Genomic DNA, 115,343 nt, shown 5'->3' with positions numbered 1-115,343 from the left:
CTCGCTCAGCTTCATTAAGCTGGTGGATTGAGAGTAAACAGCGGGTGATGTCCTGAGTAGAGGTTGGGTCAAATAAGAGACCATTTTGATGCTCATGCACAAGGTCATATCGTGCGCCGACGGTCTGACTACACAGAATCGGAAGACCTGCGGCACAGGCTTCATTCACCACTAAGCCCCACTGTTCTTGTAAGGCCGGGTGGATAAACGCATGGGCGAGTCCATACCAGTCACCGATGGCCGTGTAGGGGATGAATCCCGGAAAGTGAATCCAGGCATCGAGTTCTAACTGGTGAGTCTGCTGCTTGAGGGATGCTGCCTCCACGCCGCTCCCACAGAGTACTAAATCCCAGGCATCGGTGACGTGTTGGCGGTAGAGGGCATAGGCGTCAATTAACCGACTCAGGTTTTTACGCGGAATAAATCGAGTTACAGCCAGAAAATAGGGGCGACTGGGCATTGTGGAATATTTCTGGCGAACCATAGCAGGATTGCGCAGAGCCTGGTCAGCCTGGGTTTCAAAATAATCGTTATCGACGGCATCATAACCGAGAAAAATCTTTTGGGGAAACATTCCTAAGGTCACCAGATAATCTGCATGATGCTGGCTTCCAACGAGTGCCGCATTGTAATGTCGGACATACAGCCAAGATTTGAGAGCTTCTTTCCACTGTTGGCGTAGCTCATCGTCTGCTTTACTTTCACTCATCAAAATGGTGGGAATACGATTGCGGTGACACCAGGACAAAGCCGTTCGAGATGCAACAAAACCCCATCCTGGAATGGCAACGATATCCGGCTGAAGCTGATTCAGAGAAGTAACTAAACGTGATCGCACCAGCCGATGCTGATATTCTTTTTCGTCTAAATCTGCATTTAATAGGGTTTGTAAAGGAAATGTAATGACATTATCTATCATGCCCCAAGGGTGTTCTTGGGTATGACCAATGACTTGTACAGCAGTCAACCGCCATGCTCTGGCCTGACAGGCTGCAAATGTTGCTCTCAAGCGGGCCGCATGGTAGCCACCAATATTGTGAAAGAGAATAACAAGATGCATGGGTTAATGTTAAGTCGTATGTGATTATGATCCTGACTTGAAATGATCAGGAGCAGATGGGGCAAATTTTGGAAGTCGGAAAAAATATTGTCGGTTGAGCCAGAGTATGAAAAAACATGGCCAAAACGCCATACCGATCCAGGCATAGACACCCGGTAAATCGCCCCCTCTGAGAAGGGGAACTAATGCAGCACATAACATCGCCCTGAGTAATACTCCAGCAAAAGGATGAATCTGAACGCTGAAGTGAACAATTTTCGCAATACAAAAGCCATAAAGAAAACTAAATATCACAATACCAATAAGCCATCCCTCCGCGTAGAAAGATCCTAGCAATGTGGGCGAGATCCCAAGGTTAAAGCCTGTATTTTCATCAATGAGGCCTAGTTTATTCATGTAGCCACCAACAGGTTTGTTGGGCCATATAGCGCGGGGAATGGGGCGCAGGAGAATTTCGATATGTTCCATGCCGAGGCTATAAGGTAAACGATCAGGATAAACCTCCTGAAGCAAGACAAAGCCATCAAGCATGTTTGCATCTTCTGCACTAAAGGCTCGTTCCCATGCTACTTGGTTCAGATTTGCAGGGTTGATGGTGGGACTTCTTAGCGCTCCAGCTGTAGCGAAGAGGGTGATTGCCACTACTGCTAATATCGATAACACCCAGAGCCGCCGCACAGGCCGATAATTTGCGGAAATAATCACTCCAGCAGCAATTAGCCAACCTAAAAATTGAAATCGCCCGGATGGACCAAAAGTCAATTGTGCCACGCTTATGAGAGTAAGAATAGCAAAGATCTTGGTAAAGAGAGTGCGAAATCCGCCGAACTTCCACACACATAAAATTAAGGTAGCAGTGCCAATCAATGCTAGCGGAAATAGGTAAAGATAAGCGCTAATCTGAAAACCGAGTGATCGCCCTGCTCGCGTGAGAGTAATAATTTGAGAACTGATAATCAAGGTCATGCTGATGAAAAATCCACCTGCCCACAAAATTCGCTGGCTCCACTTGGGAGAAAGTGGAAATGGCGTTGCACCGATGTTCCAAGCGGGCAGGTATTGTCGCTGAAATAAAATGTAAAATCCGAGCAGGCAAAACTCACCAAAGGTAATAAATGACAAAGCGATGAGGGCTTTTTGCTCATTAATAGGACTAAAACCAAAGTTGCTCAGTCGTACCCAACCCCGACTTAGACCTGTAGTGACAGCCCAATATCGATATGATCCGCAATACAACAAAAAGCTACTTATTAGCAAGGGGATTTCATCATTGCGTTTAAGGAGCCAGAAAACGCCGATCACCACTAGGATAATCTGAGTGATAAACAGCTCTGGAAATTCAAAGAATGTCATAGGAAAAGGGTTTGGAGTCGGTGATGCAGTTGGTTTAGGCTAAAGTCACATAGGTCAACAGCATTGTCTGACCAATATTGAAGACATTTGGGCTGTTGTAAACAAGTTACTAGAGCGTTGGCGATCGCCTCCCCTGAGACTTCAGGCAACAGCAGCCCATTAGTTTGATCTTTCACCACTTCTCCGCAAAATCGGGACGCAATAATCGGTAGTTTCCAGGCTTGGGCTTCGAGCTGGGTGAGGCCAAAGCCATCGGAAAGGGTCGGAAACAGAAATAAATCGGCGTCTTGGTAATACGTTGTGACTTGACTACGGGGAACGGAGCCTATCCAATGCAGATTCTTTGGGGTATCTGGAGGTGGGATGATCCCAAGACCGCCAACAATCCAAAACTCAATGGGGCGATCGCTCAGCTTTTGCGCAGCTTCGATGATAGCAGCAATCCCTTTTCTCAATATCACCTGTCCCAGAAACAGGACTCGTAGGGGACGCTCAGCGGTGAAGCGGTCCGGATAGGTGCGCTCGAAGGCATGACTGGATTCAGGTGGTTCGTAGGCTAGAGGGACAACCTGGAGCTTGGAGTCGGGAATACCAATGGACAGCAATGCCTGTTTTGACCAGGTGGAATTGACCATAATCTGATCAGTTAAGCGGCATTCTTCCTGCCACTGGCTCCAGTATTCCGCAGGTGGGACAGCGTGTTGAGGCGCAAGATGGGGATAACGCTGATGTTCTTGCTGAACAATGTCTGCTTCGACCATGCCAGGGTCAATCTGACCTAAGACAGTGTACCAACCTTTGCTCTTTGCAAACTTCAGTAGGTCAAGGGCGGCGTAACTATAGGCAAATAGGATCGGCTTGGACGTGCCGCATATCTCAAATCCGCTGAGTTGTGTGCAGGTATAGCGCTGGAACCAGACATTTCGCGCCATGATACGCGACCAAGGATCTGTTTTCTGAACCCGTTGAGTCAGTTCAAAGCGAAGAGATTGAAGGGTGTTGTGATGAATTGCTGCTGTTGCGAGGTCTGGGTGAAAGCGTTCTTTCAGAGATTTGAGTGAAGAAGAGGGAATCGACTGAAGTAGGGATTGAGGTGGAACCCAAGTATCCGTAATCAGGCAAGCGAGATTCTGGTGGCGATGGAGCGATCGCGCAATGGCATAGTGTTCGCGGGCTCCGATCTGACAACAAATCCAGAGGGATGAACGCATAAGAGACCTACGATTTTGACCCTGGAGAACGGCTGACCCAGGCATCGGAATCAACATATCCTAGCTTGATCAGCAGATCTCCCGCTTCTTCGTGAAAGAAAGCGCGATCGTTCTCGGTAAAGGCTTCTTTCCACTTCTGAGTTTTTTGCCCCTTGTAGTAGCCAATAATGGCTGTGCTTTCGGGTCGCCATTGAGTGAGCCTTGCCCAACGTCCTTGCCAGATGTTCTTGGGCGATTGGGGCAGCAGTGGCTCTACATATTGGGGTTCTAGGTTGAGCAGATCTCCTAGATGCTCCAATGTATGCTGAGGATTATGAATGAGATCTTCAAACTTGAGCAAATGAACATCCGGCTGAGCCATCCAAGCTTCAACATGATCAGCCCAGGCTTTAACACGACTTCGCCCATTGACTCGTTGCCTCAAAAACTCGCTGATGGGACAACGGGTTGCTGGAGCAAAGCTCTGCATAAACAGATGAAAGGAACACAAAACTGAGCACCCGAGTCTCTTGTAAAACCAACGAGAGCCTATTCAAAAGCCGGGTCACTTGCTGCCATGACCTAGCCCGCAATCCTAGGCGAATAGCCTGGAGTAAAGAAAAAACACAAAGTAGAAAGAACTTATCATGCCAGTACTTTAAAGAAATAAGTCTTCTCATTCTTTATCAAACATCAAACATTAGGGATAGAGAAATTGTTTTCGAGAAAAGATCTTCCATAGGAGAAGATCAACCTGAGGTGGTAGAAGTAATAGAATTTGGATTACTAACTTTATTGGCAGGTTAAAACAAATCGAGTCAAGCGATCGCATCAGATGCTTCTGCCTGATGGCGGGGTAATCATAGACAGAAAGCTCTAAGGTATGGAGTAATAGCTTCTTCATAAGTCGGCGCTCTAAAGCTGAATCCAACTTACTCATCGCCTTAGCCTTATCGTGGATGGATAAGCAGGCTTCAATGACACTCTCAACGTAATCTAAACGAAATTTTTTGGTGCCCACTCGTTCAGCAGAGTGATCTCGCCAATATCCTACAGTGTGGTCTATAAATTTACCAACACCGCCCATTAATTTGACTCTGGCCTGAAACTCCCAATCCTGAGACCCTGTAAGCTTCTCATTCCAAGGTCCTACTTTCTGCAGGTAATCTTTTCGATAGATGGCACCCATCGTATGCCAATGATAACCAGCAATTTCAGCAGCATTAGAAGAAAAAGATGAACCAACAGGCAGAACATGGGCAGTAGGTTTTAGAAATGCATTCGTTCTGACAACGTTGCCGTAGACGTAATCTAAGTCAGGATATCTTTCAAGTTGTTGAAGTAATGGAACAACTCCATCTTTTGCGAGAATATCGTCTGAGTCCATAAACATGACAACATCACCCTGAGCAATTTGATATCCTCGATTCCTTGCTTTCTGGGCACCTAAATTTTTAGAACTACGGCTAATGACAATCTGTGTTGATGGGCTAGTATCTTTAAGTTTTAGACACCACGTATCGGTACCATCGGTAGAGCCATCATCCGCAATAATGATTTCATATATCCAAGGCTGATGATGCAAAATAGACTGGATCGCTTCAGATAGTAAATCTAAACGATTGAAAGTAGGGAGAATTATGCTTAATTTCATACTAGAGAGTTTAAGAAACTAGCATTGCTAAATTGAGTTTGAGAGTCGCTAATGATTGTTTAATTTGCTCATCATTGCCATTCTGGTTAACATTAGTTTGCATAAGACCAACAGACTGGCTATCTAAATACTCTATACATGGAAACATATACGGAGTTTTTTTGACTGGTATTCCGCTATCGATGTGAGCAAACTTCAGCCAGATGTCATCACTTCTGGGGCAAACCTTATTAATTAAATCCCAATCACGAAATCTAGAAGATATTCTATCTGGGTAGATTAAAACCCCTCCACATCCGACTGCAAATAATTGATGAGATAGATTGGTTATCATGATATCTTTTGACCACACCTCATAGGGCAAAAATGAACTATTCGAAGACAGTGAAATCCTATGACATCGATGGGCAACACATGACCTCTGATCATCAGATTTTACTAATGTTCTATACCAGTTATTTGGATAAAAGATATCATCATCACAAATTATGAAAGGCTCATCTGTCATTAGAGAGAATGGAAGCCATTTTTTATGGGGACCAAAATTCCGAGTTTCCTTAAACTCGATAATACTTTTACTAAAAGCCTTGACAATCTGAGGGTCTAGCTTCTCGAAATCTTCATGAGTCAGCCATACGATAATTTTAGGAGGTAATAAATCTTGTTCTAGTAAGTTCAATAAAACAAGCGGTAAACTATTGAATCTAGGCTGCCATGATGTCAAAGAAACTGGCAGAAGTCCTGTAGTTCCAGTGGAAGGAAGATTTAAGTCGCCAGCTATCAGTCTCGTTAACTTTTCTTGCATCAATTCTGTAATACGGTTAGAAAAGAAATGTCGCAATCTACCTCTGTTACGAAGTGATTTAGAAAAGATAAATCCGTCGTTCAATTTGTGAAGAAATTGATAAAACTCTATAGCCATAAGAATACCTTTTGAATACAAGACTATTATTTAGCGATCCAGTTTGATTTTTGATCATGGGGGCAGGCGAAGCCTGATCCCATGATCAATCTTCTGTTCAGAAATTAAGTAGAATTCCTATTCATGGTTCTTTTTTCATACAAGTAGGCTTGTCGTTTTGCAACCATGATGTCAGAAAAGTGATCTCGAATCCACTCAGAAGACTTTACTCCTATTTGAGTATTTTTTCTCTTATCACTTAGTAATTTCTTTACCTTATTTACTAAGTTAGAATCTTGTCCTAACTCAGCTAAATACTGAAATTGTTGTGGTGCCACAGCTTCGGGCGTCCCTCCTACACGAAAGGCTGCTACAGGAGTTTCAGCAGCCTGGGATTCCAGTAAAGTCATACCAAATGTTTCCATTCGCGATGGGGAAATAAATACATCACAGGCAGAATAGAACTGAGCTAACGCCTTAGAGCTAGTCAGCGCGCCCAGAAAATGGCAATCCAAATTTTCAGGAACTTGAACATGCCCATCACCACAAAGAATGATGGTGCAATTATGCGATAGCTCTTCATCTGTGGATAGTTGTTGAATGAATTCTGGAATGCCCTTATAGGGATCAGTCAACGAGCGAGCACCCAGCCCAAGCACTACACGATGGCTCGGAATCTTTAATTCATCTCGCAATGAAGGGAGCGAAGTAGCTTTCAGGAAAATCGAGTCCACAATAGGAGGAACAACTGGGATTTCGGTCTCATGGAGATGAGAGAACACAGATGACTCACTAATCTTTTTTGCAACCCACCGACTGTTTGCAATTGGAATCACTTTATAGTCTTGAATAAATTTAGCTTTGTGTTTCCACTCCTGTTGACTCCATATAGAAACAGGTCCTTTCAAAATAGGACATGCACAACAACTATATTGATATAGATTGCATCCTTGGTAAACAACGCAGCCTCCAGACAACATCCACAGATCATGAGCAGTCCAAAAAACAAGAGTATTTGGAGGGATCAGCTTACGTAAGCCATCAAACCCAATCCAGCCAGTCATCCCATGTAGATGCACGATATCTGGATAATTAGAATCCATATCGTCCTGTATATTCCAGCTATCTAAGCGAAAACCAGAATGATACGGGCCTTTTGAAACTCGTCTTAGAGCCGCAACTAAGCAACGATTGGCAAAATTTTGACGGGACGAACTAACGCAAGATAGGTTTTGAACACCAGATGGTACGCCACCCTCTGCAACATATACTTCACTTTGATGCCCTAATGCTTTTAGTGCATTACTTAAGCGCAAAGTATATTGCCCAGAACCACCATAAATTGTTTTCGTAAAATGCCAAATTTTCACGCTAAGAGTTGAGATACTATCTTTTAGTATTAATTTTAGTGAGACTAGTATATGAGGATTGAAACAGATAACTAATTAGACAAATTAATGGTACTCCTAAGCCCAGAATAAATAACGATTGGACAATTGTTCTATCCGAAAAAAGATAAAAAAGTACGGTCCAAATAGATCGATGTAATAAGAATATACAGTATGATGAAGCCGCAATATATTTTAGAATAAAGATTACATAAGGATGAAAGATAAAATGTTTTCTTAAGATCAAGCTGTATGAAGGAAAAAGAAAAATAAGTGCACCGAATATTTCTATAATTCGAAATATATTTGCAGGAATATCGCCTGAATAGTTATACAGAAAAAGAAGAATAGATAATCCAAAAATAATAGCAAACTTAGCAAAAATCAGATAATATTCTTTAATCTCCAGACTCAGATTTCTATCTGCATTTATCATCCCTGCAAAAAAAATGAGTAGCCATAGCTCTAAGTCATATTGAAACAAATAGATTCCGCGCTGAAGAAAAATTATTCTTATGATTGAGATAGATAGTGTGAATCCAGATACCCATAAAATAAATTTAGATAAATCGGTCAGCCATGCTCTAAAAATAAGAAATGCTGAGTAACAAATGAGGAGTACGCTTACGAACCAGAGTGTGTGAAAATTATTGCCAAAGTGGTCAGGCAAAATCGCCTGAAGAGCAACTAAATGTAGAAGTGTATTTTTAATTGAAGGAAAATTTTCATTGTTCAAATAAGGGTAAGCAGTGGTAGAAAAAATTATTACTGATAAAAAATATAATCCATATATTTTCGAAAACCGATTTATAACAAATTCGCTTATACTAGATTTCAATTTTGACTTTGTCAGCTTGAATCCAGAAAGAAAAATAAACCCTCCTACAGCAAAACGTTGAAGAAGCTTGTGTAGATGAAACGGCCTGGCTGGAGACAAAAAATCTAAGGTGTAGTTAGCGTGATGAAGAAGCAATACTGACAATGTACAAATAACTGTTAAAACAATTACCGAATCAATACATCTATCTTCTTGTTTTCTCATAATAGTGTAAAAATGTAGAGTCCTATTCAATCAATATATTGATCTTGTATAATCATGAATCCAGCATAAAAAATTTCGTTCCGTTAATTCTTCCAATCCAGCGATATCTTCACGGAAAACTTCCTTTAGATAAGTAATTTGATTCTCACTTAACTCTGGCTTCTCATAATATTTACCTAAAATTCGTTTAGCACTAATGTGAACCTGATGAGGCATAATTTCTTTTATAGATTGATAGAGATTTATTAATGGTGTTTTTCTAATAGCATTGAGTATCTTACCCGCCTTAACTTTCTCATTAGAAGCATGATTTATTTCAGTATAATCTCCTATATGTGCATTTTCTTTAACACCCAGGAATTTAAAAATCGAATTCATTACTGAAACAGGATTATCGGTCAGTTCCTCTAGAGTTAGAATCATTAATTGATCATGATTAAAAAAATCAAGAATTTTTTCTATTTGATAGCAATATTTACTGTAAGAAATATACCAAAGTGAGTCATTTTTATCCTCTAATATTTCATCAATTCCTCTATTTTCTAATCCTTTGATATAGTTATGGTGAATGTGAGAGCGAAATCGTTCAATTGGATCTCTTAATACATATATTATCTTTACATTTGGAGAAAACTGATGTAGCCGCGTTGGAACAAGTTGGCATCTTGGGAACATGGCGTAGTTTGGATTTACCTCACCTCTTTTGAGAGTATTTTCTTTAAAATTCTTCGCATACCAATCTATCCCCATACTCCAATGTTCATCATTATTGAAGAAATTCACTTCTTTTTCTGTATATGGAAGAGATAACTCAGGATGTTTAGTTAAGTAATTATATAAACTCGTCGTACCAGCTTTCATAGCTCCAATCACAACAAAGTCTAAATATTCATTATTAGACATGGCTAATAGTAGTAGAATTCGGCAAATAAAACGGTATATTTATCTATGAAATTCGGGAAAGGAAAGATCTGTTAGATAAAGAATAAGGAAATACAGATATTAGATTCTTGATAATTATTTTATGATCAAACTCCTCCAAAAAATCTATTCTTCCTAAATCAATATTTTTATTTGGCAACTCTATTGGACGCCGAGGTTTCCTTTGCGTTCCCAATAAGTAATCATGAAATTTAAACTCACCTCCAATAATTTTTTCAGAAAATTTAATCCATGCTGTAGGTAAGCCCAATGATTCTGAACAGATGATGCCATGTAATGAAGATGACCATACTTGTTCAGAAGAGGCTACTTCCTCCATAAATTTAACAATGGGAAGATCCACATTTATGACATGAAACCCCTTTTCTTTGGCAAAAGTCTCGCCAGCTTTTCGATCTACATAATGTGGAATGATAGAAACTTTATATTTTTTGTTTTCGGGAAGAGAAACTAGACTTGTAGCAATCAATCCAGGATCACCAAAGATAGACGGTGGTTCAATGCCACTTTCTTCTAACTTCTGAGCACTCAGAGGGCCTCTTACAGCTAAAGCCCTAAACATCTTTAGTGGAGCCTGTAACTCGTCAGAGATCAACCCAGTGCCCCAACACATATCATATTCACCTGCTCCAGTTAAAATACTTCCTGCCATTAGAAACCGTCGGCATGATTTATGTGGACAGTAAACAGCCTTCTTTCCTGTGAGTTTTTCAAAAAGCCAAGGATTGAGATCGTCACCCCAATTTCGATGTTTAGGACGTGCCCAAAGAAGAGAATGATGTAAGCCATACTTTAAAAAATGGCTTGTCCGTTTAATTATGTATCTAATATCTTTCATGAGATTAAAACCTTAGTGATTTTTTTGAGGTCAATATTGTCTATGTTTTAATTCTTTTAAGGTGATAATCCAACAACTGCTTCAACTTGTTCAATTTCCATAGTTGACAATTGTTTTTTCCACTTATCCAATGATTTTACATTGATATTTGGCATTGGAATTGGGCGACTTAAGTTCAAAAACCTTTCCAGTTTAAGTATTACTTCTTGAGGATTTACAACAAAATTTTCATAATGAATTACCAAAATATTCTCTCCTAAGATCTCTTTAAGTTTTTGCATCTGTTCATGATGAGCGCTCCACCGTAGCGCACATTTTGCTGCCATTGGGATTTCATCATAAATATTTGCTAGTTCCGGCGTAATTCCAAGAAAGCGATTTGGGAGCGGAAAATTTTTCCAGCGTTGATGCCATGCGGAAACCCCTTTATGATTCATCATGCTGGAAACAGTTGCGTATGGACTGCGTTCAATGCCGATAAAAACCGCATTTGGAAATGCTCGCTTTAACTTCTCAGCTATCCAGATATTAGGATGTGTTTTATCTAAGTAACGTCGAGGATAAGATGCAAGAATCTGCCATTTATAGGATCGGATCAGTCGTCCAATCAACTTTTCCTCTAGATTTGGATCTAAAGCTATTCTTGTAGATAAATTAAACATTGGCTTTGCTTCAATAGTCGCTCGTATATCAGGATGATTTTCAAGAGAATAGCCAAGCCAATGAGTACCTGATCGTCCAGTCCCAATAATGAAAATCGGTCGAGCAGTAGAATAGCTAATAATGTCTCTAAATTTATCTAGCATTTTGAGTTTAGTTGGAGTATCATACTTGTTTGTAAAAACTATTGATTTTGAGCTGATAAAAAACAATTACTACTCTGCAAACGCCAGTAGTATGCATAAAGACCATCTAGTTTCAATAGGGATTTATGATCTCCTTGTTCAATAACCTTTCCTTTATCTAAAACAATAATTCGGTCTGCATTGATGATGGTTGATAATCTATGAGCAACAACTATTGTTGTTCGCTCTTTCTGAAACTGTTCCAGAGCTTGCTGAATTAGTTTTTCAGACTCACTATCAAGTGCACTTGTTGCCTCATCCAACACCAAAATTTCCGGCTGCTTAATTAGTGCCCTCGCCAGAGCCAACCGCTGCCGCTGCCCACCGGACAATCGATAGCCCCGCTCACCCACCGCCGTCTCGTATCCATCTGGCAGCGCCATAATAAACTCATGGGCCTGGGCAGCCTGAGCTGCCTCCATTACTTCATTCAGCGTTGCTGACTGGTGACCGTAGCGCAAATTTTCCAAAATGCTGTCATTGAAAATAAATGTATCTTGACTGACTACCCCAATGTGTTGCCGCCAATCTTCTAAGCGATAGTCATTCAGCGGTCTACCATTCACCACAACCTCACCTGCCGTGGGTTGATAGAGCCCCACCAACAGATCAACGATAGACGACTTTCCTGCTCCCGACTCTCCCACCAGCGCAAGCACTCGATTACGGGGAATGGTAAATGTCAAATTCTTCAGCGCAAACGCCCCATCATTGAGATAGGACAAACTCACCGACTGAAACTCAATATCATTTTTCAGCCCTACAAACGGCTTATCCCCCGACTGTTCAAACTCCTTATCCTGACGATCCAAGATAGTTTCCAGCCGAAACATGCGAGCACTATTATCAACAAAAATCGTGATGGTACTAACCGTTGCTTTAAGCCGGGCTGATAGTCGCTGCAAAACCAACAGAAACGTTAGTAATACAGGTAAAACATTCGTCTCAGTTCCCTGAAATAGCACTGCTAAAATCGCTAGAACGCCAATGGAAATCATGGGGACTGCATCCATAATTGGCTCCGGCAAGTAGAAAATGTAGGCACGCTTTTGGAGCTGTTCCCGCGTTTTATCCAGCAGACGACCCGCCATTTTGACCGTTTTTTGCTGCATTCCAAACGTATGCAACAGCCGCAATGCCTGAATACTCTCCGTAATGTATTTTGCTGACTCCACCTGCGTTTCCGTCACCCGATGTACTACATACCTTAGTCGTGGAATTAGCTTGTATTGCACCAGAGCAACGGCCAATGTCAAGAAAGCTGCAGTCAAAGCCAACACAGGCGAAAGACGCACAATCACAATCAAGTACATAATGACAAAGGATAAACTCACCGCAATGATGTTGAATTGCGTGATTTGTCGATCAACCGCCAGTGCCGCGTCATTCGCAAACAGCACTAAATCGCCCACCTTATAGCGACTGACGCAGCCATAGCTAAAGGTCATTGTTCGCTCAAACACCTTCCCCGTTACATAGGGCTGAGCCCTTGCCGATAGCAACGCCGCAGATACCTTATTGGTATAATTGCTAAGACTCAGCAAAATCTGGAGTCCTACCGCTGCACCAATCAACACCAAAAACATCTGCTCCGGTGGCAGTGGCAACAGCGCCGCAAGAATCTGCATTACCTGCGAATCAGCCTGTGCTTCACCTGGAGTAGAGAGATACGACACCGCCAGATAAATCACCCCTAACGTGCTTCCCTCCAGCAACGCACTCAATATATTTGTCGTCAGATTAACAACAATCAGCCCCCAATTCTTCTGGGCTGTTTCGAGCACCAACCGATAAGCAGGTGATCGCAAGTTACGCAAAATTTTCACAATTAAATATAGATTCTTAAAAATACAAAAGTGAGTCAAGTTCATGACCCATGTCATTTTTAGTTGCATCGACAGGACAAGTCACCTTTGCAATAGGTTATCTTAAACTACTGTCATTATGTAAAAATGGTGATCGCTCACAGGAGACCTCGAGGCATGCAAAGTTGGCTTGGTCATAGCACCTCAAAAAGGCGATCGCCTACCATCACACCAGCAGCAGGGCAGTGGAGGATAAGTTCATTTTCAGGGGAAATTTAGGGGCGATCACAGCGATCGCTGAGTGAAAAACTAAGGCCAATAATTGGTATCTCGAACTTGTTCAGTCTAGGCTGATGTTTAGCCCAGGTAAAACGTCTTCTCCAGATAAGGTCGCCGGTAAATTGACGATTTGTATGGTTTGATTTGGGCGATAGATTTCAACCTGTTGTTGTTGTGGATTAATCAACCAACCTAGCCTTAAACCAGAACTTAGGTATTCCTGCATTTTATTCTGTAAGGGTTTTAAGCGATCACTTTTTGACCTCAGCTCAATGACAAAATCCGGACAAATTGGCGGAAATCCTTCTCGTTCTGCGTGGGTTAGTTTTTTCCAGTTGCATCGGGAGACCCAAGCCACATCGGGGGAGCGATCGCCACCCTGGGGCAAGCTAAATATTGTTGAAGAACTAAAAACAACTCCGAGTTGACTCTGATCATTCCAGAGAGAAACTTTGAAAATAAGGCTCGCTTCTTGGGCACCGCTTTCACCACCAACTGGAGACATAATAATGAGCTTCCCTTGGGGGTCTCTTTCTAAGTTGAGGTCAGGATTGTTTTGGCAGAGCTGATAAAATTGCCCTCGATTTAACGAAACAATTGGCTGAAGGTCTAAAACGGTAGCCATAATGATGCAAATTAGAGGAGTAAGCTAATTTTAACAACTTGTTCTCATTGAGGCGATCGCCTTTCATCACACCATCAGCAGAATTAGTGAAGAATGATTTCACTTTAAGGGGTAGAGCCCTGGGCGATCGCCACTATCAAAAGCTCCCCTTTAAGTCTTGGTCTATTACCGTTTGACGGAATTTTGCAGCACCTCTAAATATTGCGCCGCAATTCGCTGCGGTGTGAAGTTCTCTTCTAAATATCGGCGTCCTGCTTGGCCCATGCCCTCTGCCAAGGGGCGATCGCCTGCCAACTGCCGAATAAAATCCGCTAGCCCTTGGCCATCCCCATTGGCGATCGCCCGGCCACAATTTGTTTTCTGCACTAGATCTTTTAAATAGCTCTTAGGCGGACAGACCACGGCAATGGGCCGACCCGCTGCCAAGGCTGAATAAAGCTTGCTCGGTGCTAACAGGCGTTCCATCCCCGGACTCAAACTCACCAACGACAAATCACAGGCCGTCAAGGAATAGGGCAACACTTCTTTATCTTGGTAGGGCAGCAGCAGCAGGTTTGATAACCCCAACTGTTCACGCTTTTCCATTAACACCTGCCGCTTGGCACCATTACCAATACAGACAAACTTAATCGGTTCATCCTTGAGTAAAATGGCCGCTTCGAGGAAGGTTTCAACATCGTGGCAACGGCCCAGATTACCGGAATAGAGCACCGTAAATGGCTGAATCAGTCCGTACCGCAGGGCAAACCAATTTTCCTGCTTGGGGATCGGCACGATTAAGTCCGGATTTGCCCAACTATGGATCACGCTGACCTTTGATTCGATCCCCGGACAGAGTTGGGTAATGTGTTGCTTTTTCGCCGGGCTTAATACCACAATGCCCTTTGCCCGTCGCCACACCCTGAGGTTCATATTTTGCCAAAATCGCGCTAACCAGTGCTGTTCTGGGATCACGCCAAGCTTAACGGCAATATCAGGATAGAGATCATAAAGCAGACAAACATAGGGCACTCGGAAAATCAGGTTCGCAAAGTAACCCACGACGGGTAAAAAGGGAGGGGCCGTCGTAATCAACAGCAGTTCTGTTTTGCGCCCACATCCGACGAGATGGAGCACTGTCCGCAATAGGAACAAAATGCCATTGATCGCTTTGCCGCGAATCCGCTGGGGCCAGAGCTGGGCTGTCCGCGATCGCCGGACTTTCAGACTATCTACTTGTTCAAGGCGTGGAGCATCTGTCGCTTGAAAGGCGTATCCGGGTTGCCCCGTAAAGATATCAACATCTAAGCCTTGCTGGCTCAGGTGCCGCGTCAATTCCTCGATGAGCTGACCTGTCGGGGCAAAATCAGGGGGGAAAAACTGGGTGAGCACCATTAAGCGGAGTTGTGGTTCATTCTTAGGCCCAGAAGGTTGATCAATAGTTGGCTGGGAACGGCTAGAAACCAAGCGCTTGAGGTAATGAACAAACAACATAGATAAACTTTTTTAAAGGGGAGATAAAGCTAAAGATTTGGATCGGCGAAGCAATGAACCCATGCACTTTTGCTTCATCTTCACCATTAGGCGATCGCTAAACCATTAACCAAAAAGGCGATCGCCCTACACGCAAAGCTTTCTAGGCAACGTTTTTAGTGATCCCCTTGTAACTGGGAGATCGTTGCGCGGTAGTGCAGCAAGCTTGGGTTGTGAAAAAAATAGACAGACGAATCCTGGGACTGTTCTACCCTGGATGCCGAACTGATGGCATTGCTAGTAGTAGAAGCAGGGTAGAGAAACTGAGATCAAATAGACCATCGAAGCTCACTCTACGGTGGGAAGCCTTCATCGCTCCCTCATGCTTTCTTCATCATTCCTTCACACTGTATCCTATCTACGCCAATTGGTCGAGGTCAATTTACGAAGCGGAAGTCTTTGATTGTGGTAGAACCCTGACATTGCGATTGGCGGCGCGTAAACTCGCTGACAGAAGGATTGCCTTGAACAGAAATTACGCCAGTTGCCTGTTGCCATAGTTCAGGAGAGGCCAACGATAACTGATATTCGCGATCGCATTTGCGGACATGATACCATTTCGTTTCTTGACAACACTTACACCAAAAGGCTTCTAGCCACTCCCCATCTAAGGGCACAGTCGTTTTTGTTGCAACGAGTAAAAGTGCCTTGCGCCGACTGAGCCCCCGGCTTTGGAGATGATCCGGTTGGTCGGCGTAAATTCGGTGTTTCTGACTCACACTATCTAAGTAGCACTGGTGAATCGGGCAAAAGATAGCACGGCGCTTGGAACGCTTACGGTGGCGATCGCGGCGCTTGGTCGATGATTGTTTGCCTGAACTTCTATTGTCTAGGGAGACAGGATGAAAATTCCGGTTGATTGGTTTCATGACGCAGAATGAATGTAGACCCAATTGCCGAGACAACTTGATTGGTAAACAAAACGCTAACAGGATAGTGATTGCTTGCCACTTAACACATACTACTCATCGACACTATTCCTAAGTGTTTAATTTAGAGATTGGTATCAGTTTCAACCATTAACATTAGCTTGGCTCATCTAATCGTTATACTGACAATTTTAGAATAAGCACCTATAATGTCTGGCGTCTGGATTGAATTTGCTTTCTTTTTGTCATCGGTTGCTCACTTTTAAACCTGTGCCCTATGGTAGTGACACTTTACAGTAACTTTACAATAGGATTTAGATAAATTTTCTCCCTTTTGAATCGATCAGCATTAGCCTGCACCCCAATTTGGGGTCGTCTGTAGATAGCTGTGTTGTTAGTAGATTCTGAATCCTTGGGTCAGAATATAAATTCCAGGAGCCTTGCTCAATGCAATTTTTTATCCTGTTTTGTACGTCAGTCTTCATCCTAATTCCTGGTAGTTTCAGCGCTGCCGCTGCTGCCGACAGGTCTGATTTTTCAGAAGATGGGGCGATGCAAGCGCAAACTCCACAACGGATCCACCTATCGTCGAGTGCTTTGCCGGCAATGGGCGTTGATCGAAACTACATTCTCGGTGTGGGCGATCAGTTAGAGGTTGAAGTCTTTAATGTGCCTGAATATAGCGGTAGTCAACGAGTACTGGCCGATGGCTCCCTTAACCTCCCGGCCATTGGTAAGGTGCCGGTTGCGGGTTTAACCATCGAAGCAGCAGAAACGGCGATCGCCACCCGCTACCAGTCAGAATTACGCTATCCCAGAATTACCCTTGTCCTGCAGCAACCCCGTTCTTTCCAAGTGACCCTCTCCGGAGAAGTCAATAGTCCCGGTGCCTATACCCTAGACGGAGGTCAGTTTCCCACCCTGGTGCAAGCCATTCAGGCTTCGGGTGGGCTCACCTATGCCGCCAATTTACGACAAGTGCAAATTCGTCGCCTCAGCCCATCTGGTGCAAGGCAGACCGTCGCCGTTGACCTCTGGGAACTGTTACAAAACGGCGATGCAAGCCAAAACATCGCCCTGCGAGATGGGGATGCGGTTTTTGTACCCGCAGTAGAAACGGTGAACTTAACCGAGTCGGCTCAACTAGCAGCCTCAAATCTAATTGGCACCCCTGAAACCTTAGACATTGGTGTTGTTGGCGAAGTATTTCGTCCAGGTATCTATCGATTAACGGGCGGCGAATCCCAAACCAACCCCACCGTCTCCCAAGCCATTCGGGAAGCGGGTGGGATCAAGCCCTCCGCTGATATTCGTCAAATTCAAGTGCGACGTCTGACCCGCAGTGGCACCCCTCAAACCATTGACATTGATTTTTGGGAACTGTTTCAATCAGGAGATTTGACCCAAGACTTAGCCTTACAACAAGGGGATACCATTTCTATCGCCACCGCTGCGGCCCCATCCGATGCCGAAGCGGCCCAAATTGTGGCCACTAACTTGTCCCCCGATCAGATTCTCGTTAATGTGGTCGGTGAAATCGAGAGTCCTGGTGCTGTTCGCGTTCCTGCAAATACGACATTAAACCAAGCCGTGCTGGCCGCTGGAGGACTGACAGATCGCGCCCGCAACGATGTGGAATTAATCCGTCTCAATCCCAATGGCACCATTGTCCAGCAGCAGTTTGAAATTGATTTTTCTCAAAACGTCAATGCCGAATCCAACCCAATTCTTTGGAACAACGATGTCATCATCGTGGATCGTAATGCAACGGCTAGCTTTACAGATGGACTCTCACGCATTTTAAGTCCACTGCGCAATCTTTTGCCTTTCGGTTTCTTATTTTAAAGATGAATTTTTAAGAATTAAATTTATAAATTAAGCGCGAAACTACCATGGATAAACAAGATACCAATAACGCTGTTCTCGAATATCAAAATAACGGCCATAAAAAAAATGGCGCAGTCGCCCCAATACCGTATCCTGTCTCTCCTCTATTGCAACCAGTAGACTACGGCGATGACTTCGATTTCCGCCAGTTTTTATCCGTGATGCGGCGGCGAGCTTGGTTAATTCTGGGGGTGATAACCGTTGGCATGGGGGCGGTTACCTTCAACACATTTTCCCAAGAAAAAATCTATTTATCGAAGTTTCGTTTGTTAGTTGAACCCGTCAATTCCGACAATAGTGTTTCTGACCTAGCCCGGAGCCTGCCCGGAAACTTTGGTAGCGGATCCGGTGAATTAGACTACGCTACTCAAATTCAGGTTTTACGCAGTCCCGAATTACTGCAAAAAGTGATTCAACCACTGCAGCAACAATATCCTAACCTTAACTACAATACTCTACTCAGTAATCTCAGTATTACCCGACCGGGAGAGACAAAAATTCTCGAAGTCAGCTATCAAAATCCAGACCCTGATCAAATTGAAGCGGTGTTAGAACAGCTTAGCTCGGTGTACCTGGAGTATAGCTTGGCCGACCGCCAAACCAACGTTAGACAAGGTCTGCAGTTCATTGATGAACAATTACCCGACCTCCAACAGGAAGTGGATACTCTGCAGGCAGAGCTTCAACAGTTTCGTCAAAACTACAATTTCACCGAGCCAGAAATTCATTTCAATCAGCTTGCCCAGAAAGCAGCAACCTTAGAGCAGCAGCGCTTCCAGTTGCAACAAGAGATGGCCCAGGCCCAAACCCGCCTCCAATCCCTCCAAGGGGGTAGTGGAGCCTTAGCAGCCCTCGAAAATTCAGAAACCTATCAGCAGGTTCTTGGTCAACTGCGGTCGGTCGAGGCGAACATTGCCAAAGAATCGACACGTTTCCAAGAGGGGAGCTTAAATATTCAAGTGTTGAGGGAAGAACGCCAGAATTTATTGCCGATTCTGCAACAGGAGGCGGAACGGGTGGGGGCAACCCAAGTGACAGATGCCGCCAATCAACTCCGCATCTTACAAGCTCGGATTCCATCCCTTAATCAAGCTCAAGCTGAAGTCGAGCAATCCTTTCAGAATCTCGCTGTCCTAAATCGGCTATATACCGATCTCCAGCGGCGACTCGGAATTTCAACGGAAGCATTGACAGAGCTCCTAGCAAGACGCCAAGCTCTACAAGTGCAAGCGGCACAAACGGAGATTCCATGGGAAGTCATTGAAGATGCCACCCGTCCTAACTTACCGATCTCCCCCAATATTCAACGGAGCTTGATGCTCGGCTTCATTGCTAGTTCGGTCTTGGGTGTCGGCGCTGCTTTGCTGCTCGACAAGCTCACTGATGTTTATTACTCTCCAGATGATCTGAAGAATCGGACAAAGCTACCACTCTTAGCCAATATTCCCTACGAAGAACAACATGGAATGGCCGGGACAACGGCATCGTCTTTGCCACCAATGCTGCGTGTCCAACGTTGGCTAGCTTCTTTGATTCCGGCTTCAACGACTCGGACATGGCAAAAAATGACCGGTGGAGATCAGCCCTATGGCTATGGCTATTATGGTGCGTCTGCCTTTTCTGAATCCCTACGGGTGCTACATACCAATCTAAAATTACTGAGTGCCGATCGCCCTTTACGTTCGGTGATTATTGCTTCGGCTCTACCGGGGGATGGCAAATCAACAATTGCCCTGAATTTGGCACCAACGGCAGCGATTCTCGGTCAGAAAGTATTGCTCGTTGATTCTGATATGCGGCGTCCCCAGGTTGCTCAACGTCTCAATTTAAATCAAAAGCAGGGTCTCAGCACTGTAATTACAAACAATAGCAACGAGACTGAAATCGATAACTATTTACAGAAACCAATGCCTTTGGTGGATTTTTCGGTGCTGCCAGCGGGGGATCTGCCTCCTGATCCAGCAAAATTACTCGCCTCTCAAAAGATGCAGCATTTGGTTAAGGACTTTGAGCGTACCTTCGACCTCGTTGTCTACGATACGCCGCCAGTGCTTGGACTTGCGGATGCCAGTCTGTTGGCCTCACATACTGATGGTGTGATTTTAGTGGTCACTTTGAATAAAACTACGCGTTCAGCCGTTTCCCAGGCGATCGCCACCTTTAAGCAAGCCAATATTCCAATTTTAGGACTCGTTGCTAATAGTCAAACAAAAGGTACATCTAGCAGTTCTTATTCCTATTCCTACTACGGTTCCCAGTCCAAGAAACGTCAATAATTATTTGTCTTTCTAGGCGATCGCCCACTGATCTTTTATAACCCTCTCGCACCAGGAGGGGAAATTTGTATTTCCAGCTTTTTTCTGGGGAACAGCTGGGACTGAGGAAAGTTCTACACTTGCACTTGAGCAACACCCAAGCAAAACAATTCACAAAACACGGTACTGGCCAACAGCGCTCAAGATTCGTTGCTGAAAACCCCCAACCGATCCATGGCCCACCTATGATGGACAAAAGAGTCATAAATACTTCTAGGCACCTCCATTCCAGTTGCTTGAGTCGTTGTGGCCCATTGCAACAGGTCATTTTTTCTTCAGGGCAAACTTTTGTCGCGTTTTACCTATGCTTGATCTCACTTCCTACAAATCCGTTGAAAAATGCCTCATTAAAGACCCCATTATGCTCGCGGCGGAGACCACCTTGCTTGAAGCGGCAAACACCATGGCGAGTTTAAAGCGCACCTGTGAGTTACAAGACAAAACAAGCGATGCCCTAGAGGTCAATAGTAGCCGCGCCAGTTGTATTCTCGTGATGGCAGGCCAACAATTACAGGGGATTGTGACCGAACGCGACCTCTTGAAATGGGTCATCCTAGATCAAAATTGGCAGCAGATCACCCTAAAGCAAATTATGACGACCTCTGTCATCTCCCTAACTTGGGATCAGTCTTTAACGCCTCTGCATATTTCTCAACTGTTGCAAAAACATCGGATTCGTCACTTACCAGTTCTAGACACAGAAGGTAAGCTATTTGGTTTAATCACCCACCGCTTACTGCGCGGTGTCATTGAACCGGTGCATTTGCTGCGCCTGCGATTTGTCACAGAAGTGATGGTGAGTCGCGTGGTTTATGGTGCCCCCCAACAATCCATGTGGCACTTGGCTAAGGTGATGATGGAATGTCGTGTGGGTTCAATTGTCATTGTTAAACCCCATCCGACCCTCGAACAGGCTTGGTTTCCCCTGGGAATTGTCACAGAACAGGATATTTTACATTTACGTTCCCTGGATGTGGATTTGAAAAAAATCACAGCGGAACAAACCATGACCCGGCCAATCAAAATTGCGGTGCATCGTTCTTTGATCGAGGCTAAACAACTGATGGAACAACACCAAACCCACCGCTTGATTGTGGTTGGGGAGCACCACGAACTCCTGGGGTTGGTGACCCAATCGAATTTGCTGGAGGCGATGAACCAAAATGAGATGTACGGGCTTGTGAGTTTTTTAGAACAGCAGATCAAAGAGCGCACCCAGGAACTAGACCGCCTCAATCAAAAACTTCGTCAAGAGGTGCAGGAACGGAAAAAAGCCGAAAATCGCATTCGTCAACTGTCTCTCACGGATGAATTGACAGGCGTTTACAATCGTCGGGGTTTCTTTATGCTCGTCGAACAGGAATTATCCTTGTTGGAGCGCCAAAAGTTGCCTTTCTCGCTCTTTTTCTTCGATGTGGATAATCTAAAGATGATTAATGATCACCTGGGCCATGGGGTAGGCGATCGCGTCATTGTCGATGCAGCCCAGATTCTGCGGGACAGCTTCCGGAGGGCAGATATTCTGGCCCGGCTGGGGGGCGATGAATTTACCTGTTTTGCGCCGGTGAACCAGGCAGAAGCGGATCTGATTTGCCAACGACTCCAAACGGCGATCGCCAACTTCAACCAACAACAACAGCGTCCCTACCAACTTTCTATTAGTACTGGTTACGCTAGTTATACGGAATATCCAGGCAATGCGTCCCTACGCACCCTATTGAAACAAGCTGACGAGAAAATGTACCGGAATAAGCGGCAGCGAAAACAAGGGCGACAATCTGCCGGTGACGACACCCCCCGCCCCAATACCACAAAACAGAACACAGATCCGGACTATTTGCCTAAACAATCCCTTAACTTGTAGAATTTAAAGTTCTGGAAGCTAACAGATTTCTATAGAAAAAATTATTCTGTCAATATTATGAGTAAGCGTTTACAGGTAGTCCTAAATCAGGACGTGCGCAAGCTAGGCAACAATGGTGACCTCGTTGAAGTTGCCCCTGGCTATGCCCGTAACTACCTCCTCCCCCAAGGCATTGCCTCCCTCGCCACCCCCGGCATTCTTCGCCAAGTTGAACAGCGCCGCGAAAAAGAACGTCAACGTCTGCTTGCAGAACTCCAGGACGCCGAAGCGCGTAAAGTTGCCCTCAAAACCGTGGGTAAACTCATCATCCGCAAGCAAGTTGGTGAAGAAAATCAAATTTTCGGTACCGTAACCACCCAGGATGTGGCCGACGCCATCAAAGAAAGAGCAGGCCAAGATGTGGATCGTCGTGGCATTACGCTCCCTGAAATTGGCAAAACTGGTAGCTACGAAGCCCAGGTTAAACTGCACCCCGAAGTGACCGCAACGGTTCAATTCGACGTAATCCCCCTCTAGATAGCTTTAAATCAAAGGATTGCGGCATTTATTTTTTGTCATCCAATCAAATTATTAACCCCAGGGGCGAATCATCATTGATTCGCCTTTTTTTAGTCTCTGGGATGAACAATTGCTCTGTTGTCTATGGCTTGCCATGGCAAACTGGCAAACTCGACTACCGCAACTTGATCAGAGGCCGCTGGAGTCTAAACTCTGGGCTTCTTCGGAGGTGCTGGGAAGGTGTAAGCCACATTCTTGTTTTAGGCCCCGGAAACGGGTATCCCGTTCGCTTTCATCGCCTGCCATCAAGGGCCGACTAGAGTGCCAATCCCCAACGGTGACATAGCCTTTATCAAAATAGGGATGATAGGGAAGATCATGGGCCATTAGATACTCATAAACGTCCTTAGAAGTCCAGGTCAAAATTGGGTGAATTTTGTACTGCTTGCCTTGTTTGGCGACGTAACCGAGGGTCTTGCGGTGGTCGGTTTGACCTTTGCGGAGTCCAGCAAGCCAGGCTTTAGCGTTTAACTCCTTGAGGGCTCGTTGCATGGGTTCGACTTTGCGGATGTAATCGTAGCGGTTAAAGGCTTCGATGTTGTCCTGTTCCCACAGTTTGCCGTAGAGGGCTTCCATGCGCGCGGGACTGAGGGGGGACTGATAGACTTTAAGGTTGAGATTGAGGCGATCGCCTAATTCTTCAGCAAAGCGATAGGTGGCTTCTGGGAGATAGCCGGTGTCAATCCAAACGACAGGAATATCCGGGATGACCTGGGTGACGAGGTGGAGCATTACCGCCGACTGAATCCCGAAACTGGTACTCATGATCAGCCCTTCAGGAAAGGTCTGGGACGCCCACTGGACAACTTCAACGGCATTGGCTTCGCTGAGTTTTTCGTTAACGGTCGCTAAATCAAGATCTGGCATCATCCCACCCATTTGAACATCTCCCATTGGCATTGATTGTGCTTGGGGGTTGGCGGTTTGCGCGCGGGGGTTGAGGTGGGAAAGATGCAGTTGTGGCATACTTTTACGGGTAAGTAAGGGTGATTTAGTAAATGGTGCGGTTGACTAGGGGCGATCGCCAAAGATTCGATACCTTTAGGAATTACCAAAAATCAACGCGTCAATGTCGTTACGTCATGAATGCTGGCAAAGAATTAGCCCCATTGTAGTCGAGAAGTTCCCCAATTCTGCTGTGGATTCCCTGACGATCTAACTGGCTTGGCAGGCTTTCATCTGTTGCCGTTGTTGCCATTTTGCCTCAAAGCGCGATCGCCGTTCCGGGGTCAGAGCTTCAATACAGTAAGGACAAGACACGCCGATCTCATAGGCCGCCGACGTTTTATCCTCAGCATCAATGGGATGGCCACAGGCATAGCACAGTTCATAGTGACCCGTTTCTAGGCCATGTTTGACCGTGACCCGCTCATCAAACACAAAGCATTCCCCTTCCCAGAGGCTTTCTGCAACGGGGATTTCTTCGAGATATTTTAAAATACCGCCTTTGAGATGGTAAACCTCCTGAAATCCTTGGTTTAACAGGTAGGAAGTCGCCTTTTCACAGCGAATCCCCCCTGTGCAAAACATCGCCACCTTCGCATTTTTCTGGGGGTCTAGATTTTCGGCGACATAATCGGGAAATTCGCGGAAGGATTTGGTATTGGGGTTAATGGCCCCTTTAAACGTACCGATACCCACTTCATAATCATTGCGGGTATCCACGAGGGTCACATCCGGATTTTGGATCAAGTCATTCCAATCCTTGGGGTCAATGTAGGTGCCGACGGTATTGTTCGGATCAACGTTCGGCTGGCCTAGGGTGACAATTTCCTGTTTGAGTTTGACCTTGAGACGTTTAAAGGGCTGCTTGGGGGCCGTTGAAACTTTGTAGGTGAGATCTGCGAGGCGAGGATCTTGATGCAGAAAGTTCACCATGGCATCGAGGGCTGTTTGGGTCCCTGCAATGGTGGCATTGATGCCTTCGTGGGCCAACAGAATGGTGCCAATGATTTTTTGTTCGTCGGCAAAGTTAAAAATGGGTTGTTGCCGTTCTTTGTAGTCAGGAAAGTCGAAAAATTTATAAAAGGTGATGACAACAAAGTCCTTCATTTGGTCGGTGCCCTCAAACAGCAGACCCTATTTTAGCCTGTGTTTTTGCGCTTTTGAATTTCCCTGCCCATAATCGGAGGGGGAATGATATTCTCATTAATCGTGCTTATTCTAATCGGGTTTCATCATTGATGGTTTTGGACTCTCCCAAGGAGCGTTTAGCTGAATTTTTACGTCTTTTGCCATTTTCTGTGGCGGAATTGCCAGCGGAGGCTTGCTTGGTGGGTGGTGCCGTGCGGGATGCCCTCTTGCAGCGCCAGAGTGATTATATTGATTTTGATTTCGTCGTCCCCAAAAAGGCAGTGGAAACGGCCCGTGCCATTGCAAAAAAATATCAAGCGGGTTTTGTGGTACTCGATGAGATGCGCCAAATTGCCCGGGTGGTCTTCCGGCAGGGGACGTTGGATTTTGCCCAACAGGAAGGAGACAGCCTAGAGCGGGATTTGCGGCGGCGGGATTATTGTGTGAATGCGATCGCCTACCATATCCGTTCTGATTGCTTAGTCGATCCCCTCAATGGCCTCGCTGATTTGGAAAATAAGGTGTTGCGGATGGTGACACCGGAAAATTTGGCCGACGACCCCCTGCGGTTGTTGCGGGCCTATCGCCAGGCGGCGCAGTTGGGCTTTACCTTAGATGCGGCTACCAGGGCACAAATTCGCGAGTTGGCCCCTTTGATTAAAAATATTGCAGCCGAAAGAATTCAGCATGAGTTGAACTATTTGTTGCACCACCCACAAGGCGATCGCTGGCTAGAGTTGGCCTTTCAGGATGGCTTGTTGGCCCATTGGTTGCCCGCAGCGGATCAGACGAGCTTAGACCGCATGCAACGGTTAACGGCCATTGGTCAAGAATTCGCCGCAGTCTACCCCGAATTTGCCACGGAGACAGCTTGGCTCGCCCTAGGGAAATTGGCCTGTTTGGTGGGCAGCGATCCAGAAAAAGCCCAACAGGCGATCGCCCGCTTGAAATATCCCCGGTACGAACTGCGCACCGTCAGCACCGTCATCGAGATGCTCCCCCAACTGTTGGCCAGCCAAGCGCAACCCCTGAGCCTGCGAGAACAATATTTTTTCTTCCAAACGGTTAAGGGCACTTTTCCGATCCTTGCCCTGGTTGCCCGGAGTTTTGGCCTCAGCAGTGCCTCGTTAGCACCATTACTGCAACGGTATTTCACCGCCCATGATCCCGTCGCCCATCCGGTTTCGCTTTTATCAGGGAAGGATCTCATCCATGAGTTGCACCTTTCCCCCAGTCCCCAAATCGGTCATTTACTCACCGAAATTCAAGTGGCCCATGTCGAAGGAAAAATTCACACCAAAGCCGAAGCGATCGAATGGGGGCGATCGCAACTGCACTAGCCACAAAATACAAAAAAATGCAGCCAAGCATCATCCTGGACTGCACTTTATAGATTATGCAATTGAGACTGCAATTAGAAATTAGGGGGTAATGTAACCCAGTTCGGTGAGCTTCTTCATCACTTTTTCGATGCTTTCTTCGAGTTCTTCGAGGTCAGTGCGGCACTCCACTTCAGGATTCGTGGGAGCTTCATAGGGATCATCAATCCCGGTAAAACCTTTAATTTCACCTGCTCTTGCCCGTTGATAAAGACCTTTAACGTCCCGCCGTTCACATTCTTCGAGGGGGGCATTGACGAAAATCTCGACGAAATCACCAATTCGTTGCCGCACTTCTTCGCGAATTTCCCGGTAAGGAGAAATAGCAGAAACAAAGACAATCACGCCGTTGCGGGTGAGCAGATGGGAAACAAAGCCAATCCGACGAATATTTTCATCGCGGTCTTCTTTGCTAAAGCCTAGGCCCTTGGTGAGATTTGTCCGGACAATGTCGCCATCCAGGATTTCTAACTTACAGCCAGCCGCTTTTAAACGTTCCGCTAGGGCATGGCTAATGGTGGTTTTCCCTGCACCACTCAGACCGGTGAACCAAACTGTGACGCCACGATGCTCCATGTGACTTTTTTCCCTCAGAAACAAAACATAAACAGTTTAATGGGAGAAGGGTTTTTTTGAAATTTATCTCCTCACTGTGGCGCGTTCTGAACCAGATCAGCGGCTTCTTTCGGGATTGTCTTTTGTTGCCGCCGACGGCCTACAGCTACTAATTGTGAAAAAAAGCAAGCTTGGGGTTGCGTCCTGGCCAAAGGGCATTAGGATTGTAGAGATATTTCCACATCTTGAGCATGTGGCACTCATCTCGACGCTGCACCATGGGCTGATCGCTAATTTCGGCACGGTTAGGTGGCGAGATCCTGATTACAATTAAAAGCAATTTTTCTGCCCCCCTCTTGGTGATATGAACGAACTGCGCACAACTTCCTTGGATTCCCTAGAATCTGATTCTTGGTCTGCTGAAGCAGAGGCTAACCGTCTCATGGATGATGTGTTTGCGGATATCGATCAGCTCTTAGGCGATCGCCAGCCGCCCCAATCTTTTAGGCGATCGCCAGAACCGGAAGTCAGACCGATGCAATCAGTCTTAGTCACCCAGGGAGATCTCATGGGGCCTCCGCCAGAGGAACCCCCTTTTCCACCAGAGGAGATCGACGCAGAACTGGTGGTCAAACGGGGCTGGGGCTATTACACAGAGCGACTTCTATTTATCTGCTCCTGTGCTTCTTTGGTGGGCGGTATTCTGTGGTTAGCGGCGAATGATCAGTTAAAAATGCCGCAATTCCTCAGTCGTTCTACCCCTCCGGCGACGGAGACAGTCCCCCCAGAAAACCCAGAGCCGGGAACAGAATTTGCGAACTATATTCAGCGAGCGCTCGACAATATTGACCGCCAAGCGGATACAGAAGCACCAGCATCAGAGGCGAATTCCGGGCCACAGGTCATTGAACGCATTTATATTCCGGTCTATCCACCGAATGCGGGCACCAATGGCAGCGCAAACTTATCCCAAGGTCTGGCTCTCTTACCACCACCGCCAAGTGTTGAACCTCCCGTGGCGATCGCCCCCCCACCGCCACCAAAGCAAAATTCAGCTCCCTTGGCGATCGTGCCACCCCCTGCACCCCGTGCGGTGACCCCAACCGTCAACGATGTACCTGCGCCCCCCGCAGCGCCAAAGACGATGTATAGCCTCGTGGGGGTTTTAGAAGCGGGCGATCGCTCCGAAGCTTTATTCAAAATCAATGGCACCACCCAACGGTTCCGTCTCGGTGAAGAGTTGGGCAGTGGCAGTTGGAAGTTGATTGGTGCCCAAAGCAACCAAGTCATCCTAGAGCGAGCAGGCCAAACGCGCACTGTTTATGTTGGTCAAGACTTCCCCAGCAATTAAACTGCTAAAGGACGTTTTTAAGTTTTTGAGGCAGAGATTGTGTTGGCGTTTGGGAATCAACAGCCGATTCGGTTCGGCACAGACGGTTGGCGTGGCATTATTGCGGCGGATTTTACCTTTGAACGGGTGCAACGGGTGGCGATCGCCACAGCCCATGTTTTAAAAGAAAATTTCGCAAACCAAGCCATTGATAACACGATAATCGTCGGCTACGACCGGCGGTTTCTCGCAGATGAATTTGCCCTTGCTGCCGCCGAAGCGATCCAGGGGGAAGGATTTCACGTACTTCTAGCCAATAGTTTTGCGCCAACCCCAGCCCTGAGCTATGCCGCCCACCACCACAAGGCTCTGGGGGCGATCGCCTTAACGGCCAGCCATAATCCAGCGGGTTATTTAGGATTAAAAGTGAAAGGGGCTTTCGGCGGCTCGGTTTCCGAAGAAATTACGGCTCAGATTGAAGCGCGACTGGAAGCCGGGATTGATCCTCAACATTCAACGACGGGCCGTTTAGATTATTTTGATCCCTGGCAGGACTATTGCGCCGGATTACAGCAACTGGTTGATTTAGAAAAAATTCGCCAGGCGATCGCCGCTGGTCGTCTCCAGGTCTTTGCCGATGTAATGTATGGCGCAGCGGCGGGCGGTTTGACCCAACTGCTCAATGCGGCGATCCAAGAAATCCATTGTGAACCAGATCCTTTGTTCGGCGGCCGCCCACCAGAGCCTTTAGAAAAACATTTGTCTCAACTGCAACGCACCATTCGCGCCGCCCATAATCAAGATTTAGAGGCAATTCAGGTGGGATTTGTCTTTGATGGTGATGGCGATCGCATTGCTGCTGTGGCTGGGGATGGTGAGTTTCTCAGTTCCCAAAAGCTAATCCCGATTTTGCTGGCCCATTTGTCCCAAAATCGCCAATATCAAGGGGAAGTGGTAAAAACTGTCAGCGGCTCTGATTTAATCCCCCGTTTGAGCGAATACTACGGTTTGCCAGTCTTTGAAACACCCATCGGCTACAAATACATTGCCGAACGAATGCAACAGACCCAGGTGCTTCTTGGTGGCGAAGAATCCGGCGGCATTGGCTACGGCCACCACATTCCCGAACGGGATGCGCTGCTGGCGGCATTGTATCTCCTAGAGGCGATCGCCATTTTTGATCAAGACCTCGGCGAGATTTACCAGAGTCTTCAAAGCAAAGCTAATTTTTATGGCGCCTACGACCGCATTGATTTACATTTGCGGGATTTCTCCAGCCGCGATCGCCTATTAAAAATCCTCGCGACAAATCCCCCCAAGGCGATCTCCAACCATGACGTAATTCACAGCGACCCCAAAGATGGCTATAAATTCCGCCTTGCTGATCAAAGTTGGTTGCTGATTCGCTTCAGTGGTACCGAGCCTGTACTGCGGTTATATAGTGAAGCGGTCAATCCTAAAGCCGTACAAGAAATCCTCGCCTGGGCGCAAACCTGGGCTGAGGCTGCCGACCAAGCCGAAGGTTAGACTAAACAGACAGGGAAGATGAAATATTTCTCCCTGCTCTGCCTGGGTTCACTGCCGAGTTAATGCCTTTGCACTACTAAAAATATGATGTTCAATCGCTCCCTCGCCATTTATTCCACATTAATTTGCGGCAGTTTCGGGATCTGCTCCACGAAGGCGATCGCCCAACCCCAGTGCAACGCCCCCTTAACAGAAATTGTGCCCCAACTCCTGGAAGATCTACCCAGCTACGGCAATCGGGTCATCCAACGGGCGCGTAATTTAGACCGCACTGAAGATAGTTTTAGTTATATTGTCATCGCCAGTCCAGGAAATTTAACTCCTCTGCCCCTCAAAAATCGTCAATATACGCCGACGGTTCCTGACACCACAGAGCAGATTTTTTTCACCACCTTAGAAACCCAATACAACAACAGTCAAAAAATCAGCTTTGAAAACTACTATTGGTTGTTTCTAACCCCTACGAAAAATGGTTGGGCGATCGCCAATGTCGTTTCTAGCCTTGCCAATCCTGATCCTAGCCAACCAGCTAACCCTCCCCGTGATGCTTCCCGAGGTTCCGTGGGTCAAGCCACCAAGCTTTGGCTCCGCGATTTTAATGCAAAATGCCAATAGGCCGAGATAATCAAAACACTACAAACTTAGAATAGCACTGTAACAGTACACAACAATAAAAGCATACATGAATACAAAATTTATTTCTTGGCTAATAAAATCAGCTAAAGCCACTAACCTATGACTTTTTAGAAAATGAATATGAGTATCGAGTATTTCAATGAAACTTCACATTTTTCTTTATTCGTATTTCTAAAAAGTTTGTTAATATTCTGAAAACTCTAACTTTTAGTCAATTATCTAGCTCTAAGAGCTCAGGATTTCTGTTTGTTCGTCTATAAGTTTGAGTTTGCCTAATTATCATGGATAAAAGATTATTCCAATGAAAAACCTTTCTGTAAAGCTTTTAAGTGGAACAGCCACCATGACTGCTGTTTCTCTGATGGCGATTAATCCTGCTACTGCGGATACTGTTTCCGGTTCTGTCACTTTTACCTCTGCTGGCGAAGCGATTTCTGCCTATGCGGTTGAAGTAGACAGTCCCGGCAGTCGTTTCAACTCTGCCGAAATTGGCATTGGCTATCGTCCCCTCGATGTTGGCCAACTATTCACTGTTGGCAACACCTTATATGGTTCTCTTCTCAACGATGGTCTCGGGACAACTCCCAATGTACCTGGTGTTAATGGCGGTAACGGAGTTAACGGTATCGGGAGCTTAGCTTCCTTTCTTACTCAAAACAACTTAACTCTCGTCGGTGGTGCTGGTGCGATTCAAAACATCATTGCACAGCTCAACAGTGATGCTAATGGTGGTGTGAATTTAGATAACATTGACTGGACACTAGCTAGCGGTAATACCATTTGTGCTGGCGATTTAGTTTCCCTAACCCCCACTGAAAATCCCGTCTGTTTTGAGGTAGAAGCAGTTGCTCCTCTGACTGTTACCGACGAAGGCTTTGTCGCAGCTAATGTTGAGCTAACGGGTTCCTTTGACCCCACTGTTATTCTGTCTGACGCCCTTGGTTATCTTGAATTCATAGCTCAAGATGTACGCAATTCTTCGGTTGTGCTTGCCAATGGTTTAGATAACACCGATCTCGGTCCTCTAGTTGATGCTATCCTTCAGTATTCTATTAGTGAAGTTCTCCTAGGTGGTGGTTCTTTAGAACAGGTTATTGCGACTGTCTACGATAATCCCAATCTTACTACCGACACCAAAAATGCGATTTTTCAAGCCTTGGCTGAAAGCGGATATCTTAATAGTCTATCTACTATTGATACCGATCTCGATGCCCTCCTCGGCCCTGGCGGTGTAGCAACCATTAATCCTTCTACACTAGGTCTTCTACCTGTGCCTTAAAATCACTGTCATTCGAGCTTTTCAAAGAATTTTATTCATTCTTAATTCCTGATTTGCAAAGGAGAGATAACGACTAAATCATCTCTCCTCTTTTCTTCTTTGGTTAAAAACTAAAGCGGCTACGAAATTCAAAATCAAAGCCAGTATCACTCGTCCCAATTCGCCCTTCATAAAAAGATGTGCGGCTTTTTATCGAGTCATAGCGCAAGATTAATCCTATTGAACTGCCTTCTGTCCGCTGACCTAAACCAGAAATCTCATTATCAAAGTTTTGTGTATAAATACCAACTGAAATATTGGGATTAAGCCGCTGGCGTGCCGTTAAACTTGTGAATAACTGTTCCCCAAACTCTAAGCGGTTAATAATACTCAAACCTGACTGTAGGCCAATTTGTCCATCAAGCAGTCCGACCCAGTTACGTAGGTTTTCATCTTCATTAGTACTAGTACCTTGAGAATAAAATAAGGTTGGTCGCAGAGTCCAACCCATTCCAGGACGGCGTTCACCATATTCGTAACCCAAGGTCAAATTAAACCGGCTTTGGGTATCTGTATTGAAACGAAATGTCGGGCCATAGGTTCTAACTCCCATGGCCATTGAATTTTCATTCAAAATAGGAATTTCTTGAATCGCGTTTGCAAAACCCTTTAAATAAGCACCAATTGCTGGCTCGTTATTATCAATAACTTTTTCTGTGACACCAGGAGCCACTTGACTATTAAACGTAGCCCAGATGCCTGCATTAAGATTGTAATACCAAAGATCAGAAGAACCTGCGTACGCTAACTCAATAGCTGGAACATAAGCGATACCTTCATAAATTGAAGTAAGAGATTGAACTTGATCAATTTGGGCAATATTAATCCGATCAAACGCAATGTCAGAGCTTTTAATCGAATTAGGCAAACTACTAAATTGAGTGGAATCCGTTGAAAAGCGCTGTACAAAACGTTGTCCACTAGGTGTTGTCAAAAGAACTTCTGTGCCAAATGTTGTACGTGGCGATCCCGGAGAAAAGTTAGGTGAAAAAACGACATTTTCTGTTTCTTCGGGTGTTTCAAATAGACGATCTTCTGAAGAAGGAATACTGACAAAAGTCAGTTGCCCAAATTGTGAAATATCAACTGTGGAAAAGAAAGGTTGTCCTGCAGTTGAGCTTAGTTGTTGTTCTTCGATTATTTGAACACGACGCGGGAACAATCCGGTACGAAGCTGCCATAACTCTGATGTTTTAGGTGTGATATAACTATCAGAAGTTAATCTTCCCGATGTTTGTGCGATATTAGTATTAAAATCAGCATATAAAAGACTTTTATCCAGACGTAAACCAAGCTCTCTTAATTCTTGAGATGTTGCTTTCGTATTTAAACCAGAAGTGAGCTTACCCTGTTCGAAGAGTTCTTTTGCTGTATTTAATGAATCTTGAACACCATCCTCATCAACTGCTTCAAAAATTCCGCCTAAAAGCAAACCAGTTGTAATATTAAGAAACTGAATCCCATCAAATTTATCTCCCCAACTGCCTACTGTGAAACCAAGGCCAGGGTTAGCAAAAATTTCTGTAAAAGTAGCAGAAGGCTCCTCAGCATGGTACGTAATGGCTGCGCGCTTGTGAGGACGGCTTAGATATCCTTGATACCAACTGGTTGTTTCTGTAGTGACTCTAGCATTATCAATTCTGGGACTACGACGAATCCCGTTCCAGAGTAGTGAATTTAGATAACGTCGTTCATATTCTTTTCCGGTTAGCTCTGGGTTGACTAAAACATTTAAAAGATCAAGGTTTTTGAAGTCATCAAAGGGACGAGCAAACTTAACACCTGGCACTGAAGTAAAATCAAGATCAATTTCAATTCTGTCGCCTTTGGTCAGATCTCCAAAAACAATTCCCGTATTCGTTAAATTTTCCCTAGGAATAAACTCTCCCTCACGGAGATCAACATTGTTATCCAATAACTTACTTAAGTCGCTAGTGGGAAATGCCTGCAAAATAACTGGTGTCCGGTCATCTTCTAATCCTTCGAAAAGATTTTTACCTCCCTGGGTAGAATTGGTTGATGTTTCTCCTAAGCCTGGTGGAGAATTTAAAAGCTCACTAATATCAGTAATGCTTGGATCATTAAGATCAATACCGCTATTAATAATCACTTGACCGGGAAAACCATCATTGGAAGTGACTTGTCCAGCAAATGTTATGATATCTGCCTGACGTAGTTCTTCAATAGATAGAATATCCGTCGTGCTAGATCCATCAGCTCGTATTCTCGGAATATTCCAAACAGCCTGTAATCCCCAAAATGAAACTTCCTGACGAGCGTCACGTATTTCTCGGATATCTGTGGTTTGTCCCTGATACTGAAGACCACCAACCCAACCTTGGGTTTCAAATACAATTCTATTATTGGGGAGAACCCAATAGAACTGATTTTCCTTAGGAAAGAGACCATAAGTGATTTTATCAATTACAAAATCACTGTTGTCAATTTGAAGATCAAATTGACCATAACTTTCTAGCTCAAAAGGATTAAATTGCAGAGGTTCAAAAGTTATATTATCAGTTGGATCGATGAGAAATGGATATCTCTGTGAGCTAATCGCGAGAGAACGTAACATAAACCGTCTGATTAATTCTTTTCTCCTATCAAGATTTTCAGATTCACTTGCTGCTTCTTTAAAATCTTGTTCTAATTCTTCTGTATTTTGATCTTCTAAGTCTTGGCGAATCGGAAACTCTGGTAGAATCCCCTCTTCGAGATCTATTTGTTCTGGACTGATTTGACTATCATTAAATAATTCCGAGTTTAAAGGGGATTGTGCAATAACTTTTATTGCTTCATAACTAGATAGTTTTTTTTGAAGGTTGTCTTGGTCACTCTGTCCATTCTCATAAGATAGCCTGTCTGTCTCTAAGGGGAAATTTGCGGCGATACTTAAGGTTTGATTTGTTCCTAAATATCCCAAGTAAAAAGTGACTAAAAGTGGCACAACTGACTGTTTAATTGTCATTTTTGATCTAGAGCAGACCACCAGCAACCATAAAGAGCTGTGGATACATAATTATGGATTTCCTTACGCTTTTTACCACTTCTTTATCGTTTAGACCACATATATTACCAATTGTTGCAAATTGGAGTAAGTTTTTTGTAGCCAAAATCATTTTTATCTTTTCAACACAGCTTATTGATTATTCAAAAAGAGATAAACAATCTTCAGGAATAAGTTTTGTTGATTACTTTAATCAAGATAAAAGTATAAAATATAATTTTTTACTTCAAATGAGAGGGGATTGTATCGGGTCTAAGCCGCTTATTTCAGACCGATACAATTCACGTCTAGAAATTCCAATTCTCAAAGGTTTGGGGTCGAGAATTGGGGGTAGTCGGTTCTGGTTTTGGATCACCCAAGGAAGAATCTACTTCGTGAACTGTTGCGGGGACTGGTTGTGGGTCACCACCAGGATTGGCAATGCCGCCATGATCCTCACAAAGGGCTGGCCCCACGGTGCCGAGGCCACTGGAGCTGCCTGCATAGCTGTGGAGTGTGCCATCTGCGCATTCAATGGCCCAGATATCTCTCCCATCTTTGTTATAGAGATGATAAGCGTTCCAGGCTAAAACGGACTGTGGCATTAAGGACAAGGCCATTGCCGGAATCATTAAGAAAGTGAGTGTTTTCATCAGAGGCTACCTCTTTTTATTCAGTTGTAAAACAGTCAATACTGGGGATTAGTTGCGGCGTATTAATCCCGATGCAGTATGACCCAGCGACGAGTGGCTTCAAGGGAGCCGTCAAGTGAAAAGAACTGCTTGATGATATCTGGTGTGGGTCTGTTTCGATCATAACCGACAGGAAAAGAACTAATGGGGCGTCTGTTTCTGGGCGCTTTGCAACTCAACTTTAAATTGTTGTTTCAGTTTGCTACTGGGAAAAGTTTTTTCTTCTATCCTTTGGCCATAGTCCTAATGCTTGGGAGAAAAATTCGATGGCGACAATTCGTGGAAAAGTTTGTGCCGGTTTTGCCTTGGCGATCGCCAGTGTGCTCACCCAGCAAGCTCTAGTCAAAGCCCATCCCCCTGAACATTTCTCCCATCCATCTGAGATTGCCCAACAAAGCACTGGTATAGATTTACCACCGGGGCCAAATACAATGTTACGGGCGCCGGTGAGCATGGCAGAAAACCTCGAAGTGATTATCTCAGACGTGATTATTCCGCCGGGGAGAAGCTTGCCCCTCCATTACCATCCCGGTGAAGAATTTATCTATCTGCTCGAAGGCTCTGTGATTCATATCGAAACCGGAAAACCCAACCAAATTCTTGTAGCAGGCGATACCTATGTGATCCCGCCCTATGCCCAGCACGCTCCCCAAGGAGGCCCAGAAGGTGGGCGAGCTATTGTTTTTCGGGTGCATGTAAAAGGAGAGCCAGAGCGTATCCTAGTAGAAAATGAAGAATAAGTTCTCCATCCAGGGGCAAAAATAGCTTGAGATAATGAAATTATTGAATCGATTCATTGGGGGTCTGATGCTAGTCTGGCTTGCCCAGGGGACTAAAGCCGCAGCCTTTATGACCCACTTAATTCCCGGCCACGAATACCTCACCCTTTTTGCCCTTGAACAATTGCAAACAAGCCCCGATCCCCTGACGCGCAACTTCTATGGCACCCCCGTCGGCTCCATTGATCGTCAAGCCCATCCTTTATTTAATGGCAATACCCTGGTGGATTTTCCGGGGCTAGATCGTCCCTTTGCCGAGCAGTTGATGCAGATCTTAGTCGGGCCAGAAGATTGGGAAGTTCTATCTGAAGCGGAACGGGATGAATTATTAGCGGGCATGATTCGCCACGATGACAATCGCTCCCAAATTACAAACTTCACGCGCAATTATCTGGGGAACGCCCAAGAAGAATCCGTCAGTGCCCATGAATCCTGTGGGTTATCCCATAATTTCATCAAAGACATCATTATCCATGGCGTTATTTCCATGGCCGGGCCATTGTCCCCACAGCCAGACTCCGACAGTTTTGACCAGCGACATCGAAAAATGACGGGCCTTAAATTTATTGGGGCTGCCCTCCATACTCTGCAAGACTCTTTTTCTAAGGCCCATACCCAAAGACACCCGGACACATGGCTCATCGAAGATATTTGTAGTTATCGCTTTGCCTACTTCGGCCGCAATGAATCTTCTGGCTATTCGGTAGGCTGTGTCCACACCCATTTTCCCTTTGAGGAAGATTTTGGTGGTGGGTCGTTATTAATCGATGATCAGGTGTGGGACCGGGGTCAAACGGGCTGTGAAATAGGAACAGACGGTCAATTGATCAAAAGTTTTGCTTGCCTAAAGGATGAGACCAAGATGGCCGTGGTGGTCACGCGGGATTTGCTGGCATTATTAGTGCCTTTTTTGAACCACGCCCTCTGGCACCAAGAGGTTTTACAGACTGAGCTAGAAACGACCTTGATGGATTTTTTGCAGACTTATCACCCAGACCCAGTGTTAAGGGCAGCCGACCAGGGGATTATGAGCTGCGATCGCCTGGTGGATTTTTCACCCCACACCCGTTTCGATGCCCACCCCCCAGAAATTCAACCCGTTACAATCGACTTTGAACCAGTGCCGTTCCAGCAAAATTTAATGGAGATATTTTTGAATGACCTTTAAGCTCGATAGCCTGCCTTCACAACAAGGCAAAAAAGCCATCGTTACCGGCGCAAATACAGGGCTTGGCTTTGAAACAGCCCTCGGTTTGGCAAAAACAGGCTGTCATGTGATTTTGGCCTGTCGGGACATGGACAAAGCCGCGGCGGCTGCAACTGAGATCCGTCAGCAGATCCCCGACGCTAACGTGGAGACAATGGCGTTAGATCTGAGTCAATTAGCCTCTGTTAAAGAATTTGCTACGGCCTACCGTCAACGGCATCAAACTTTAAATCTCCTCATCAACAATGCGGGGATTATGTTCCCTCCCTATAGCCAAACGGTAGATGGTTTTGAAAGTCAGTTTTGTGTGAATTATTTAGGCCATTTCCTCTTAACGGCGCTCTTAATTGATCTGATGCCCGACACCGCAGAATCACGGGTTGTTTCGCTCAGTAGCAACGCCCATAAATTCGGCAAAATTAATTTTCAAGATCTACAGTCCGAGCAAAACTATTCGGCGACGGCGGCCTATGGCCAGAGCAAGTTGGCTTGCTTACTGTTTGCGGTGGAGTTGCAACGGCGGCTAGCAGCAAAAAATAAGAACATTCTCTCGGTGGCGGCTCACCCAGGCATCGCCCCCACGGAACTTGGCCGCTACATTCCGGCATTTTTAGCGGGCCTGATCCGTTTGATTTTTGTGCCTTTTTTCGCAAATTCCGTCGCACAAGGCGCATTACCCACCCTGATGGCCGCCCTCGACCCAGCGGCAACCGGAGGCGACTATTTTGGCCCCCAAGGCTTTGGGGAGATGTCCGGCAAACCAGGACGCGTTGAGAAATCAGACCAAGCCAAAGACGAGGCGATCGCCAAGCAATTATGGGAGACTTCTGAGACGCTGATCAACTGTCCATTGACGATCCCAGACTAACGACGATGGTCAATTCCGTGGGTCATGTTCGCATAAAATGCGGTCTAGTCCTTCCAATTGACTGCAATCGATTGTGCCGTTCCCAGCATTCCCAGTAGAACCATTGGCACTACCGAGCGAAATGCCTTTGAGCAGAGACATACCCTTAAATCCCGATTGTTGATTATTCGCCCAACTGCTCGGATGACTGTCGCCAATGGTATAGTTGCCTGCTTTTAAGGTGGCATTCGGGCGCACAATCCAATAGGCATTGGGCACGCCCCCTTGACCCGGTTGGGTCGTCGCTTGCCAGGGGCCATAGGTGGTGCCTTCCTGATGGGTCAGCCACATTGTTCCAGGAGCTTGACCCCGGGCATCGTTCCAATGGTAGTTCATGAAATAAGTCAACCGTGCCGCATTCGGTAAAGAAAACTGTGTGGCACTACTTGGACTATTACGAACACCATAAATATTATTGTTATCAAAAAGAGTTACTTCTTGAAGGGCCACTTCTGGGGGCGCTGTTGGTGCTTGGGCAGCGGAATTATTTTGATTGAGACTGAGAAGATAGTCCCCTGTTTCGCCGGCTTCATAGCTATTAACAACGATGGTATATTCCCCCGTATCAGGTAGTTTAATGACTAATGTTTCCTTCTCGCCTTTCCAGTTGTCATCAATTTGTGCGATTGCTTCTCCTTGGGGATCAACCAAAATTAACAATCCATCAAAAGCTTGGGTTTCAAGGGTAATTTGAATCGTATCTCCGGCTTGCCCCGTAAATAGATGCGCATTGTAAAATGTCCCATCATCAAAAACCCGACTATTCCTCGTTAAGGTGCCTCGCCATTGCCTTGAATTTGCGCCTGTTTGGGTCTGGCTCGGTGTAGATGACTGGGTGGCGCTGTTATATTTATTTGCTGAAACGATGCAATAGGCGTAGCTGTTGCGGAACGTGTCGGTGTTTCGCACCTGTACCCAACTGGCGGTTCCTTCGACATAGTAGGGCAGCGGGCCTTCAATCATCCGCACTTGGCGCGTTTGGGGGCCAAATTCTAGCAGATAACCCTTGCCCGCCCTGAGATCAAAGGGGCCAGTAACTTCCCAGATCCCATTATTTTGAGTCCAGTTAGGCCGCATTTCTGAGGTGATCATTGAAAAAATGACATACACAGGCCCAGGGTTTTGGGGACCATCATTGAGAGCTTCTTGGTAAGGCGTCCATTCTAAAGGCCCCTGAAACGGTAAACCATAGTTCCCACAGGAAAGGGCCACATCACCGCCATCTTCCTGGGACGTATTTTGGGAACTGGACTGACTACAGGGAACTTCCACAAGGCGACAGTTGTACTGGTCACAAACTTCCTCAAAACAGCGATTTTCGAGATTATCGAAGGGGTTGGCTGCGGTGAGGGTCGCCCCTTGGAACATCAGTAGGGCTCCGAGAAAAACAGTCCGACTACTAAAATTAGCAACCTGTTGAATCTTCATTTGCCTTCCCCCTGTGTTGAGAATGGGGACATTGCTTTGAGATTTAGAAAAAGGCTTTTTTTAGGAATAGTCGATCTATTTGACTACTGGCTAAATTCGTTGCGACTTTAACAATTGAATTGTTGCTTTTTTTCTAGATCTTTCCTTATTCTCATTGTATCAAAGTAATTTCAGGGCCATAGGTAATGTTTTAGACTTTACTTTAGGGTTTAATTTTTTGGTCAATAAATATTAATTTGTGTTGATAATTTTAAATTAAAGCCAATAGGGTTTTGCTAGGGAACAGCAATGATTGTCGTCCTCAGGTTTTGCAAAGAGAATCCGGCTCAGAATCAGGCGATCGCCAAATAATTGATCGCAGTATGATTTAGCGAAACATTACCATACCAGGCTGAGGTAAGTGGCAATGGCTACCATGGAAGTAGGCTCCCAGACTTATAACCTGACTCCATCGGTTTCATTGCGTCGTGGCCACAAACGCCGTCGTATCCTCAAAAGTTTTAGACCTTCAGCTCAAACCATGGCTGTATGGTTTGGGGATCATCGCCGTTGCTGGAATTTGTGTTGTCCTCTTCCGCCCAAAACCGATTCCGGTAGAAGTCGTGACCATTAAACCGGGGCCTTTGCAAGTGATGGTCATTGAGGAAGGACAGACCTACCTTGAGGATCGCTACCTGGTGTCTACCTCCGTTGCAGGTTATGTGCCCCGACTGGATCTTGAAGTCGGTGATCCGGTGAGTCAGGATCAAGTAATCGCCCAGATTGATCCCCTCGAATTTGATAATGATGTGTCGGCAATCTTGGCCCAAATCAACGCCCTCCAAGCCGAAAAAACAGGCGTTGCCACCCTCCGACCAAAGACAGAGAGTTTGACCCAAGCAGAAGCCAAGATCAAGGCGGTTGAAGCGGAAATTGCAGGGGATCAGGCGATCGCCACGGAATTGAGAATTCGTTTCATCCAAGCGCAACAGGAACAACAACGGGGAGAATTTCTCTACCGCAATGGGGCCATCTCGAAACAAGCGCTGGAAACATTGGCACTGAATACGAAGGCGATCGCCCAAAATTTAGAAGTGGCGCAACAAAGACTGAACCAAGCCCAGGCGAATCTGCAAGAGGCGATCGCCGCACGGGATGAACTGCGGGCCACCCAACAGGATCCTGATTATTTGCTCGAAGTTTATGATGCCCAAATTCGCAGTTTAGAGGCAGAGCTTGCCAACCGCACCGACCAAGTCCAACGCACCGCGATCAAAGCGCCCATCAGTGGCCAAGTGCTGCGTCTCTATCAAAAAAATTACCAATATCTGGAAGCGGGACAGCCCCTGCTAGAGCTTGGAGATCTACAAAATTTAGCAGTGATGGTGGATGTGCTCTCCAGTGAAGCGACTCAGATTCAACCCGGAAATCCCGTCATCATCAACCAATGGGGTGGCGATCGCCCTTTGACGGGCCAAGTGAAACGCCTTGAACCAGCGGCTTTTACAAAAGTGTCGGCCCTCGGCGTCGAAGAACAACGGGTGAATGTGGTGGTTAGCCTCGATGACATTCCCGCCAACCTGGGCGATCAATATCGGGTCGAAACCCAGATCGTGGTTTGGCAAGCCGAAGATGTATTGCAGGTGCCCCTTAGCGCCCTATTTCGCTGCGATGAGCAATGGTGTGTGTTTCTCATGGAAGCGGGACAGGCCCAAGCGGTGGCGGTGGAGATTGGCCACAAAACGGAACAAAATGCCCAAGTCAAAAGCGGTTTAGCTGCCAATGATCAAGTGATCCTTTATCCCTCTGGAGATATTCAAACTGGGCGTCGAGTACAGCCCCAAGCAGACCGTGCAGCGCCGACAAACTAGGGGGGCAATAATTATGACCGACTCACCCATTGTTCTTTTTTGGATCCAACACCTTTCCAAGACCTATTACATCGGCGATGTGGCCGTACAAGCCCTAAAAAATATCGATTTAGAATTATACGAGGGGGAATTTGTCGTGCTGTTGGGCGCTTCGGGGAGCGGCAAATCAACCTTGCTAAATATTTTGGGGGGTTTAGATATTCCGAGTACGGGCGAAATTTTTTTTCGGGGCAAAAGTCTCACCACCGCTAATGAAGCGCAACTCACCCGTTACCGCCGCAACCATGTGGGCTTTGTGTTCCAATTTTATAATTTGATCCCAAGTCTGACCGCCGCCGAAAACGTGGCCCTCGTAACGGATCTGGTGGCCCATGCCATGGCACCAACGGAGGCTTTGACCTTAGTGGGTTTAGAGAATCGCCTCGATCATTTCCCGGCTCAACTATCGGGGGGCGAGCAACAACGGGTCGCGATCGCCCGGGCGATCGCCAAACAACCGGAGGTTTTGCTCTGCGATGAACCGACGGGAGCCTTAGATTTTCAAACCGGGAAACGGGTGCTGCAGGTGCTTGAACAGATTAATCGAGACCTGGGCACCACCGTCGCCGTAATTACCCATAATGCCGGGATTGCGGCCATGGCCGACCGGGTCTTGCGGATGCGTAGTGGGGAAATTGTCGCCATCGAAACGAACGCGATTAAACAATCACCATTGCTTTTGGAGTGGTAGGGATGGTTGCACCGCTGGATCGAAAGTTATGGCGAGACCTACAGGCCCAGTGGGGTCAACTTTTGGCGATCGCCCTCGTGGTGGCCTGTGGCATTGCTTGTTTTGTGATGATGCTCAGTGCTTACCATTCCCTGGTGCTGACCCAGACGGCCTACTATGAACGCTATCGGTTTGGCGAAGTGTTTGCGGAACTGAAGCGCGCGCCCCAAAGCTTACAATCACAAATTGCCGCCATCAACGCAGTTCAGGAAGTACAAACCCGGATTGTTGCCGATGTCACCCTCAATGTACCAGGACTCTTAGAACCGGCTACAGCCCGGTTAATTTCCCTGCCTCCTAGACGCGAGGGGATGCTCAATGGTTTGTTTTTGCGCAGTCCAGGCACCTTTCCCGATCCCCAGCAGCCTGAGGAAGTGCTCATCAGTGAAGCCTTTGCGATCGCCAATCAGATCCAAGTGGGCGATCGCCTGGGGGCAATTCTCAATGGTCGCTGGCAAAACCTCCGGGTCACGGGCATTGCCCTCAGCCCTGAATATATCTATGCGGTTTCCGGGGGGAATATTTACCCAGACGACAAACGTTTTGGCATTCTCTGGGCCAACGAAACCGCCTTAAGTCACGCCTTTGGCCTTGATGGTGCTTTTAATAGTGTGGTGCTCACGTTGACCCCTGGAGCCAATGAACGGGCCGTGATTACCCAGTTAGATCACCTCCTCGAAGGCTATGGCGGCTTGGGGGCCTACGGTCGCCGTGATCAATTTTCTCACCGGATTGTGAGCGACGAGATTCAGAGTTTAGAAGTCTCTGCCACGATCCTACCGACAATCTTTTTGGCGATCGCCGCTTTTTTGCTGCATATTTTAATCTCCCGTCTGATTGCCATCCAAAGGGGACAAATTGCCGTGCTCAAGGCCTTTGGCTATACCAATGTCCAAGTGGGCTGGCATTACCTCAAATTCATGTTGCTGGTTTTTAGTGGTGGTGCTGTCTTGGGGTTGTCCTGCGGGCTTTGGCTCGGACAAGGTTTAACCCAACTGTATGCAGACTTTTTCCATTTTCCCTTCCTGCGCTACGAAGCCAGTGCCCTGCTTATCATCACCGCCTTGCTTATTAGTGGCGGTGCGGCCTGTATTGGCGGATTGATGGCGGTACGGGAAGCGATTCTCTTGCCCCCAGCCGAGGGCATGCGACCCAAACAACCCGTGACATTTCGCGCCACCATAGTCGAAAGATTGGGCTTACAACAGTTTTTTTCGCCGGCCGGACGGATTATTCTCCGCAATCTCGAACGTCGTCCCCTCCGTGCTAGCTTATCGATCCTCGGCATTGCCGTGGCTGTGGCTATTTTACTAACGGGGTTTGGCCTGCAAGGATCCATGACGGCTTTAATGGATATCCAATTCCAAACCGTGCAGCGCGAAGACATGACCTTAACGTTTAATCAACTGTTGCCCTATCGCAGCCGCTATCACCTGCGCCACCTCCCAGGCATTCTCAAGACAGAGGTTTTTCGGTCGGTGCCAGTGCGGTTACGCCACGGCCACTATCAATATCGCCTGGCGATTACCGGCCTCGAACCCCAAGGGGAATTACGACAACTCGTTAACCGTCAACTGCAACCTGTATCTTTACCACCAGCAGGTCTGGTCTTGGGCACAAAGTTGGGGGAAATCCTTCATATTCAACCCGGCGATCGCCTCGGAGTCGAAGTCCTTGAGGGGAAACGCCAACAAACAGAAACCTGGGTGATGGGCTTAGTGGATGAACCGATTGGTCTATCGGCCTACATGAATTTAGCAGCGCTGAATCAAATGCTGGGTGAAGGCCAGGTCATTTCCGGAGCCTATGTTCTCATTGACTCCCAAGTAAAAGAACAACTTTACCAAGCCCTAAAACAATTACCAGCCATTGAAGGAATTGCGTTTCGGGAAGCTCTGTTAGAAAGTTTCCAAGCCATTAGCGGCGAAAGCCTCCAGATTATGACCGGCATTATTGTCCTCTTTGCCTGCATTATCACTTTCAGTGTGGTTTACAATTCAGCGCGCCTTGCCCTGTCCGAAAGAAGCCACGAGTTAGCCACTCTGAGGGTGATGGGATTTACCCAAACCGAAATTGCTTTTATCCTCCTAGGGGAACAAACTCTGCTCACATTCATCGCCATTCCCTTGGGTTTGGGGCTGGGGGTACTGCTGCTCTGGCTGTTGGTGCAAGCTTACAATACGGAGCTTTATCGTCTACCGTTAACCCTAAATTCCGGTATCTATGGGCTGACGGCTTTGATCGTCATTGTCACGTCTCTCATCTCCAATCTGCTCATTTATTCCCAGCTTCAGGCCCTGAATTTAGTGACCGTCTTAAAAATTCAAGAGTAGTCCCTCAATCAATATTGGGTCAGCCAAATGGAGCCGATGGCGGCATGGTCTTCGTATTGGGTGGTCGTTTGATAGCTGTCTTGGCGATCAGGATAAATACCTGCGTAATCGCTTAGGGTCCATTGATTCGAGCGGAAAAAGAGCCAGGATGTTTGGTCAGTGTTGAAAGGGGAGTCGGCAAATTGAATCAATTCTCGACTTTCATTTTCTGTGCTGTAGCTGAGGGTTGCAGGGCCATAGGCGGCGATCGCCTCGGATAGGAGAGTGCCAGGGCCAACTCCTGCCGCGGTACGGTAGCTGGGATTGTCCACCATAATCCGAATAATTTTGTCCTGGTCACCGGGGAGATTGTCACCACTGTCCCCATCAAAGGCCACCACAAACTGGGCTGCGCCATAGAGATTTACTTGCCAGCCGGTGGGCAGATCAACCCCCAAAGGCACGGCTTCCAAGGTGGCCGCTTCGGGAAGTTGGGCTTTGAACTCTCTAAAAGTCATTCCTAGACGGGCAGGCCCGACCCCCTCGGCGGTAATTAGATAATCTGCACTGGGCGATCGCACGCCGAGATCCGCACAGCCATTGGGGACGCCATCGATCAAACTAGCAGAGACAAGCCGCAGGCTATAGCCATCCCAATAATATTCAGAGTCCTCTAGGCAAGTTCCTGCGCCGTTAAATTTATAGCCATTGCTGAGAACGCTAGTTTCTGGGTCAAAGGTGGGAAAGCCAGCGAGGGCCAAGCGGGAATGGGTGATGGTTTCACCGTCAACATAAACAAACTCATAGGCTCCTTGGTAGGCCGCCATAAAGCACAGCACACTCACCAAATATTGATCTTCGCCCTGTTGATACACCGCCGCATCATCGAGATTCGCAGCCAAATTATCGTTGTCCAGGCAGAGGCCAAGGCTGGCTTGCTGATCCACCACCCGCTGAAAAATACTGGCTTTTTCCGATCCAGTCACCGTGCGGGCGATCGCCACGGGGATTGGTGGAGTGATCCCTGGCTCTGGGGTAGGAAGACTCGGCTCAGGTTCAGTTGGGGTTTGTTTTAAAACAGCACCAAAGCCCGGTTGGGGCGGCGAGGGCTGAATACTGGCGGTGGTGCGGTTCCCAAAAAACTGATAGGCGGCGATCGCACTGAAAACAAAGGCCGTGGCGGGGAGGGTGTAATAGTAAAATTTTTGCATGGTGGGCAGGGCTCCTGGGTAATCACTTTAAATTTCAGTCAAACATTCCAGCCAAAAAAAACGCTAGAGACAGAGTTGCGCAGAATAGGTCTGGGAACCCCGACCCGGTTGACAGCGCCAGGTCACTTGGCGATCGCTGACCGTCCAGGTGCCATTGGCATTTTTATTGAGGGAAATCGTAAACCGTTGCCCCCGCACCGAATCATCCAACAGACCTTCTTGGGTGATCGTCACCGTAGAGCGTTGGGGGTTTTCCACCGTATCGTTTTGTCGTTCGATGCTGACCCGAAAACTCTCTGGAGTGTAACCAAGGCCTTTTGCCGTTGCCAAAGCCACCATGAGCGGATCTTGGGCCGCCCCCTGGTTGTTAGCAAATAGGAGTGGCTCGCTCGTCTGGGCCAATAACGTCGCCTGATCAAATAAATTCACCAAAGACGCCTTGTTCACGCTTTGCACCTCAACGATCCCCGGCACATCCGGCGCTTCGTACCAACCATAGGCCACATCAAACTGGCTTTGAATTTCCGCAAAAACCACATCAATGCCATTAATTGATGCCCGACTGACCTTCGGATTTGGCCCCACGGTGCGCCCCTGGGCAAACTCTTGGAGGGTTAAATTTTGGGGGTTGGGTTGCCGCCGGAGGGTCTGGGGATAAATGGCATCTGTCCCTAGCACGGGGGTTCCTTGGGCAAGGCAACGAATCAAATTAAAATCTCCCGGCCTGAGGATTGAAATGCTGCCATCATTGCGGAGCATCGTCCGGAAATTTCGGGGAATTTCCAGTTGGATACCAAATTGCTCGAACTTAACAATACGGGTTGCATCAACGGCGCTTAAATCATTCGTATTCCGACAAACCCCTTGGCTGGTGGCCGGTGGTAACTGTCGTGAAATGCCAATTCCCCCAAGGGCGATCGCCCCAGCGATCATTAAACAATTGCCAACTAATTTTTTGTTCATCATCACACCTTTGCCGATAACCTTCTGACTTCAACAGATTTAAAATTCGGAGATTTATTTACACCGACGATCCCAAGCCAAAAAAGTTTTTCTCGTTTACTAATGCCCCCAGCTTAAACAGGATTTTTCTGGCCTCAACGATGGTTACATTTTTTGTGACATAAATTCGAAAGCCGCAAGGCAATTGCCGACAAAAACCCGAAAGACAAGATTAAGATTTCTTAAGGCTATTTCCTGGCTCATTGAAGACTTCGATGACAAGTTGTTAACCTGAATTTATCGATTTTTTATGAATTTCTCCCCTACAACGAAACAATCAACCCCTAGGAAAAATACAGGCCCGGCGCACTTTCTGGAGTCATATTTAAAACGAATCAGCCTGACATGAAAATTTGGCTCAGAACAACCAAAAACTTCAATATTTTTTCTATACTTGATTTAGTGTGGAGCGATCTGCACAGCGCTATCTGACCACGACGGAACAAATTTCAGCAAATAAGCGGACTTTGTTTACCCAGCCTTGATCAACAATTGAAGCGAAGTCGAACAAGAGGAGAAAACGATGAATTTACCCAGCAACAAAGACGAGCTAGTCACCCAGCTACATCAGCAAATTGACGAAGCCTCTCGGAATATCGATGAATTAAAGCTCCAAGCTAATCTTGCCAAGGCGGAAGCGAGATCTGCTTTTGAGGCGAACATTGCCACCCTCGAATCCCAAAAAGTTAAGTTGCAAGAACAGGTCAATCACCTAAAACACAGCACAGATAATGCCTGGCAAGAACTGGCTGAAGGCTGTCAGAAGTCCTGGCATGAGTTTCAAAGTGCGGTGCAAAAGGCGATCGCCCAGTTCAAGGCATAACTCTCCATATTCATTGAGAACGCCTTTTAATCTCTCCCATAAAAAACTCTAAAACCCCATCCCACCGGAGTTTTAGAGTTGATGATCACGATTGCTCGTGTAGAGGAGAATAAAACTTGGACAAACTTGTAGAAAATTACAGATAACCCTAGAAGGCATTCACGGCGATCGCCCCGATGGTACCCGTCCCGAGCAACCCTAAGATCTTCATCCCTAAGGCCCCAAGACTTGCCCCCTGCTGGGAACGTCGTTTGAGAAAACTGTAGATGTGGGGCGCACCAGCTAGGAAAAAGAGAATCGCAACAATACCCGCATTTTGAGAAGCTGGGGTTTGTTTTTTGGTGATTGGTTGACGGGACATAGTGAGTACCTAAGAATGCAACGGAGTTTAGGCCATGAAACCTAGGCGGTGGCCATTGGATTTCGCGAGGCGAATTAGATTTTGTCGCGTTTTTGCGTCGAGGCCGACGGTGTTGCAAAAGTTGGTGATTGTCTTGCAATGAAGACCAATGACCTTACCACGAGTTTTGTTAAAACGGGCTGTACCCATGACTTTGCGAATCAAGATAACCAGGGAACCAAACATTGCAACTAGCCTCGTAAAACGACAAATAACTGGGAAAAAACTAAAAAATTAGAGTTGGAACAAGAGATTGATCAGGGTATCGCCACCAATCAATTCCGTTGCGATGAGCGCCACAAAACCAATCATTGCCAGGCGGCCATTTAACTTTTCGGCGTAGGCTGTCCAGCCGGCGGTATGTTCTGTATCAACGTAGACTTCAGGCTCGATTGCAAAGCTGTTGAGTTGACCGAATTCGTTGGAAGTATAACCAGTAGCCATTGAGGGAACCTCGTGCTTGCTTACATGAATAAATATAACAAAATGTAAACAAATATTGCAAGTTATTGACGAAAAAATATTTTTCTGGGGTGTGAGCCATCAAAGTCCTATTTGCCCCAAACAGTAGTAACCCCAATCCTTTCAGGGGATCGGGGTAGAGCAATAACGGTTGAAAAAATGGTGTTAAGCCCTGGGGTTTTGTAACAAAAATCTGTTACAAACCGACAATAATCTGAGCCATCGCCCAGGCGAGACCGAGACTTGTTAGGTACTGGGGCAACAGCGATCGCCAGGATTGTTTACTCATTTTTTTCGTGAGCACAAAAGTACAGAGCGTCCCGAAGACGAGGGTTGAACCCTGGAGAAAGGCAATCACGGCGGGATGGGCGACAACAATCGGCAAGGTGCTGCCCTGGAGACCGAAGGTGGCCATGGTTACGGGTAAAATTTGACCGGCTTCCCCTAAACCGAGACGGAGATAATGGGCGAGGCTCCCCCCCAAAACCAAGGGTAGATAACCATAGGCCAGTTGTAAAAAGGGTTTTGCCTTGGGGGGAGAGTTTAAAAATTGCACCACAGCCCCTGTTAATAGGACTACTCCAGCGGGTACTCCCAAGGCGGCGATCGCCAATCCCAGGTGGGGCCAAAATTGACTGAGGTCTAAATTTAAACCCAGGATTTGGTTAATTTCTGGCAGCCGATGGAGAAAGATTCCCCCCAGGAGTAATAGTAAAAGAGCGACTTCATAGGTGCGGGGGCGGTGGGTTGTCCACAGTTCAATGGCTGGGGGGCGTAGATTTACCGCTACTGATCGATGGGGACAAGCCTTAAGACAGGTCATGCACAGTACACAATCGCGGTTGTCCTCCAGTTGGGCCGGGTGGGAATAGAGGGGACAGCCTGCTGTTTCTAAGCCTTCACCCTTTTGGGGGCCGCCTTTATAGCATTGATAGGTGCTACATTCCGCCGAACAAGTGCCCTGTTGCGCCCGCAACTCCGTCATCGAGAGTTTCGCAAAGAGGCCATTCATGCCGCCGATGGGACAAAGATAGCGACACCAAAACCGCCGCTCAAAGATCGCCGAGCAGATCATCGCCCCGGCAGTAATAATAATCAGCAACCAAGCCGAAAGATAAGCCGTATTTTGTAAATCCCACAGTTCTTCCCAGAGGAAAATCAGGGCAAATAAGCCAAAGAGAAACCAACCGCCCCATTTTTCTGCCTGCTGACGCGGCCAGGGTTTGAGGTCGCGCTTTAGGAGTTCGGTGGTGATTTTCTGGGTAATTTCCCCGTAGATCATAAACGGACAAACGGCACACCAAAGACGACCGACAAAGGGAAAAGCGAGAAGCACCAGGGGCCACCACCAAGCCCAAAAGAAATTCAACGCAAAGTTTTGGTCGCGGGTTTGGGGGGCGAGAAATAGAACAGCAATAATTAATGGAAAGGCGATCGCCGTAAAACCATAGTTAATGCGGTCGGGCCACCAAGGGCTCCGGAGAAAACGCCGGAAGGCAGGGTAGGCATTGAGTAAATTGAGGCGAAATCGTTTTTGTTTCCCCTGGGCTGACCAAAAAATTTCTTCGGTGAGCATCGACCCCTGATCCGATTGGACAATGGCCCGTTCTACCAAGTTTTGCAACTCGCGGATATTGTTCGGAAAGTCGTAGGACTGGAGACGACGGAGGGCTTCGGGGGTGAGGGTCGGTTTATCGAGGCCCTTCGCCCGGCAAAATAAGCTGGTGTAATATTCCACCTGGGCCGCTAGATCTGCTTTGCGAACCCGCAGCGGTGGCACCTTGATCGTTTCGGAAAAATGGCGGGCCACAGCAGGAAGTTGTCGTTCGGCGATCGCCACCAATTTTGCCGCCGTTTGTTGGGGGACAGGTTCTGGATCACCGGGGCGACTGATGGGGGTATAGGTCTGGGTTTCGATTAACGTGGCGACTTTATCGATCAGTTCCGGGGGCAATTCTTCAATTTTGTTGAGAATTAGGGTGCCTTTTCCCAGCCATGCCAAGAGACCTTTTTTGCCATCGGTGCGGCCAAAGAGTTCAGCACCACTTTTTTGGAGAATACTGCAATCGATTTTAATAATCGGCTGTCGGCGTCGGGGCGAACCGTAGTGGATCAGGGCGGCTAAATTATCTTTTTCTAAACCCGGTTCCCCAAAAATGTAAATGGATCGATCATGAGTACCCGCCTCACGAATTTGTTGCCGCAGGCGTTTAGCGTAGCGACTTTTCCCCACAACCCCCCGTTTCGCTTTGGTGACGAGGTAGGGGCGCAAAATTTCCTGTTGTTGCTGTTCCTGTTGGAGGGCTTGGGCGACTTCTGCCAGCTCCTGGGCGAGATCCTGGGAAAAGGCCTGGGTAATTTCAGGATAGTTTTGGATCAGGTCTTGCCACTGTTGGCGCGGCATAAACCACATTTCTGTGGCGGTGACGGTGGCGATCGCCTCTTGGGAAGCTTCATTAAGGAGTAAAGGCCGCAGATTGATCGTACTGCCTCTGGTTAGGGGGTTGGTCTCTGGTGCAGCCGCGCTGTTGTGGCTGATCACCTCCCCGGAAATCAAAATGTATAAACCTTGGGGATGTTGGTCGATCTCGCTGAGGGTCTGTTGGGGAGGGAGGGTTTGCCTTTGGAGTGCCGTGGCGATCGCCCCTAGGGTTTCCAGCGACAGACAACCGAGGCTGGTGCGCTCCTGCAACCAAATCAAACGTTCCTGGATGGTCATGTTTATTTTCCTCCAACCCTTGCTCCCCCAGCTTATCGAATCTGACGGAGTAGATTAATTCCCCAGCGGAACAAGCTACAGTGGAACCAATGACCCGCCAGAAAAACGAGCTTATGAAAACAAGACAACTAGGCCAAAGTGCCGTCCAAATCACCCCGATTATTCTCGGTACTTGGCAAGCGGGCAAGCGCAATTGGGCGGATATTGACGACCAAGAAATTGTGGCCGGGATCCGTGCCGCCGTAGATGCAGGCATTACGACCATCGATACCGCTGAAATTTATGGCGATGGGGATTCTGAACGTCGGGTCGCCGAGGCGATCGCCCCCCAACGGGATCAAGTGACCCTATTAACGAAAGTCTTTGCCAATCACCTCCACCACGACCAGGTGATCACCGCCTGCGAAAATTCCCTCAACAGACTCCAGACAGACTACATCGATCTGTACCAAATCCACTGGCCAGCGGGAACGTGGAATTCTGACCTGGTGCCCATCGCTGAAACCATGGCCGCTCTGAATCAATTGAAAGAACAGGGCAAAATTCGCGCTATTGGTGTGTCTAATTTTTCCTTGGCGCAACTCCAGGAAGCGATGGAACACGGCCAAATCGATAGCATTCAACCGCCCTATTCTTTATTTTGGCGGGCCATTGAACGGGAAATTCAACCTTTCTGTGCGGCCCAGCAGATTTCGATCCTCGCCTATTCTTCCTTGGCCCAGGGTCTACTGACGGGGAAATTTGGCCCCGATCACCAGTTTGCGGCGGGGGATCACCGCTCCCACAACCGTCTTTATGCTGACCCGGAAAATTACCAACGGGTACAAACGGCCCTCGGACTCCTGAAACCGATCGCCACGACAAAGAATTGCACCTTGGCTCAACTGGCGATCGCCTGGCTGATTCGGCAGCCCCAAACCAATGCCATCGTCGGCGCGCGCAATGCTCAACAGGCGATCGCCAATGCCCAGGCCATCGATGTCGAGTTAACGGCTAAAGATCTCGAAGCCATTGACCATATCGGGCGGACAGTAACCGATCCTCTAGACGAAAATCCGCTCCTATGGAACTGGTAAGCACCAGGAAATTCAAATTCCTTTGGCTATACTGAAGGCAAGTTTCAGCGCTCTGCATCAACCCAATGAAAGCTTTAATTTTGGCCCTGGGGATTTCCTGTCTGGCGATCCCCGTCGCGGCCCAGGGAACCTGTCTCCGGATTAGCGATTTTTATACCACCTGCCAAGATGGTCGGGGCAATCAATACAGTATCCAGACCTTTGGCCCCAATACCTTTATCAACGGCAATTCCTACTACTCCCGCTCGCCCTATTACCATAGCTACCCTGGGTCTAGCGCCCATCGACGACCAGGCGATCGCCCCTGGAAACCAGCCCACTACCGACGGCCGACTAGCCACCATACTTATTCTTTTAGCAATACTTTCAAAAGCAAGAAAAGTCGCCCTTGGCAATATGAACCCTATTGGCAACAGCCTTGGAAAAAAGAGCCTAGTTCATCACCCCAATTCAGCACCTATTGGCAGCGCAACCCCTGGCAACGGCCCACCTACCGCAACGACCAAAATCTCTACCTCGACACCCGCTGGTAAATACATTTTTAACGACCCCAAAAGTTCGCCAACAATTAAGAGTTAAGAATCAGGACAAGAAAAAGGCGATCGCCACCGGTGATTTATTTTCTGTGTCTCCTAAACATCGAAGCACCAAAAATCCAGTACGATAAAGCGGTACTTTTGCGTCCGTTGCTATGGCACAGTTTCCTTTATCTACTGTTTCCCTGCGCCGTTGGTTGCCCTGGGGTTTAGGTGGCCTAACAATTATCACTTCCCTTGGCATCCTCGGATTTAGGCATTATCAACGCCAACAAGTCTCTTTTATCAGCACTTCCGTCGCCATTAGCAACAGCACCCTCGCCACAATTGCCACCGATGCGGCCAAGGCGATCGCCCCCGTCCCCCAAACAAAAACGACCGTCATCACCCTCAAGGCCGTTGGGGATATGGCCCCAGGGACTCGCTACTCGAAAACGCCCCAAGTCGAACAGAAAATGCAAATGTTTGCCGGGGTCGAAGGCCAGCTCGGTTGGAGTGACCTCCTTATCGGCAATCTAGAAACAACCCTTACCAATCATCCCTACGCCGCAAAAGATATCAGTCGCCCCAATGTCTTTGCTTTTCGGACGGCCCCTAGCTACGCCAATCTCCTCAAGGATGCAGGGTTCCAAGCCCTCAGTATTGCAAATAACCACACCTTCGACTACGGACAAACAGGCTTTCAAGATACCCAAACGACTCTTACAGACACTGGCATTGCCCCCATTGGCGTTAAAAACCAAATCCATTACCACCAACACAAAGACCTCACCGTCGCCCTCATCGGTTTTAGCACTTACCAATATCACAATACGGTTCAAGACCTAGATGCTGCTGTCGCTCTGGTCAAGGAAGCCGATGTCAAAGCCGACATTATCGTGATCTCTGTCCATGCTGGTGCCGAAGGTACGGGGGCAAATCGCGTCCGGCCTGGTACGGAATGGTTTTTTGGGGAAAACCGTGGCGACCTCCACAAATTTTCTCGGACTCTGATTGATGCCGGAGCCGATCTGATTGTTGGCCATGGCCCCCATGTGCTCCGGGCCGTGGAACTTTACCAAGGCCGTTTGATCGCCTATTCCCTCGGTAATTTCGTCGCCGATGGTGCCCTGTCAGTGGCCAGTACCCTCGCCGAAAGCGTCATTTTAGAGGTTGCGATGAGTAGTGAGGGGCGTTTTCTGAAGGGGAAACTTCATCCTGTGCGTCTCAACGGCCAAGGGTTCCCGTTTTACGATGCCACGGGTACGGCCATTAAACGCATGCAACAACTAACCCAGCGGGATTTTCCTGAGACTCCTTTAACGATTCAAGCAGATGGCCAGCTTTTACCAAGAACGTTGTAACCTTTGATGGTGAAGGATTTTCAAAAAAGTTGCGCTCAAAAACTGCATAAGCAAAATTTTCGGTCACTATCACCTGGCAACACACAACAATCAATCAACAGGTAACTGACCCATGACTACTTTCGCTTTCTCCCGTCCCCAATCCCTCAAACTTGCTACCGCTGGTGCTTTTCTTGCTCTCGGTGTTCTGAGTATCGCTCAACCTGCTAAAGCCGATAATGTCTCTAGTAGCACGATGATTTCTGAACAGACCAGTGCCGCTGTTGGCGTCGGCAACTCTACTTCTAACACCATGGGCCAATCAAATTTCCAAAATCAAAGCGGCTTCTTTAGTGGTGGTAACAACGGCGCCCAGTCTACAATTGTTGGTTCCCAAACTGCCGTGGCTGATGGTTTTTTCAACAACGTCAACAACAACCTCGGTCAATCCAGCACCCAACTCCAATCCGACGCCTTTGGGTTTGGCAATAATGCCAGCGTTGCCCAGGTGGGTGCCAGCCAAACAGGTGCGGGAATTGGTTTCGGCAACAGCGTCAACAACAGTAGTTTCCAAAATAGCTTCCAAAACCAAAGCTCCATCTTCTCTTTCTAAAAAAGGCGATCGCCAAGGTGGTGGTGTGATGAGACAAAGCACATCATTGCCTTGACTGAGACCTACCAGCGCAATCTTCTCCCTAACACAGCCAACCTGTTAGGGGGCTTTTGCTGTGGGTAGCCAAATACTGCATCTGTTCTGGGGCGTAGCAACTATCAAGCAGTACCACAACAGAGCAGGCCAGTCCGATGATTATCACTACTTTTCTCCGTCACCACTCCCTCAAACTCGCCCTTACCTTCGCAATCTTTGGTTTCTTATGCTGGCTTTATTGCCTTTCGCCCCTGACCCTCAACCTTAGTCAACTCCAGCAAGTCGCCATCTACATTGGCCTCGAAGTTTTGTATGATATGCTGCGCCACTGGTGTTTAAAGTTGGTACAAAGTGGTTGCGATCGCCTCCGCCATGTCTCTCCCTTTGTGAACGATTTGTTTGCAGTTGTGACCAAACTGGCAACCGATGGCCGTAATTTTAAAATTCATCTCCCCACGGTTACGGGACAAATGTGGACGATTTATCCCCTGCGTGTTCTTTCTTAAAAAGTCAAGTCTGCTCTAAGCTTTGTGGCCTGTGGTATCGCCAACAAATTTCAAAAATAGCTGTTCTTAGACTGTCGTTTTCCCCAGAAAGTTCCGCCATTTCCCGATAAATAGACCTTTCCAGACAATTCCTGCCAAAACGAAAAATACTTGCTACAGTGAGGAGGATTGTAAAGTTTGCTTTACAAAACACTACGAAAAGAAACAACTTTATTGTTCGCTCACAGACAGGAAGTATCTATGCGTTTTACAAAAACCCTCGCCCTCAGTCTAGCCCTTGGTAGCACCCTTGGCTTTAGTACCGTTGCCCAAGCAGGGGACTATGGTAGCTACGGAGATAAAACAAAGCCCATGACCGAGGCTGAAGCGCCTGCACCCGCAGCGGCAATGACAGCACCGACCATTGTGGACATTGCTGCTAGCAACGATGCTTTTTCGACCCTCGTAGCGGCAGTTTCTGCGGCTGACCTCGCCGAGACCCTTGCTGGCGAAGGCCCTTTTACTGTTTTTGCTCCCACCAATGATGCTTTTGCAGCCCTGCCCGATGGCGTGCTCGAAAGCCTTTTACTCCCTGAAAATAAGGAAATCCTCACTCAAATTTTGACCTACCACGTGGTCAGCGGTAATGTCATGTCCACTGATCTCAGTGCTGGGGCTGTCACCACCGTTGAAGGTAGTGATGTGGTGATCTCCCTCGATGATGGCGTGAAAGTCAACAATGCAAATGTTGTCATGGCAGATATCGAAGCTAGCAATGGCGTTGTCCATGTGATCGATACCGTGATTGTGCCCCCTGCATTAATGGCAGAATTGGAAACATCTAGTGAAACTAGCGAGAATCTCTAGGTTGATCTCAGCATAGTGATTTAACACCACAACCATTTAGGTTATCTGTGAAACCACGGCATCGGGCTGTGGTTTTCTTTTTGACTCATTTAAAACCCAACTGTGGTTTTGCTGCTGAGGATCTGGCCTGGAAAGGGTTCTGAAATTCTCGACAGGTCTATTTATAATGTTTAGGCACTTTTCTCGAAATTGGCGATCGCCCCCCATGAGCAAATCTGACCAAATCCGCATCCGTGGCGCAAGACAGCACAACCTTAAAAATGTGGATCTCGATTTGCCGCGTAACCAGTTGATTGTGTTTACGGGGGTGTCGGGTTCGGGGAAGTCGTCCCTAGCGTTTGACACGATTTTTGCGGAGGGACAGCGCCGTTATGTAGAATCCCTCAGTGCTTACGCCCGCCAGTTTTTGGGGCAGTTGGATAAACCTGATGTGGACGCGATTGAAGGTTTGAGTCCAGCGATCTCCATTGACCAAAAATCCACCTCCCATAACCCCCGCTCCACCGTCGGCACGGTCACGGAAATTGCCGATTATCTGCGGTTACTCTTCGGGCGGGCGGGAGAGCCCCACTGTCCCCACTGCGATCGCCCGATTGCGCCCCAGACCATCGATGAGATGTGTGATCGGGTGTTGACATTGCCGGATCGAACGAAATTTCAGTTGCTTGCACCGATTGTGCGTCACCAAAAGGGAACCCATAAAAAGACCCTTTCTAGTATTGCCGCCGAAGGGTTTGCCCGGGTGAGAATTAATGGCGAAACCCGTGAACTCAGTGACAATATCACCCTCAATAAAAATCACTATCACACCATTGAAATTGTGGTGGATCGTCTGGTGAAAAAAGAGGGAATTCAAGAGCGTTTAGTGGATTCTTTGAGTACCTGTTTAAAACATTCCGAAGGAACAGCAATTGTTGATTTAATTGAGACGGGTGAACAGATTATTTTTTCCGAAAATTTTGCTTGCCCCGAACATGGCGCAGTCATGGAAGAGTTATCCCCCCGTTTGTTTTCTTTTAACTCCCCCTATGGCGCTTGTCCCGCTTGCCACGGGCTAGGCAGTCATCGCCGTTTTTCCCCTGATCTCGTCATTCCCGACCCAAAACAACCCCTCTATGCGGCGATCGCCCCTTGGTCAGAAAAGGAAAATACCTATTATTTATCATTGCTGTATAACCTCGGACAAAACTTTGGTTTTGAGATCCAAACGCCGTGGGAAAAACTCAAAAAAGAACACCAAGAAATTTTACTCCATGGCACCGAAGAACCGATTTGGTTTGAGGAGGAATCTCGCTATGGGGGTGGCAAAGGTTACTATCGCCATTATTCGGGAATTTTAAAACTATTAGAACGCAATTATGAAGATACAAATTCCGATGCGATCAAAGATAAACTGGAAAAATATTTAATTAATCAACCCTGCGAAGTTTGTCAAGGAAAACGCCTTAAACCGGAAGCTTTGTCGGTGCATTTAGGGCAATATAATATCGATGAACTGACCAGCGTTGCCATTCGGGACTGTCTCGAACGGGTCGAAAATCTAGAGTTGAGCGATCGCCAAAAATTGATCGGGGAATTAGCCCTAAAGGAAATTCGGGCGCGGTTACAATTCCTGCTGGATGTCGGCTTGGATTACCTCACCCTTGATCGGGCGGCGATGACCCTCTCCGGCGGCGAAGCCCAGCGCATCCGCCTTGCCACCCAGATCGGCGCAGGGCTAACGGGGGTGTTGTATGTACTCGACGAACCCAGTATCGGCCTCCACCAGCGGGACAATGAGCGACTGTTGCAAACCCTCAAAAAATTGCGGGATCTCGGCAATACTTTAATTGTGGTCGAACATGACGAGGACACGATCCGCACCGCCGATCACATTATTGATATTGGGCCAAAAGCGGGGGTACATGGCGGCGAAATCGTCTTTCAGGGCAGCTTTGACAAGTTTCTGAAGAACAAAAAATCCCTCACCAGCGCTTATCTGTCCGGCAGACGGGCGATCGCCACGCCCCCAGAGCGACGGGAAGGCAACGGCGGCAGATTACGCCTCGAAAATTGCACGAAAAATAATCTCAAAAATATCACCGTAGAAATTCCCCTCGGCAAATTGGTGTCAGTGACGGGGGTTTCCGGTTCGGGGAAATCGACCCTGATGAATGAATTGCTTTATCCGGCGTTGCAACATAGCCTCAATCGGAATGTGCCTTTTCCCAAGGAGTTGGGCGGTGTCAAAGGCTTAAAATCCATTGATAAGGTGATCGTCATTGATCAATCTCCCATCGGCAGAACCCCCCGATCCAATCCAGCGACCTATACGGGCATTTTTGATCCGATTCGGAATTTATTTGCCGAGACTGTAGAGGCGAAAACGAGGGGTTATAAAAAAGGACGGTTTTCGTTCAACGTGAAAGGCGGACGGTGTGAAGCTTGTGGTGGTCAAGGAGTAAATGTGATCGAGATGAATTTCTTGCCGGATGTCTATGTGCAGTGTGAGGTATGCAAGGGGGCACGCTATAACCGTGAAACGCTTCAGGTGAAATTTAAGGGCTATTCCATTTCGGATGTGTTGAATATGACGGTGGAGGAAGCCCTCGAAGTTTTTGAAAATATTACGACGGCGGCAAATCGCTTGCAAACGTTGGTGGATGTGGGCTTGGGTTATATTCGCTTGGGACAACCAGCACCGACCCTCTCCGGCGGAGAAGCACAACGGGTGAAACTGGCTTCGGAATTGTCGCGGCGGGCAACGGGTAAAACCCTCTATTTGATTGACGAACCAACGACGGGTTTATCGTTTTACGATGTGCATCATCTGTTAAATGTGTTGCAACGGCTGGTGGATAAAGGAAATTCTGTCCTCGTCATTGAGCATAATTTGGATGTGATTCGCTGTAGTGATTGGCTGATTGATCTAGGGCCAGAGGGTGGCGATCGCGGTGGAGAGATTATTGCGACGGGTACACCGGAGGATTTAATTAAAGTCAAAGAATCCTATACAGGTAAATTCCTCAAACCGCTATTAACGAAGAAATAATAAACGGTGATCGCTCTCCTGACTTCTTCTTTATATTTAAAGTTTTTTGTGTTTTTGATAAGATGAAATATGTTTTTTGAATCAGTCGGTCATTGTAAACTTTTTTAAAAAGGAAATTTTAAGTATGTCCAGTTGGCAGTCAGCTTATCAGTCTATAAACGAATTGGACGCATATAAAGATAATGCTTTAGGTTTATTTGCGCTAGCACTGAAATTTGGTCTTGAGGATCTTCCTAGTGTTGCTGCCGATTGTGTTACTGATGGTAGTGATGACAAAAAGCTTGATATTGTTTATCTTAATCAAGAAGAGAAATATGCTGTTATTGCACAGTGTTATTTTTCGTCGAAAGATAAAGATAAAGCTCCTGCAAATAAGGCATCAGATTTAAATACTGGCATAGGCTGGCTACTACAGCGAGAAATCAATGATGTCCCTGAGCGAATTAAATCATCCGCCATTAATTTAAGGGAAGCGATAAAACAAGATGAAGTTGAAAAAATATATGTTTGGTATGTTCATAATCTACCTGAATCAACAAATGTAGAGGAAGAACTAAAGACTGTGCAACAGACAGTTTCCAATACTCTAAACAGCAGTTTTTCCGAGAAAAAAATACAAGTTATTTATTGTGAAGTTGGAACAAATTGTTTACAAACTTGGTACGAAGAATGTCAAACTCCAATACTTGTAACAGAAGAAATTTCATTCGATTGTAAGTCTGGCTATGAAATTGAAGGAGAAGATTGGAAAGCTTATTGCACCGCAGTTTCTGCAGAAAAACTATACCAACTATATAGAAAATATCAAACAAAGATTTTCTCTGCTAACATTAGAGACTATCTAGGATCTAGAGCATCCGACTCCAACATTAACAACGGAATCAAGAATACAGTAGAGAATGATGCTGGAAATTTTTGGGTTTATAATAATGGACTAACTATTATTACTCATTCTTATGATGTAAAGGAAGGTGAAAGTCGAAAAATCATTGTAAGTGGACTTTCAATAGTCAACGGGGCTCAAACCACTGGTGCGATCGGCTCTTTGAAAGTACCTCCAGGTAACAGTGCAATGGTTCAAGCTCGATTTATTGCTATTAATCAGGGAAATCCTGATTTAATTCAGCAAATCATTCAATTCAATAATAGTCAAAATAAAGTGGAAGCTGCGGACTTTAGGAGTACTGATAAAATTCAAAAGCGACTGAAGACAGAAATGCAAGAAATTCCTGATGCTGAATATGAAGGTGGACGCAGAGGAGGAGCTGGTGATGCTATTAGACGTAGACCAAATCTTCTTGCTTCTTATTCCGTAGGCCAGGCATTAGCAGCTTTTCATGGCGATCCAATCACTGCATATAATAAAAAGTCAGGTATTTGGATTAACGATAGACTTTATTCAAAATATTTTAATGAAAGAACGAAAGCATCTCATCTAGTTTGTACCTATTCATTAGTTAAAGCTATTGAGACTAAGAAGGAAGAATTAATTAAAAAGCAAGAACTGACAACAATTCAGTCGAATGTATTATCTTTCTTTAGAAAGCGCGGTTCAATATATTTGTTTACATATGCCATTTCCTCTTGTTTGGAAGTCTTTTTAGATCGAAAAATCCCTGACTTATTCAGTGTTTCTTTTGGAAAAAAGTGCTCTCCCATCCAAGCAAGAGAAAACTGGAATCTTGTTATTGATAAGTTACTACCCTTCTGTACTCAGTTAAATACTGCATTAGACAATAGCTTAAAGAATATTGGAGAAATTGAGGCTGCCATTAATAATCTTCGATCTTTAGTAGCTGCAACCCGTGATTCTAATCAAGAAATATACAGTGAATTTGCTGATTGTATAGAAATCAAATAATACTTGATAAGCTAGTGGTTTTGTTTTGCTCTATAAATTGGCCATTATTATTGAGTAAATTCATGACGTTTTGGAGCTATTACTGCTGCGATGGCTTTTCAATAATGGTGAAAATAATATTTTGTTACGTAAATAGGAGAAATTGCAATGACAATCACCACAGTACAATCTCAACAATATTCTTTGCCTGAGTTTTTGGCATTACCCGAAACCAAACCAGCAAGTGAATATATCAACGGGAAAATTCATCAAAAACCCATGCCCCAAGGAAAGCACAGCACATTACAAGGTCGTTTAGTGGCGGAAATTAATCGCGTTGGACAGTCTGAAAAATTAGCCTATGCTTTTCCTGAATTGCGCTGTACCTTCGGCGATCGCTCCCTTGTACCTGATATTGCGGTGTTCGAGTGGGCCAATATTCCTGTAGACGAAAATGGCGAAATCCAAAATCGGTTTTCTGTTGCCCCAGATTGGGTAATTGAAATTCTCTCTCCAGAACAAAATCCACCCAGAGTCATCGAAAAAATTCTTTTTTCTCTGCAACAAGGGACAAAACTTGGTTGGCTCATTGCCCCAGAGGACTACTCAGTCACCATTTTTTACCCTGATAAACTCGCTGAATTCAAAGAACAAGACGATCCGCTTCCCGTTTTGCCAGCGATCGCCCCTTGGCAACTCACCGCCACAGAATTATTTGCCTGGTTACGCCTCGTCTGAAGCCTAGTGCGACAAATTATTTTTTCAAATTGGGGAGATCGCCTGTTAACAGAAAATCATGGCCGATGGATTGAAGTTGAACATTTTCGAGGGTGATCGCCTCGTCCATGAGCGTCAGACCCAAATTTCCCACGGGTGTCGGTGCCCCTTGCCCACCAATAATTTTCGGGGCGATGAAAGCCATCACTTTCTGAATACTGCCAGAGGCGATCGCCGCCGCCGCGAGGGTACCGCCACATTCCCACAACACCTGCAAACACCCCCGGTCGTAGAGATATTGCATCACGCCCTCAGGGGAAACCGGATCAAGGTGTACCACTTCTACTCCCTGTTGCCGGAGGAAAGCCTGCATTTCTGGATTCGCTGTGGCCTGGGTTAAAACCACCGTCGGCGCAGCGGTCACATCCCACAAATGGCGATCGCGGGGCAGGGTTAAAGTTTGGCTCACAACAATGCGCAAAGGATTATGGTCAGCGGTACCATGGGTCGTTAAATAGGGATCATCCAGGCGTACCGTATTTCCCCCGACAACCACTGCATCACACTGGGAACGAAGATCATAGACCTGGTTGCGGGTTTCCTGGTGAGTAATCCAAGCACTGTGGCCCGTGGTTGTGGCAATTTTTCCATCGAGGGTCATGGCATACTTCAAAATGCCGAGGGGACGCTGATGCACCATCCGCCAAACAAAACCCGCATTTAAGGCCCGACAAGCGGCCTCTTCAACACCCGTTACGACTTCGATGCCCGCATCCGTGAGGGTTTTTAAACCGCCCCCTGCCACTAAAGGATTCGGATCGACCATGCCGACTACGACCTTAGAGATGCCCGCTTTGACCACAGCTTGACTACAGGGGGGTGTTCTGCCGTGGTGGTTACAGGGTTCTAGGCTGACATAGAGCGTTGCCCCTTGAGCCGCTGCCCCTGCCTCCCGGAGCGCAAACACCTCTGCATGGGGTTGACCTGCCCCTGGGTGAAATCCTTCGCCAATAATTTTTTGATCCTGAACGACCACAGCACCCACCATTGGGTTGGGGGCGGTTTTTCCGGCTGCCTGCTTTGCTAACGTAATACAGCGTTGCATCATGGCACGATCAAAGTCAGTTCCAACGGGGGCAGCGTTTGAGGTCATGGGGGAAGGCAACATTTAAACTTAAAAATTCTTTCCCATTGTAGGCAAGAACCGAGGGGCAAACATAGGGTCAAAGGTTAACCGATGGTGGAGAAATTCAGGTGATTTAGCTGTATTTGCGCCATTGACTCAGGTGATTTTCATAAATCATCGATATGATGATCAACACATACGCGCTGATCTGGGGTCAAAACTCACCAATGCCCGAACAAAGTATTACACCGACTTACGATGTGGAGAATGCGGTTCTCAGTCGCTACCAAGCGGGAGCCCAGACCCACGAACCCAGTCTGTGTTGCCCGACGGAATACCAGGATATCCATTATCTGGATGTGATTCCCGATGAAATTTTGACGAAGGATTACGGCTGTGGTGATCCGACTCGCTATGCAATCCCAGGAGATACCGTCCTTGATCTGGGGTGTGGAGCTGGCAAAAATTGCTACATGGTCGCCCAAAAAGTGGGGCCGACGGGGAAGGTGATTGGCGTTGATTTTAATGATGTGATGTTAAATCTCGCCCGCAAATATCAAGGGGCGATCGCCACGAAAATTGGCTTCCAGAATACCGAATTTGTCAAAGGGAAAATCCAAGACCTCAAACTCCCCCTCGAGCCGCTCCAGGCGTGGCTCCAGGCAAATCCCATTATCACCTTAGAAGATATTGCCCGCTATGAAATAGAAGGCGATCGCCTCCGGGCAACATCCCCCCTAATTGCCGACGAGAGCATTGACCTTGTGATCTCCAACTGTGTTTTAAACCTCGTCAAACCCCGTGATAAACAACAACTGTTCCAGGAAATCCACCGGGTTCTGAAAAAAGGGGGCCGCGCCGTTATCTCGGATATTGTCTGTGATGAGCCACCCACCGAAAAAATCCTCAATGATCCAGAGCTATGGAGTGGTTGCATTGCTGGCGCTTTTCTAGAAGCTGAGTTTTTGCAAATGTTTGAGGCGGCGGGTTTTTCTAGCGTTGAAATCCTTAATTACGGGGCTGAACCCTGGCAGACTATTGATGGCATCGAATTTCGCTCTATGACCGTCCGGGCCTATAAAGGCGAAAAAGCAATTGGTCGCGAACGGCACCAAGCCGTCATTTACAAAGGCCCATGGAAGCAGATCCAAGATGATGCGGGTCGCACCTATTTTCGAGGTGAAAGAATGGCCGTGTGCGATCAAACCTTTCAGCGCCTGACGAATCCCGATGGCCCCTATGCCGGGCAATTTATCCCCGTTGCCCCCTACCAAGCAATTCCTCTGGAAACAGCCGCCCCATTTAACTGTCACCCAGAGGCCCGCCGTGATCCCCAGGAGACCAAGGGCGCAGATTACCAGCTCACCCAACTGACTGAAGACGCCGCCTGTTGTCGCACCGATAGTTGCTGTTAACTAAAAATTCATCCCTGTTCTGTTATCCCAATCACCATGGTTCAAACCCCAACCCAAACCACCATCCCCGCTTTTCAGAAAACCTTGGGTCAACCCCTAAGCAAAACCCCTATCAACACTCTCCAAATTAACCTCGGCAAAAAATGTAACCTCGCCTGCACCCATTGCCATGTTGAGGCCAGCCCGAAGCGCACCGAGGCACTCAGCCCAGAAATTTGTGCCCAATTGATCCAACTGATTCGCACCTTCCCCCAAATTCAAACGGTGGATCTCACGGGGGGAGCGCCGGAAATGCACGATGGGTTTAGGCAACTGGTGGCTGCAGCACGGGAAACAGGGAAAGATGTGATTGTGCGCTCAAACCTAACCATTTTTTTCGTGCCTGGGTACGAAGATTTACCCACCTATTTTGCAGAAAATCAGGTGCGAGTGGTGGCTTCCCTGCCCTGTTATTTAGAAGATAACGTCGATCGCCAACGGGGTGCGGGAGTGTACCAAGATTCCATTGCGGCCCTACAAAAATTAAATGCCTTGGGTTATGGTCGAGATCCCGCCCTAGTCTTGGATTTAGTTTACAATCCGCCCGTGCCCCGAAACCAAGACTTTTCCCTCACGCCCAATCAAGCGGCCCTAGAACAGGATTACAAAGCTTATTTAGCACGCCATTTTCAAATTCAGTTTAATCACCTGTTTACGATCACAAATTTACCCATTGGCCGCGTAAAAAATTATCTCCAGGCCCACGCGCTCTATAAACCCTATCTCAGCTTTTTGGCGGCACATCACAACGGGACGACAGTGCCTAATCTCATGTGTCGTAGCCAGCTTTCTGTGGATTATGAAGGCAATATTTTCGATTGTGATTTTAACCAGATGGAATCTCTCCCAGCCCGCACTCCCGACGGCCAACCGGTAACGGTGCGGCACCTCCTAGAGGCAGAATCCTTAGATGTCATTGAAACGGTGGCGACGAAACCCTATTGTTATGGTTGCACAGCGGGAAGTGGCTCGAGTTGTGGTGGTGCTTTGAGCTAAGAGACTATCCACTGAATCATTAGGGGTGACTAGCGCGCAATTTTTCTGCTAGTTAATCTGGTCAGATTGCGGCTTGCTGGGGTAAACGCGAAAACTTGCTTATCGCGGCTTATTTTTCTGGTTGGTTGCGGGGGCGATACTCCAACCACAGGGGAACAATAATCCAGGCTGCGACGAAGGCAAAAACAAGGAGACCGAATTTCGCCATGAACCGCAACACATCCGCCAGGGGCATGATGCGTCCGAGGAAATAGGGGAGTGTCACCGTCACTGTTCCCCAGGCGATCGCCCCCGCTAAATTGCACAACAGAAAGATCGGCCAGGCCATCCCCACAATGCCGGCGAAGGGAGCGGCAAAAATCCGAAAAAAGGTGATAAACCGACCAATAAAAACAGCTTTAGGAGCATTTTCTAAAAACTTTTGTTTAGTTTCGGCGAGCTTTTCGTCACTAATTTTAAAAAAATGGGCTACTTTCTGGAGCAGCGGCAACCCACCCCACTTTCCCACCAGGTAGCCGATATTATTGCCGATGAATGATCCGGCGATCGCCCCACACAAAACCCAGCGGTATTGCAGCTCGCCACTCCCGGCAAAAAAGCCCCCCAGCAGGGTTAACGCTTCTCCGGGGAGGGGGATACCCATATTTTCCAGGCCGATGCCGATAAAAACAGACCAATAGCCATATTCTGTGACGAGGGTTTGCAGGGTTTCTAGGGAAATCAACTCAAGGGTCATGGAGAAAATTTAAGACAATGTTTATATTTTGACACTCCTTTTCGGCGGACGGGGGCCGCTACTGTAACTTTCGGGGTAGGTTGTCACCCAAGTTGCCAGGGACTTCTGGCGAAAGCCACCAAATCAGCCCAAAATTTTTTAAGATAATTATTAAGCAATATTACAAATATCCCATCGTGACCCAACTCGCCCCGAAACCAGATCCGACTGATAATCCAGCGATCACCTCTCAATCGAAGCGGCTACCCTGGCTTGGTTTGGTGGTCGGAATTTTGATCGGGGCGATCGCCACCTATGTGGGGGGGCAATTTTCCAGCTCCCAACCGGAAGAAACCTCATCCGCCCCAACGACAAATCCCAATCAAGCCCCTGGGCGAGCTGTCACGACCTTGACCCTCGAACCCCAGGCGATCGCCAAAACCATGGCCATTGTGGGTACCGTCACCCCCGCCGAGATCGTAGCGGTTACGGCGGCCCGTTCGGGTCTCCAGATCACCAATCTCCTGGTGGATGAAGGGGACAATGTCCAAGCCGGTCAACTGCTGGCCCAACTGGATAATGCCACCCTCCAGGCAGAACTCCGCCAAGCCCAAGCCCAGGTCGCCCAAGCCCAAGCCCGCCTCGCCGAACTCAGAGCCGGAGCCCGCTCCGAAGAACTTGCCCGCGCCCAGGAACAAGTGAACCAAGCCAGGGCGGCCCTCGGTCGGAGCCAAGCGGATCTCAAGCTGAGCGAACAACGCCTACAACGGAACCAAGAATTATTTGAAGCTGGGGCGATCGCCGCCGATACCCTCGATGAAACCCGCACCCGTCGCGATGGTGCCGCCGCCAGTGTCAGTCAAAATCAGGCCACATTACGGGAAGCCGAACAACGCCTGCAAGAATTGCGCCGTGGCCCCCGTCTTGAAACCCTGGCCCAGGCAGAAGCCCAACTACAACAGGCCCAGGCCCAGGTTAGCCTAGTGACCACCCGGTTACGGGAGACCCAAGTCCGGGCACCGCGCCCCGGTAAAATCCTCGAAAAATTCGCTCAACTCGGTGATCTCAGTACCGCCAATGAACCACTATTTAATCTTTTAGAAGCAGGGCAATTGGAACTCGAAGCAAACATTCCCGAAACCCAACTGAATCAGGTCGAAATCGGTCAAACCGTCGCGATTACCAGTGATCGCGATCCCAATCTTCAACTCACGGGGCAGATCCAAGAGATTGTCCCCACCGTTGACCGACAATCCCGCCAGGCAACCCTAAAAATTAGTTTGCCCCCAGGGACAGACCTCAAGCCAGGGATGTTTTTGCGGGGCAATATCATTCTGGCCCAGGCCCAGGGGATCGGTGTACCGACAGAAGCCGTAATTCCCCAGGATGGCGATCAGGCAACGGTTTTCCGGGTGAATGATGACAATACTGTCACCGCCGTCACCGTCGAACTTGGGGAACTTTTAGACGACAATCAGATTGAAGTTTTAGGGGGGTTGCAAGCGGGCGATCGCCTGGTGGTGAAGGGAGCACCTTATTTGAAAGATGGGGACGCCATCGAAATCCAACCCTTCTAATAGGCATTGTTTACCTAGCGAAAATCGAGGCGGTGAAATCTTAAGTTTTAATGCTTTTTCCTAAAGAAAAATTTTTACTTAAGACGTAATTTTATATTTGTTTAAGAAATGCCAAGGGTTAGGGGAGATCGTCATCCAAAAAGAGCTTTTCTCTGGTCACAACACTGGGCAAAGCAAGGCTTTAGGGAAAAGTTAACCTGTTTTAAAACAGCCTTTAAAATAATTCTTTCGCCCCAGTAATCCAGACTCCGGCCCTTGAGGTGAGGTAATCCTCACAAATCAGGTCAAGATTTTTTCAAAAAGTGAAAACTTCCTCAACAATCCCCGGCCACTTTTAAAAAGATCTTGTAAGTTGAGAGTAGTGCCCCCACGCACTGTATCAAAACATTAATACCCGCAGCTTGGGGGCGATCGCCGCACACAAAAGGAGTAATGACCTATGGCTACCGCAAACCCGATTATTGATATTGAAGACTATGGTCAAAGTATCTGGATGGATAACCTCAGTCGGGATTTAATCACCTCTGGGGAATTGGCACAATTGATCGACAGTCGGGGAATCCATGGGATTACCTCTAATCCAGCGATTTTTGAAAAGGCGATCGCCGGCAACGAAATTTACGACGAAGCGATCAAGCAGGGCATTGCGGCCGGAAAATCCACCCTCGAAATTTATGAATCCATTGTGTTTGAGGACATCAGCAACGCCTGTGATATTTTTGCTGGGGTCTACGAAAAGACCGACGCCCTCGATGGCTATGTGAGCATTGAAGTTCCCCCCAATATTGCCAAGGATACCGAAAGCACGATCAAAGAAGCCCGCCGCTATTTCAAGGAAATTGGTCGTCCCAACGTAATGATCAAAATCCCCGGCACCCCCGAAGGTTTGCCCGCCGTCACCCAGGCGATCGCCGAAGGGATCAACGTGAATGTCACCCTGCTTTTCTCCGTACAAGCCTACATTGACACTGCTTGGGCTTACATCGAAGGACTCGAAAAGCGGGCCGCCGCTGGCGAGGATATCAGTAAAATTGCCTCCGTCGCGAGCTTCTTCCTCAGCCGCATTGATGTGAATATCGACAATCAATTGGATGCCAAAATCAAATCCGGGGTCAGCGAAGATGTCGCCAGCAAGCTGATCGGCCTCAAAGGAAAAGTGGCGATCGCCAACGCAAAAATTGCCTACCAACATTACCTTGAGATTTTCAGTAGCGACCGTTGGCAAGCCCTCGCCGCCAAAGGCGCGAAACCCCAACGACTCCTCTGGGCCAGCACCGGCACCAAAAATCCCGACTATAGCGATGTAATGTATGTGGATGAACTCGTTGGGGCTGACACCGTCAATACCCTCCCCCCCGACACCATCGAAGCCTGTGCCGACCACTGCGATCCCGCCAGCCGCATCACCGCCAATGTTGAACAAGCTAGACAAATCATTGCTGCCCTCGGTGACGAAGACGTGGCGATCGATCTTGACGCTGTAATGGCCGAACTTCTCGAAGAAGGGATCGAAAAATTCATCAAACCCTTTGAATCTCTCATGGACTCCCTCGAAACCAAAGTCAAACAATTGGCCACTATTTAACCCATCTCACCAAAAAAAGCCCCCCTTCTGAAAGGGGGGTTACGGGGATATCAAAATCCCCTTCCAATTACCCCATTGCTCCTTCAAATCCAGCCCTATGGTTGCCTTACAAGAAAATCCCCTCAGAGTCGGACTCCGCCAAGAACGCACCCCAGACCCCCTCATCATCGTTATTTTTGGCGCATCCGGCGATCTCACCCAGCGTAAACTCGTTCCCTCCCTCTACGCCCTCAAAAAAGATAATTTATTGCCACCGGAGATCACCATTGTCGGTGTCGCTCGGCGGGACTGGAGCCACGATTACTTCCGCGAACAAATGCGCCAGGGCATTGAGGAATTTTCTGACGGCATCGGCAGCGAAGACCTCTGGAACAACTTTGCCGAAGGGCTTTTTTATTGTTCCGGCAATATGGACGACCCCGACAGTTACCAGAAACTTAAAACCTTTTTAGACGAACTCGATCAAAAACGAGGTACCAGAGGTAATCGCGTCTTTTACCTTGCGGTCTCTCCGAAGTTTTTCCCGCCTGGCATCAAAAATCTGGGGGCGGCTGGGATGCTCAATGATCCTCTCAAACACCGCCTCGTCATTGAGAAACCTTTTGGCAAAGATCTCAGTTCTGCCCAAGTTTTAAACAATGTCGTTAAAAACGTCTGCCGTGAGGAACAGGTTTATCGCATCGACCACTACCTTGGTAAAGAAACCGTCCAAAACCTATTGGTCTTTCGCTTTGCCAACGCCATCTTTGAACCCCTCTGGAATCGCCATTACGTCGATCACGTGCAAATTACCGTCGCCGAAACCGTCGGTGTCGAAGATCGTGCTGGTTACTATGAAACCTCCGGCGCCCTGCGGGATATGTTGCAAAATCACCTGATGCAACTGTTTTGTTTAACGGCGATGGAAGCGCCCAATGCTTTAAATGCCGACAGTATTCGCAGCGAAAAAACCAAGGTATTACAGGCCACCCACCTCGCCGATATCCATAATCTTGATAAATCAGCGATTCGAGGACAATACAAAGCCGGTTGGATGAAAGGCAAACCCGTCCCCGGTTACCGGGAAGAATCCGGCGTCAATCCCGAATCAACGACGCCTACCTATGTGGCGATGAAATTTATGGTAGATAATTGGCGCTGGCAAGGGGTGCCTTTCTATCTGCGCACCGGCAAGCGTTTGCCCAAGAAAGTTTCAGAAATTGCGATTCAATTTAAGCAGGTGCCCCTGGCGATCTTCCCATCGGCAGCAAAACAGGCGAATCCCAATACCCTGGCCCTGCGAATTCAACCCAATGAGGGCATTTCCCTACGCTTTGAGGCCAAGATGCCAGGCGCAGATATTAGAACCCGCAGCGTGGATATGGACTTTAGCTATGGAACATCCTTTGCTATGGCTACCCAGGATGCTTACACCCGACTGCTTTTGGATTGTATGGTCGGTGATCAAACTCTCTTTACCCGGGCCGATGAGGTGGAGGAGGCTTGGCGTGTGGTGACACCAGCTCTAGCGGCGTGGGATGGGCCAGCGGATCCTAGCAATGTGCCCCAATATGAGGCGGGGACTTGGGAACCGACAGAAGCGGAATTTTTGATTAATCGGGATGGTCGCCGTTGGCGTCGGTTGTAGAGGCGAATTTCCAATTTTAGGGAACAAATATCGGCTCTCAGTGTTTGTTTATTTTTGATTTCTTAATTCTTTTCGCACGCAAATTTCGCAAAAAACTCTCTAAGCAATCTCTGGAAAAATTATGACTATTTCAGCACCCCTTGTTTCTTTGCAAGCTCCGAAGGATGTCTCGATTGAGGAGATTGAAGCGGAACTGGCGCAACTCTGGCAAAATTACCGCTCCGATGAGGGCATGAGTGCCACCCGGGCCACCACCTTTAGTTTTTTGGTCTATGAGCCGGACGACTCCCAAGCATTGTTGGCAAGTTTAGGATTTTATTCGGGGCCAATCGATGGGATCGCTGGTTCGCGGACGGTGGCGGCGATTCGCGCTGCTCAAAAAGCCTATGGTTTTGAAGAAACCGGTAAGATTTCACCGGAATTACTCACGAAGCTCCGGGAAATGTGGGAGTGCCAAAGTCAGGATCAAGGCTGTCAACCGTTGACCTATTCGGCAGATCTGAGTAGTTCTGGGGTGGCCGATGCGATCGCCGCTGCGAATCCCTGTCGAATCATTACCCTTTGTCCCACCACTGGCGAAGATGAAGGCGTTTCCGCCCAGGTCTCGGCTTATTGTCCGATTAATAAACGGGGCGGTAGCACCCTCGTTTGTTGCGAGTACATTACCCTGAGTGGTACAGCGGCAGCCCTAGAGCGCATTGGGGGCTTAATTACGGCTTTAATGGTGAGAGACTTGCCAAAATTTGTTTGGTGGAAAGCAGTGCCAGATAGCAACTATGGCCTTTTTCAGCGGCTGATGGCCGAAGCAGATACGCTCATTCTCGATTCTAGTGGCTTCCGGGATTCTGAAGCGGATCTTAAGGTTGTATGCGAACTGTTGCAGCAGGGCACCAACACCGCTGATCTCAATTGGAGTCGTTTAGCAGCTTGGCAAGAGTTAACCGCCGCTGCCTTTGATCCCCCAGAACGACGGGAAGCCATCTGGGATGTAGACCATGTGACCCTCAACTACGAAAAAGGGAATGCCACCCAAGCGATTTTGTTTTTAGGCTGGCTCGCCAGTCGCCTCGGCTGGAATCCGACGGACATCGAACGGGAATCAGGGGATTATGAGATTCACCGCATTCGTTTTGGCGATCGCCACAAAAAAGCAATTACGGCTGAACTAGTAGGTCTACCCATGGCCGATGTGGGGGATATCGTCGGCGATCTCGTGAGCCTCAAACTCACCTCCAATAACCTTGATGCCGATTGTTGCACCGTGATTTGTTCAGAAACCTCTGGCTGTATGCACATGGAATCGGGTGGTGGTGCGCAATCCTGCCGCATTGAACAGGTCACCCCCTTGGCCGATCAAGCAACCGAGCATCTCCTGGGGCAACAGCTCCAACGCTGGGGCAAAGATGTTCTCTACACCGAAACCATGGAACAGGTGCGTCAAATCCTCGCCCTTTAACCCTTTCAATTTTATTTATGGTCAGTGGCTGAGGCGAACCTGAAACCGATCCGCCTGGGTAAGTTGAATTTTATCCGCTTGCATGAGCTGCTTGAGGAGGCGATTGACCGTTACCTGGGTGGCCCCCAGAACCTCAGACAATTGCTTGCTGGTGAGGGGAAACGGAATCATCATTCCTTCCGGGGAAGGGTTGCCGTGGGTCCGCCCCAACATTTCTAGGTATAGCCACAGCCGATCAATGGTTTTGCGTTGGCACAAGAGGGTCTGCTCTAGGCGCTGGTGTTGCTGCTGGTGCCGGAGCGCTTGTAATACGTTGTTTTTTAGGGTGGGCCACTGGTCGAGATCTTCCCAGTAGAGCCAAAAGACTTCTGTTTGATCCACTTGAGCGATCGCCTGGAACGAGATCATCGGACTGCGGTAGATATCAATGGGTTGATCGGCCCCAATAAACGCCAAAATTACCGGCTGCCCATCCAGGGAAAGGGAAGGTTGGAAATGCCGGAGACGACTTTCAAGGCGCACAAATCCTTTCGTGACAAAGTAAAGCAAACCGGGCCGGGTAGGAATGGTTTCTTCCTGGAAAAACGTCCGACTCCGACAGTGGGCGATCGCCCATTCTTGCAAAAACTCTGTGATTAAAGGCGAGTGGGGCTTAATTTCGTCAAGGGCAAAGAACTGAGACATTACTTAATAGATACACAAAAATACGCAAAAAAAGAGTGAATATGAGTGAGCTGATCTTGGGTCGGTTTTAGGGGCCATTAATACGGGCAAAAGCTGCGGAAAGCTCTATCATCCTAAAAGATCCCCCTAGTCCAGGCAAGCTGCAATGGCGTCCATTTCAGTCATAACCCAGGATGGCAATTTAACCAACGATCTTCGCGTACACCTCGCCCAGGCGGGAGATCTTGCCAAAGCCAGTGAAATTCCGCTCCAGCTCTGTTTTCAGCGGCAAGGTATCGGTTTTCGTTCGGCGATCGCCTTAAAATTGGCCGCCCACAGCCACCAGCCTCCCCAGACCATTGCCCAGGCATATCTCGCTCAGCTCACTACTCCAACGCCGCAATCAAATTTAAAACACCGAACTGCAACGGCGGTATTCACCTATGAGGCGATCGCCACCCCCCAGGGTTGGTTAGAATTTTTTTTGATGCCGACGGAGATCGGCCGCTGGCTAGATCAAATATTACAGCGAGAAAATCTGATTTTCCCTCAGTTGCCCCCAGATCTTTTATTCTCTTGCCATTACCTACAGCAACGATTTTATGACCTCAGTCACCTCGCCACTGACTACACTGCTGATACGCCCCAATGGAATTTTGAAAAAACTCTTTTGCCCGCCTGGGAGCAAGCTCTCCTAGAGGCGATCGCCCGTTGTGTCCTAGGGAGTTTCCATCGCTCACCCAAACCTCACTTTTTTGCCACCCTCGAACAAACTCTCTGGGAATTACAGCGCCGTTGCCCTCTATTTTATTTTCTCCGTGAAAATCCCACCCAAGGCCATCATTATTGGCAGTGGTTTACCTATCTCGCCCAATTTTTAGCCCATTATCTCCCACAATTAGAAAATTAATTCACAAGACTCAAAGGCAGTGTGACGTTAGCTTTCACGCTTTTTTTGATTGGTCTATTTAAAATTTTCGACACAAAACTTGAAAAAAACATGGCAGTTTGAGAAAAGATGGTCTACACTTACAGGTGTGTGAGGAGCGAACCAGAAAGAAGACCGAGACGAAACACGGAAAGTCGCCGGTCTTTTTTCTGTGCCCAACACAAAAACATCCCAGGGTTACATCGCCACGAACAATCACCCCAGGATTCACAATAGTCTTTCGTTTTCTTAAATCAATACACCCTAGCGGCTAGTCGCAACAGGGTCTAATCTTGGCGGTTTTGGAGGCTCTTTGGATCGAGGGCATCCCGTAGCCCGTCACCGAGCAGGTTAAAGGCTAGCACCGTAACGATAATCAAAATGGCCGGCGACCACACCAGCCAAGGTTGTAAGACCAGAATAGAAGCATTGGTACTTAGGGAGAGCAGATTGCCCCAACTGGGGTCGGGCTGTTGAATGCCGAGGCCAATCAAGCTCAATACCGATTCGGCAATGATAAATCCTGGTACGGCGAGGGTTGCGGAGATAATCGCATAGCTCGCCGTTTGGGGCAGGATATGTTTGGTGATGATGTAGAGCGATCGCCCCCCCGTTGCTTGGGCCGCCTGAACAAATTCTTGGTTTTTAATCGAGAGCACTTGACCCCGGATCACCCGCGCCAGGCCAGACCAGCTAATGAACGAGGTAATCAGCACAATCAAGAGGAATCGCTGGGCGCTGGTTAAACTCGCGGGCAGAATCGCCGCCAGGGAAACGAGGAGATAAATCCCCGGAATAGTCATCAACACTTCCACAAAGCGCATCAAGACCGCATCGATCCAGCCGCCAAAATAGCCAGAAATGCCACCGATGAGCATCCCCAAGGGAAAGGAAATAACAATCCCCACCAGGCCAATGAACAGGCTAATGCGGCCCCCATGGAGTAAGCGGCTAAATTGATCGCGCCCCTGTTCGTCGGTGCCGAGGAGATTAAAGCGGGCCTCGCCGACCACCCCAAATAAATGGCGATCGCCCCGGATGCCCGGAAAGACAATTTTTTCCTCGAAGGTCGGGGGCACGGGCAATTTGATCTGGAATAGTTGGTAAGGATCGCCTTTCACAAAGAGGCGCAGCGGTTGGGGGTTATCGGTATCAACAATCAGTTGGCGATCGCCCGTGTCGAGATCCGTCGGCCCCTGGCTGGTGGGATAAACATGGGGGGTACCATTGCGCCAGTGGATCGCTGTGGGCGGCATTAAAGAACCATCTGCCTGGGACACATAGGGGTCATAGGGGGCAAAAAAATCAGCACCAATGACGAGGACATAAAAGGTGATCAGGATAATTGCGCCCAAACGCGCCAGGGTATTATTTCGAAGTTTGCGCCACCAATCCATAGTTACTGCCAGGGTTGCCAAAAATAATTGTGTCCCCTCATTCTAATGCCTGCAGATACTCGATCGCGGCGGCAAGCTGGGAGTCATAGCCCTCGGCAAAGTCCATAAACCAGAGCCCTTCATTGGAGAGGGGATCTAGTTGCTTAAGCCAAGTTTCGGCTTTGGTACGCCAATATTTAGCCTGGGCCTGTTTTTGCTTTTCAGCGGCGGCGATCGCCTTGAGGTCTGTTTCCGGGAGGGGCTGTTGGGCTTGCTTTTGCTGTTCGGCAATCAGTCGGTTAATGTCTTGGTACAGACGGTGATTTTTTTCACAATCTTTAAGTTTGTTGGCGGTCGTTTCCTGTTCGAGGGCCTGCAACATGGACGAAAGGCGATCGCCCTGGGATGACTTTTCCCCAGTCGGCTGCGGGCGAGCTTGGTATTCCTGCTGGAGGGCCGCTAGGGTTTGATCCAGGCCATTGTCCGGTGGCTGTGGTGCTGCCGCGCGATGTTGATTTTCTAAATCCCGTAGCAAATCATCAAGGGAAGCCATCATTCAATCCATTGCCGAAGAAATCTCACCTTAATTATAAAAAGATCTTTCCCCTTCTTTAATCCGGCGCAAACTGACACCGCAAACGCACTGCCTGGGCCAGCAACCGTCGATAATCCTGGTTATCAATAACGTAGGAACCAAATCGCTCTAGGTGCGGATTTTGCAACTGGGCATCAAACAGGATAAAGCCTTGTCGCCGCAGATGTTCGACTAAAAGAACCATTGCCACCTTGGAACCATTGGGAATTTGAAAAAACATCGACTCCCCGATAAAGGCTCCACCAATGGCGATGCCTAAAATCCCCCCAGCTAATTGATCCCCCCGCCAGGTTTCAAAACTGTGGGCCCACCCCGCCCGGTGCAACGCCCGATAAATGTCTAGTAATTCCGGCGAAATCCAGGTCACGTCCCGGTTGGCACAGCCGGCACACACCGCCTCAAAGGCTTGGTTAATTTTGGGGGTAAAAATCTGTTGATTGAGCGATCGCCTCAAGGATTTGGGATAACGAAACCGACCATCTAGGGGAATCAAAGTCCGTTGCCGACTCGAATACCAACCCAAATGCTGTTGCTCATCCGCCATCAGAAAATAGCCCTGGGAATATCCTTCTAAAATTGCTGGCAGATTAAAACGGCTGATCATACATTGCCCACGACGGAATTTTTCAACTGTACCAGGCGATCGCCCTGGCGTTTAGGTCTTGAGGCGATAACCAATGCCCCGCACCGTCTCGATGAGATCACTGCCCAACTTTTTACGGAGATAGCCAATGTACACATCGACGATATTCGAGCCTGGATCGTAATCATAGCCCCACACCTGATCCAAGAGCTGCTGACGGCTGAGGACTTGGTCGGGATGGCGGAGCAACGTTTCCAACAGGATAAATTCACGGGTGGGCAACTCTAACCAAACATCCCCTTGCCTGACCCGCCGCGCCTTGAGATCTAGCTCCAACGTCTGGGTTTTCAGACACATCGGTTCCGGGGTCGCCCTTGGGGTAAAGGTGCGTAACCGCGCTTGGACACGGGCCAGGAGTTCTTTAAAACTAAACGGTTTACCCAAGTAATCGTCGGCACCAAGGTTTAAGCCAGTTACTTTGTCGTCGAGGTCGTCGCGGGCCGTGAGGATAATAATTGGGGCCGTAACCCCCTGACCGCGCAGATCATGGAGCACCTCTAAACCATCAGCATCGGGCAAGCCTAAATCTAAGATCAACAGGGCAAAGGGATATTGCAAGGCCCAGTCTAGGGCTTCTTTGGCGGTGCTGGCGATGGTCACCGTAAAGCCTTCGCTCTTAAACCCCTTTTCGAGGAAGGAAGCGATTCTAGGTTCGTCTTCGATAATCAGAATCTGGGTCATAGGGAATCGTCAGGGTAAATGTACTACCTTTGTTTAACTCGCTTGCGACGGTAATGCTGCCGCCATGGGCGATCGCCACCTGCTTAACGATGGCTAACCCCAGGCCTGAGCCTTCTGTGCCCCGTACTTGGCGGCCCCGGGCAAACCGTTCAAAAATCCGTGTTTGGTCAGCGGCGGCAATTCCCTGCCCACTATCTTGTAACCAAAATTGTAAATTTTTCCCGGTGCGAGTGACCCCTAGGCAAATTTCGTCATGGGGTTGGGTGTGTTGAACGGCGTTTTGGGCGAGATTAATTAGCGCTTGGGTTAACCGTTGGCGATCGCCCCAGAGAATTCCCGTCACCATTCCCTGCCGTTGCCATTGGCGAGGACTAGACGTTAAAGCCGTAATTTTCGTGTAGAGCTCTTCTAAAAACGACTCTATATCAATCGGTTCGTAGTGCAAAAAATTGGGCCGCTCCAACTTCGCCAACAGGATCAACTCCTGCACCAGTCGGCCCATGCGATCTAGTTCATCTACAACCAATTCCACCGTTTTTTGTTCTTCGAAGGGAAGATTGGCGATCGCCATCAATTCCAGATGCCCCCGAATAATCGTGATCGGCGTGCGCAGTTCATGACCCACATCATTGAGAAACTGCCGCTGATTTTCAAAGGCCGTTTCCAGTCGGTCTAGCATCGAGTTAAAAGCCTGGGCTAAATTGGCCAATTCCCCCTGGGTGGTGATGGGAATCCGTCGCGTCAGGTTGGATTCATTAATGCTTGTTGCCGTTTTCAAAATTAAAGTTAGGGGTGCTAAAACCCGCCCTGCAATCACGGCACTCACCGCAATGGACAAACAAAAAACCCCGATCAACGTCGCAAAAACAATTTTTAAAGACGTGAGAGTTTCATTGTGTTCCCCCGCTACAGCATGGACGGCAATAAAGCGCCCCAGAATATCCCCTGTCTCATTTTCGATGGGGAGCGCCACATACAAAATATCCCCCGTTTCCGAATTGGGACGCGGATCAACTCCCTCTTCCCAGCGGTTTACCTGGGCCAAGCGTTGCAAAAGAGAAGAATCTGCCTGGAGGGTCGGTGGTAGAGCTTCGGGGCTAGAGCGATAAAATTCCTCGGCAATCACGCCAACGATAAAAGTGTCGTCCTCCGGTACCCGACGGGCCAGATACAGATTAAACAGAGAAATCAAATCCGCCGGGGTAGAGAGGGGCAAAATCTCGGTTTCTCGGAGGGCAAGCCGTTGTTTCACTTGGGGGTCATTGTTCAGTAAACCCTCAAACAAATACACATCTTCCTTGAGATCATTTCTGACCCGCTGGTTAATGTTGCTAAATACCAAGTGCAACATCAGGGGAAAGGAAATGGCGAGGAACCCTGATAACAGCAGTAAATACCAGAAAAAAACGCGACCCCGAACCGAGAGAAAATGGATTCGCAGCAGTTTAAGCCATTGTTTGGGGGAAAAGACGACCATTAACGCTGGAATAGGGAGCGTTGGGGTAGGGGGCGTTCAATAATACCGGCCACTTGGGTCGCGGCATTGAGATTAAGACTCAGGGCTTGTTTTGCCCAAATATTACCTTGAATCACTGCGCCGTTGGCAATGAGAGTGCCTCTGGGTTGGACGACGACATCACCCCGTACGGTAGTTTGCCGGAGAATGCAGGTGGCTCCGGAAGGGACTTCGAGATCCCCAATGGCGATCGCCCCTAAACTTCCCTTGCATTGGGTCGCTTGGGCGAGCACGGGGAAGAGTCCGAAAACCCCCATGGCAAAGGCCACGCCCAGTCCCAGTCGGCAAAATGGGGATTGTAAATAATGCTGATACTGACCCATGGGAAAATAGCCAATTTTTAAAGGATAGGGGTTGTCGGGCAGATTGCTTCAATTCTAAGGATGACCGAGAGCAATGAAACAACATTAAAAATTCCATGAGAAGTTTCTCATCTAACCTGTTGCAGTTGTTCGGCAAGGCGATCGCCACAGAGTTCGATCAAGGCCGGAATATTTGGACGACGCTCTGGGATACGCCAACTAATGGCAATATGCCGCAGAAGAGTGAAGATGGCGTAGATATCAATAGCCTGACCCAGATAAAACTTTCCTAAGGCCTGTTTTGCTAAAAAAACGCCCTTTAATGTCTGTTCTTGACTAACCATAGCATCGGGATCACCCAAAGTGCGGAGGCTCTGTTCGGTCATGTGGGCGATAAAATTCCCCAGATCAACGGCGGGATCTCCTTGACAGTAGAGGTCGAGATCCACCAACCAAAGGCGATCGCCTTCTACCAAAATTTGATCAGGGTAAAAATCCCGGTGAATTGTTGTTGAGGGACGGGGATGCTGTTCTAAGATTTGTCCTAGCCGTTCACTCTGGGCCATAAAATCTTGGATTTTTCCCTGCCATTGGGGTTGCTGTTGGGCAAAATCCCGGAGGCGATCGCCAAGAATTTGTAATTCGTCAGCAATGGTATGGGTCTTTGGGGTGGGTACGGAATGGGTGTGGAGTTTGTGGGCAAGGGCAGCAATTTTTTCGGGTAAATCTGGCTGGATAATCAATAAATTAGTTGCGGGTTGACCAGGAACCCAGCGTTGTAGCCACATCCGCCAGGGTTCAACAATACCAAGGGGTTCTGGCACCGATAAACCATCTTCACTCTGGCGATGAAACCCATTTTTCCATAACGCCCGTTGACAGTCATAGCTTTTGTGGTCTGTGCCCTTGGCGCGAATTTTGCCGAGAATAATCTGTTCCCCTGCGTCGGTTTCCAGATGATAAGCAATCAAGGCCCGGCGTCCGATTTTATGGCGTAGCAGTTCGGCCTTTATCACCCTCCGCACAGTGGGAAAAATGGTAGTGAAATGCGGCTGGGCTAACTGGGGATCGAGGACAAACGGTAGCCAGGGCATTTTAGGATCAGGGTAAAGTTCGGTCATCGTTAATGTTGCAAGGATTCGCTGAACGTTGCGAGGGTTTGCCGTTGGAAAAGGTCGGCATAGGCTCCCTGGCGCGCTAATAATTCGGCGTGGGTGCCCTGTTCCTGGATTTGTCCCTGGTCGAGGTAAAGGATTTGGTCGGCGGCGATCGCCAACTGGAGATTGTGGGTGACGAGAAAGGTGGTGCGATTTTCCGCTAACCGTTCTAGGGCTTCAAAAACCAACTGTTCGTTGACTTTATCCAAGCCACTGGTGGGTTCATCCAGGATCAAAATCGGGGTTTGTCGCATCGCAGCCCTGGCGATCGCCAACCGTTGCCGCTGCCCACCAGAAAGGGTTGTCCCCCGTTCCCCCACCACTGTGTCGTAGCCCTGGGGCAGTTGCAAAATAAAGTCATGGGCATTGGCTAAACGGGCCGCCGCTTCGATATTTACCATCGTTGCGTCCTCGATGCCATAGGCGATATTTTCCCGGATCGTTGCCGCAAATAGTAAGCTCTCCTGCAACACCACCGCCATTTGGTTCCGGAGGCCCGTCAGTTGATAATCCCGCAGATCCTGACCATCAATCAGAATTTTCCCCGCTGTTGGGTCATAGAGGCGCAATAACAAACTGAGAAGCGTCGATTTTCCACTGCCGGAAGCACCAACGAGGGCAATTTTTTCGCCGGGTTGCACCGTTAAATTTAGCCCCTTAAGAATTCCTTGGTCGGGATGATAACCAAAGGAGACATCTTTAAATTCAATCAACCCCCGGAGAGACGGCGTGGCGATCGCCCCTGGTTTGTCTTGAATATCGGGGGTTTCCGCCAAAATATTTAAAATCCGTTCCCCTGATGCCGCCGCCTTTGCCAGACGCCCAGTATATTTCGCAAAATTTTGCACGGGTTTGTAGGCATTGCGCAGATAGGTTAAAAACACCAAAACTGTTCCTGGCGTGAGGGCATCTTCGATCACCAGATGTGACCCATAGCCCATCACCAAGGCTGTTCCCAGGGCAATCAACACATCTACCACCCGCTCTAGGTTTGCGGCCAATCGTTTGGTTTCAATGCTTTCCTGGAGGCTTTGTTGGTTTTGGCGACTAAAAAGATCCGCAAAGGCCTGCTCTAGGGAAAGGGCTTGCACCAGTTTAATCGCGGCGAGGGATTCGGCGGCGGTGGCGGCGACGGCCCCTTCCCGGTGGCGTTGGGTGAGGGAAGCACGGCGAATTTTGGCACTTAAACGGCTGGCAGCAAACCAAAATAGCGGAAAAGTCACGAGGGATAAGAAGGTGAGTTTCAGGTCGAGCCAGGCCATTACCCCAAGCATTCCCCCCAGGGTTAACAGGCTAACCACCAGGGGCAACGCCGCCGTGAGCAAAATTTCCTGGAGACGATTTGCATCGCTACTAACGCGGATAATTAGGTCACCGCTGCGGGCTTGGTAGTGGTAGCGCAGGGAAAGCCGTTGCAAATGACTGTACAGTTGATCCCGCACCTGGGCCATGACGCGACTACCGACGATCGCCAAACTGACGGTATTCCAATAGGTGGCGATCGCCCGACTCACAGCAATGATGATCACCCCAGCCGCAATGAAAACCAAGAGCCAGGCGGGATCGAGGTTCCTAAAGCCGAGAAAAGAAAGGGCTGGCTGGGTTTGAGCGGGAATCAGTACCCCGTCAATGAGCAGTTTGAGGGGCCAAGGTTCCAATAGTCGCAACCCCACATCTGCCAGCAAAGTGACCATCGCCACCAACAGGAGTCGCCACTGGGTACGAATTTGGGGCCAAAAGGTGGTGATTACAGCCCAGAGGCCAGGGACAGCTTGGGTCATGGGGGAGGCACGGTGCATATTTTTCTAACTTTTAACCTCAACGTTAAAAAACGAGGCTTTGGCGATCGCCAAAATTTGGGCGGCAATGTGATCCCAAGTATGGTGTTTAAGCACGAAACCACGGGCAGCCAGACCTAACTGCTTCCGGTACTGGGGCGATCGCCAAAGATGTTCGAGGGCCTGGACAAGAGCTGTTACTTCCCCCGGTGGATACAAAATCCCCGTCACGCCATCGTCAATAATGTCCGGCAGTTGACCGATGCGACTCGCCACCACAGGCAACTCCGCCGCCATGTATTCCACCACCTTGAGGGGGGAAAAATAAAAATTTTCACTGGCGGGATAGGGGGCCACAGCCACGCTCATCTGGCTTAACCAGTGGGGAACTGCCTCTGGGGACACGGCACCTGTCCATTGCACCTGGGCCGTTAACTTGCGCTGGGCGATCGCCTGTTCAAGGGCTGGCCGTTGGGGGCCATCGCCGACGATCAACAAGCGCGCTTCCGGGACAGTTTGTCGCAGTTGAGCAAAGGCTTCAATCAGCAGATCCAGGCCATGCCAAGGCTTGAGGGAACCGACAAAACCCACGGTAAAGGGCATTCCGGCGGATGGTTTAGAGACATTGGAAAATCGGGTGGGATTGATCCCATTGGGCACCACAAAAAGGCGATCGCCCGGCACCCATTGCTGTAAATAGGCCTTTACCCCCTCGGACACGGCGATTAAAGCTGTTGCTTTCCCAAAGGCTGTCGCTGCGACCTGCAATGCTAAATCCCGGTTTATTAAACCCCGGTGTGTGGCTTGCTCTTCAATTAGGGGCGCATTCACTTCTAAAATGCCAGGAATCTGCCAGTTTCGCGCAAAGGTCATCCCCGCCTGGCTCCAGAGGGAATAACGTTCATAGACGAGATCGTAGGGAGATGCCTGGGTTAATAAATTTTGCAATGTCTGATTTTGTTCAAAGAGTCCCTGCTCACGGCTTGCTAGATCTCCTTTGGGAACTTTGGGTAAGCAATGGACGGGTACATCGGCCAAGTCTGCGGGCGGTTCGCCTCCAAGCCTCGCGGCAAAAAGCGTCACCGTTGCCCCCTGGTTCTGAAAGGCGCGGATCATCTCCTGCACATGGATCGAGGCCCCTTTGCAGCCAAAGACCGGAATGCCCGGATCGGCGCAGACATAGGCAATTTTCATCGTTGGGCCTCCCCTTGGTGGAACAGTTGGCGGAGTTGGGCCGCATTGCGCTGGAGATCAAAGGCTTGTTCTAAACGCTGGCGGGCTGCTCGGGCAAAACGGTGACGTAAATCTGCTTGATTTAAAAGAATTTGAAGGGCTTTGGCAAGTTGTTCTGGATCATTTTGGGCCACCAGCAACCCTGTCTCCTGGTGTTGAATAATTTCCGGAATGCCCGTGACATCCGTTGCCACGCAGGGAGTCCCCAAGGCGATCGCCTCTAACAAAACTGTAGGTAAACCATCCCGATTGCCATCTTTCCCAATGACATAGGGGGCCGCAAAAACTGTCGCCTGTTTTAGGAGCTGAAACACTTCTCCCTGGGGTTTGGGGCCAGTGATTTCCACCCAAGGCTCTAGCTGGTGTTGGGCAATTTGCGATCGCAATGTCGTTTCTAGGGGGCCACTCCCCACGATTTGACAGCGGAACGAACAATTCCAACGGCGCAGCAGATCGCAGGCAGCAATCAGATAGGTCAAGCCTTTCTTTTCCACGAGGCGCGACACTGACACAATTAACGGTGGCTGTGGATTTTCTAAATGGGGTTGGTAGGGAAGTTCCGTTAAATCCATGCCGTTGTAAATGCGTTTGACCTTAGTTGCAACTTCCCCATACTGCTGTTGTAAATAGGTACGGTTATAGTCACTGACAGTCACCACAGCGCAGGCATCTTGGAGTTTGCTGGCGAAATCGGCTGGATCCACGCTTTCATGGAAAATATCTTTTGCGTGGGCCGTAAAGCTGTAGGGTACTTCCGCAAAGTGGGCGGCTAACCGGGTAACGCTGGTGGCGACGCTGGCAAAGTGGGCATGGAGATGGGTGATCCCCTGGTGGCGGACGGCTTGGGCGAGCCAGAGGGCTTGATACAGAACACTGGAACGTTCTCCGGCGGCGTAGGCTAATTTTTCCCAGAGGTCGGGGATCAGGGTGGCGGTAGCTTGGATTTCTGCCCAGAGGTAACTGGCGGCGGTGGGATTTTGCCCCAATAAATCGGGGTGCGATCGCCCTTGGCTGGGTTTTTGGATGTAGGTGACGGGGGCTTTGACCCGGGCAATTTTGTCTTGGAAATGACTATCCACCGGGGGCCGTAGGGCAAAAATTTTGATATCTAAACCCGCTGCTTCGTGGGCGAGAATTTCATTGACGATAAAGGTTTCTGAATAGCGGGGATAGCGTTTAACAACGTAGGCAATGGCCATGGCACATTGAACAAATAGTGGAAATAAGGTGATGGACTAGGAAGCTTGGGCAGTAAAACCGCTAGAAGTCTTGAGCATTTGACCTAAAAGGAGGGGCAATTGTTCGGTGGCCTGGAGATTGAGACCAGCACTGCGCTTGGGGGGTTTTGGATCACAACGGAGCCAAGCCGCTAGATTCTGAGGATTAACCTGGTGGGGATGGAGCACGTCCACCAGACCCAATTTTTTTAAACGGGTCGCCCGCAGCCATTGTTCCTGGCGGGGTTTTATCCGGGGAATAATCAGAGCGGGTTTCTGGAAGGAAAGAATTTCACAGGTGGTATTGTAGCCACCCATGGCAATCACCCGTTCGGCGGCGGCCATGAGAATCGTCGGTTCGGGACAGGAAGGAAGGATCGTCAGGTGGGGATTATGTTGGGCGATCGCCCCTAGGGTTTGGCGCACGGACTCCGGCATAAAAGGCCCCGTGAGTAGCACCCCCGGATTTTCGGCGGTGAAGGGAATTTGGGCAAAGGCGATCGCCAGGGTTTCCCCATCTTGGCCGCCACCCACCGCACCGAGGACGAACCGGGCGGGTAAATCCCACGCTTTTAAGGTTTCTTGCCAGGATTGCCCTAAATACTGGAGGCGATCGCATTGATTGAAATAACCGAGGGGCAGCATTTTTGCGACCACCTCTGGGGAAAAATCATATTCTCGCCGCAGATCGTAAACCTGGGGATCGCCGTAAATCCACACCGCATCATAGTAGCGACGAATGGCCGTTTCGTTGTCCGCCCGTTGCCAATCCCGCCGCACCGCTGCCGGGTCGTCCAACACATCCCTTAGCCCCAAAACACAGCGCATCTTAGGCTGTTTCCGGATGTATTCCAGGCTGGGGTCTAGTTCCCGTTCTGCCCCCCTGGGGACATTATCGACGATGAAAACATCCGGTTGAAATTGTTGGATAGTTTTTAAAATTAGCTGCGATCGCAACCCAATGATGTCCCGTAACGGCAAGGCTAAATGACGCGCTCTGTAGGAACCATCCCGGCTTTTTTTCAAGGCTGGCAAACTTAAACAATCAATCCCCGCACGGGCCAGCCCTTCATTGCCATCGCCCATGCCACTAATGAGCAAAATATCTAGGGGCAAAGCTGATCGTTGTAGGGTCTGCGCAATCAACACATTACGCCGTTTGTGACCCAAGCCCATGGTGTCGTGGGAATATAGCACGATGCGGTGGCGAGGAGCTGGCGGCCTAGATCGGGGGGCTCGTTTCCCAGAAACAGGGGTTGGGCTAGAGATCCCCTGGGGCGATCGCCATTGAACATTCCGTTGTCGTTGGGCGGGTTCCATGGGCAAAGACCTCTCCTTTGGGATCTGACCTCGACACTGATCGCCAGATTCTTGACGATGATGGATATCTTGACCCGCTTGCCTAAATCCCTGGTGAAGATTCCATGAGAAAACCTTCATGGAAAAAGCCTAGATAATAAAGTTTCTCTATGGCTTATTTGCACTGAGGATTACGGCAGCTTGAGGGAAATGTAGGGTTAAAGACCGCTGAAAAATTCAAACATCAGTAGATAATAAATCCAGGGTGAGCGTCAAAAATTTAGACAAACTGCATCAGTAAAATTTTGTGGCCACTACTTATCCCCAGCAACCTGACCTAATCGTTCCAGAATGCTTCAGTCTCTAACTTTTCTAGTTTTCCCTCACGGGAGGTTTGGTCCATGTTTCTGAAAAAAGTTTCTCTGACGGTCTTGTCTTCTCTCCTCCTGCTCGCGGGTGCCTCGATACCCGTAAAAGCCCAAGTCTATGTCAATGGCGAATATATCCAGGGCGAAGATTTGATGATCCTTGAGTATCTGGCTGGCGGCTCGATTCCTGCGGGGAGTTACTGGCTGGATTACTACACTGGTGCGTGGGGCTATGCAGGCGATTACACGGTGCAAGGTTACCTTGGCGCTGGCAGTAATAATTACGACGGCAGCTATGGGAATGATTCTAGCGGCTATGATTCCTACTACAGCACTGGTGGGGCTGGGGGCTACGGTTCCTATGTCTCCGATGGTGACTGCGCCTATTTCTCATCGGGAGATATCTCCGTTTCTACCTGCTAAAGATCAAGAGGGCGATCGCCAATATTTTTTTGACTAGGCGTAGGCGAAAGGTTGGGGTTTGCGTGCAAAAACCTCAGCCCAAAGCCAATTTTTCCAGGTAATTCTTTAATTCTTTGAATTCTCGTGGGCGATCGCTAAACCGACGAGATTTTTATGCTGACAATAGGCCCAGCTTCTTGGCCAACCAACGACAGTTTTTCCTCTATTGCCGAAGGTGTCATAATCAATCTCTACTAAAAAAGTTGACACCAAAACCATGCCCAAGATCGTTACAAAAAAAAGCAAAAAATAACTTTTCTTATTTAGCTTCCCCTAGGATTTCAACGAAATTTAAACCTTCACTGATTTTTATCATTTTCTACAGCAGAACAATCCAAGACAGCAAAAAATATCTCTAAAATTAGAAGTGTAAATATTTCCTTGATTTTCCGGATCAAGCCAATCAAATTCTATTTTTTCTTATAACTTTTAGCAAGCATTTTGTTGTTAAAGTCAACCAAGTATCAGGCTCAAAAAATAGCTAACATCAATCACTTTTTTTCACTGCCTCGACTCACAAAACAGATCATCACCCACGATTTCCACCCAGTCACCAGCAAAACATTAGAATTTTGAGATTATGGCTACTAACACAATTGCCACCCTCGATGCGAATGAAGCCGTCGCCAAAGTTGCCTACAAACTAAACGAAGTCATTGCCATTTATCCCATCACCCCCGCTTCACTGATGGGCGAATGGGCCGATGCCTGGGCCTCCCAAGGACAGCCAAATCTCTGGGGAACCGTGCCCAGCATCATCGAAATGCAGAGTGAAGGTGGCGCTGCCGGAGCCGTCCACGGCGCACTGCAAACGGGTTCTTTAACGACAACCTTCACCGCCTCCCAAGGGCTACTGTTAATGATCCCCAACCTCTACAAAATTGCGGGGGAATTAACCTCAGCGGTGATCCATGTCGCCGCCCGTTCCGTTGCAGCCCAAGCCCTCTCCATTTTTGGCGATCACTCCGATGTGATGGCTGTGCGGGGGACGGGATTTGCCCTGTTGTCGTCTGCCTCGGTGCAGGAAGCCCACGATATGGCGTTGATTGCCCAAGCGGCGACGATGAAAGCCCGTGTACCCTTCATCCACTTTTTTGATGGGTTTCGCACCTCCCACGAAATTCAAAAAATTGAATTACTCGATGAATCTGTTTTACGGGAACTGATCGACGATGAAGATGTGTTTGCCCACCGCGCCAGAGCCTTAACCCCCGATCATCCAGTGGTGCGCGGCACAGCCCAAAACCCCGATGTCTTTTTCCAAGCGCGGGAATCGGTGAATCCGTTCTATGACAAATGCAGCGCCATTGTGAAGGAAATGATGGATCGCTTTGGGGCACTGACGGGACGTGCCTACAAATTATTTGAATATGTGGGCGCGCCGGATGCGACACGGGTAATTATGCTGATGGGTTCCGGTTGTGAAACCGTCCATGAAACGGTGGATTACCTCAACGCCCAAGGGGAAAAAGTGGGTGTGTTAAAAGTGCGGTTATATCGCCCCTTTGATGGCTCGGCATTAATTTCGGCGTTACCAAAAACCGTCGAAAAAATTGCTGTGTTAGACCGCACGAAGGAACCCGGTGCAAACGGTGAACCGCTCTATTTAGATGTAGTATCGGCGTTGATGGAAGCTTGGGAAGGCACAATGCCGAAAGTTGTTGGGGGACGTTATGGTTTGTCTTCTAAAGAGTTTAACCCGGCGATGGTAAAGGGGATTTTTGATGAATTAGATCAAGCCAAACCAAAGAATCATTTCACCGTTGGCATTAATGATGATGTTAGCCACACTTCCCTTGCCTATGATCCGAGTTTCTCTAGTGAGCCGGATAGCGTGGTACGGGCGATGTTTTATGGCTTAGGTTCCGATGGGACGGTGGGCGCGAATAAAAATTCGATCAAAATTATTGGCGAAGAAACGGATAATTACGCCCAAGGTTATTTCGTCTATGACTCGAAAAAATCAGGGGCAGTGACGGTTTCCCATCTGCGCTTTGGCCCCAATTTAATTCGCTCCACCTATTTAATTAATCAGGCGAATTTTGTGGGCTGTCACCAATGGTTATTCCTCGAAAAATTAGATGTGCTCAGTGGCGCAAAGGATGGTTCAATTTTTCTTTTAAATAGTCCCTATGCTGTGGATCAAGTGTGGGATCAATTGCCCCTTGAGGTGCAGGAACAAATTTTTCACAAAAATTTGAAATTCTATGTGATTAATGCGAATAAGGTAGCCCGGGAAAGTGGCATGGGCGGACGAATTAATACGGTGATGCAAACCTGTTTCTTTGCCCTCTCTGGTGTCCTGCCAAAAGAGGAAGCCATTTCTAAAATTAAGGAATATATCCAGAAGACTTACGGCAAGAAAGGCGCGGATGTGGTCACCATGAATATTCAGGCGGTGGATAACACCTTGGCGAATTTGTTTGAGGTGAACGTGGGCGAGGCAAATAGTCCCATTCGTAAACCGCCAGCGGTGTCTCCCAATGCGCCCGATTTTATGCGTAATGTCCAAGCGCCGATGCTGATCAAAGAGGGCGATCGCCTACCGGTGAGTTGTCTGCCCTGCGATGGCACTTACCCGACGGGCACTTCTAAATGGGAAAAACGCAACGTTGCCCAATTCATTCCAGAGTGGGATCCAGAGGTTTGTATTCAATGCGGTAAGTGCGTGATGGTCTGTCCCCACGCGACGATCCGCGCCAAAGTTTATGAACCCAATCTGTTAGGAAATGCGCCGGAAAGTTTTAAATCCATTGATGCGAAAGACAAGAATTTTTCAGGGCAGAAATTCACGATTCAGGTGGCTCCGGAAGACTGTACCGGCTGTGGCGTTTGTGTGGATGTTTGTCCGGCGAAAAATAAGGCGCAACCCTCGAAAAAAGCAATCAATATGGTGGAACAGTTGCCCCTACGGGAACAGGAAAGAACGAATTGGGATTACTTCTTGAATTTGCCCTTACCGGAACGGCGCGAATTAAAACTCAATCAAATTCGCGAACAGCAATTGCAGGAGCCGCTCTTTGAATTCTCTGGTGCGTGTGCCGGCTGTGGTGAAACCCCGTACATTAAATTGGTGTCCCAACTATTTGGCGATCGCACGGTGATTGCCAATGCGACGGGTTGTTCCTCCATCTATGGCGGCAACTTACCGACCACCCCCTACACCACCAATGCCGAAGGAAAGGGCATCGCTTGGTCAAATTCCCTCTTTGAAGATAACGCCGAATTTGGCTTAGGATTCCGCCTCTCGATTGATAAACAAGCCCAATTTGCGGCGGAATTATTACAACGCTTAAGCGGTGAACTTGGTGATAGTTTTGTCGGTGAATTGTTAAATGCCCGCCAAGCTGATGAAGCCGATATTTGGGAACAACGGCAACGGGTGCGGGAACTGAAAAATAAACTCGCAACCCTCAATTCCCCCGATGCGAAACAGCTAGCGTCCCTCGCCGATTACCTCGTGAAAAAATCCGTCTGGATCGTCGGTGGGGACGGTTGGGCCTATGACATCGGGTTTGGTGGTCTGGATCATGCGATCGCCAGCGGGAAAAATATCAATATTCTCGTAATGGACACCGAGGTTTATTCCAATACTGGCGGACAATCCTCCAAAGCAACCCCCCGCGCCGCCGTTGCCAAATTCGCCGCTGGTGGGAAACCCGCCCCGAAAAAAGACCTCGGTTTAATCGCCATGACCTACGGCAATGTGTACGTCGCCTCCGTGGCAATGGGAGCCAGAGACGAACACACCCTGAAAGCCTTCCTCGAAGCCGAAGCCTACGAAGGCCCCTCCCTGATCATCGCCTACAGCCACTGCATCGCCCATGGCATTAATATGCAAACCGCCATGAGTCACCAAAAAGAACTCGTCGAAAGCGGACGCTGGCTATTGTACCGCTATAACCCTGACCTCAAAACAGAGGGTAAAAACCCCCTCCAACTCGATAGCCGTACCCCCAAAGGCAGCGTCGAAAGCTCCATGTACAAAGAAAACCGCTTCAAAATGCTCACCATGACCAAGCCCAAAGCTGCCAAGGAACTGCTCAAACAAGCCCAGAACGATGTCGATACCCGTTGGCGGATGTACGAATACCTTGCCAACCGTCCCGAAGCCTAACGCCTCAAGTCCCCCTTACTTCAGGGGGATTTAGGGGATGTAAAACCATTAACCTACCGGAAAACCACCATGGATTTAACCACACAATATTTAGGTCTGACCCTGCGATCGCCATTAATTGTTGGTGCAGCCGCTCCCTTAACTGAGGACATCGATAACATCAAACGGATGGAGGATGCCGGAGCCGGAGCCGTCGTTTTACATTCCCTCTTTGAAGAACAAATTCGTAAAGAAAAACTCGAATTGCACCATCACTTCACCTATGGAACGGACTCCTTTGCCGAAGCCTTAAATTATTTCCCAGAGAATGCTTCCAATGTTTTTCATGTAGGTGTTGAAACCTATTTAGAACATATTCGGACTGCTAAATCCGCCGTCGATATGCCGATTATTGCCAGCCTCAACGGTTCTCACCAAGGGGAATGGGAACACACCGCCAAACTGATGGAACAAGCCGGAGCCGATGCCATTGAATTGAACATTTATTATGTCCCGACGGATATTAATAAAAACGGTTCAGAGGTGGAGTATGAATATATTCAAATCGTGCGGACAGTGCGGGAAAATTTAAATATTCCCGTTGCCGTAAAGCTGAGTCCGTTCTTTAGCAACATGGCAAATATAGCGAAACGGTTAGTTGATAATGGGGCGAGTGGCTTAGTTTTATTTAACCGTTTTTATCAGCCGGATATTGATATCGAAAACCTGGAAGTCACCCCGAATTTAATCCTGAGTAGCCCGTTGGATATGCGTCTGCCGATGCGCTGGATTGCGATGCTTTATGGGCGTTTAGATGTGGACTTTGCGGCGACCAGCGGCATTCAACGGGGAACCGATGCGATCAAAATGTTAATGGCGGGGGCAAAAGTGACGGCTTTAGTGGCGACTTTATTACGCCATGGTATTCATCACATTGAAACCATTGAAACAGAAATGATGCAATGGCTCGAAGAACATGAATATCTATCCCTTGAACAATTGCGGGGCAGCATGAGCCAGATTAATTGTCCCGATGAAAGTGCCTTTGAACGGGCGCAATATATGCGGGCGATTCAATCCTACCAACCAGAGCGACATACACTTTGAAGTTTGCTATTGTTGCAGGGCCTTGGCGATCGCCTTAAGGGCACGGGGGTCAGACAACATCCAAGGATGTAAAGGTACGGGCAACTGCACGCCGGTGCCAATGGGGAGCTTCGTGCTCTTGGCGGGGAGAATCATGAGATCAAAGGGAGTCCATAGCCAAGTGACTTTTACAGGTTCTAGGGCAGTGGCCACATCACGGTTTAAATCCTGAAGCAAGTCACTATCCGGGCGCATCTGACGAATCCCTGGAAAGGGCAAACCATAGGCTGATAACGTGCCATTATTGGGGGCCGAAATACTCACATAACGTTCCACCCGTTGATTGCCGCCGAGCCGTTGCAAATAGTAGCGGGTCACAATGCCCCCCATACTAAATCCCACGAGATCGAACCGCTGGATCGCCCCAAAATGTTGGTGGACATAGGTTTCGATTTGGCTGGCTAAAATGGGCAGTGCTTGACGGCCATCATTGGGTTGTAGATCAAGGGCATGAATCTCCCAACCTTGCTGACTGAGGTATCGAGTTAGGGGTTTAAACACAGTGTGGCGGTCTAAAAAGCCATGGATTAACAACACCGGATTTAGGGAGTGGGTCATGGTTTATTGAAAAATCCTGAGAATCTTGATTACAATTTTATTAAGAACTTTTACAAAATTTGGTTATGTCTCACCCCAGCTTAGCGACACTTTCCCAACAACTCGAAAGTGAAAACTCCAAGGATCGCATGATTGCCCTGGCCCAATTGCGGGATGTAGCCCCCCTAGAAGCGATGCCCCTCATTAAAAAAGTATTAGATGATGAGGTGCTGCAAATTCGCTCGATGGCGGTTTTTGCCCTGGGGATTAAGCAGACAGAAGAGTCCTATCCAATTTTGATCAAGCTGCTAGAAACTGACGGCGATTATGGTATTCGGGCTGATGCGGCGGGTGCTTTAGGGTATCTCCAGGATGAGCGGGCTTTAAAACCACTGCTGCGGGCTTTTTATGAAGATACCTCTTGGTTAGTGCGTTTTAGTGCGGCGGTTTCTTTGGGGAATCTCGGTCGTCCGGAAGCGAAGGATGCCCTGGTTCAAGCCCTTGATAGTGGGGAAGCCATTTTAGAACAAGCAGCGATCGCTGCCCTGGGAGAAATTGGTGCCGTAGAAACCGTGGATCGCCTTGTAACCTTTGTTTCCTCAGACAATTGGCTAGTACGACAACGGCTCGCAGAAGCCCTAGGCGCGTTACCTTGTGAAAAGAGTCTTGCGGCGGTCAAGTTCCTCGTCAAAGACGACCATCCCCAGGTACAGGAAGCAGCCCAATATAGCCTCGATAGACTTAGTAATTCGTAGCGCGTGCGCGGCAAAATTTTACTGACCTCCTTTCAACCCTGGCTGGAACATCACACTTCCAATGCCTCGGATGATCTGCTCTGTCAGCTTAAGGCGAGGCGACTGGCCTTTGCGGATTTTTTATTTCTGCACCATCTGCCGGTGGAAACGGCGATCGCCTCTGCAAAAACCATTCAAGCCATTGCCGCTTATCAGCCGGATCTGGTGCTCTGCTGTGGCATGGCCGAAAAACGCGATCGCCTCACGGTGGAATCCCAAGCTTTTTATCAGGGGCAGCAGTTACAAACGCGCTTGGATCTGCAGGCTCTCACGGCTCCCCTAGAATTTACGGAGATTAGCGACGATGCCGGCAAATTTGTCTGTGAAGGGCTATATTTTCAAGTGTTAAAGCATCTCCAGCGGCAGCAATCTCAAGCACGGACCTTATTTCTCCATGTGCCTCTGCTCACGGCGGCCAATCGACCCTTAATCCTGCGGGATGTTGAAACCATGCTCCACTGGCTGCTGCACAATGTTCTGGCTTTCCCCATTGACCCATGACTGCCCCCAAAACCCCGAACCCGAAGACGTTAAAACGCATCCGCACCCTGAGTAAGCTGCTCGACAGTGCGATCGCCATTCCGGGGACAAAGTACAAAATCGGCCTCGACCCGATTATCGGTTTGGTGCCAGCGGTGGGGGATTACCTGAGTTTAATTCTCTCTGGCTATGTGATTTTCGAGGCGGCCAAACTGGGAGCAAAACAGGATACCCTCGTCAAAATGGCTCTCAATCTTCTTGTGGATAGCATTGTTGGTACGGTGCCCGTGGCCGGCGATCTCTTTGATGTGGCCTGGAAAGCCAACGAGGCGAATTTAAAGCTTTTAGAACAGGATTTGCCCGACCAGACTGACCTCGACAATGCCTCCATTGATTGGCGTCCCCTGATTTTAATTTTCGGGGCGATCGCCTTGGTGATTCTTTTGGGCGGTTTGTTGACCCTGTGGTTGCTAAAGCTCGTGTTCAATGCCCTTGCCTAGATCGAAATTTGGGTCACGGCAATATTTCCCGAAAAACACACATCCACATCGGTACCAGCGGCCCGGGGGCGCTCAGGGTAGGAGCCGACATAATGGAACTGTTGATCCCGTGCTTCATAGCACACTTGCATCGGGTCGGTGCTGCGCTCACAGAAAATAATTTCCGGGTCAGAGGTCGCCGTTAAATGGGGAAAATTCACATTCCAAAAATGCTTTTCCGGTAGTTCCTGGGTCAATAATTGCGCCAAAAGTTTCCCCGTCCAGTGGGTGACAAGATCCCAATCGATTTCTAAAGGCCGCTGGATGAAATGGGAAAAGGCGATCGCCCGCTTGCCGAGGATCGTCGCTTCCCGCACTGCCGCCACCGTCCCTGAAGTGTAAATATCCACGCCCAAATTACCACCAGCATTTACCCCCGACAGCACCCAATCAACATCTGCCGCAAACTGCGTTAAACCTAAGCGTGTACAATCTGCTGGCGTACCTGCCACCGCATAGGCATTTTTCGTCCGTTGCTCCACTGGGATCGGCGCATAAACCGTAAACCGATGGCCACATTCCGACATCTGTGTTTGGGGGGCCACCGTCACTACTTCTCTGGCGTGGGGAGCGATCGCCTTTTGTAAGGTTGCAATTCCAGGCGCATCAATCCCGTCGTCATTTGTTAATAAAACGCGCATTACGATCCCAAATAAGCCTCTAAAACCTGTTCATTACACTGGATATCTTCGGGGGTTCCGTCCGCCAAATTACTCCCCTCTGCCAATACCCAGATGTGGTTACACAAGGACATGATCACATCCATATTGTGCTCAATGATCAAAAAGGAAATTCCCTGTTGGTTCCAGCGGACAATGTGTTCACAAATTTGGTTGATCAAAGTGGGGTTCACGCCCGCCGCAGGCTCATCCAACAAAATTAACTGGGGATCGCTCATCAATGCCCTGGCCATTTCCAGGAGTTTGCGTTGTCCCCCCGACAGAGCACCAGCGTAATCCTGGGCTTTTTCCCCTAGACCGACGGATTCTAAGATGGCGATCGCCTTTTCCCGATTTGCCTTTTCTTGGCGACGAATTTTCCCCTGTTGCCACACCCGTAGGAAGTTTTCCCCCGTTTGCTGTTGGGCCGCCAGCAACATATTGTCTAGTACCGATAACCGTGATAACACCCGCGCCACTTGGAAGGTACGCACAAAACCCCGTGCCGCAATCTGGTGAGACGGTAAGTGCTGCACTTCCTGGCCGTTAAAAATAACTGTCCCCCGATCCGGCGTAATAAAATTTGAGAGCAAATTAAACAACGTCGTTTTGCCCGCCCCATTGGGGCCAATCAACCCCGTAATCTGTCCACGGGGCACCGTAATCGAAGCATTTTGCACCGCACGGATGCCACCGAAACTTTTATGGAGACCTGATGCTTGCAGCAAAGGGGATGGTTCACTCATGGTTGCCGGGATAGGGAGTCGCCCTATATCCTAGCGGTCTCTGGGATGGGACGCTAGGGTGTAATCGGTTCTTCGTCGGCAAATTGCGGCTCTTCGTTGAGGATGCCCACACGATTAAAGGGCCAAAAACGAATAAAGGCTTTCCCCACAAGCTTTTCACGGGGGACAAAACCCCAATAGTGGGAGTCATAGCTATTGTTGCGGTTATCGCCAAGGACGAGGTAGTGATCTTCTGGAATCGTCACGGGGCCGTAGTCATATTCTGGGGCTTCGTTGATATAGTCTTCTTCGAGGGCTTCCCCATTGATAAAAACGGTGCCGCCGCTGACTTGTACGGTATCACCAGGAATCCCGATCACCCGTTTAATAAAAGCATCCCGATAGTTTTGCTGCTGGAGAATTTCTGTCGGGTTAAAGACCACCACATCGCCCCGTTGGGGATTTTTGAAGTGATAGCTAATTTTTTCAATGATTAGGCGATCGTTCACTTCTAGGGTCGGCAGCATCGACTCGGAAGGAATGTAGCGGGCCTCGGCGACGAAGGTGCGGATCCCAATGGCCAAAATACCAGCGGTCACAAGGGTCTTGATGGTCTCTACCCAGGGATTTTCTTCATGCTGTTGCTCCGTGCCACTGGGTTTCTGGGTCGGTTCAACGGGAAATTGAGAGTTTTCGGGCATTATCGGTTCGCGCAGAAGTGACTAAAAGAAAATTGTGCGGCAGAATGCACGACGTGATGGTGACGACAATTGTGCCTGCCTGAGAAAAAGTGCTGATGCTTGTTTATTGTATGCTCTCCGATGGGGGATTGGGACTGGCTTAGGGGAGTTTCAGAATTCTCCTGAAAAGTCTTTGTGGGGGGAGAGCATGCTCTTTAAGCCACGGAACCCCGCTTGCGAGTTTCTTTGTAAGAGACACCGACGTTGGTTAACCCTGCTTTGAGGAGTTGTTGTTCGAGGAGCGCAAAAAATCGGGCGCGATCGCCACCCCGGATCACAGCTTGATTGTGGGCTTCGGCGATCGCCACAGGATACCCAAACCCCTTTTGCACTTGGCCGAGGACAATGCCTAGGGTTTGATCGAGGAGTTGAGGATCTGCCGCGACCCAGCGGGGCATCTCGATCCGCGCCACCTCCGTCCCCACATGGAGATAACAAAAACAAACCTGATCCGCTTCTGGATAATGATTTAAAATGCGCGCCTGACTGAGCCAAAGACCACTGCGATCGCCCGGTTGCAACAGTTGCTCAAAGAGGGTGCTATCCCGCAACGGTTCAATGGTTTGACAGGGGAGAGTTTCGCGAAATTCCGGTTTGCGTTCCTTGGTTTCGCCGTCGAGGCAATGGGTTTGACAGTCGGGTTTGTCGTGGGGGCAAGCCTGGAGCCGCAGGAAATGCACGGCTTCCACACTGCGGGTGGAACTAATGTAACCAATCAGCGGAATGCGGGTTTCCCGGAGTTGTTGCCAGGCTCCCAGGAGGGGTTCGAGAATTTGTTGGCGGGCTTCGGCGGGCAAATTTTCTAAAAACCAATAGACCAGAGAGCCATCTACCATCGCCACGTTGGGAATATGGCCGTGGGCACCAGGGGGCAATACCCACTTACAGGCCATCTCAGCGAGCACTTCGGCTTCGGAGGCAGTGCGGCGATAACCGAGCCATTCATCGGTGCGGATGCCCCATTTGCGGGAGGTGTACAGATCTTCGCTGCGATAAAAAATCTCCGGCAGATGATCGAGCAATGGGTGCAAGCTTTGGCCGTAGTGGAGCATCACTCGACCAATATTAATCAAATAACAGTAGGCAATTTCGTGGTGGGACGGGGCAATCTGGGAGCCATCCGTGGCAAAAACCGTGTGGGCTTGGGAAGGGGGCGAAATGGGAACGCGAGTCTCCAGAGATTCGAGGGGAATGCCATGGTTAAAAATGAGGCGATCGCCCCAGGTATTTTGGTGGGCCTGGAGGGTCTGAAAATCCGCCTGGGCTTCCTGAAGCAGGCTTAAGCCTCGCTCAATGCGTTCACGTCCTGTAGCGGCCTGTTCCTGGAGGTGCGCCCCCATGTCTGGCAGTTGTCCCGCAAGTTTGATTAGATCTAACATTCCCTCAAGTTTCGCCCCTATCCCACAAGGCGATCGCCCCTAGATTTAAGCGTAATTTAGCCCAAAAAGCAGGGTGTTAGTAACGGATCGTCAGGGTTACGGAAGCATTCACCGTCTGTTCACCCCCTTCTACCGGAGAAGGCGCTGCACTTTCGAAGGCGATTCGTGCCGTATCCATGGTTTTAAAAATGGGGGTTGGCGGCGTCGCCCCATTGACCTGGATTTGGACAATTTCCTGGGGACTCAAACCCAAGGCACCGAGGACAGTTTGGGCCTGGGTGCGCGCATCCTGGGCGGCTTCAGCGAGGGCGGTTTTTTCTGCTTCAGCGAGGGCGGCTTCGGTGGCCCGGAAGGAAATCCCATCAATGCGGGTTGCTCCGACTTTGACAGCTTCATCCATCAGGCTCCCGGCTTGGGCGGTGGGCACTTCAAAGCTCACTGTATTGGTGGCCAAGTAACCGATGAGGCGGCGATCGCCATTGTTGTAATCATATTCCGGCTGGAGATTAATGCCCGTGGTGGTGAGCTTGGCGACATTTTTGGACTTGAGAAAATCCACCACTTGGTTACTGCGCTTGGCGATATCTGCCTGGACTTGGGTTGCCGTCGCCCCCCGCACCTCGACCCCAAGGCGTACTTCAGAAAGACTCGTGGCAATGGCTTCTTCGCCGCGCCCCGTGACAGTGATCGTGCGCAATAGTTCTTCGGCGATCGCCCCAGAGGTTCCCCCCAGGAACAACATTCCCGCCAATAATGGGACAAACAATTTTTTCAGTTGCATTTTTTTTCATACTCCTACACACAGGTGCAAGATCACAGAGACAATTGTGTTTGACGCTCTAGAAATTTATTAGTCAATCAAATTCACATTTTTTAATATTAAACAGCCCCTGGAATCCTGCCTTGACTCTAGTTTACGACTGCCACAAGTCTCAAGGTTTTCTGTTACAAAAAAAGAAACCTTTTCGTCATCCCTGGACTTGTCTTTCATACTTTAGGCAACTTATTTCTTGCTTAGTCAGGGAGGATTTTCAATGCCCTTCAGTGATGCCCGTGATTATCAAATTGCAATTCTGACGACGTTTCTCCTGCTGGGAGTTTACACGCGAGACTGGACGTTAAATTTAACCTGGGTTTTGCTGGCGATCGCCACCTGTATTTTGACCCAATGGAGCTTCAGTGCTTGGCAAGCCTATCGTTGCCGACAAGAAACCCCTCTACAATGGCAACCGCTACTTATTTCCGGGGCGCGGAGTGCGGCGATTACTGGCTTGGGCCTTTCCCTGCTCCTGCGGGTAAATCATCCCCTCGTTTTAGTGGGGGCAGCGGTCGGGGCGATCGCCAGTAAATTTTTATTCCGTTATCAAGAAAAACATTTTTTCAACCCCGCCAATTTCGGCATCATTATGGCTCTCCTGTGGACAGATGGGGCTTGGGTTTCTCCCGGTCAATGGGGCACTGATTGGTGGTATCTATTGCTATTTTTTAGTGCGGCTGGCCTTGTGCTCAACCGAGTTGGTCGCTGGGATACGTCGATTGCTTTTCTAGCAAGTTACGGCGGTTTAGAAATTCTTCGTAATTTCTGGCTGGGTTGGAGTTGGGATGTGGTTGCCCACCAGCTTACTAGCGGCTCGCTACTGCTATTTGCATTTTTTATGCTTACGGATCCGCGCTCGATCCCCAATGGGAAACAGGGACGAATTTTTTGGGCCATTAGTATCGCCCTGCTCACCTTTGTTTTGCAACATGGCCTCTATACTTCGACGGCAATTTTCTGGGCATTATTCTGTCTGGCTCCTAGCACCATTGTGATCGATAAAATTTGGCGATCGCCCCGGTTCCAGTGGCAAGAAAAAGCTCAGGTGAAAGCCCCTATTGGCGATTCTTCTTTGACCCTACAAACTCGCCCCGTTATCTAAGGAAAATCATGTTTAAAACGATCCTGCAATATTTGCGCGGCTTGGCCATAACCTGTATTGGTTTACTACTACTGACCCAACCCGCCTGGGCCTTCTGTGGTTTCTATGTCGCCAAGGCCGATACCGATCTCTATAACCAGGCATCCCAGGTGATTATTGCCCGGGATGGCGATCGCACCGTACTAACCATGGCCAACGACTATGAAGGAGAAGTCTCAGATTTTGCCCTGGTGGTGCCTGTCCCAGTTATTCTCAAAGAAGAACAGGTTCACATTGGGGAAGCGAGTATCATCAAACGCCTGAATGACTTTAGCGCCCCCCGCCTCGTGGAATATTTTGACGAAAATCCCTGTGCTGTAAGGAGATTTGATGATGGTTTTGGGCTCCTGCAAAATGCGGCGCCACCAATGCCCATGGCCGCAGAATCCATGCGCGAAACAGCAGCCGATCTCGGCGTCACCATCGAGGAACAATTTAGCGTCGGCGAATACGACATCCTCATTCTCAGTGCCAAAGAATCCGATGGCCTCGAAACTTGGTTACGCCAAAACGATTATCAACTACCCCAGGGGGCCAGTGAGTTACTGCGGCCCTATATCCGCAACAAACTGAAATTCTTTGTGGCCAAGGTCAACCTCGAAGAATTTGACCGGAGCGGCGTAAACCAATTGCGTCCCCTGATGATGGCCTTCGAGTCACCGAAATATATGCTGCCGATTCGCTTGGGAATGATGAACGCCCAACAAGCCCAGGATCTGATTGTCTATATCCTTTCCCCCAAGGGCCAGGCGGAAGTAACTAACTATCGCACCGTAAAAATTCCCTCGAATGTGGAAATTCCCGAATTTGTGGAAGCGGAGTTTGGCGATTTTTATACCACCATGTTTGAGCAAGACTACCAACGCCAAGGCCGGGATGATATTTTCCTAGAATACGCCTGGGACATGAGCAGTTGTGATCCCTGTTCTGCCCCCAATCTAACGAAAGCAGAGCTAAAACAGGCGGGGGTCTTTTGGGATGAAGATCAATATCTCCCCAGGGTGTTTATCACGAGGCTCCATGTGCGTTATGGCCGCGACAAGTTTCCGGAAGATCTCCGTTTCCAAGAAACGACCAATCGTCAGTTTTTCCAAGGGCGCTATGTGATTCGTCATCCCTATCGGGGGGAAATGACCTGTAGTGCAGCCCAAGCCTATCGAGAACGTACCTACCAACGCCAGGAAGCGGCGGTACAAACCCTGGCGAAGTTAACGGGTTGGGAGCCAGCAGACATTCGCCGCAAGGTTGACTTTATCGAAACCAATGGCCCAACGCCAACAGATGAGGCTTGGTGGGATTCTATTTGGTAATTGGAGAGTGAAAGACTGGGGCGATCGCCAAAAGAACACAGCCTTAAAAACGCCCTTTTGGTGATTCCCCAGGTACTCGCAAAAAATCTTTACAATGGAGTTAAGTATCTCACTCCGAAATTGCGCCATGTCCTCCGCCCCATCCTGGAAAGTCAAATTGCTCTATGACGGTCAATGTCCCCTTTGTCTGCGGGAGGTTAACTTTCTGCGGCGCAAGGATAATGGCCGTGGGTTAATTTGCTTTGTGGATGTGGCAGCCGATGATTACGACCCCAGTCGCCATGGTGGTGTGACTTTCCGGGCAGCGATGGAGCGGATCCATGGCGTACTACCCGACGGGACAGTGCTCCAAAATGTGGCGGTTTTTCGGTATGTTTACGAAGTCCTGGGGATGGGCTGGGTCTATGGCATCACCAAACTTCCTGGCATTGGGCAACTGGCCGATTGGGTTTATGGCATCTGGGCGAAATATCGTCTGCAACTAACGGGCCGTCCCGATTTAATCACTCTGATCCAAAACCGGGAAGAACGACAAGCCTGTGGTGCTGGCGATCGCTGTCGTCTCGAAACGTCCGGAACGGACACCTAAAATTTTTTTTTCTGAGAACGATCCGCCGAGGAAATGCTCAGTTTTTAACGTCAGACATCGTAGCTCATCAGCTGTTCGACAGGTACGAAAACTTCCCTGGGCAAGAGAATAGACCGTTCACGAAAGCTGACAAATCCCTGGAGCGTTTTTGGATTAACCGAAACCCCAGTGACATATTGGGAGCGCACGGGATGAACAGCAACATATTGGTTATAGATCTGCTGGGCAGCTCGCAACACGCTGGGTTCAATTAACATGGGAGGCTGACTCCTTGGGGAACAGAATCTCCCCTTAAGATTACGTCTAGTTTACTCGACAAATCAAGCCGACAATAAGAACGGTGACAGGCCATTGTTTTGGGAATTTCTAAGAGTAGAATAAAGAATGAACAGAACCTAAAAGAACGTGCAGCGTCAGGGAGGTCTTATTTATGACAGTCTTAACAAAAACCCCCCAGGAAATCGCCCACATGGACGAAACGGATGTGGCTCAACTCGCCGCACGATTAGAACAGGACGATTATGGAACTCCCTTTGAAGCCCTCCAGGATTGGCACTTGTTGCGGGCGATCGCCTTTCAACGGCAAGAGTTAGTCGAACCCTACTGGCACCTCTTGGACATCGAAGCCTACGACGAATCGTAAATGCTCAACGAAAAAAAGATTGTCGTCGGCATTAGTGGGGGCATTGCCGCCTACAAAGTTTGTGAAGTCATTTCCCAACTGTTCCAGGCTGGGGCAGAGCTCAGGGTCGTCCTGACGGATTCGGCCCAACGTTTTATCACGCCCCTCACGGTGGCCACCCTCAGCCGTCACCCAGCCTATACAGACGAAGATTTTTGGGATAGCCACCGCCCCCGACCGGTGCATATCGACCTGGGAGAATGGGCAGATTTAATTTTGCTAGCCCCCCTAACGGCGAATACCCTCGCAAAAGTAAGCCTGGGCCTTGCGGATACGTTGCTGACAAACATTATTTTGGCCTCCACTTGCCCAGTTTTAGTCGCCCCGGCGATGAATACGGACATGTGGCAACAGCTCTCGGTGCAGTCCAATTGGCGGCGACTCCAACAGGATCAGCGCTATCACATCCTCGACCCAAATAGTGGTTTGTTGGCCTGCGATCGCCAAGGCAAAGGACGCATGGCAGAACCCGTGCAGATTATTAAAGCGGTTCAAGCACTGATCCACAGTCGGGGCCGAGCGGATCTCGCAGGCAAAAAAATTCTCGTCAGCGCCGGAGGAACCAGGGAGCATTTTGACCCCGTGCGCTTTATTAGTAATCCTTCGACGGGAAAAATGGGTTTAGCGATCGCCGAAGCCGCTGCCTATCGAGGCGCCACTGTGACCCTAGTCCATGGGCCGATGGAAAGTCGCTTGTTAGAAAATTTAGCGAATCTCCACCGCTTTCCCGTCACTAGCGCCGCCGAAATGGAGCAAATGATGCTATCCCAGGCGGATCAGTTTGATTGGCTCATTCTGTGTGCAGCGGTCGGTGATGTGCGGCCCACGGTGAACTATGACCATAAGCTCGCGAAGGCAGAGTTGCCCGAAAGCCTTGCCTTAGAGGAAATTCCTGACATCGCCGCCCAACTGGGTCAACGGAAACGCCCCGACCAAAAATTAATCGGTTTTGCGGCCCAGACGGGGGAAATTACGGCCCCCGCCCTGGCTAAATTGCAACGGAAAAAACTCGATGCGATCGCCGCCAATGCCGTGGATCAAGCTAATTCCGGTTTTGCTAGTGAGACGAACCAACTGATTTTCCTCGACAAAGAAGGCCGCAAGGCGACAATTCCCCAGGCCAGCAAGGGGGCGATCGCCCATCATCTACTAGACTTTATCAAGCAACTTTAAACAAAATTTCTGCCCCTGCGATGAACGCCCTTTCCTTTCCCACTTGGATTGTCCACATCTCTAGCGTTTTGGAGTGGATTTTGGCTATTTGGCTGATCCAAACCTACGGCAATCTGACCCAAGACAAAAGCTGGTCGGCCCTCGCCTGGGGAATGTTGCCGTCCCTCGTTAGCGCGATGTGTGCCTGCACTTGGCACTTTTTCGACAATGCACCCAGCCTCGAATGGCTCGTCACGATCCAAGCCGCCCTCACTCTCCTGGGTAACTGCACCCTGTGTTTAGGGGCCTGGTGGATTTGGCGATCGCCTGACCCCAAAGAATCGGTCGACTAGAAATTCACAAACACTTCCGGCGTCCAACTACCATGCAGGCCATAGGGAATATGCTGCTTTAAATGTAGGGTTGCCAAAGGTTGAGCAAAATTTTGCGCATCAAAAATCACCACATCCGAGCGATGCTGGGCCGAATCATAGACCATCAAGAGAACCCAGCCTTCATCCTCTGCCGTAGCTCCTGGACGGGGTACAAAAATCGGCTCCCCCGTAAATCCGTCTGGCGCAAAGGAATAAACTTGAGAATCCTCCCCTTGGTGATCCACCTTCCACACCGCCTGCAACGGTGCATTGCCTGTTTTGGCGTGGGTCGCCCCGATGTAGGCATAACGATAGTCCCGTCCCACACGCTCTGGATGCACCACCGGGAATTCACAACAGCGGGTAGCCAATAGTTCTCGCGTCACCTTTTTTGTCTCTAAATCTAGAGTAAAGCGCCATAACTGCCCCGGATCTAAAGTCTCAAAATCAACATTTTTATAATCCACATCTGCCTGCACCTGGGGGATTGACTGATAGCAGACCGAATCCACGATAATTCGTTTATCCTGCTCAAAGGCATTGGCATGGTGAAACACAAAACCCGCCTCCGCCTCTAACGTTTGTACATCATCCCGTGCCGGATCCCTCGGAATGACGATCATCTGCGTCGGTTTATCCGCCTCAAACTTCACACATTCACCGGCCCCCTTAAACCCCAAAACATAGGGCAAAGGATTAAATTTCACCGACGCTTGGAAAAAAATGACGTAATTGGGCGTAATCACGAAATCATGGATAAATGCAAAGCCTTTAGCTTCATGTTCTCGATAGCGCAGTAATTTGCCTGCCGGACTAATTTCATAGATCACCAAGCGCGTCGGAAGACCTGGTTTTACCGCAAAATTCACCAAACAAGGTTCGCCCCCATCCCAAATACTCGCCGGATCAATACGTGGATGGGCCGAAAAACTATCCCCAGGCTTGAGCGTTTCCCCTAAATAATCCAGGCCGCGCGTTTCCAAATTTTCAGGATTTAAACTGTGGGGTTCTGCCGCTTCCCAGAGGGCTAACAGTTTTTTCCCCCAATAGATCACGTTTGTGTTTGCGATATTTTTCAACCGCAAGTCAAACATATTATTGAAAATACCGCCCGGTTTTTGCGTTCCAAATACGCCTCGATAAATAGGTTGACCAGCTTTTTGTTCCGCCACAAACCCTGCTGTCTGCACAAAGCGATTCTGGAAATAGGCCCGCCCTTCCTGAAAGCTGACTGAGCAGACCATTCCATCACCATCGAAAGGATGCTTAATCGGCATGCCACCAATGTCTAAGAGCCCAGGCCCGTTACGAAACAAGGTTCCCATCAATTCGACAGGGATCTCGCCGTCAATATCTGTGACTTCATAGGCAAGTTCCTGTCGCTGGGATTCATAGCCTTTTTGCCACGCGGCTTGATTGTAAGATTTCGTTTTGTTTGGAAAGATGGAAGTCATACCCTAGAACAGGTTTTATTAACTTTTATTAAGTTCATTCTAAGTCTAACACTAATCAAATAATGCAGGTAAGGCTAGTTTAGCTCTTTAGAAATCCAGTCTAGGATGCAGTCCGAGCTCACTACATTTATATCTTGATCAGTAAAGATGGTGCATTGTTTTTGGACTTGCCACAGAGCGATCGCCTCTTTATTTAACTTAACTTGATGAATAGCATTGCTGGCTTGAGGTTGGAAATGGTTAAACCATCGATTCGCTTCTAAGAATTTGACGCTAAAAACATCAGAATTAACCAACCATAAATCAATTTTTGAATCATAAATAAATCTCTGCAGTACTGTGGGATCAATATTGTAATGGGCTGTAATTAAATCCTGAGTACGTTGGCGAAACTGGTCATAATATCCCACATGGTAAGGGATGCCATATTCTGCCGCTACGAATACACTCCGTTGCGAGAAAGATGGTATGTTGCTGGCCTCATCGGCAAAAGAAGCAACCAGGGTATCTTTTGGAGTTTGTTGTAAAAATTGATATAAATTATGATATTTCCCAGTGATATATCCAGTACTAGGAAAGTCTTTATCAGTTAATGGATCAACAAGTAAAGAAAAAGCAATAGAAAACAAAGCAAATACCAGAAAGACTAGCCGCACAGTCCTTAAAGATCTTTCTCGACATAAACGAACTAGCTTATCCAATAAAATCACCAAAGTCAGACCACAAAGAATGGTTAAACTAAAACGCAAACTATGCAAACTATAACGACTAGGCAAATAAAGTTTAAATAGGAATAAATGAGCCAATGTGTATAGGACAAATCCGCTAATTAGTAGTTGGTTCAACACAAACAATCGGCGAATGTCTTGAGTTAAAGGAAAATGTTTTTTATATAAAAAAATAATCGGCAATAATAAAGAAATATAGACTAAATCAGGTCGTAATGCCGCAGTAAGACGAATCCCTGTACGACCACCATTGAAAAGGTAATCCCACCAGTTAGTTTGAAAAAAACTTGCTCTTCCTCCTGGTTCAAATTCTGGCAGTTGTTTTGCTTGAGTAAGGGAGATTACAGGTTCGAAGTCAGAATTACTAAGGATGTGGGGCAATAACACGACAAAGGCAACTAGCAATCCAGAAATTGCTAAATTTTTATCATGACGATTGTAGTTAAGCTGAAGTTTTCCTTGATTTAGAGTAAAGTATTGACAGACTAAGACTCCTGCTGCAACTAACACAAAAGATCCATAAAACAATCCTAGAAAAACTATTGATCCTATTGTCCAGAAAAAAGACTTACGTATTACTGCCCAAAGAAATAATAAAAAAATAGGAATCAAAAAAGCTTTCGCAGTTCCGGAAGTTAGTCCGTCTTGAAGCCAGAGATTTTGTATCAGAACTGTACTAGACAGAAAAGCAGCAAAGGGAATTGGTAATATTTCTAAGCAAAGGATAAAACTTAAAAATACTGTCAGAGGACTGAGTAACAAAGGTACTATTTTAGATAAGAAATCAGGGTCAACACCCAATTTAGCAAGACAATAATAAAAAAAAGATACGCCGGCTGGAGAAATTGAGTTGTAATAATCCGCAATTAAATCATCGGAAAATAATTCTGGATCTAAAAATCTCGCCATCCAAAAAATATGTTGTCGAGCATCATCTTGTATCCAGTGAAGCTCTCCGGAAATTTTAGTCAGGGCTAAAATTGGATATAGAAGGCCAAGAAATAGTGCGAATAGAAGCCAGAATAGAGTAGTGCGATCACATACTTTTTTTGAGCGAGTCAATAAAAATTGACTGACTCGATCTAACAGGTTTAAACTCATTTATAATTAGCAAAATAAACAATTAACTTTAGACTTATTCTGTGATGGCAGTAGTACCTGAGCCCATGCCACAATCTCCGTCTCCAGGGGTTTCGATTATTATCCCTGTCTATAATGAAGAAGGGGCGATCGCCGAAACATTGGAGCAATTAAAGACAATTTTTTCCCAAGTAGAACAAGTCTACGAAATTATTGTGGTTGATGATGGTTCCATTGACAATACTGCAAAAATTTTAGAAGAGCAACCGGGAATTCGTCTTTTAAAACATCCGATAAATCGAGGCTATGGTGCAGCCCTTAAAACAGGCATTATCCATGCTCAATATGATTTGATTGCAATCACTGATGCTGATGGGACTTATCCGAATGAGCGATTGCTAGATCTGATCAGTTTAGGAATGAGCGGTAGGTTTGATATGGTGGTTGGCTCTCGCACAGGGAAAAATGTTACTTACTCTAACATCCGCAAGATTCCAAAATTCTTTTTAGTTGGTTTTGCTGAGTGGATCGCCAAACAAAAGATTCCAGATCTTAATAGTGGCATGCGAGTCTTTCGTAAAGAAATTGCTCAGGAATTCATTCATATTTTACCTGATACTTTTAGTTTTACAACAACTATTACATTAGCAATGCTGACCAATAATTATATTGTTCACTATGAACCAATAAACTACTTTCATCGAGTTGGAAAAAGCAAAATAAAGCCCGTTCAAGACACGCTGCGTTTTTTTAAATTAATTCTAAGAACAGGAATTTATTTTGCGCCAATTAGAATATTTGTGCCGATTGCTAGTCTTTTTTTTCTGGGTTTTTTAATCTCCCTTGCTCAGGATATACTTAGAAAAGACTTGACAGAATCTACTTTGATTCTCTTTGTTGCAGCAACTCAACTTGCGGTTTTTTCTTTACTGGCAGACATGTTAGATAAGCGCTTATAAAATAAGTTTATGACTTTAACGCTGTTCGGAGACTGCCTTGATGGACTTTTAATAAATGCTCTGCTTCTGAGGCGTCTACATTTTTCCAATGCATTAATAATGCTATTTTGACGCGACGCTGGGATTTTTCTAGAAGGATGGCCGCTTCCTCACGGCTTAAATCTGTTAGGTCTTGGAGGATGCGCAGTGCCCGGTCATGGAGTTTATGGTTTGTGACGGCAACATCAATCATGCGATTACCGTAAACTTTACCGAGCTTAACCATGACGCTAGTCGAAAGAATATTTAAGGCCATTTTGGTGACAGTTCCGGCCTTAAGACGGGTCGAGCCTGCCAGAATTTCGGGGCCAGTCAGTAGACGAATATCAACAGCGGCAGCAAAGGGCACTTGTTCGGCCGGAACGCAACTAATGAAAATAGTTTTCGCTCCGCGCTGTTGGGCGGCAATCAGGGCACCTTGGACATAGGGAGTGGTTCCCCCCGCAGTAATACCGACAACGACATCTAATTCGGTGATCTGTCGTTGGGCGATCGCCTTTTTTCCGTCTTCGGCCCGGTCTTCAAGATCTTCTGAACTGCGCACGAGAGCTCCGGCCCCTCCGGCAATAATCCCTTGAACCAGTTCCGGGGGGGTGCAAAAGGTGGGCGGACATTCCGCAGCGTCTAAAACGCCGAGGCGGCCACTGGTTCCAGCCCCCACATAAAATAACCGCCCACCATGCATCAGAGCTTCACTGGTGATTTCGATGGCCTGGGCTAGTGCTTCGCGGGCATTGGCGATCGCCTCCAGGGTTTTTTGATCCTCTTGGTTAAAGAGATCGACCAATTCCAAAGCCGACATTTGATCTAAATTTTGACTCTGGGGGTTGACCTGTTCTGTAAGTAAATGGCCGCGACTTTCGTAGGAATTCAAGGAATTGCCCTCGCACTAACGCATGATAAATAAACAAAGTTAACCATCTACTGTCCGAAGAAATCAACCACCTGAACTTTCGTCCATTTGCTCTTATGTCGCTTGAGAAATTCTTGGTGGTTGGGGTGAGGCCCATAGGTATCAAGGGCTGCATTACTTTCTAACTGCACATACAAAGCCAATTGATAATCCTTAATGTGGACATCCCGATCTGACCGGGCCTTTAACCCCAGATCAACTTTCAAAACCCCAGGGATTGCCCCCAAGAGAGTCAGGCCATCTTCAATAATCGTTTGGGTTTCAGCAGTCCCAGTTGCTGCTGCCAATTCAAACAGAACAATATGATGTACGGAATTTGCCATGGTTTTTATCGTTGTGATCAAGTTAATTCATTACAGGTTCTTCGCCCTAGGACAGAGAAATAGACATCTCCGTACTCTGGTTATCTAGCTCATCAGAAATCGGTTGGGACTTGTGGTTTCCCGCCGCTTGAATAAACCCGAAAAAGAGGGGGTGGGGATGGTTCGGACGAGATTGAAATTCGGGGTGGAACTGGGTCGCAATAAAGAACGGATGGTCAGCATATTCAATAATTTCTACCAAGCGACCATCGGGGGAAGTTCCACTCACTTGATAGCCCGTTTCTAAGAACAAACTCCGGTAGGCATTGTTAAATTCGTAGCGGTGACGGTGACGTTCGTAGATCACCTCTTGGCCATAGAGTTGATAGGTCAGGGTGTCAGGGGTGAGCCGACAGGGATATAAACCCAGGCGCATGGTGCCACCAAGATCCACCACATCCCGCTGTTCTGGCAAAAGATTAATCACGGGGTTTTTCGCTTCGGGGTTGAATTCGGCGCTGTGGGCATCCTCTAATTTGGCAACGTTACGGGCCCATTCAATCACTGAAGATTGCATCCCAAGACAAAGGCCCAGGAACGGGATTTGATTGAGCCGGGCATATTCAATGGCCGCTACTTTTCCATCAACGCCCCGTAAACCAAATCCTCCGGGAACGACGATCCCCGCCATATCCGCAAGATACATGGACGCGCCGTGTTTTTCGATATCCTCAGCGTTGACCCAATGGAGTTTGATGTCCATGTCATTGGCGATCGCCGCATGGCCGAGGGATTCCACCACGGATAAATAGGCATCATTGAGCTGGACATATTTGCCGACAATGGCGATATCCATATGGCGGTTCGGGCGCTTCATCCGTTCGACGAGGTTTTGCCACTGCTCTAAATTTGGTTGCCGGGGTTCCATTCGCAGCAGCTTGAGGGTTTGTTCTGCCAAGCCTTCCCGTTCCAGCATCAGGGGTACTTCGTAAATGCTGCTGGCATCCTGGGAGGTGATCACCTGTTCTTCTGGGACATTACAGAACTCCGAAATTTTTTCCCGTTGGCCTTGGGGTAGGGGGCGATCGCAACGACACACCAGCACATCCGGCTGAATCCCAATAGAGCGCAATTCTTTTACAGAATGTTGGGTGGGCTTCGTTTTCATTTCCCCCGCCGACGAAATCCAGGGGATCAAGGTTACGTGCATATACAAAACATTGTCCCGGCCAGCCTCTTTGCGGAACTGACGAATCGCTTCTAGGAACGGTAAAGATTCAATATCGCCGACGGTACCGCCAATTTCTGTGATCACAAAATCAGGATTCGTATTCTCCGCCACGCGAAAAATTCGTTCTTTAATCTCGTTGGTAATGTGGGGAATGACTTGAACCGTCCCCCCTTGATAATCGCCCCGTCGCTCCTTATTAATCACCGCTTGATAAATGGAACCGGTGGTCACACTATTAAGGCGAGACATGGAGGTATCGGTAAATCGTTCGTAGTGGCCGAGGTCGAGGTCTGTTTCTGCACCATCCTCGGTGACAAAAACTTCCCCATGTTGGAACGGGCTCATGGTGCCAGGATCGACGTTAATGTAGGGATCGAGCTTCAGGATCGACACCGAATAGTCACGGGACTTGAGTAAACGCCCCAAACTTGCTGCCACAATGCCTTTCCCGATGCTGGAGACCACACCACCGGTGACAAAGATAAATTTAGCCATTAACCGATACCCGTTCCGTTCACAATGTTTTTAACCTGTTCATTTTGCCATACTCCTTTCGATAGACAGAGAAAATTTACTGGCAAAGGCTGAACCCATGTTGAGTTGTATTGTATTTTCTTTCGTGAAAATCGGTGTAACTTACCCAGAAAATATCTGGGCGATCGCCTAAATCGAACAATCTTAGTTGGTTTTTAACTCAACAAAACAAGTTTATTCTGGCAGTTTTTAGGTGGACTTGGGACGGCTCGAAAATACGGGTTGAGCATCAGGCCCCGCTTGACCGCGAATTGTTTCTAGTACCTTTGCGGCAGTGGCAGCATCGGTCGGGGTGAGTCGCTCAAATTGATAAACACGGTAGACGCGATTCTCCGGATTTGCAGCTCGATTATCGTAATGATAAAACCGCACCGTATGGAAATTTTGGTCGCGATAAATCACGATTTCTTCGTTTTCTGGTACCGGAATCCGACTAATTTGGGTTTGCCATAGATGCTGCACAATGACGGCGTGGGTTGGGGTCACGATGTAATTCGTCGCCTTGAGGGAAGAACGAACAACCTTCGGCATGACAATGAGAAAAGCAAAGGCGATCGCCAAGCTTAATCCCAAAAAAGTAAGCCAAATGCCGAGTGCTTCCCCTAGTTCATCCCAATTTGCCAGCCCAATTAATAAAAAGAAGCCAAACGCAAATAAACCAAAATAGCCAAAAGCTTGAATGATTTTCAGACTCCAGGGCGATGACCCGGCCGCCTGGGGCATGCCTTGCCAGAGAATTTTTTCTTGGGGTTCTAAAAAAACTGAAAGATCATAAATATTACTCATTATTATTAGGTTTTTTCATGCATACCTCCATAGTTATAGCGAAATTTCGATTTTATAAAACTTAAAATAGAGGCATTTATATTACCGAGTGGAAAAATTTTCATGAAACTATCGGTTAAAACTCCCCTGGTTTTAATGGGCTTGATTGGTTGTACGGGCGCTACCCAGATGGACAATGGTGTTCTAACAGGAACTGTGGAACGAGTCTGGGAAGATGGGTTTAGTATCAACACAGGCGATCGCAGCATCCGAGTCGATTCTTGGAGCGTATGTGGCGACAATACCAGACAGAACATCTCAGTCGGCGATGAGCTAACGCTAGAAGGAGAATTCAGTGGTGGCGAGTTTGACGCCTCAGCCATTACAAACGTGAATGATGAAAATATTTGCTCAGCAGCATCTAGCTAAAATCCCAATTTTCCTTAGCTGAAAATGCCAACAATCCGAAATTGTCCCAAAAAAAAGCAAGCAAAAACCCCCACCATCTCTGGTAGGGGCCTTCGCCAATCATTACTTATTCAGTTTTACTGTCAAAGCAATCATCTTTTCTCAACTAAGCCCGAAGACTCAAACAGTTATTAACCGTTGATTGCAGGTGCTTGCAGAGCCACAGGTGCTTGCTCGCCAGCTGCTAAGTCTAAGGGGAAGTTGTGAGCGTTACGCTCGTGCATTACTTCAAAACCGAGGTTCGCACGGTTCAGAATGTCCGCCCAGGTGTTGATTACACGACCTTGAGAGTCAAGGATGGACTGGTTGAAGTTGAAACCGTTCAGGTTGAATGCCATGGTAGATACACCAAGAGCAGTGAACCAGATACCGACTACAGGCCATGCACCCAAGAAGAAGTGCAAGGAACGGCTGTTGTTGAAAGATGCATATTGGAAGATCAAACGACCGAAGTAGCCGTGGGCTGCAACGATGTTGTAAGTTTCTTCCTCTTGACCGAACTTGTAACCGTAGTTCTGAGATTCGGTTTCAGTGGTCTCACGTACCAAAGAAGAGGTTACGAGAGAACCGTGCATTGCGGAGAACAAAGAACCACCGAATACACCAGCCACACCAAGCATGTGGAAGGGGTGCATCAGGATGTTGTGCTCTGCCTGGAATACGATCATGAAGTTGAACGTACCAGAAATACCCAAAGGCATACCATCAGAGAAGGAACCTTGACCGATGGGGTAGATGAGGAATACTGCAGTTGCTGCTGCTACGGGAGCAGAGAACGCAACACAGATCCAGGGACGCATACCGAGGCGGTAAGAAAGTTCCCACTCACGACCCATGTAGCAGAAAACACCAATGAGGAAGTGGAAAATTACCAACTGGTAAGGGCCACCGTTGTACAACCACTCATCTAAGGAAGCAGCTTCCCAGATGGGGTAGAAGTGGAGACCAATTGCGTTAGAAGAAGGTACAACTGCGCCAGAGACGATGTTGTTACCGTAGAGAAGAGAACCTGCGACGGGCTCACGGATACCGTCGATGTCAACGGGAGGAGCTGCGATGAACGCAATGATGAAGCAGGTAGTAGCAGTGAGAAGGGTAGGAATCATCAGGACGCCGAACCAACCGACATAGATGCGGTTCTCGGTGCTTGTGATCCACTGACAGAACTTCTCCCACAAGGAAGCGCTTCCGCGCTGTTGTAGTGTAGTAGTCATATCGTTATGATTGCTATGAAATTATCAAGGTGCTTAACCTTAGTAGCTATATTAATGAAACTATTGCTTTTTGTAAAGTGTTTTAAGGAAATGTTTTGATTTGCGGAGGGGCCATGCTGGATCTGTCAAGGGTTGATCGCCCGGTAGGCGGCGGCAGTAACCAGGCAAACGCTGTTGTGACCTACAGTCCAGCTTTCACCTTGGTGCCAACTTACGAATGTTTCAATCGCTGTTCATATTGCAATTTTCGTGTTGATCCAGGTCAGGATCGTTGGTTGACCCTAGCGACTGCCCAAGCTCGTCTAGAAAATCTCTGGGGGCAAGGCGTCCGAGAAATTTTGATTTTGAGTGGAGAGGTGCATCCGGCTTCAGGGCGGCGATCGCCTTTGATCCAGCTCATCTATGATTTGTGTCAGTTGGCCTTAGATTACGGTTTTATTCCCCACACCAATGCTGGCCCCCTGAGTCGTACTGAAATGGAATTGTTAAGGGATGTAAATGGTTCCATGGGGCTGATGTTAGAACAAATGCGTCCGGATCTCCCCGTCCATCGTCGCGCCCCCAGCAAAGATCCCCAGGTGCGCCTACAACAATTGGTTCTAGCCGGAGAATTGAAAATCCCATTTACAACAGGGCTGCTGTTGGGAATCGGTGAAACGCCCCAGGATTGGCAGGATACATTAGAGGCGATCGCCAAAATTCAGCATCAGTATGGTCACATCCAAGAGGTGATTTTGCAGCCCCACCGTCCTGGGCAAACCCAGGACTATTTAGGTGAAGCCTTTTTGCCTGAGCAACTCCCAGCGGTTATTCAATTGGCCCGTGACATTTTGCCACCGGAGATCACGATCCAAATTCCTCCTAATCTTGTGGCCGATCCCCAATGGCTTTTAGGTTGTCTCCAGGCTGGGGCGAGGGATCTCGGCGGTATTGTCCCCAAGGATGAAGTCAATCCCGACTATTCCCATCTCCACCTCGATCAATTGCAACTCCTCCTCGCTGATCAAGGCTGGCAATTACAACCCCGGCTCGCCGTTTATCCGGCCTATGATGGATGGCTAGCTTCCCAGGTGAAACAGGTCGTTGAGCGCCATCGTCGAGCATTAACAGAGACCGAAGCCTTGTCCTGAAAAAAATCAGAAGAAAATTAGTCTGAAGTACGTTGTGGCCAGGGAATCGTCGAAACTTTAGCTAGTTCTTGGGCCACTTGCGCCGCACCAAACTGATTGAGATGGCTCGGATCCGAAAACCATTCATAACGGCCTTGCCAGGCTTGTTGGTGGACAAAATCAACGAAATCAAGCTTGTCTCGATTAGCCAATTGACGAAAATACTGGCGAAACTGCCGTTCATAATCCAGACGTACCGGATCGAGGTAGTAATCCGTCAGGGGCTGATTCAAGAAGACCAAGTGAATTTGGTGAGACTCGAAATGATCTAAAAGCTCTAAGAAGGTTTCGTGTTGCGTTCCCCGGAGATTAAACGCCGCATAATCCCCGTCATAATTTCCCGTGACTTGGGTGTGATTTTGGTAGTAAGTTTCTGGAATGAAGCGACGGTCGAGGGGCAAAAAACCATCTAAATTAAACTGCTGCCCTGACTCAGTAGAAATCATCGGGGATGCTGCCTCTGCTGTAGACACCCAGGTGTGGAATGGCGCTAGGGTTTCGTCAAAAAAGCGTTCTTTGAAAAATTGTCGCTGATCATAGACCTGGGAGATTTTTCCCAGCCATTGGGTGGTGATTTGTTCTAGATCAGGAACAACAGAAGTTATTGCCTGATGTTTGGGGATATCTTGAGACAACAGTTGAGAAAATGTACCTGCTTCAAGGGCTTGGAAACCTGGGGAACGGGTCATCAGTTCGTAGGTCAAATCCTGCCGACCGCTATTAAAAGCACGGGCTCCGTCGGCAAGGATAATTAACTG

General features: G+C 48.1%; 104 protein-coding genes (2 of these 104 cut by a window edge). 48 read left to right on the top strand and 56 right to left on the bottom strand.

Annotated features, from left to right (window positions below; translation table 11 throughout):
* From AACQ84_RS07730 to AACQ84_RS07660, 15 genes are all read right to left on the bottom strand, one after another.
* On the bottom strand, positions 1 to 1,060 hold the 5' portion of the coding sequence (locus AACQ84_RS07730) for a glycosyltransferase family 4 protein (protein WP_012307130.1). 149 nt of this gene lie to the left of the window's left edge; 1,060 of the gene's 1,209 nt are visible here — the first part of the coding sequence; it begins with the start codon at positions 1,058 to 1,060; the stop codon falls past the left edge of the window.
* A gap of 24 nt (positions 1,061 to 1,084) precedes the next feature.
* Positions 1,085 to 2,413: a hypothetical protein gene (locus AACQ84_RS07725; protein WP_143589347.1), complete on the bottom strand. Its 1,329-nt coding sequence runs from the start codon at positions 2,411 to 2,413 to the stop codon at positions 1,085 to 1,087.
* Complete coding sequence (locus tag AACQ84_RS07720; RefSeq protein ID WP_012307128.1) at positions 2,410 to 3,624, bottom strand: glycosyltransferase family 4 protein; 1,215 nt, start codon at positions 3,622 to 3,624, stop codon at positions 2,410 to 2,412. Before AACQ84_RS07720 ends, AACQ84_RS07725 begins: the two co-directional genes overlap by 4 nt.
* Before the next feature lie 7 nt (positions 3,625 to 3,631).
* The gene (locus tag AACQ84_RS07715; RefSeq protein WP_041443498.1) at positions 3,632 to 4,093 is read right to left on the bottom strand and encodes a sulfotransferase domain-containing protein; all 462 of its coding nucleotides are present in this window, start codon (positions 4,091 to 4,093) and stop codon (positions 3,632 to 3,634) included.
* A 210-nt stretch (positions 4,094 to 4,303) separates the two neighbouring features.
* Positions 4,304 to 5,257, bottom strand: coding sequence for a glycosyltransferase family 2 protein (locus AACQ84_RS07710; protein ID WP_012307126.1), 954 nt, complete (start codon positions 5,255 to 5,257; stop codon positions 4,304 to 4,306).
* A gap of 10 nt (positions 5,258 to 5,267) precedes the next feature.
* The gene (locus AACQ84_RS07705; protein ID WP_012307125.1) at positions 5,268 to 6,179 is read right to left on the bottom strand and encodes a hypothetical protein; all 912 of its coding nucleotides are present in this window, start codon (positions 6,177 to 6,179) and stop codon (positions 5,268 to 5,270) included.
* A gap of 104 nt (positions 6,180 to 6,283) precedes the next feature.
* Entirely contained in the window at positions 6,284 to 7,528 is a 1,245-nt protein-coding gene (locus AACQ84_RS07700) for a glycosyltransferase (RefSeq protein WP_012307124.1), read from the bottom strand.
* 16 nt (positions 7,529 to 7,544) lie between these two features.
* A complete protein-coding gene (locus tag AACQ84_RS07695; protein ID WP_041443495.1) occupies positions 7,545 to 8,588 on the bottom strand; it encodes an acyltransferase family protein in 1,044 nt (347 codons plus the stop codon).
* 30 nt (positions 8,589 to 8,618) lie between these two features.
* Positions 8,619 to 9,491, bottom strand: a complete 873-nt coding sequence (locus AACQ84_RS07690) for a sulfotransferase domain-containing protein (protein WP_012307122.1) — start codon at positions 9,489 to 9,491, stop codon at positions 8,619 to 8,621.
* Positions 9,492 to 9,534: 43 nt separating this feature from the next.
* Positions 9,535 to 10,368: a polysaccharide pyruvyl transferase family protein gene (locus AACQ84_RS07685; RefSeq protein WP_012307121.1), complete on the bottom strand. Its 834-nt coding sequence runs from the start codon at positions 10,366 to 10,368 to the stop codon at positions 9,535 to 9,537.
* A gap of 56 nt (positions 10,369 to 10,424) precedes the next feature.
* The gene (locus tag AACQ84_RS07680) at positions 10,425 to 11,174 is read right to left on the bottom strand and encodes a sulfotransferase family protein (RefSeq protein WP_156785470.1); all 750 of its coding nucleotides are present in this window, start codon (positions 11,172 to 11,174) and stop codon (positions 10,425 to 10,427) included.
* A gap of 38 nt (positions 11,175 to 11,212) precedes the next feature.
* The gene (locus tag AACQ84_RS07675) at positions 11,213 to 13,108 is read right to left on the bottom strand and encodes an ABC transporter ATP-binding protein (protein ID WP_234991408.1); all 1,896 of its coding nucleotides are present in this window, start codon (positions 13,106 to 13,108) and stop codon (positions 11,213 to 11,215) included.
* A gap of 250 nt (positions 13,109 to 13,358) precedes the next feature.
* Entirely contained in the window at positions 13,359 to 13,922 is a 564-nt protein-coding gene (locus AACQ84_RS07670; protein ID WP_012307118.1) for a Uma2 family endonuclease, read from the bottom strand.
* A 165-nt stretch (positions 13,923 to 14,087) separates the two neighbouring features.
* Positions 14,088 to 15,395 carry a glycosyltransferase family 4 protein gene (locus AACQ84_RS07665; RefSeq protein ID WP_012307117.1) on the bottom strand — a complete coding sequence of 436 codons (1,308 nt, stop codon included), beginning with the start codon at positions 15,393 to 15,395 and terminating at the stop codon, positions 14,088 to 14,090.
* A gap of 416 nt (positions 15,396 to 15,811) precedes the next feature.
* Positions 15,812 to 16,303 (bottom strand): hypothetical protein, encoded by a 492-nt coding sequence (locus AACQ84_RS07660; protein ID WP_234991409.1) that lies wholly within the window; start codon positions 16,301 to 16,303, stop codon positions 15,812 to 15,814.
* Positions 16,304 to 16,750: 447 nt separating this feature from the next.
* Between AACQ84_RS07660 and AACQ84_RS07655 the strand changes: the two genes are divergently transcribed.
* From AACQ84_RS07655 to rplI, 4 genes are all read left to right on the top strand, one after another.
* Positions 16,751 to 18,148 carry an SLBB domain-containing protein gene (locus AACQ84_RS07655; protein WP_143589348.1) on the top strand — a complete coding sequence of 466 codons (1,398 nt, stop codon included), beginning with the start codon at positions 16,751 to 16,753 and terminating at the stop codon, positions 18,146 to 18,148.
* Positions 18,149 to 18,195: 47 nt separating this feature from the next.
* Complete coding sequence (locus tag AACQ84_RS07650) at positions 18,196 to 20,466, top strand: GumC family protein (protein WP_012307114.1); 2,271 nt, start codon at positions 18,196 to 18,198, stop codon at positions 20,464 to 20,466.
* Between the two features lie 343 nt (positions 20,467 to 20,809).
* Positions 20,810 to 22,369, top strand: a complete 1,560-nt coding sequence (locus AACQ84_RS07645; protein ID WP_012307113.1) for a diguanylate cyclase — start codon at positions 20,810 to 20,812, stop codon at positions 22,367 to 22,369.
* Between the two features lie 57 nt (positions 22,370 to 22,426).
* Positions 22,427 to 22,885 (top strand): 50S ribosomal protein L9, encoded by a 459-nt coding sequence (gene rplI / locus AACQ84_RS07640; protein ID WP_012307112.1) that lies wholly within the window; start codon positions 22,427 to 22,429, stop codon positions 22,883 to 22,885.
* 171 nt (positions 22,886 to 23,056) lie between these two features.
* Here rplI and cysH read toward each other — a convergent pair whose 3' ends face one another.
* Positions 23,057 to 23,806 carry a phosphoadenosine phosphosulfate reductase gene (gene cysH / locus AACQ84_RS07635; protein WP_012307111.1) on the bottom strand — a complete coding sequence of 250 codons (750 nt, stop codon included), beginning with the start codon at positions 23,804 to 23,806 and terminating at the stop codon, positions 23,057 to 23,059.
* A gap of 276 nt (positions 23,807 to 24,082) precedes the next feature.
* The gene (trhO, locus tag AACQ84_RS07630; protein ID WP_012307110.1) at positions 24,083 to 24,979 is read right to left on the bottom strand and encodes an oxygen-dependent tRNA uridine(34) hydroxylase TrhO; all 897 of its coding nucleotides are present in this window, start codon (positions 24,977 to 24,979) and stop codon (positions 24,083 to 24,085) included.
* Between the two features lie 131 nt (positions 24,980 to 25,110).
* Here trhO and AACQ84_RS07625 point away from each other — a divergent pair, with 131 nt between their 5' ends.
* Positions 25,111 to 26,340: a CCA tRNA nucleotidyltransferase gene (locus AACQ84_RS07625; RefSeq protein ID WP_041443494.1), complete on the top strand. Its 1,230-nt coding sequence runs from the start codon at positions 25,111 to 25,113 to the stop codon at positions 26,338 to 26,340.
* An 81-nt stretch (positions 26,341 to 26,421) separates the two neighbouring features.
* On the opposite strand, the gene cysC is transcribed toward AACQ84_RS07625, so the two are convergent.
* On the bottom strand, positions 26,422 to 26,955 hold the full coding sequence (cysC, locus tag AACQ84_RS07620) for an adenylyl-sulfate kinase (RefSeq protein ID WP_012307108.1): 534 nt from the start codon (positions 26,953 to 26,955) through the stop codon (positions 26,422 to 26,424).
* A gap of 76 nt (positions 26,956 to 27,031) precedes the next feature.
* Between cysC and AACQ84_RS07615 the strand changes: the two genes are divergently transcribed.
* The 5 genes from AACQ84_RS07615 (at position 27,032) to AACQ84_RS07595 (ending at position 31,706) form a co-directional block, all read left to right on the top strand.
* Complete coding sequence (locus AACQ84_RS07615) at positions 27,032 to 27,268, top strand: hypothetical protein (RefSeq protein ID WP_041443493.1); 237 nt, start codon at positions 27,032 to 27,034, stop codon at positions 27,266 to 27,268.
* 30 nt (positions 27,269 to 27,298) lie between these two features.
* The gene (locus tag AACQ84_RS07610; protein ID WP_012307107.1) at positions 27,299 to 28,285 is read left to right on the top strand and encodes a hypothetical protein; all 987 of its coding nucleotides are present in this window, start codon (positions 27,299 to 27,301) and stop codon (positions 28,283 to 28,285) included.
* Between the two features lie 42 nt (positions 28,286 to 28,327).
* A complete protein-coding gene (locus AACQ84_RS07605; RefSeq protein ID WP_041443851.1) occupies positions 28,328 to 29,791 on the top strand; it encodes a phosphoglucomutase/phosphomannomutase family protein in 1,464 nt (487 codons plus the stop codon).
* 84 nt (positions 29,792 to 29,875) lie between these two features.
* Positions 29,876 to 30,406 (top strand): hypothetical protein, encoded by a 531-nt coding sequence (locus AACQ84_RS07600; protein ID WP_012307105.1) that lies wholly within the window; start codon positions 29,876 to 29,878, stop codon positions 30,404 to 30,406.
* Between the two features lie 364 nt (positions 30,407 to 30,770).
* On the top strand, positions 30,771 to 31,706 hold the full coding sequence (locus AACQ84_RS07595) for a hypothetical protein (protein ID WP_041443491.1): 936 nt from the start codon (positions 30,771 to 30,773) through the stop codon (positions 31,704 to 31,706).
* Positions 31,707 to 31,809: 103 nt separating this feature from the next.
* On the opposite strand, the gene AACQ84_RS07590 is transcribed toward AACQ84_RS07595, so the two are convergent.
* Positions 31,810 to 34,713: a hypothetical protein gene (locus AACQ84_RS07590; RefSeq protein WP_041443490.1), complete on the bottom strand. Its 2,904-nt coding sequence runs from the start codon at positions 34,711 to 34,713 to the stop codon at positions 31,810 to 31,812.
* 326 nt (positions 34,714 to 35,039) lie between these two features.
* A complete protein-coding gene (locus AACQ84_RS07585) occupies positions 35,040 to 35,384 on the bottom strand; it encodes a hypothetical protein (protein ID WP_012307102.1) in 345 nt (114 codons plus the stop codon).
* A 305-nt stretch (positions 35,385 to 35,689) separates the two neighbouring features.
* Between AACQ84_RS07585 and AACQ84_RS07580 the strand changes: the two genes are divergently transcribed.
* The 3 genes from AACQ84_RS07580 (at position 35,690) to AACQ84_RS07570 (ending at position 38,277) form a co-directional block, all read left to right on the top strand.
* The gene (locus AACQ84_RS07580) at positions 35,690 to 36,163 is read left to right on the top strand and encodes a cupin domain-containing protein (RefSeq protein ID WP_012307101.1); all 474 of its coding nucleotides are present in this window, start codon (positions 35,690 to 35,692) and stop codon (positions 36,161 to 36,163) included.
* A 67-nt stretch (positions 36,164 to 36,230) separates the two neighbouring features.
* Positions 36,231 to 37,370: a hypothetical protein gene (locus AACQ84_RS07575; RefSeq protein ID WP_200807219.1), complete on the top strand. Its 1,140-nt coding sequence runs from the start codon at positions 36,231 to 36,233 to the stop codon at positions 37,368 to 37,370.
* Positions 37,360 to 38,277, top strand: coding sequence for an oxidoreductase (locus AACQ84_RS07570; protein WP_012307099.1), 918 nt, complete (start codon positions 37,360 to 37,362; stop codon positions 38,275 to 38,277). The genes AACQ84_RS07575 and AACQ84_RS07570 overlap by 11 nt, the downstream gene beginning before the upstream one ends.
* A 9-nt stretch (positions 38,278 to 38,286) precedes the next feature.
* Here the strand turns inward: AACQ84_RS07570 and AACQ84_RS07565 are convergent, their stop codons facing one another.
* Complete coding sequence (locus tag AACQ84_RS07565) at positions 38,287 to 39,744, bottom strand: PPC domain-containing protein (protein WP_012307098.1); 1,458 nt, start codon at positions 39,742 to 39,744, stop codon at positions 38,287 to 38,289.
* Positions 39,745 to 40,211: 467 nt separating this feature from the next.
* Here AACQ84_RS07565 and AACQ84_RS07560 point away from each other — a divergent pair, with 467 nt between their 5' ends.
* Genes AACQ84_RS07560 through AACQ84_RS07550 form a run of 3 tightly spaced genes read left to right on the top strand, consistent with a single transcriptional unit; the run spans position 40,212 to position 44,696 of the window.
* On the top strand, positions 40,212 to 41,594 hold the full coding sequence (locus AACQ84_RS07560; RefSeq protein ID WP_012307097.1) for an efflux RND transporter periplasmic adaptor subunit: 1,383 nt from the start codon (positions 40,212 to 40,214) through the stop codon (positions 41,592 to 41,594).
* Positions 41,595 to 41,607: 13 nt separating this feature from the next.
* A complete protein-coding gene (locus tag AACQ84_RS07555; protein ID WP_012307096.1) occupies positions 41,608 to 42,324 on the top strand; it encodes an ABC transporter ATP-binding protein in 717 nt (238 codons plus the stop codon).
* 2 nt (positions 42,325 to 42,326) lie between these two features.
* On the top strand, positions 42,327 to 44,696 hold the full coding sequence (locus AACQ84_RS07550) for an ABC transporter permease (protein WP_012307095.1): 2,370 nt from the start codon (positions 42,327 to 42,329) through the stop codon (positions 44,694 to 44,696).
* A gap of 8 nt (positions 44,697 to 44,704) precedes the next feature.
* Here AACQ84_RS07550 and AACQ84_RS07545 read toward each other — a convergent pair whose 3' ends face one another.
* Complete coding sequence (locus tag AACQ84_RS07545; protein WP_012307094.1) at positions 44,705 to 45,886, bottom strand: DUF1176 domain-containing protein; 1,182 nt, start codon at positions 45,884 to 45,886, stop codon at positions 44,705 to 44,707.
* A 63-nt stretch (positions 45,887 to 45,949) separates the two neighbouring features.
* Positions 45,950 to 46,852 (bottom strand): hypothetical protein, encoded by a 903-nt coding sequence (locus tag AACQ84_RS07540; RefSeq protein ID WP_012307093.1) that lies wholly within the window; start codon positions 46,850 to 46,852, stop codon positions 45,950 to 45,952.
* 559 nt (positions 46,853 to 47,411) lie between these two features.
* On the opposite strand from AACQ84_RS07540, the gene AACQ84_RS07535 reads away from it, so the two are divergent.
* On the top strand, positions 47,412 to 47,711 hold the full coding sequence (locus AACQ84_RS07535) for a hypothetical protein (RefSeq protein ID WP_012307092.1): 300 nt from the start codon (positions 47,412 to 47,414) through the stop codon (positions 47,709 to 47,711).
* A gap of 148 nt (positions 47,712 to 47,859) precedes the next feature.
* Here AACQ84_RS07535 and AACQ84_RS07530 read toward each other — a convergent pair whose 3' ends face one another.
* From AACQ84_RS07530 to AACQ84_RS07515, 4 genes are all read right to left on the bottom strand, one after another.
* Positions 47,860 to 48,072 carry a hypothetical protein gene (locus AACQ84_RS07530; RefSeq protein WP_041443487.1) on the bottom strand — a complete coding sequence of 71 codons (213 nt, stop codon included), beginning with the start codon at positions 48,070 to 48,072 and terminating at the stop codon, positions 47,860 to 47,862.
* Between the two features lie 27 nt (positions 48,073 to 48,099).
* The gene (gene pgr5 / locus AACQ84_RS07525) at positions 48,100 to 48,297 is read right to left on the bottom strand and encodes a cyclic electron transport protein PGR5 (RefSeq protein WP_012307091.1); all 198 of its coding nucleotides are present in this window, start codon (positions 48,295 to 48,297) and stop codon (positions 48,100 to 48,102) included.
* A gap of 48 nt (positions 48,298 to 48,345) precedes the next feature.
* Positions 48,346 to 48,555 (bottom strand): chlorophyll a/b-binding protein, encoded by a 210-nt coding sequence (locus tag AACQ84_RS07520; RefSeq protein ID WP_012307090.1) that lies wholly within the window; start codon positions 48,553 to 48,555, stop codon positions 48,346 to 48,348.
* Between the two features lie 214 nt (positions 48,556 to 48,769).
* Positions 48,770 to 51,292 carry a sigma 54-interacting transcriptional regulator gene (locus AACQ84_RS07515; RefSeq protein ID WP_012307089.1) on the bottom strand — a complete coding sequence of 841 codons (2,523 nt, stop codon included), beginning with the start codon at positions 51,290 to 51,292 and terminating at the stop codon, positions 48,770 to 48,772.
* A gap of 113 nt (positions 51,293 to 51,405) precedes the next feature.
* Between AACQ84_RS07515 and AACQ84_RS07510 the strand changes: the two genes are divergently transcribed.
* From AACQ84_RS07510 to AACQ84_RS07470, 9 genes are all read left to right on the top strand, one after another.
* Positions 51,406 to 52,368, top strand: a complete 963-nt coding sequence (locus AACQ84_RS07510) for an aldo/keto reductase (protein WP_012307088.1) — start codon at positions 51,406 to 51,408, stop codon at positions 52,366 to 52,368.
* A gap of 65 nt (positions 52,369 to 52,433) precedes the next feature.
* On the top strand, positions 52,434 to 52,901 hold the full coding sequence (locus tag AACQ84_RS07505; protein ID WP_012307087.1) for a hypothetical protein: 468 nt from the start codon (positions 52,434 to 52,436) through the stop codon (positions 52,899 to 52,901).
* A gap of 158 nt (positions 52,902 to 53,059) precedes the next feature.
* Positions 53,060 to 54,247 (top strand): CapA family protein, encoded by a 1,188-nt coding sequence (locus tag AACQ84_RS07500; RefSeq protein WP_143589349.1) that lies wholly within the window; start codon positions 53,060 to 53,062, stop codon positions 54,245 to 54,247.
* Positions 54,248 to 54,359: 112 nt separating this feature from the next.
* Positions 54,360 to 54,839 (top strand): hypothetical protein, encoded by a 480-nt coding sequence (locus AACQ84_RS07495; protein WP_012307085.1) that lies wholly within the window; start codon positions 54,360 to 54,362, stop codon positions 54,837 to 54,839.
* Between the two features lie 191 nt (positions 54,840 to 55,030).
* Positions 55,031 to 55,381 carry a hypothetical protein gene (locus AACQ84_RS07490; protein WP_012307084.1) on the top strand — a complete coding sequence of 117 codons (351 nt, stop codon included), beginning with the start codon at positions 55,031 to 55,033 and terminating at the stop codon, positions 55,379 to 55,381.
* Between the two features lie 240 nt (positions 55,382 to 55,621).
* Positions 55,622 to 56,227, top strand: a complete 606-nt coding sequence (locus AACQ84_RS07485) for a fasciclin domain-containing protein (RefSeq protein ID WP_012307083.1) — start codon at positions 55,622 to 55,624, stop codon at positions 56,225 to 56,227.
* A 205-nt stretch (positions 56,228 to 56,432) separates the two neighbouring features.
* Entirely contained in the window at positions 56,433 to 59,258 is a 2,826-nt protein-coding gene (gene uvrA / locus AACQ84_RS07480) for an excinuclease ABC subunit UvrA (RefSeq protein ID WP_012307082.1), read from the top strand.
* 124 nt (positions 59,259 to 59,382) lie between these two features.
* The gene (locus AACQ84_RS07475) at positions 59,383 to 61,119 is read left to right on the top strand and encodes an AIPR family protein (protein ID WP_012307081.1); all 1,737 of its coding nucleotides are present in this window, start codon (positions 59,383 to 59,385) and stop codon (positions 61,117 to 61,119) included.
* Between the two features lie 147 nt (positions 61,120 to 61,266).
* Positions 61,267 to 61,836: a Uma2 family endonuclease gene (locus AACQ84_RS07470; RefSeq protein ID WP_012307080.1), complete on the top strand. Its 570-nt coding sequence runs from the start codon at positions 61,267 to 61,269 to the stop codon at positions 61,834 to 61,836.
* A gap of 16 nt (positions 61,837 to 61,852) precedes the next feature.
* On the opposite strand, the gene ribD is transcribed toward AACQ84_RS07470, so the two are convergent.
* A complete protein-coding gene (ribD, locus tag AACQ84_RS07465; RefSeq protein ID WP_012307079.1) occupies positions 61,853 to 62,968 on the bottom strand; it encodes a bifunctional diaminohydroxyphosphoribosylaminopyrimidine deaminase/5-amino-6-(5-phosphoribosylamino)uracil reductase RibD in 1,116 nt (371 codons plus the stop codon).
* Positions 62,969 to 63,168: 200 nt separating this feature from the next.
* Between ribD and AACQ84_RS07460 the strand changes: the two genes are divergently transcribed.
* On the top strand, positions 63,169 to 64,356 hold the full coding sequence (locus AACQ84_RS07460; protein ID WP_012307078.1) for a methyltransferase domain-containing protein: 1,188 nt from the start codon (positions 63,169 to 63,171) through the stop codon (positions 64,354 to 64,356).
* A gap of 36 nt (positions 64,357 to 64,392) precedes the next feature.
* A complete protein-coding gene (gene arsS / locus AACQ84_RS07455) occupies positions 64,393 to 65,391 on the top strand; it encodes an arsenosugar biosynthesis radical SAM (seleno)protein ArsS (RefSeq protein ID WP_012307077.1) in 999 nt (332 codons plus the stop codon).
* Positions 65,392 to 65,500: 109 nt separating this feature from the next.
* Here arsS and AACQ84_RS07450 read toward each other — a convergent pair whose 3' ends face one another.
* Complete coding sequence (locus AACQ84_RS07450; protein ID WP_012307076.1) at positions 65,501 to 66,127, bottom strand: DedA family protein; 627 nt, start codon at positions 66,125 to 66,127, stop codon at positions 65,501 to 65,503.
* Positions 66,128 to 66,303: 176 nt separating this feature from the next.
* Here AACQ84_RS07450 and AACQ84_RS07445 point away from each other — a divergent pair, with 176 nt between their 5' ends.
* The 4 genes from AACQ84_RS07445 (at position 66,304) to opcA (ending at position 72,351) form a co-directional block, all read left to right on the top strand.
* Positions 66,304 to 67,683: an efflux RND transporter periplasmic adaptor subunit gene (locus tag AACQ84_RS07445; RefSeq protein ID WP_012307075.1), complete on the top strand. Its 1,380-nt coding sequence runs from the start codon at positions 66,304 to 66,306 to the stop codon at positions 67,681 to 67,683.
* 439 nt (positions 67,684 to 68,122) lie between these two features.
* Entirely contained in the window at positions 68,123 to 69,268 is a 1,146-nt protein-coding gene (tal, locus tag AACQ84_RS07440; RefSeq protein ID WP_012307074.1) for a transaldolase, read from the top strand.
* Between the two features lie 97 nt (positions 69,269 to 69,365).
* The gene (gene zwf, locus AACQ84_RS07435; protein WP_012307073.1) at positions 69,366 to 70,895 is read left to right on the top strand and encodes a glucose-6-phosphate dehydrogenase; all 1,530 of its coding nucleotides are present in this window, start codon (positions 69,366 to 69,368) and stop codon (positions 70,893 to 70,895) included.
* Positions 70,896 to 71,013: 118 nt separating this feature from the next.
* Entirely contained in the window at positions 71,014 to 72,351 is a 1,338-nt protein-coding gene (gene opcA, locus AACQ84_RS07430) for a glucose-6-phosphate dehydrogenase assembly protein OpcA (RefSeq protein WP_315862060.1), read from the top strand.
* Between the two features lie 21 nt (positions 72,352 to 72,372).
* Here opcA and AACQ84_RS07425 read toward each other — a convergent pair whose 3' ends face one another.
* Entirely contained in the window at positions 72,373 to 73,035 is a 663-nt protein-coding gene (locus AACQ84_RS07425) for a Crp/Fnr family transcriptional regulator (RefSeq protein ID WP_012307071.1), read from the bottom strand.
* Positions 73,036 to 73,180: 145 nt separating this feature from the next.
* Here AACQ84_RS07425 and AACQ84_RS07420 point away from each other — a divergent pair, with 145 nt between their 5' ends.
* Positions 73,181 to 73,924, top strand: a complete 744-nt coding sequence (locus tag AACQ84_RS07420) for a hypothetical protein (protein WP_012307070.1) — start codon at positions 73,181 to 73,183, stop codon at positions 73,922 to 73,924.
* 305 nt (positions 73,925 to 74,229) lie between these two features.
* Here AACQ84_RS07420 and AACQ84_RS07415 read toward each other — a convergent pair whose 3' ends face one another.
* From AACQ84_RS07415 to AACQ84_RS07365, 11 genes are all read right to left on the bottom strand, one after another.
* On the bottom strand, positions 74,230 to 75,339 hold the full coding sequence (locus tag AACQ84_RS07415; RefSeq protein WP_012307069.1) for an ABC transporter permease: 1,110 nt from the start codon (positions 75,337 to 75,339) through the stop codon (positions 74,230 to 74,232).
* Positions 75,340 to 75,376: 37 nt separating this feature from the next.
* On the bottom strand, positions 75,377 to 75,874 hold the full coding sequence (locus AACQ84_RS07410) for a salt stress protein, Slr1339 family (protein ID WP_041443485.1): 498 nt from the start codon (positions 75,872 to 75,874) through the stop codon (positions 75,377 to 75,379).
* Positions 75,875 to 75,929: 55 nt separating this feature from the next.
* On the bottom strand, positions 75,930 to 76,517 hold the full coding sequence (gene aat / locus AACQ84_RS07405) for a leucyl/phenylalanyl-tRNA--protein transferase (protein WP_012307067.1): 588 nt from the start codon (positions 76,515 to 76,517) through the stop codon (positions 75,930 to 75,932).
* Positions 76,518 to 76,568: 51 nt separating this feature from the next.
* Positions 76,569 to 77,237 carry a response regulator transcription factor gene (locus AACQ84_RS07400; protein ID WP_012307066.1) on the bottom strand — a complete coding sequence of 223 codons (669 nt, stop codon included), beginning with the start codon at positions 77,235 to 77,237 and terminating at the stop codon, positions 76,569 to 76,571.
* Positions 77,203 to 78,714, bottom strand: coding sequence for a sensor histidine kinase (locus AACQ84_RS07395; protein WP_012307065.1), 1,512 nt, complete (start codon positions 78,712 to 78,714; stop codon positions 77,203 to 77,205). Before AACQ84_RS07395 ends, AACQ84_RS07400 begins: the two co-directional genes overlap by 35 nt.
* Entirely contained in the window at positions 78,714 to 79,076 is a 363-nt protein-coding gene (locus AACQ84_RS07390) for a hypothetical protein (RefSeq protein ID WP_012307064.1), read from the bottom strand. Before AACQ84_RS07390 ends, AACQ84_RS07395 begins: the two co-directional genes overlap by 1 nt.
* A 107-nt stretch (positions 79,077 to 79,183) precedes the next feature.
* The gene (locus AACQ84_RS07385; RefSeq protein ID WP_012307063.1) at positions 79,184 to 80,176 is read right to left on the bottom strand and encodes a phosphotransferase family protein; all 993 of its coding nucleotides are present in this window, start codon (positions 80,174 to 80,176) and stop codon (positions 79,184 to 79,186) included.
* Positions 80,177 to 80,178: 2 nt separating this feature from the next.
* Entirely contained in the window at positions 80,179 to 81,993 is a 1,815-nt protein-coding gene (locus AACQ84_RS07380; RefSeq protein WP_234991410.1) for an ABC transporter ATP-binding protein, read from the bottom strand.
* 24 nt (positions 81,994 to 82,017) lie between these two features.
* Entirely contained in the window at positions 82,018 to 83,184 is a 1,167-nt protein-coding gene (locus tag AACQ84_RS07375; protein WP_012307061.1) for a glycosyltransferase family 4 protein, read from the bottom strand.
* Complete coding sequence (locus AACQ84_RS07370; RefSeq protein WP_012307060.1) at positions 83,181 to 84,422, bottom strand: glycosyltransferase family 4 protein; 1,242 nt, start codon at positions 84,420 to 84,422, stop codon at positions 83,181 to 83,183. Before AACQ84_RS07370 ends, AACQ84_RS07375 begins: the two co-directional genes overlap by 4 nt.
* A 36-nt stretch (positions 84,423 to 84,458) precedes the next feature.
* Complete coding sequence (locus AACQ84_RS07365) at positions 84,459 to 85,760, bottom strand: glycosyltransferase family protein (RefSeq protein WP_012307059.1); 1,302 nt, start codon at positions 85,758 to 85,760, stop codon at positions 84,459 to 84,461.
* 380 nt (positions 85,761 to 86,140) lie between these two features.
* On the opposite strand from AACQ84_RS07365, the gene AACQ84_RS07360 reads away from it, so the two are divergent.
* The 3 genes from AACQ84_RS07360 to AACQ84_RS07350 all read left to right on the top strand — a co-directional run bounded on the left by AACQ84_RS07360 (position 86,141) and on the right by AACQ84_RS07350 (position 91,772).
* Positions 86,141 to 86,530, top strand: coding sequence for a hypothetical protein (locus AACQ84_RS07360; protein WP_012307058.1), 390 nt, complete (start codon positions 86,141 to 86,143; stop codon positions 86,528 to 86,530).
* Between the two features lie 619 nt (positions 86,531 to 87,149).
* Positions 87,150 to 90,686: a pyruvate:ferredoxin (flavodoxin) oxidoreductase gene (gene nifJ / locus AACQ84_RS07355; RefSeq protein ID WP_012307057.1), complete on the top strand. Its 3,537-nt coding sequence runs from the start codon at positions 87,150 to 87,152 to the stop codon at positions 90,684 to 90,686.
* Positions 90,687 to 90,755: 69 nt separating this feature from the next.
* On the top strand, positions 90,756 to 91,772 hold the full coding sequence (locus tag AACQ84_RS07350; protein ID WP_012307056.1) for a dihydroorotate dehydrogenase-like protein: 1,017 nt from the start codon (positions 90,756 to 90,758) through the stop codon (positions 91,770 to 91,772).
* Between the two features lie 6 nt (positions 91,773 to 91,778).
* On the opposite strand, the gene AACQ84_RS07345 is transcribed toward AACQ84_RS07350, so the two are convergent.
* Positions 91,779 to 92,369 carry an esterase/lipase family protein gene (locus tag AACQ84_RS07345; RefSeq protein ID WP_012307055.1) on the bottom strand — a complete coding sequence of 197 codons (591 nt, stop codon included), beginning with the start codon at positions 92,367 to 92,369 and terminating at the stop codon, positions 91,779 to 91,781.
* Positions 92,370 to 92,434: 65 nt separating this feature from the next.
* Here AACQ84_RS07345 and AACQ84_RS07340 point away from each other — a divergent pair, with 65 nt between their 5' ends.
* Genes AACQ84_RS07340 through AACQ84_RS07330 form a run of 3 tightly spaced genes read left to right on the top strand, consistent with a single transcriptional unit; the run spans position 92,435 to position 94,122 of the window.
* Entirely contained in the window at positions 92,435 to 93,103 is a 669-nt protein-coding gene (locus AACQ84_RS07340) for a HEAT repeat domain-containing protein (protein ID WP_012307054.1), read from the top strand.
* A gap of 3 nt (positions 93,104 to 93,106) precedes the next feature.
* Positions 93,107 to 93,643, top strand: coding sequence for a pyroglutamyl-peptidase I family protein (locus tag AACQ84_RS07335; RefSeq protein WP_012307053.1), 537 nt, complete (start codon positions 93,107 to 93,109; stop codon positions 93,641 to 93,643).
* Entirely contained in the window at positions 93,640 to 94,122 is a 483-nt protein-coding gene (locus AACQ84_RS07330) for a DUF4112 domain-containing protein (RefSeq protein WP_012307052.1), read from the top strand. Before AACQ84_RS07335 ends, AACQ84_RS07330 begins: the two co-directional genes overlap by 4 nt.
* On the opposite strand, the gene surE is transcribed toward AACQ84_RS07330, so the two are convergent.
* From surE to AACQ84_RS07305, 5 genes are all read right to left on the bottom strand, one after another.
* Positions 94,119 to 94,802, bottom strand: a complete 684-nt coding sequence (gene surE, locus AACQ84_RS07325; protein WP_012307051.1) for a 5'/3'-nucleotidase SurE — start codon at positions 94,800 to 94,802, stop codon at positions 94,119 to 94,121. The genes AACQ84_RS07330 and surE overlap by 4 nt on opposite strands.
* Positions 94,802 to 95,566 carry an ABC transporter ATP-binding protein gene (locus AACQ84_RS07320; RefSeq protein ID WP_012307050.1) on the bottom strand — a complete coding sequence of 255 codons (765 nt, stop codon included), beginning with the start codon at positions 95,564 to 95,566 and terminating at the stop codon, positions 94,802 to 94,804. Before AACQ84_RS07320 ends, surE begins: the two co-directional genes overlap by 1 nt.
* A gap of 53 nt (positions 95,567 to 95,619) precedes the next feature.
* Positions 95,620 to 96,246: a signal peptidase I gene (gene lepB, locus AACQ84_RS07315; RefSeq protein ID WP_012307049.1), complete on the bottom strand. Its 627-nt coding sequence runs from the start codon at positions 96,244 to 96,246 to the stop codon at positions 95,620 to 95,622.
* A 194-nt stretch (positions 96,247 to 96,440) separates the two neighbouring features.
* A complete protein-coding gene (locus AACQ84_RS07310) occupies positions 96,441 to 97,664 on the bottom strand; it encodes a DNA double-strand break repair nuclease NurA (RefSeq protein ID WP_012307048.1) in 1,224 nt (407 codons plus the stop codon).
* A gap of 76 nt (positions 97,665 to 97,740) precedes the next feature.
* A complete protein-coding gene (locus AACQ84_RS07305; RefSeq protein WP_041443484.1) occupies positions 97,741 to 98,445 on the bottom strand; it encodes an SIMPL domain-containing protein in 705 nt (234 codons plus the stop codon).
* Between the two features lie 253 nt (positions 98,446 to 98,698).
* Between AACQ84_RS07305 and AACQ84_RS07300 the strand changes: the two genes are divergently transcribed.
* From AACQ84_RS07300 to AACQ84_RS07290, 3 genes are all read left to right on the top strand, one after another.
* On the top strand, positions 98,699 to 99,583 hold the full coding sequence (locus AACQ84_RS07300) for an RnfABCDGE type electron transport complex subunit D (RefSeq protein WP_012307046.1): 885 nt from the start codon (positions 98,699 to 98,701) through the stop codon (positions 99,581 to 99,583).
* A gap of 8 nt (positions 99,584 to 99,591) precedes the next feature.
* Positions 99,592 to 100,932: a DUF2330 domain-containing protein gene (locus AACQ84_RS07295; protein WP_012307045.1), complete on the top strand. Its 1,341-nt coding sequence runs from the start codon at positions 99,592 to 99,594 to the stop codon at positions 100,930 to 100,932.
* Positions 100,933 to 101,059: 127 nt separating this feature from the next.
* A complete protein-coding gene (locus tag AACQ84_RS07290; RefSeq protein WP_234991411.1) occupies positions 101,060 to 101,521 on the top strand; it encodes a thiol-disulfide oxidoreductase DCC family protein in 462 nt (153 codons plus the stop codon).
* 50 nt (positions 101,522 to 101,571) lie between these two features.
* On the opposite strand, the gene AACQ84_RS07285 is transcribed toward AACQ84_RS07290, so the two are convergent.
* Complete coding sequence (locus AACQ84_RS07285) at positions 101,572 to 101,778, bottom strand: hypothetical protein (RefSeq protein WP_012307043.1); 207 nt, start codon at positions 101,776 to 101,778, stop codon at positions 101,572 to 101,574.
* Between the two features lie 173 nt (positions 101,779 to 101,951).
* Between AACQ84_RS07285 and isiD the strand changes: the two genes are divergently transcribed.
* From isiD to AACQ84_RS07270, 3 genes are read left to right on the top strand one after another with little or no spacing between them, the layout of a single operon-like run.
* The gene (gene isiD, locus AACQ84_RS07280; RefSeq protein ID WP_012307042.1) at positions 101,952 to 102,164 is read left to right on the top strand and encodes a protein IsiD; all 213 of its coding nucleotides are present in this window, start codon (positions 101,952 to 101,954) and stop codon (positions 102,162 to 102,164) included.
* On the top strand, positions 102,165 to 103,376 hold the full coding sequence (gene coaBC / locus AACQ84_RS07275) for a bifunctional phosphopantothenoylcysteine decarboxylase/phosphopantothenate--cysteine ligase CoaBC (RefSeq protein WP_012307041.1): 1,212 nt from the start codon (positions 102,165 to 102,167) through the stop codon (positions 103,374 to 103,376).
* Between the two features lie 20 nt (positions 103,377 to 103,396).
* Entirely contained in the window at positions 103,397 to 103,708 is a 312-nt protein-coding gene (locus AACQ84_RS07270; RefSeq protein WP_012307040.1) for a DUF2499 domain-containing protein, read from the top strand.
* On the opposite strand, the gene AACQ84_RS07265 is transcribed toward AACQ84_RS07270, so the two are convergent.
* A complete protein-coding gene (locus tag AACQ84_RS07265) occupies positions 103,705 to 105,183 on the bottom strand; it encodes a carotenoid oxygenase family protein (protein WP_012307039.1) in 1,479 nt (492 codons plus the stop codon). The two genes, AACQ84_RS07270 and AACQ84_RS07265, sit on opposite strands and share 4 nt — an antisense overlap.
* Before the next feature lie 74 nt (positions 105,184 to 105,257).
* Positions 105,258 to 107,012, bottom strand: a complete 1,755-nt coding sequence (locus AACQ84_RS07260) for a hypothetical protein (protein WP_071819465.1) — start codon at positions 107,010 to 107,012, stop codon at positions 105,258 to 105,260.
* Between the two features lie 44 nt (positions 107,013 to 107,056).
* Between AACQ84_RS07260 and AACQ84_RS07255 the strand changes: the two genes are divergently transcribed.
* Positions 107,057 to 107,950, top strand: coding sequence for a glycosyltransferase family 2 protein (locus AACQ84_RS07255; RefSeq protein ID WP_049761600.1), 894 nt, complete (start codon positions 107,057 to 107,059; stop codon positions 107,948 to 107,950).
* A gap of 7 nt (positions 107,951 to 107,957) precedes the next feature.
* Here the strand turns inward: AACQ84_RS07255 and murQ are convergent, their stop codons facing one another.
* The 4 genes from murQ to AACQ84_RS07235 form a co-directional block, all read right to left on the bottom strand.
* Positions 107,958 to 108,863, bottom strand: a complete 906-nt coding sequence (gene murQ, locus AACQ84_RS07250; protein ID WP_012307036.1) for an N-acetylmuramic acid 6-phosphate etherase — start codon at positions 108,861 to 108,863, stop codon at positions 107,958 to 107,960.
* 47 nt (positions 108,864 to 108,910) lie between these two features.
* Positions 108,911 to 109,225 carry a Dabb family protein gene (locus AACQ84_RS07245; RefSeq protein ID WP_012307035.1) on the bottom strand — a complete coding sequence of 105 codons (315 nt, stop codon included), beginning with the start codon at positions 109,223 to 109,225 and terminating at the stop codon, positions 108,911 to 108,913.
* A gap of 46 nt (positions 109,226 to 109,271) precedes the next feature.
* Positions 109,272 to 110,930: a CTP synthase gene (locus AACQ84_RS07240; protein WP_012307034.1), complete on the bottom strand. Its 1,659-nt coding sequence runs from the start codon at positions 110,928 to 110,930 to the stop codon at positions 109,272 to 109,274.
* A 228-nt stretch (positions 110,931 to 111,158) separates the two neighbouring features.
* Complete coding sequence (locus tag AACQ84_RS07235; protein ID WP_012307033.1) at positions 111,159 to 111,755, bottom strand: hypothetical protein; 597 nt, start codon at positions 111,753 to 111,755, stop codon at positions 111,159 to 111,161.
* Between the two features lie 102 nt (positions 111,756 to 111,857).
* On the opposite strand from AACQ84_RS07235, the gene AACQ84_RS07230 reads away from it, so the two are divergent.
* Positions 111,858 to 112,163: a hypothetical protein gene (locus AACQ84_RS07230; protein ID WP_041443483.1), complete on the top strand. Its 306-nt coding sequence runs from the start codon at positions 111,858 to 111,860 to the stop codon at positions 112,161 to 112,163.
* Between the two features lie 170 nt (positions 112,164 to 112,333).
* Here AACQ84_RS07230 and psbA read toward each other — a convergent pair whose 3' ends face one another.
* Complete coding sequence (psbA, locus tag AACQ84_RS07225; RefSeq protein WP_012307032.1) at positions 112,334 to 113,416, bottom strand: photosystem II q(b) protein; 1,083 nt, start codon at positions 113,414 to 113,416, stop codon at positions 112,334 to 112,336.
* A gap of 113 nt (positions 113,417 to 113,529) precedes the next feature.
* Between psbA and cofG the strand changes: the two genes are divergently transcribed.
* On the top strand, positions 113,530 to 114,546 hold the full coding sequence (gene cofG, locus AACQ84_RS07220; protein ID WP_012307031.1) for a 7,8-didemethyl-8-hydroxy-5-deazariboflavin synthase subunit CofG: 1,017 nt from the start codon (positions 113,530 to 113,532) through the stop codon (positions 114,544 to 114,546).
* Between the two features lie 17 nt (positions 114,547 to 114,563).
* On the opposite strand, the gene AACQ84_RS07215 is transcribed toward cofG, so the two are convergent.
* Positions 114,564 to 115,343: the final stretch of an SGNH/GDSL hydrolase family protein gene (locus AACQ84_RS07215; protein WP_041443482.1), read on the bottom strand. 1,980 nt of this gene lie beyond the right edge of the window; the window shows 780 of its 2,760 coding nt (coding positions 1,981-2,760); the start codon falls outside the window, past its right edge — the gene reads right to left on this strand; it ends in the stop codon at positions 114,564 to 114,566.

This window comes from Picosynechococcus sp. PCC 7002 (genome assembly GCF_963860125.1).
In the GTDB taxonomy this organism is placed as follows: domain Bacteria; phylum Cyanobacteriota; class Cyanobacteriia; order Cyanobacteriales; family MRBY01; genus MRBY01.
The sequence above is the reverse complement of the archived record's forward strand: the minus strand, read 5'-3'. Positions and strand labels throughout refer to the sequence as shown.

Bases quoted from the DNA above. Each gene is read 5' to 3' on its own strand.
- AACQ84_RS07410 (WP_041443485.1), bottom strand. From the start codon at position 75,874: ATGATGGCTTCCCTTGATGATTTGCTACGGGATTTAGAAAATCAACAT.
- AACQ84_RS07675 (WP_234991408.1), bottom strand. From the start codon at position 13,108: ATGCAACTAAAAATGACATGGGTCATGAACTTGACTCACTTTTGTATT.
- AACQ84_RS07695 (WP_041443495.1), bottom strand. From the start codon at position 8,588: ATGAGAAAACAAGAAGATAGATGTATTGATTCGGTAATTGTTTTAACA.
- AACQ84_RS07230 (WP_041443483.1), top strand. From the start codon at position 111,858: ATGAAACTATCGGTTAAAACTCCCCTGGTTTTAATGGGCTTGATTGGT.
- AACQ84_RS07720 (WP_012307128.1), bottom strand. From the start codon at position 3,624: ATGCGTTCATCCCTCTGGATTTGTTGTCAGATCGGAGCCCGCGAACAC.
- AACQ84_RS07485 (WP_012307083.1), top strand. From the start codon at position 55,622: ATGCGTTTTACAAAAACCCTCGCCCTCAGTCTAGCCCTTGGTAGCACC.
- lepB (WP_012307049.1), bottom strand. From the start codon at position 96,246: ATGCCCGAAAACTCTCAATTTCCCGTTGAACCGACCCAGAAACCCAGT.
- AACQ84_RS07380 (WP_234991410.1), bottom strand. From the start codon at position 81,993: ATGACCCAAGCTGTCCCTGGCCTCTGGGCTGTAATCACCACCTTTTGG.
- AACQ84_RS07705 (WP_012307125.1), bottom strand. From the start codon at position 6,179: ATGGCTATAGAGTTTTATCAATTTCTTCACAAATTGAACGACGGATTT.
- psbA (WP_012307032.1), bottom strand. From the start codon at position 113,416: ATGACTACTACACTACAACAGCGCGGAAGCGCTTCCTTGTGGGAGAAG.
- tal (WP_012307074.1), top strand. From the start codon at position 68,123: ATGGCTACCGCAAACCCGATTATTGATATTGAAGACTATGGTCAAAGT.
- AACQ84_RS07255 (WP_049761600.1), top strand. From the start codon at position 107,057: ATGGCAGTAGTACCTGAGCCCATGCCACAATCTCCGTCTCCAGGGGTT.
- AACQ84_RS07260 (WP_071819465.1), bottom strand. From the start codon at position 107,012: ATGAGTTTAAACCTGTTAGATCGAGTCAGTCAATTTTTATTGACTCGC.
- pgr5 (WP_012307091.1), bottom strand. From the start codon at position 48,297: ATGTTTGGTTCCCTGGTTATCTTGATTCGCAAAGTCATGGGTACAGCC.
- AACQ84_RS07470 (WP_012307080.1), top strand. From the start codon at position 61,267: ATGACAATCACCACAGTACAATCTCAACAATATTCTTTGCCTGAGTTT.
- AACQ84_RS07690 (WP_012307122.1), bottom strand. From the start codon at position 9,491: ATGTCTAATAATGAATATTTAGACTTTGTTGTGATTGGAGCTATGAAA.
- AACQ84_RS07245 (WP_012307035.1), bottom strand. From the start codon at position 109,225: ATGGCAAATTCCGTACATCATATTGTTCTGTTTGAATTGGCAGCAGCA.
- AACQ84_RS07500 (WP_143589349.1), top strand. From the start codon at position 53,060: ATGGCACAGTTTCCTTTATCTACTGTTTCCCTGCGCCGTTGGTTGCCC.
- AACQ84_RS07610 (WP_012307107.1), top strand. From the start codon at position 27,299: ATGAACGAACTGCGCACAACTTCCTTGGATTCCCTAGAATCTGATTCT.
- AACQ84_RS07665 (WP_012307117.1), bottom strand. From the start codon at position 15,395: ATGTTGTTTGTTCATTACCTCAAGCGCTTGGTTTCTAGCCGTTCCCAG.
- ribD (WP_012307079.1), bottom strand. From the start codon at position 62,968: ATGACCTCAAACGCTGCCCCCGTTGGAACTGACTTTGATCGTGCCATG.
- AACQ84_RS07240 (WP_012307034.1), bottom strand. From the start codon at position 110,930: ATGGCTAAATTTATCTTTGTCACCGGTGGTGTGGTCTCCAGCATCGGG.
- AACQ84_RS07595 (WP_041443491.1), top strand. From the start codon at position 30,771: ATGACTGCTGTTTCTCTGATGGCGATTAATCCTGCTACTGCGGATACT.
- AACQ84_RS07385 (WP_012307063.1), bottom strand. From the start codon at position 80,176: ATGACCGAACTTTACCCTGATCCTAAAATGCCCTGGCTACCGTTTGTC.
- surE (WP_012307051.1), bottom strand. From the start codon at position 94,802: ATGCGCGTTTTATTAACAAATGACGACGGGATTGATGCGCCTGGAATT.
- AACQ84_RS07285 (WP_012307043.1), bottom strand. From the start codon at position 101,778: ATGTTAATTGAACCCAGCGTGTTGCGAGCTGCCCAGCAGATCTATAAC.
- AACQ84_RS07565 (WP_012307098.1), bottom strand. From the start codon at position 39,744: ATGAAGATTCAACAGGTTGCTAATTTTAGTAGTCGGACTGTTTTTCTC.
- AACQ84_RS07715 (WP_041443498.1), bottom strand. From the start codon at position 4,093: ATGCAGAGCTTTGCTCCAGCAACCCGTTGTCCCATCAGCGAGTTTTTG.
- AACQ84_RS07585 (WP_012307102.1), bottom strand. From the start codon at position 35,384: ATGAAAACACTCACTTTCTTAATGATTCCGGCAATGGCCTTGTCCTTA.
- AACQ84_RS07625 (WP_041443494.1), top strand. From the start codon at position 25,111: ATGGTTTTGGACTCTCCCAAGGAGCGTTTAGCTGAATTTTTACGTCTT.
- AACQ84_RS07415 (WP_012307069.1), bottom strand. From the start codon at position 75,339: ATGGATTGGTGGCGCAAACTTCGAAATAATACCCTGGCGCGTTTGGGC.
- AACQ84_RS07650 (WP_012307114.1), top strand. From the start codon at position 18,196: ATGGATAAACAAGATACCAATAACGCTGTTCTCGAATATCAAAATAAC.
- AACQ84_RS07235 (WP_012307033.1), bottom strand. From the start codon at position 111,755: ATGAGTAATATTTATGATCTTTCAGTTTTTTTAGAACCCCAAGAAAAA.
- AACQ84_RS07655 (WP_143589348.1), top strand. From the start codon at position 16,751: ATGCAATTTTTTATCCTGTTTTGTACGTCAGTCTTCATCCTAATTCCT.
- aat (WP_012307067.1), bottom strand. From the start codon at position 76,517: ATGATCAGCCGTTTTAATCTGCCAGCAATTTTAGAAGGATATTCCCAG.
- AACQ84_RS07390 (WP_012307064.1), bottom strand. From the start codon at position 79,076: ATGGGTCAGTATCAGCATTATTTACAATCCCCATTTTGCCGACTGGGA.
- cysC (WP_012307108.1), bottom strand. From the start codon at position 26,955: ATGGAGCATCGTGGCGTCACAGTTTGGTTCACCGGTCTGAGTGGTGCA.
- trhO (WP_012307110.1), bottom strand. From the start codon at position 24,979: ATGAAGGACTTTGTTGTCATCACCTTTTATAAATTTTTCGACTTTCCT.
- AACQ84_RS07660 (WP_234991409.1), bottom strand. From the start codon at position 16,303: ATGAAACCAATCAACCGGAATTTTCATCCTGTCTCCCTAGACAATAGA.
- AACQ84_RS07725 (WP_143589347.1), bottom strand. From the start codon at position 2,413: ATGACATTCTTTGAATTTCCAGAGCTGTTTATCACTCAGATTATCCTA.
- AACQ84_RS07450 (WP_012307076.1), bottom strand. From the start codon at position 66,127: ATGACCCTTGAGTTGATTTCCCTAGAAACCCTGCAAACCCTCGTCACA.
- AACQ84_RS07490 (WP_012307084.1), top strand. From the start codon at position 55,031: ATGATTATCACTACTTTTCTCCGTCACCACTCCCTCAAACTCGCCCTT.
- AACQ84_RS07330 (WP_012307052.1), top strand. From the start codon at position 93,640: ATGACTGCCCCCAAAACCCCGAACCCGAAGACGTTAAAACGCATCCGC.
- AACQ84_RS07685 (WP_012307121.1), bottom strand. From the start codon at position 10,368: ATGAAAGATATTAGATACATAATTAAACGGACAAGCCATTTTTTAAAG.
- AACQ84_RS07340 (WP_012307054.1), top strand. From the start codon at position 92,435: ATGTCTCACCCCAGCTTAGCGACACTTTCCCAACAACTCGAAAGTGAA.
- cysH (WP_012307111.1), bottom strand. From the start codon at position 23,806: ATGGGTGGGATGATGCCAGATCTTGATTTAGCGACCGTTAACGAAAAA.
- AACQ84_RS07530 (WP_041443487.1), bottom strand. From the start codon at position 48,072: ATGTCCCGTCAACCAATCACCAAAAAACAAACCCCAGCTTCTCAAAAT.
- AACQ84_RS07570 (WP_012307099.1), top strand. From the start codon at position 37,360: ATGACCTTTAAGCTCGATAGCCTGCCTTCACAACAAGGCAAAAAAGCC.
- AACQ84_RS07290 (WP_234991411.1), top strand. From the start codon at position 101,060: ATGTCCTCCGCCCCATCCTGGAAAGTCAAATTGCTCTATGACGGTCAA.
- nifJ (WP_012307057.1), top strand. From the start codon at position 87,150: ATGGCTACTAACACAATTGCCACCCTCGATGCGAATGAAGCCGTCGCC.
- AACQ84_RS07510 (WP_012307088.1), top strand. From the start codon at position 51,406: ATGAAAACAAGACAACTAGGCCAAAGTGCCGTCCAAATCACCCCGATT.
- AACQ84_RS07680 (WP_156785470.1), bottom strand. From the start codon at position 11,174: ATGCTAGATAAATTTAGAGACATTATTAGCTATTCTACTGCTCGACCG.
- AACQ84_RS07310 (WP_012307048.1), bottom strand. From the start codon at position 97,664: ATGTTAGATCTAATCAAACTTGCGGGACAACTGCCAGACATGGGGGCG.
- AACQ84_RS07370 (WP_012307060.1), bottom strand. From the start codon at position 84,422: ATGGCCATTGCCTACGTTGTTAAACGCTATCCCCGCTATTCAGAAACC.
- AACQ84_RS07265 (WP_012307039.1), bottom strand. From the start codon at position 105,183: ATGACTTCCATCTTTCCAAACAAAACGAAATCTTACAATCAAGCCGCG.
- AACQ84_RS07420 (WP_012307070.1), top strand. From the start codon at position 73,181: ATGGCGTCCATTTCAGTCATAACCCAGGATGGCAATTTAACCAACGAT.
- arsS (WP_012307077.1), top strand. From the start codon at position 64,393: ATGGTTCAAACCCCAACCCAAACCACCATCCCCGCTTTTCAGAAAACC.
- AACQ84_RS07580 (WP_012307101.1), top strand. From the start codon at position 35,690: ATGGCGACAATTCGTGGAAAAGTTTGTGCCGGTTTTGCCTTGGCGATC.
- cofG (WP_012307031.1), top strand. From the start codon at position 113,530: ATGCTGGATCTGTCAAGGGTTGATCGCCCGGTAGGCGGCGGCAGTAAC.
- AACQ84_RS07645 (WP_012307113.1), top strand. From the start codon at position 20,810: ATGCTTGATCTCACTTCCTACAAATCCGTTGAAAAATGCCTCATTAAA.
- AACQ84_RS07670 (WP_012307118.1), bottom strand. From the start codon at position 13,922: ATGGCTACCGTTTTAGACCTTCAGCCAATTGTTTCGTTAAATCGAGGG.
- AACQ84_RS07590 (WP_041443490.1), bottom strand. From the start codon at position 34,713: ATGACAATTAAACAGTCAGTTGTGCCACTTTTAGTCACTTTTTACTTG.
- AACQ84_RS07505 (WP_012307087.1), top strand. From the start codon at position 52,434: ATGAAAGCTTTAATTTTGGCCCTGGGGATTTCCTGTCTGGCGATCCCC.
- AACQ84_RS07475 (WP_012307081.1), top strand. From the start codon at position 59,383: ATGTCCAGTTGGCAGTCAGCTTATCAGTCTATAAACGAATTGGACGCA.
- AACQ84_RS07400 (WP_012307066.1), bottom strand. From the start codon at position 77,237: ATGACCCAGATTCTGATTATCGAAGACGAACCTAGAATCGCTTCCTTC.
- AACQ84_RS07600 (WP_012307105.1), top strand. From the start codon at position 29,876: ATGATGTTCAATCGCTCCCTCGCCATTTATTCCACATTAATTTGCGGC.
- AACQ84_RS07295 (WP_012307045.1), top strand. From the start codon at position 99,592: ATGTTTAAAACGATCCTGCAATATTTGCGCGGCTTGGCCATAACCTGT.
- AACQ84_RS07520 (WP_012307090.1), bottom strand. From the start codon at position 48,555: ATGGCTACTGGTTATACTTCCAACGAATTCGGTCAACTCAACAGCTTT.
- AACQ84_RS07495 (WP_012307085.1), top strand. From the start codon at position 54,360: ATGACTACTTTCGCTTTCTCCCGTCCCCAATCCCTCAAACTTGCTACC.
- AACQ84_RS07360 (WP_012307058.1), top strand. From the start codon at position 86,141: ATGTTTCTGAAAAAAGTTTCTCTGACGGTCTTGTCTTCTCTCCTCCTG.
- AACQ84_RS07515 (WP_012307089.1), bottom strand. From the start codon at position 51,292: ATGACCATCCAGGAACGTTTGATTTGGTTGCAGGAGCGCACCAGCCTC.
- AACQ84_RS07320 (WP_012307050.1), bottom strand. From the start codon at position 95,566: ATGAGTGAACCATCCCCTTTGCTGCAAGCATCAGGTCTCCATAAAAGT.
- coaBC (WP_012307041.1), top strand. From the start codon at position 102,165: ATGCTCAACGAAAAAAAGATTGTCGTCGGCATTAGTGGGGGCATTGCC.
- AACQ84_RS07550 (WP_012307095.1), top strand. From the start codon at position 42,327: ATGGTTGCACCGCTGGATCGAAAGTTATGGCGAGACCTACAGGCCCAG.
- AACQ84_RS07575 (WP_200807219.1), top strand. From the start codon at position 36,231: ATGCTAGTCTGGCTTGCCCAGGGGACTAAAGCCGCAGCCTTTATGACC.
- AACQ84_RS07305 (WP_041443484.1), bottom strand. From the start codon at position 98,445: ATGCAACTGAAAAAATTGTTTGTCCCATTATTGGCGGGAATGTTGTTC.
- AACQ84_RS07350 (WP_012307056.1), top strand. From the start codon at position 90,756: ATGGATTTAACCACACAATATTTAGGTCTGACCCTGCGATCGCCATTA.
- AACQ84_RS07270 (WP_012307040.1), top strand. From the start codon at position 103,397: ATGAACGCCCTTTCCTTTCCCACTTGGATTGTCCACATCTCTAGCGTT.
- AACQ84_RS07555 (WP_012307096.1), top strand. From the start codon at position 41,608: ATGACCGACTCACCCATTGTTCTTTTTTGGATCCAACACCTTTCCAAG.
- AACQ84_RS07540 (WP_012307093.1), bottom strand. From the start codon at position 46,852: ATGATGAACAAAAAATTAGTTGGCAATTGTTTAATGATCGCTGGGGCG.
- AACQ84_RS07535 (WP_012307092.1), top strand. From the start codon at position 47,412: ATGAATTTACCCAGCAACAAAGACGAGCTAGTCACCCAGCTACATCAG.
- AACQ84_RS07365 (WP_012307059.1), bottom strand. From the start codon at position 85,760: ATGGAACCCGCCCAACGACAACGGAATGTTCAATGGCGATCGCCCCAG.
- uvrA (WP_012307082.1), top strand. From the start codon at position 56,433: ATGAGCAAATCTGACCAAATCCGCATCCGTGGCGCAAGACAGCACAAC.
- AACQ84_RS07545 (WP_012307094.1), bottom strand. From the start codon at position 45,886: ATGCAAAAATTTTACTATTACACCCTCCCCGCCACGGCCTTTGTTTTC.
- AACQ84_RS07345 (WP_012307055.1), bottom strand. From the start codon at position 92,369: ATGACCCACTCCCTAAATCCGGTGTTGTTAATCCATGGCTTTTTAGAC.
- AACQ84_RS07425 (WP_012307071.1), bottom strand. From the start codon at position 73,035: ATGTCTCAGTTCTTTGCCCTTGACGAAATTAAGCCCCACTCGCCTTTA.
- AACQ84_RS07710 (WP_012307126.1), bottom strand. From the start codon at position 5,257: ATGAAATTAAGCATAATTCTCCCTACTTTCAATCGTTTAGATTTACTA.
- AACQ84_RS07395 (WP_012307065.1), bottom strand. From the start codon at position 78,714: ATGGTCGTCTTTTCCCCCAAACAATGGCTTAAACTGCTGCGAATCCAT.
- isiD (WP_012307042.1), top strand. From the start codon at position 101,952: ATGACAGTCTTAACAAAAACCCCCCAGGAAATCGCCCACATGGACGAA.
- AACQ84_RS07460 (WP_012307078.1), top strand. From the start codon at position 63,169: ATGCCCGAACAAAGTATTACACCGACTTACGATGTGGAGAATGCGGTT.
- rplI (WP_012307112.1), top strand. From the start codon at position 22,427: ATGAGTAAGCGTTTACAGGTAGTCCTAAATCAGGACGTGCGCAAGCTA.
- zwf (WP_012307073.1), top strand. From the start codon at position 69,366: ATGGTTGCCTTACAAGAAAATCCCCTCAGAGTCGGACTCCGCCAAGAA.
- AACQ84_RS07375 (WP_012307061.1), bottom strand. From the start codon at position 83,184: ATGAAAATTGCCTATGTCTGCGCCGATCCGGGCATTCCGGTCTTTGGC.
- AACQ84_RS07300 (WP_012307046.1), top strand. From the start codon at position 98,699: ATGCCCTTCAGTGATGCCCGTGATTATCAAATTGCAATTCTGACGACG.